Raw genomic sequence first — 89,826 nt, 5'->3', positions numbered from 1 at the left:
AAAGCTGCTCCTAAAAAAGCCGCTGCTAAGAAAGCCGCTCCGAAAAAAGCTGCTGCTAAGAAAGCTGCTCCTAAAAAAGCCGCTGCTAAGAAAGCCGCTCCGAAAAAAGCTGCTGCTAAGAAAGCTGCTCCTAAAAAAGCCGCTGCTAAGAAAGCTGCTCCTAAGAAAGCCGCTGCCAAGAAAGCTGCTCCTAAAAAAGCCGCCGCTAAGAAAGCTGCTCCGAAAAAGAAAGTTGCTAAAAAAGCAGCTCCCTCTGCTCCTGCAGCTCCGGCCATGTAAGATCGGATTTACAAACTGTAGCATAAAGAACCTCGATGAAAATCGAGGTTCTTTTTTTTGTTAACTTACACCCCTATGGATAACTACGTCATCGCCGATAATTTCTCCCTGCTCGCCAAACTCATGGACATCCACGGAGATAATCCCTTTAAAGCCAAATCCTTCGCCAACGCGGCTTTCCAGATAGAAAAACTCACCGTTCCCCTCCAGGAAACGCCCAGAGACGCTATCTTCCGCATTAAAGGCATCGGCGAATCCACCGGTAAATCTGTTTGCGAAATGCTCGACACCGGCGCCTTTACCCTCCTCGAAGAATACCTCGCCAAAACTCCCGCAGGCATTCTCGACATGATGCGCATCAAAGGCATCGGGCCCAAAAAGATCGCCACCATCTGGAAAGAACTCGAAATCGAAACCCTCGGCGAACTCCTCTACGCCTGCAACGAAAACCGGCTCACCCTCCTCAAAGGGTTCGGCGCCAAAACGCAGGAATCCATCCGCCAGAGCATCGAATTCTTCCTCTCCAACCGCGAAAGGTTCCTCTTCGCCGAAGTAGAGCCCTTCGCCAAAGAACTTCTCACACTCCTCGAGAAATCCTTCCCCGGAACGCCCGTCTCCCCCACCGGCGCCTACCGCCGCCAGCAACCCGTTATCGATGAACTGGAATTCGTTGTAGGCACCCCCATCGAACTGGTGTCCGATACTTTCCATGCACTCGATGGATTCGAAAGGCTCGGCAATACCGACGATTCCATCCTCGTTCAATTCCGTGAACAGGTCAAAATACGCCTCTTCGGCACCGCACCCGAACATTTCGCCACCAAACTCTTCACCACCACCGGCACCGATGCCTTCCTCACCGCGTTCTTCGCGCGTGAAGGCGCTGCCAACGGCGGCACCGAAGCCACCGAAACCGAAATTTTCACCCGCGCCGGCCTCCCGGACATCGCGCCCGCCCTCCGCGAAACGCCCGATATCCTCCTCAAAGCCGCCGCCGGCAAACTCCCCACACTCATCCAGGCCAGCGATATCAAAGGCATCATCCACTCCCATTCCCAATGGAGCGATGGCGCCAGCTCACTGGAAGATATGGCCAAAGCCGCCAGGGATAAAGGTTTCGAATATCTCGTCATCTCCGATCACTCCCGCTCCGCATTCTATGCCAACGGCCTTCAGCCCGACCGCATCCTGGCGCAGCACGCGCAGATCGATGAGCTGAACAAAAAACTCGCGCCCTTCAAAATCCTCAAAAGCATCGAAGCGGATATTTTGAACGACGGCAGCCTCGATTACCCGGACGATATCCTCCGCAGCTTCGACCTGGTCATCGCCTCCGTGCACTCCAACCTCAAAATGCCGGAAGAAAAAGCCATGGCCCGGCTGCTGGCAGCCATCGCAAACCCATATACGACGATCCTCGGGCATATGACCGGCCGCCTCCTGCTGAGCCGCAACGGTTACCCCGTAAATCATCCCGCCATCATCGACGCCTGCGTGGCCAACCAGGTAGTGATCGAACTGAACGCGCACCCGCGCCGGCTCGACATCGACTGGGAATGGATCTCCCTGGCCATCGGCAAGGGCGCGATGCTCTCCATCGACCCGGACGCGCACACGATCGAAGGGTTTGCCGACATCCGCTACGGCGCGCTCGCCGCACAAAAAGGCGGTCTCTCTGCAGACAAAAACCTGAGCAGCTTCAGCCTTTCCGAACTGGAAGCCTGGCTGGCGGCCCGGAGACAATCCAAAGGAATCTGACATGTTAATGAACGCATTCGCCCTGGCTGTAGCGCCGGGGATCGCCATCATGCTGGTCATTTACGCGCTCGACCAGCGCAACCGTGAGCCCCTGGGCTTGCTGGTCCGTTGTTTCCTGTTGGGCGTGCTCTGCGTGGCGTTGCCGCTTTTCGTGCAGACGGCGGCCGCCATCCGCGGCTGGCGGCCTTCCGGCGACGGTTTGCTCAGCAGCGCGATTTATGCTTTCCTTATCGTGGGCCTCAGTGAAGAAGGTGGAAAATACCTCGTGCTGCGGTACTTCGCTTACCCGAAAAAAGCGTTCGACGAGCCGTTTGACGGTATTGTGTACTCCGTGATGATCGGGATGGGCTTCGCCACGGCGGAAAATATCAGCTACGTGTACCAATACGGGATAGCCACGGGTTGGGCGCGGATGTTCATTTCCGTGCCGGCGCACGCCTGTTTTGCGATTTTGATGGGGTATTATGCCGGGCTGGCGAAGTTTATCCCCCAGCACAGGGGCACGTTGCTGTTCACGGGGCTTTTCTGGGCGGTGATGTTCCATGGCGCGTTCGATTTCTTCCTGTTTATCGGCGACAGCATCTTCCAGGTACTGGCCGCGCTGGTGTGCCTTTTTATCGCCGTTCGCCTGTCTATCCGCGCGATCCGGCAGCACAGGGCTACTTCCCGCGAGTGGGAAAGGCTGCGGCAGGAAAATGAAAACGCGGTGAACATGGAAAAAGAGCGGGACCCGGATTGACGGGTGCTTTTATCAGCCGCTATTCACCGGTTAATAACCGGATCGACACCGGGCTTTCGCCGGTCGGTCATCAAAAACAATGCTGGACGGATGCATCGAACGGATGGTCTGTCCAGCATTATTTTTAAGTTCGATTTTCGATGGAAGACCAGCTGGATGCGCTTCAACGGAACTTGTGATTCACTGCTTCTATCCGGAGCATCGACCGGTGACCGGATAACGGTCATCGAATTTTAGCAACGAAGGGGGAAATAAGCCGGATTACAGGCCTATCACGGCTGAAATCAAGGGTCAGACTAGTTTGACGAACATATCGCCGGATCAGGATTGATTTTCGGAAATACTCTTCCGGGTTAACCAGAAATAGAGGCCGTATCCCAAAAAGGGTACAAAAAATACCAGCATGAGCCATTTCAGGTGATAAGGGCGGTTGTTGTCGGTCCTTTTAAAAGTATGAAGTACCACAAAGCGGACCACCAGCCACAGGTGGGCAAGAAACAATATCATGAGCAACACTTCCTCATTCATGGTTATCCGGTGCATTGGTATGTTTTAAATCTAGCGATTTTTCGGAAAAAAGCATAAAAAAAGAGGCCCGACTTGACAATCAGGCCCATCCTCCAAATTAACTAGTAATGCAAAGTGGATATAAAAAGTTTGTGAAAGCAGATGTCGTTGATTTTCAGGAAAGGGCCATGGCGAAGCGTTTTCCTTCTCTGTAAATCTACAAAAAATTAATTATATAGTTAGGATTACTAAACTATTTCTGTAAGCCCGGCAGAAAATTTTCTGGCGGAATGATAGTTTAAACGGAGCAGTCGGAAAGGGGTAAAATGAAAAGAGCCCGATAAGACAACCAGGCTCGTTTTTCTCCAATTTAGCTTAAGACAAAAATCCCTTATTCCCTAATAAGACTCTTTGAAATGCTTTTCGCAAGATCGCCGAAAGAAAAACTGAAAATAGAGCCCGACACGAACATCAGGCTCGAATTTTTCTCCAATTTAGCTTAAGACAACTCTTACTGCCTTTGCGTTGCCGCATCGACAAATATCTTTGATGATTAAAATCGGAATCGTGTTGGAAAGAACTTTGGTTGATCACTAAACAACAGCCTCACTTACGGTGTCAATCTTTAAATCAAATCTAATTTAAAAAAATGAAGATTCAAAACCTTCACGTTAGGATAACTAACTATTAACCAAAATAAACCTGGATAAACAACTATGAAAGGCGAGGCAAAACATGTCGTGTATGCTTGTTCGGGAGTATATACGTAGCTGGATAAATTTCAGATGCAATAACCTGAATATTTATTTCACTAATGTATAAAATTTTATCCGTTAAAGCAATCGGGGAGCCGGTTTTTTATCTTTCTGGAGGCTGAACCGGTAATTCAGCATCAGTTCGTGCGATCCGCCCTGCATGCTCTTCAAATGCGTGTTCGACGCAAAATCATACGAATACCCGAACTGGAAGTTCTTCGACACCTGCACCTGTACCGTTGCACAGGCCGATTTCTCCGTTCTCCAGGTAGCACCCGCCCATAACACGTCCTTCAAGATGAACATCGCATTGATATCTGCCTGCACACCGGCCCCGCTCACCTGGCGCAAAACCACCCCCGGCTTAAATTTCAGGAAGTCGTTGATCTTGGTGATATATGCCCCGTGCAGGTACATATGCCGCTTGAACTCCACTTTGTTCACCGAGCCGCCCAGGTCAAAATTATGGAACGAGGGGGCAGAAAAGCCAATGAACCACTTGTCGGAAAACAACACGAAGCCGAAACCGACATCGGTTTTCCAGTACGACTGGTTATTGGCGAACACCGGATCGTCAGGACTCCCAAGGTGATCGTTGTTTTCCCGGTACTGCTCCATCCCGCCCTTCAGGCCCATCGCCAGGTAGAGTTTGTCATCCAGCTTGACCTTCTGGGAGATGTTCAAATGGTAGCCCGTTTGGGAATATACCGTGATCTCATCCTTCAGCGCCATGAAACCTACGCTGGTGCCCGTGGAGCGGATAGGCGAATAGAAGGAAAACGTCGCAGTTTTCGGCGCGCCTTCCATCCCCACCCACTGGTTGCGCATCACCACGGTGGCACTGCCGAACTCGTCCATGGAAGGATATCCGGGATTGATCACCATCCCGTTATACTGATACTGCGCATACAGCGGCTGTTGCTGGGCGGCAGCTTCCCCGGCCACGAAGAGCGCGGCCAGGGAAAGGAAAATCTTTTGAATGCCTGTTTTCATCTCAAAAACATTTAAAGCTTATTGGGCGGATTTCAGTACGATATAGCCGGTGAAACGCGTCATCTTACCATCTGCGCCCCAGACCTGGAGCACGTAGAAGTAAGACCCGTCGGGCAGCAGGCTGCCATTGCCACCGCCCCGGTTAGCGATGCCTTTGAACGCGTTGTTCTGATTATGATAATTCGTGGTCTGGAAAATGGTACCTCCCCAACGGTTCACGATCGCGATCTCGTTGCGGACATACTTTTCGATGTTCTCGATCACCAGCGCATCGTTTTTCCCGTCTCCGTTGGGCGACAGTCCTTTATGCACACGGATCTCCATATCGGGGACCACATCGTCGTTCACGATGACGCCCACCGCAATGGCGGCCGTACCCATCGTGGGCACATTCTGCGAAGAAGCCACCACGGCCGCTGTCAGTTTCACGGCGAAGAATTCGTCTTCTTCCACGTTCACATCGCCGATGACCGGCACTTCGATCACTCCTTCCACTTCCCCTGCCGCGATCACGATCTTGCGCGTGGCATCCTGGAAGTCTTCGGCAGGCTTCGCGCGCTGCGGGTCCTTACCGGCGCCCTGGCCCTCGAACGCATCCGCGAACGCGTATTGCAGCTCGATCGGGCGCGTGCTCTTCCGGCTCAGCGTTACTTTGAAAGCCAGCATGGCCATCCCGGAATTGCCTTCGTCGATCCGCGCGCTGTCTGATGCGAAACCGATCACCAGTGCGTCGTTGTCTTTCACCGCTGTGCTCGATTTATCGGCCGTTCCTACGCCATAAGGCTGGCCTGCGCCGCTGTGGGGCAGGATGGCGAGGTTGATGTACCCGTCGTCGTCGTTCGTATCGTTTTCGTCGGATGTGAGCTGGAAGGTAACTTCCGTCTGGTTCGCCGGCATGGTCACGGTGAGCGTGGTGCCCGTCCGTGGTGTGGCCGTGCTCACGGTGCGCACGGCGTCGTGCGTGAGCGTGATCTTCACGGGAATGGCCGTGGGGAAGGCTTCCGACGAACGGAGCTTGGCCGTCATATTGCCGCCTTCGGTGATTTCCACCGGTGCGGTCACTTCCATTTTGATCTGGTCATCGTCGAGGAGGTTCACCGTGGCGGTGTTTTGAGCGGCAATGGGCCAGGTGTAGCTGCCGATCGGTGCGGAGGCGGCCGAGAGCGTGATTACGACGGTTTCCGTGCCTTCGAGGATGAGGTCGTTGACAGGCAGTATCGTGATGATGGCTTCTTTCTGTCCGGCCGGGATGTCGATAGAACCGGTGAGCACCTGGTAATCCGCGCCTGCGGATGCGGTGCCGCCGATGTTATAGGTCACGTTCACCGGCACAACCGTTGTTAAACCGGTATTCGCGAAGCGAACGCGCACGCGGCCCGCCGTGGCCGGTTCTGCTGCATCGGCGATCTTTTCGATGAGGATGCTCCGGTCGATGTTCCCATCGTCATCCGCCAGCGTCATGGAGATTGCGCCGGAGGTGGCGATGTTCACGGGAACGGTGGCGCCCAGGTAATCGAAGCTGCCGGAAACCAGGGTCATCGTTATGGTTTCACTGTTTTCGAGGATTTTATCGTCCAGCACGCTCACCGGAACATTCACGCCCGCATCGCCCGCTTTGATGACGGCGGTGCCGGATAATGCCGTGTAATCTTTCGTGGAAGTGGCGGTACCGCCGGTCGTGTACGTCACGGTAATATCGGCGGGTGCCGTGCCGGTGGCCAGCTGGATGCGGAAGGTACCGTTAGACGAGGGTTCCGCCGCATCGGCGGTTTTCGTCAGCGTAACGCTCAGTCCGGGCGCGGGCTCACCGGGAATGGTGATGGTAGTGGCCGGCGAGAACGTATACCCGGTGGCGGCGGCGGTGATTTGCAGCACTTCGGCTACTTCGGCGATCATATCCTGAACGGCGGTGAGCTGTACCGTTACTTCCTGCTGGCCCGCACCGATGGCCACGGGGAGCGGCGAGATGGAGAAATCGGCCGCTGTAGCAGTTTGTGCGGCGTTCGCTCCTACCGTGATGGTAATGGGCAGCGCCGTGGTGATACCTGCGGGCAGGGAGAATTTCACTTTCGTGGCATTCCCTTCATGCAGTGTGGTAGAATCGATGGTGATGGTAATGAGGCGGTTGGCGGGGATAAGGCCCGTTCCGTCCGCGATTTCGATCACACCTTCTTCGAAGCTGAAGCCTGCGGGCGGATTTCCGCTCACACGCAATATTTCAACCGGTTCCAGGATGCCATCCGTAGCGGCCGTGATGGCGAAATCGGCGCTGGAAGCAGCCATCGCGGGGATGGTCACGAGTGCGGGGATAGCGCCGTGATCGGTGTCTGCCGCGGTGGACGTAGCATCTACCTTGGAAAGCTGCACCGCGATATCGGTGCTGGAAGTGATGCCCGCAGGCAAGCTGAGCCTGAACTGGCCCGCCGTTCCTTCCGCGATCCGTGCGCCGGCAGGCAGCATCGAAATCTTCGTGTTGGCGGGATCGAGGCTGGTCGCGTCTTCCAGGCTGATGCTGATGCCGTCTACCGTAAATCCGGCGGCGGCACCTTCCAGTTGCAGCGATTCGAGCTGTTCGAGTATATTATCCGTAGCCGCACTGATCGTGAAAGTTGCGGAATGCTGTCCGTCGCCGATGGTCACGGAAGCGGGCAATGCCGAGTGATCCGTATTTGCGGCGGTGGAAAGGGCGTTTTTCGAGATGTTCACGACGATGTCGCTGCCCGCGATGTAGGTGCCCGGCAGCGCAACGGTGATCGTTGTGCCGGAGGCGCCTTCGCGGATGGTAGCTGCCGTTGCCGTCATCGAGATGTTGCCGGTTACGGGCGCATCGTGGATATCGATCAGTACAGACTTATTGAAAGTGAAGCCTCCCGGTGCCGAGGGCACCAGTTCCAGTTTCTCGACCGTTTCTATGCGGTCGTCCGATTTGATATCGATGTCCAGCGTTACGGAAGGCGAACCTGCCGGGATGGTCACCGAAGCAGGGAACCCTCCTTCCACGTCTGCCGCAGCTGCCGCCGGTGTAGCGGTACCTTGCGCCAGGTTGATGACTACAGGTTGTTCGGAAGTTACGCCCGCCGGCAGGCTGAACGTCCACGTCACGGTATTCCCTTCCACCGCCGTAGCCGGACCGGCCACCGTGATGAGTTTATTGGAAACATCGGTGATCGTGATGTCTGCCGATTTGCTGGTCGCATAACCGAATACATTCGCAGATGCCGTGACCTGCAACAGTTCCGCGCTTTCGATGATCGCATCCGCCGCGGCTTCTACTTCGAAAGTCTGGCTATTGGCACCTGCAGCGATCGTTACGCTGGCAGGTAAAATATAATCGCCCGCCGTCAACGCAGCTGCGCTTCCTGCGCCCCTGGCGAGCGTTACGGTAATGGGCTGCGTGGTAATAATATTGGCAGGCAGCGCCACCGTCATCACTACTTTATTGCCTTCCGCAACCGTCGTTACGGCCGGCGTGAGCTGCAGTGTCTTGTTGGCGTTGGTGCCGGTTGCGTCGGTCACGGTAAGGGTAGTGCCGGTTACGGGGATATTCGGGTTGGCCGTGCCGCCGATCACGAGCGTTTCCGCAGGTTCGAGCAGCAGGTCGGTGTTGGTGGAAAGGGTGAACGTTCCTTCGGTGGAGCCCGCCGGGATCGTGATCACGCCCAGCGCGCCATGTTCCGTATCAGACAGGGTCGACGCCCCACCTTTCGCCAACGTCACCGTAATGCCGGATGTCGCCGTTACGCCGCCGGTGAGGGTGGCTTTCACTACCGTGCTGCCGCCTTCCGCAAGGCTGGCGGGCGCCACTGAAAGCGTGATGCCCGCGGCGGCAAGGTCGCCGTCTGTGATAGCAAACGATGCAGGTTGGGAGAAAGTGAACGTTGCGGCCGAGGGGCTCAGGATCAGCGTTTCGTCCGGTTCGATGAGCCCGTCCGCCTTCGCGGTGAACGTAACGTCAACGAAGGGTTGTCCTGCCGGGATTTTCACCACGGGCAGACCGGTCAGATCGGCGAGCGTTGCCGTAGCGGCCGCATCCACCGTCAAACCAATAATAATATCGCTGGAAGCGGTTACGCCGGCCGGCAGGCTGAAGCGGTACGTTATGCCGCTGCCTTCCGCCACGGTGGCAGGACCGGTCACTGTTATATGTTTGTTGGAAACGTCGGTGATCGTGATGGCGGATTTGTCGGTCGATGCAAATCCGAACACCGTTCCGCTGGCTACCAGCTCGAGCAGTTCGGGGCTTTCGATGTTGCCGTCTGCGATCGCCTCTACGTCAAACGTGGCGCTGTTCGTCATCGGATCGATGGTAACCGTTGCCGGGAAGTTGTATTCACTGGCCGCGAGCGATGCGGAGCTGCCAGCGCCTCTTGCCAGCGTCACTACGATTGGCTGGGTAGATTGAATACCCGCAGGCAGCGCAACCATCATCGTTACCTTTCCGCCTTCCATAATGGTGGCGGTGGCGGGCGTGAGTTGCAACGTTTTGTTGGCATTGGTGCCGGTGGCGTCGGTCACGGAAACCGTTACCGGCGAAACCGGGATGGCCGGGCTCGCCGTGCCGCCGAGCACCAGTGTTTCGGTGGGTTCCAGCAGCAGGTCGGCATTGGTCGTTAATGTGAACGTTCCTTCCGTATCGCCGCCGTTGATCTCGATGGTGCCCAGGGCGCCGTGCTCGCTGTTGCCGAGCGTGGAAGCGCCGTCTTTCGTAAGGGTGATCACGATCTTGTCTTTCGCCGTAACGCCGCCCGTGAGCGTCGCTTTGATCACCGTTCCCGCGCCTTCCGCGATGGTGGCGGGCGCAGCGGAAAGCTGGATGCCTGCGGCTGCGAGGTCGCCGTCGGTGATAGTGAAGGTAACGGGTTGGGCGAAGGTGAACCCTGCGGCCGAGGGGCTCAGCATGAGCGTTTCCGCCGGTTCGATCTGCAGATCGGCCTTCGCGGCGAAGGTGACGTCTACGAACGGCTGGCCGGCCGGGATCTTCACAACGGGCAACGCGGTGAGATCGGCCAGGGTAGCGGTAGATGCCGCATCCGCCGTCAATGTAATATTGATATCGCCAGCTGCCGTCACGCCGGAAGGCAGGCTGAAGCGGTACACGATGCTGCTGCCTTCGGCAACTGTCGCCGGACCGCTCACCGAAATGGTTTTGTCGGAAACATCGGTGATGGTGATGTTGGAAACCGCAGTCGATGCAAAGCCGAATACAGTGCCGGCCACGTTGAGCTCGAGGGTTTCGTTCGCTTCGATATTGCCGTCCGTCAGTGCCGACACGTCAAACGTTTTGCTGTTGCTGTTCGCGTCGATGGTGACGGTAGCGGGGAAACTGTAGTCGGAAGCCGTCAGCGATGCGGAGCTGCCCGCACCTTTCGTGAGGGTAACGGTGATGGCTTGTGTCGTGATAATATTGGCCGGTAATGCGATCGTCATCGTCACCTTCCCTCCTTCCGCCACGGTAGCGGTGGCAGGCGTGAGCTGGAGGGTTTTGTTGGCGGTGGTGCCGGTCGCGTCCGTCACCGTAACGGTAATGCCGGTTACGGGAATGGCATTGGTAGCCGTGCCGGTAAGCACCAGCGTTTCGGTGGTTTCGAGCAGCAGATCGGTATTGGTCGTGAGCGTGAACGTGCCTTCGGTGGCGCCCGCGGGAATGGTGATCGTGCCCAGTGCGCCGTGCTCGGTGTTTCCGAGGGTCGACGCGCCGTCTTTCGCCAAGGTCACTACCACATCGTCTGCCGCTTTCACGCCGCCGGTAAGGGTGGCTTTGATCACGGTGCTGCCGCCTTCCGCTACGCCCGCCGGCGTGGCCGAAAGGGTGATGCCTGCGGCTGAAAGGTCACCGTCGGTAATGGAGAAGGTAACGGGCTGGCTGAACGTGAACCCTGAAATGGTGGACGGGTTCAGCACCAGTGTTTCCGCCGCTTCGATCAGCTGGTCGGCTTTGGCGGTGAAAGTAATATCGGCATAAGGTGCACCGGCGAGGATCTTCAGGGAAGGGATACCCGTCAGGTCTGCCAGGGAAGCCGTGGAGCCGGGGTCTGCCGTCAGCGAAATATTAATATCGCTGGTGGCCGTAACGCCTGCCGGTAGTTCGAAACGCCAGGTGATGGCGCTTCCTTCGGCCACGGTGGCCGGACCGCTTACGGTGATATGTTTATTCGAAACGTCAGTAATGGTAATATTAGATACGTCGGAAGAAGTATATCCGTACACGGTGGCGGTAGCCGTCAGCTCCAGGAGCTCCGGCGCTTCGATGAGCGCATCGGCTACTGCCGTTACGTCGAACGTTTTGCTGTCGCCGCCCGCATCGATGGTAACGGAGGCGGGGAAACTGTAATCGGAAGCCGTCAGGGACGCGGAACTGCCCGCCCCTTTCGCCAGGTTAATGGTAATGGGGCCTGCCGTGGTGATGCCCGCAGGCAGGGAAACCGTCATCGTCACTTTGCCGCTTTCCACGATGGTGGCGGTTGCGGGCGTGAGCGAAATCGTTTTGTTGGCGTTGGTACCGGTTGCGTCGGTTACGCTGAGCGTGGTGCCCGTTACGGGGATGGACGAAGTCGCCGATCCGCCGATCACGAGTGTTTCCGTGGGTTCCAGCACCGCGTCGGTATTGGTGGTCACGGTCACCGTTCCTTCCGTTGCGCCCGCCGCGATGGTGATATTGCCCAGCGCGCCGTGCTCGGCGTCTCCGAGCGTAGACGCACCGTTCTTCGCCAGCGCAACGGTGATGCTGCCTGCGGAAGTGACGCCGCCTGTCAGTGTTGCCTTGATCACCGAACTGCCGCCTTCCGCCACCGTGGCCGGTGTGGCCGACAGCGTGATGCCCGCCGCGGCGAGGTCGCCATCTGTAATGGAGAAGGTCACCGGTTGGGAGAACGTAAATCCTGTTGCGGCTGCATCAAAGATCATCGTTTCTCCAGGTTCAATCAGCTGGTCGGCCGGTGCGGTGAAAATGATTTCCCCGAAAGGCTGTCCGGCCGCGATCTTCAATGCGGGCAATGCGCCAAGGTCGGCCATGGTAGCCGTAGAAGCAGCATTCCGCGTCAGGGTGATATTGATATCGCTGGTGGCGGTTACCCCAGAAGGCAGCGCGAAGCGCCAGGTAATATTATTGCCTTCCGCAACGGCAGCCGGGCCCGTCACCGTGATATGTTTATTGGATACGTCGGTGATGGTAACTTGCGAGGTGGCCGTGCTGTTGTTGCCGAACACGGAGGCGTTGGCTTTCAGTTCCAGCAGTTCCGCCGCTTCGATCTGTCCGTCGGTATTGGCATGCAGGATAAATTTCGCGTTGTTTTTTCCGGCTTCGATGAGCACGGTAGCCGGGAAACTGTAATCGGTGGATGTGAGCGAAGCCGCGCTGCCCGCGCCTTTCGTCAATGTTACGGTAATGTCCTGCGTGGTGATGATGTTCGCCGGCAGGCCAACGGTAATTTCCAGATCGCTGCCTTCCATCAACGTGGCGGTCAGCGGGGAAATCTGGAGGGTTTTGTTGGCGAGGGTGCCGGTAGCGTCGGTCACGCTGAGGGTGGCGCCGGTAATGGGGATGGCGGAAGTCGCCGTTCCCGTGATCACCAGCGTTTCGGTCGGCTCGAGCAGCAGGTCGGTAGTGGTGGTCAGCATGAGCGTACCTTCCGTATCTCCTGCGGCGATGACGATATTGCCGAGCGTGCCGTGCTCGCTGTCGCCGAGGGTCGACGTGGCGCTTTTCGCCAGCGTTACCGTAATATTCCCGGCAGTTGTCACGCCGCCGGTGAGGGTAGCCTTGATCACCGTGCTGCCGCCTTCTGCCACGGGGCTCGGGGCAAACGACAGTGCAATGCCCGCTGCGGCGAGGTCGTTATCCGTAATGGTGAACGAAACCGGTTGCGTGAAAGTGAATCCCCCGCTGGCGGAGGGCGTGAATTTGAGCGTCTCCGTGCTTTCGATCAACTGGTCGGCCTTCGCGTTGAAAATGATTTCACCGAAAGGCTGCCCAGCTGTAATCTTCAGCACAGGCATGGCCGTAAGATCGGCCAGGGTGGCGGTGGATGCGGGATCGAGCGCCAATGCGATATTTATGTCGCTGGTCGAAGTAACGCCCGATGGCAATGCGAAGCGCCAGGTGATATTGCCGCCTTCGGCTACGGTTGCCGGGCCGGTCACCGTGATTTGTTTATTGGAAACGTCGTTGATGGTGATATCCGATACATCCGAAGTGGCGAATCCGAATACCGTTCCCGAAACGCTTACCTGCAGCAATTCTGCCGGTTCGATAATGCCGTCGGTATTGGCATCCAGGCTAAACTGCACATCATTGCCCATCGCCGGGATCACTACCGTGGCCGGCATCGTGTAATCGGAAGCGGTGATGGCAGCTGCGCTGCCCGCGCCTTTCGTGATGGTAACGGTAATGGGCTGCGTGGTTTTAATACCAGTGGGCAGGCTCACTGTCATCGTCTGCTGGCCGCCTTCGTTCACGGAAGCGGTTACCGGCGTGAGTGACAGCGTTTTGTTGGCGTTGGTGCCGGTTACATCTTTAATAGTAATGTCTTCTCCTACTACGGTGTAGGTGGAAGTTCCGCGCACGGCGATGAGCTCATCGGGCTCCAGCAGCAGGTCTGATTTGGTTTGCAGCGTGAAGGTGCCGGAATTGGCGCCGGCGTTGATGTGTATCGTGCCCAGGGGATCGTAGTCGTCGGTGGCCGTTGCGGTCGACGACCCATGCGCGCTCAGTACCACATCAATGGCGGAAGTGGCAGTGAAGCCGTCGAGCGTAGCGGTGATCACGGTGGCGGCGCCTTCGTTCAGGGTGGTGGCCCCGGCCGTCAGCCGGATCTGGAAGCCCGCGGGGTCGGTGTCTTTCACGTTCATGCCGATTTGCTGCGTGAAGGTGAAGCCGTCGGTGGAGGAAAGCGTCATCTCCAGTCTTTCCATCCCTTCCACGATATTATCCGCTTTCGCAACGAAAGGCACATCGATATAAGGTTGTCCTTTCGGAATGGTGGCGGTAACCGGGTATCCGCCCGTGAAATCCGCGCCGGTGGTCGTGTTGCCAACCGTTGCCACGGCGATGTTCACCACGATGGGTGTTTCCGCCGTAACGCCCGCCGGCAGCGCGATGCGCCAGTTACCGGTGAACCCTTCCGCTACTTCGGCAGGGCCGGTCACCACCAGTTGCTTCATGGCAGTAGTGCGCACATCTTTAATAATTACGTTGCCCTTGCCGGTTTGCGCGGTCCCCCAAACGGTGGCGGTGCCTTCGATCTCGAGCAGTTCATCCGCTTCGAGCACATTGTCGGTATTGGCATGCAGCGTGAAGCTGATCTCGTTGCCCATGGCGGGGATGGTCACGCTGGCCGGCATGGTGTATTCCGATGTCTGCAGGTCTGTGCTGCTGGCCGCGCCCCTTCCCAGGTTCACGGTGATGGCCGTTGAAGTTTTGATGCCGGAAGGCAGGCGCACCCAAACGGTGAGGTCGCCGTTTTCGTTCAGCGTGGCCGCCTGCGGCTGGATGCTGATCTTCTTATTATTAACGTTGCCGTTTTGCAGATCGGTGATCTGGAACGTCAGTCCTTCGAAAGTATAGCCGGTGGATTCGCCGCTCAGTTCCAGGGATTCCTGGACTTCGAGGAGCTGATCGTCGGTAGCGTAAATCGTGAAAGTGCCGCTTTGGCTGCCGGCCGGGATCTTGATGGATGCCGGCGTGGTGGTGAAGTCGGCGGCTTCGGCCGTGGAGCCGCTGCCGATTTTGAGCGTGATGGGAATATCCGCGGCAGCGGTGCCGTATTCCAGCGATGCGGTGACGGTGATGCCGCCGGGCCCTTCCGTGAGGGTGAGCGGCGTGGCGGTAAATTTGATTTTGGTGGACGGGGGATCGAGGATGGCGATCTTCGCGGTGTCGGACACTGCCGGCGTGAGGGCGATGGTAGCGCTTCCCACGATCTTGAGCGTATCCGCCGGTTCGATGAGCGCGTCGGTTGCGGCGGTCATCGTGATGGAGGCACCGTTATCGCCCTGGGGGATGATGATCTTAGTATCCGGCAGCGTGTAGTCGGCCGGGATGGCGGTGGAGTTGTCGAACGTGAGGTCTACCTGCACCGCGCCTTTATGTTTCAGCGTCGGTTTGGCGAGCCTGGCGGTGATGGTGCCGGTGTTGCCTTCTTTCACATCCGCCGGTGCTTCCACGATGAGGCGGAGGTTGTCGGGGTCTGCCGCGGTTTCATCCACGATCCTCACCATTACGTCGTTGAGGAAAGTGAAGCCCAGTTTGGAACCGGTCAGGTACAGCTTTTCCATTCCTTCGAGCCAAACGGGATCGTTGGGGATCGTGAAAGTGTATTCACCATAAGATTCGTTTTCCAGGATCTCCACTTCAAAATTCCCCGTATACGCGATATCGTTTATATCCGCATCGGTAGCAGGGTCAACGGCTTTGATCTGGATCGGGAACCGCAGGCCGCCCGGAGGCGCAACTGCGAAACCGGTCATCTCGAACAGGACCGTTACCTGGCTGCCATTCTCCCTTGTAAGCGTGGGCGTCATTAATAATACGTTGAGCTCCCTGCCCATCGGACTATCTTCTATTATCAACGTGCCCGGCATCACGGTGAATGCGCCGTCGTGGTCGGAAGCCGATCCTTCGAAATTCCAGTATTCATAGAAATCCTCCATCACAAAGTCTTCCTCGAGGTACATGCTGTGCTCTTCCGAATTCCCGTATGCGGGGATGGTAATGGTAGCAGGCATGGTACTTACGTCAGATGCGTCGGCCGTGTTGGTGGGGTCGCCCGCCAGCAGGTCGATATTGACGGTGATGGGTTTTTCTGTGGTAACACCCGCAGGCAGACTGGCTTTCACGGCAACCGTTTCGCCCTCTTTGCCCTGCGGCACGGCGAGGGTGATGATGCGGTTGTCTGGATTGAGGCCGGTCGTATCTATGATGGTGAGTGTCACTTTGTGCGTGCTCGTTTTTGTGGGGAACACCGCAGTGGCTTCGATATCGATTTTTTCGTTTTCTTCCAGGATGCGGTCCGACGTGGCCGTCATCTCGAAGAAAGTTTCCCACTGGCCGGCCAGGATGGTCACGGAGCTGGGGATGCCGGAGTAATCGGTTGTTTCGGCGGCGGGCTCCCCTACCGCGGGTTTCGTCAGCGTCACCGTGAGGTCGCTGGCGAGCGGGGTAACGCCGGTCACTTTTACTTTCACTCTTACCTTTTCTCCTTCACGAACGGCTGTAGACACCGGTTCCAGGAAAACGCGGTTCTCATCGTCATCAATTATCGTGTATTCGACTACGTTATTAGGCCCGATCGTCAGGTGCGGCGAGCAGGTGAGCGGCCGCAGTTCCACACGGAACTTGCGGTCGTTGTCGACGATCGTGTTCCCCTTGATTTTAATCGGATCGATAGCTACAACGGAATCCCAGTACCTGCCTGGTTCGATGATGATTTTTTGACGGACCACTTCATAATCGGTCCCGGGAACGGCATTGCCGGCCCCGGCTCCGAGGGGGGTGGCCACTACTTCGAGGATCTGCGGCAGGTTGAACTGCCCGCGGCCGATCATCAGTTCGAGCCCTGTGATGGCATGGTCGCTGTTCCCCTCCATTCCTTCCGGCGCGGCAGAAGCGAAGTTGACCGTGGCATTGAAGATCCGCATGGGATCGTCTTCCACGCCCGGCGCGGGCACCGGCGGATCTACGGGCGTCACGCCGTTGATTTCCGCCCGGTCGAAGCCGACAACGAATTGCTTGGAAGCGTGCCGGTAAGTGGTTAGATCCAGGTGGGGAACGATCTCTACCGCCTTGTGAACGGTGATCCCCATGTCGAGCGGCACATTATCGGTCATGACGTTGGAAAGCAGGAAATCGCCATTCCTGTCGTCGCGGCTGATGAATGGGCGCGATGCGAACGATGAAAACGGCGCTTCCGTTTTGAAAACGTGCGTGCCGGTCACGGGGTTGGCACAGTCGCCGGCGGAGCGCGTCACCCCTACCGTGCTGTAAAAATCGACCACGGCCCCGCTGGAGCTCGTCATGGAATAATAATGGTCCATGGTGCTGGGGGTAATGCCGTCCTTGAACCCTTTCGCACAGGCGCTTCCATTCATGAAAGCGGCTTCCGACAGGTAAAAATGCAGCCAATAGGTCCCCCCGTTGGTACCATCGTGCGCGGTTTCGCTGGAGGTTACCATGAAATCGATGGTGTAATACCTGTTCCCGGCTACGTATTTATAAGTGGTGCTGATGAAATAGTCGTATCCCCGCTTGTTATGGATGCTCGATTGCGCCACTACCCGCCAGGGGTTGGCGGCGGAGCCGTCTCCGGAGACTTCGGAGATCTCGCAATGTTTCAGGTATTGGGGATTTATGTCGGCCGGTACCTTGGGCCCCATCTCCTGTTCGAGGGAGAAATAAGTCCGCAACCCGCCCCTGGCGTACCGGTCCAGCATCGGGTCGAGGGAAAACTGGTCGGCGCCGTTATGCCTTACCTGCACGCTGGTGTCGGTGATGGTGATCCTCAGGTCGTTACCGCCTGCGTTGCCGCCCGTAGGATTGATGGTGACAGGGGTAACCTGTGCCATGGCCCCGCCGGAAAGAAAGAGGAGGGTAAGTACGATCGCGACGCACCGGGATGCATGGGCGAAACGGATGACCGCTTTCATAGGATAGGATAGGACTAACATAAAAAACTTTAAAATTTCTTTACATACATACTTTTCCGCCTGAAACTGGCGTTTTTTGACTCCGGAAGCTAAGGACTGCACCACCGGCGGGAACTGTCGGCACGATAACCAATGCCACCACGGGCACCCCTGGGAAGGTACCACGCTCCTACTTCAATGACTCCGGATACTGAACTGATAAGTGGACGGAATCCACCTATCGAAGCAAATGTATAATAATTATAATATTAAAACAAGTAATAATTATACTTATTTATCTATATATAATTACGAAATGCAGGTAAATAACCATTCAAACTGATGCAGATATGAGGGGATTTTAGTTTATGGGAATAGGTAAAATAAAGGTAGATTTGCAAAAAATTATTGGAATGTCAACGATAACGAAATCCAAGATTGATTTGAGCCTCAAGTACAAAGTCGCAGATATGTCACTGGCTGATTGGGGACGCAAGGAAATCCAGTTAGCGGAAGCTGAAATGCCCGGCCTTATGGCCCTGCGGGAAGAATACGGTAAATCCCAGCCCCTCAAAGGCGCCCGCATCGCCGGCTGCCTGCATATGACCATTCAGACGGCCGTGCTGATCGAGACCCTCGTAGCCCTCGGCGCTGAAGTGCAATGGTCTTCCTGCAACATCTTCTCCACGCAAGACCATGCCGCCGCCGCCATCGCCGCCGCCGGTATCCCGGTATACGCCTGGAAAGGCATGAACGAAGAAGAATTCAACTGGTGCATCGAGCAGACGCTGTTCTTCGGCTCTACCGACCGCCCCCTGAACATGATCCTCGACGACGGTGGCGACCTCACCAACATGGTGTTCGACGTATATCCCGAGCTGATCCAGCACATCAAGGGCCTCAGCGAAGAAACCACCACCGGTGTTCACCGCCTGTACGAGCGCATGAAAGCAGGTACCCTGCCCATGCCCGCCATCAATATCAACGACTCCGTTACCAAATCCAAATTCGATAACAAATATGGCTGCCGCGAATCCTGTGTAGATGCGATCCGTCGCGCTACAGACGTGATGATCGCCGGTAAAGTGGCTGTTGTGGCTGGTTTTGGCGACGTAGGCAAAGGCTCCGCAGAATCCCTCTCCGGCGCAGGCGCCCGCGTGATCGTTACCGAAATCGACCCCATCTGCGCCCTCCAGGCCGCTATGGAAGGTTATGAAGTGAAAAAAATGGCTGACGCCGTGAAAGAAGCCGATATCATCGTAACCACCACGGGTTGCCGCGATATCATCACCGGCGAGCACTTCAAAGCCATGAAAGACAAAACCATCGTCTGCAACATCGGCCACTTCGACATCGAAATCGACGTTGCCTGGCTGAACAAGAACTACGGCAATACCAAAGTGGTGATCAAACCGCAGGTAGACAAATACACCATCGACGGGAAAGATATCATCCTCCTCGCCGAAGGCCGCCTCGTGAACCTGGGCTGCGCCACCGGCCACCCGTCTTTCGTCATGTCGAACTCCTTCACCAACCAAACCCTCGCCCAGCTGGAGCTGTGGACGAACACCGAGAAATACGAAAACAAGGTGTACGTTCTCCCCAAGCATCTCGACGAGAAGGTTGCCCGCCTCCACCTGAAAAAAATCGGTGTGGAACTGGACGAGCTCACCACCGTTCAATCCGAATACCTCGGCATTCCCGTTGCAGGTCCCTTCAAACCGGAATACTATCGCTACTAACAGCGGTTTTACCGATATCACGAAGCAGCCTCCGCAAGGGGGCTGCTTTTTTTATCCACCAACACCCCTCATCACCCCGCCAGTTACGCTCGTCATTTTTATCCCCCACATCGCCGCGTTCCTCCCCTATAAATCGTAATTTTGCGGCATGACTAAGCTGAGTGTAAACATCAACAAGTTTGCGACGCTGCGCAATGCCCGCGGCGGCAATCTTCCGGATATTTTGAAAGTAGCGCAGGATTGCGAAGCATTCGGCGCAGACGGGATCACTGTTCACCCGCGGCCAGACGAGCGCCACATCCGTTACCAGGACGTCCGCGACCTGAAACCGCTCGTCACCACCGAATTCAACATCGAAGGCTACCCTGCCCCCGATTTCATGGACCTCGTGCTGGACGTAAAACCCCACCAATGCACCCTCGTCCCCGATCCGCCGGGCGTCCTCACTTCCAATAACGGGTGGGACACCGTCACTTACCAGTCGTTCCTCAAAGACGTCATCGGCACCCTCAAAGCCGCCGGCATCCGGGTTTCCATCTTCCTCAACGCAGACGTCAGCAAAGTGGAAGGCGCCAAATCCGCCGGTGCGGACCGCATCGAGCTATACACCGGCCCCTACGCGGAAGAATACGCCAACGCCCGCACGCAACCGCAGAATTTCAGGCTCTTCAACGATTATAAAGACACGGCCCGCGCCGCCACCGAAATCGGGCTGGACATCAACGCCGGTCACGATCTCAACCTCGATAACCTGCGCTTCTTCAAACTGCACATCCCGCAACTGAAAGAAGTGTCCATCGGCCACGCCCTCGTTTGCGACGCACTGTACTATGGCCTGGAAAACACCATCCAGCTGTACAAACGGCAATTGCAGGACTAACCCCCTCCCACCAACGAAAACAGGCAGCGCCCACGCACTGCCTGCAACAATATCCAGAAAGCTGACGGCCGCCCGTCAGCTTTTTACGTCTTTCCAACCCGATTTCCGGTAAGAACCGTACAGCAGGTAAAATATGGCGGCGGATATCACCGCAAAAAGCGCCACGCTGCCGAAATACAGGACCGGCGTTTCCTTCCCCACAAACCCCAGCAGGAAATGCGCCAGGCCGATGATCCCTGGAATGGTCATCACCAGTAAATTACGCATCAGTTTCCCGGAACTTCCCGCCAGATCGGGCGCAGCGGAAAACGGCAGCTCGCGCAGCACGATGAGCGCATACAGCAGGCTGATCACCAATACGTTGATGAAACCCAAGATGAGGTCTGGCAGTATCTTCAGGCCCCAGATCGCCGCGGCGAACACGGAAACGCCTGCATATACCGGCAGCAAAAACTTCACCAGTGCGGCTTTCCAGGCACCCACGAGAATGGGCCCCGGCGCTTCCAGCGGCGAAGTAAAATACACCCAGGCAGCCTTGTATTTTTCGGAATACACCAGTTGGGAAATAGCGGTAATGAAAATGAAACTGCTCATGTAGATGAGGAACAGATAGATCGGCGTATCCCGGATCTGCCCCCATTTCTGCTGGAACGATCCGCGGTCGGAGAAGAAAACGATCCCCACGGTGATGACGAACACATACGCGATCGAAGGATATACTTTCAGCTTGAATTCCCGCGTGCGCGCCGTCAGCAGCCATACCAGCTCGAACGACAATTGTTCCTGGCCACCTTTGGCAAAAAGGCGCGACATTTTCCGGTAAAACGGCTCCTTCCCGTCCACGGCCTTAACCGTTTTCACGACCGGCGGCGCGGGATCGCTGGCGCCCATTCCCGCGATCTTCCGGTTGAAGCTCGGCGCCAGGAACCGCGCTACCACCCACAGGCACACCATGGGCGTCAGGAAGGCCAAAGCGATACTGAGCGCGGTGTTCGCCCGCCATCCGTCTACCAGCCAACTGAACGATCCCGCAAACCACCAGGTTGGCGCAAAGGGCAGCCAGGGAAAATCTTCGCTCCTGAACACGCCCTCTACCTGGATGTTCCGCAACACGCGCGGCCCCAGAAAGTACACGCCGAACATCACGATGGAAAACACGATCTGCATGGAGTTGATCACTTCCTTGAACCTTTCGGCCGAGGTGATCCGCAACACGAGCAAATAGGCGAGATTGATGAGGAATATCGCCAGGAAAGTCAGCATGAGCGCCAGCAGCGCAAACCACAGCCCCGGTAACACCCCGAAGAAATAACAGATATACAGGAAAGGCGATAAGCCCATCGGCACCGCGAGCTTCGAAATATGCAGCGCAATGTGCAGCAACCGGCTTACGACCAGCGTGCGGTCGCTCACAGGCCGCGGCAGCAGGATGTAATTGTCGCGGGGGTCGATCAGCACGTACGAAAAATCGGTGATGAGCGTGATGCACATCGTGAGCAGATAGGCGGAAAACCAAAGGAACGATTGCAGCCGGATATCGGTCCCCACCGTAAAAACCGACAGATAGATCATCCCGATGAAAAACGACAGCACCATCGTGAGAATGGCGCTGTTGCGCACCGGCTTCGTTGAGCTCTGCCGCGAGCCGCGGTTGTAGACGTTGGGACGGCGGTCGTCTATGCGCAGCTTGGTGTCGAGGATAGTGCGGAGTTGCATGACATCCACGCCCAGCATGCGCCAAAGTGGATTGAAAAGCGATACCATCGCCAGCATTATTTTATTCATGGGCGCGGTATTTTATTGGCCGAGGGCGTTGATGAACTGGTCTGCCTGTTCGCTGAGGCGCTGCTTGCCGGTGAGCCGGGCAAACACCTGCTCGAGGGTTTCGGTGCCGGATTGCTGCAATTCCCGGAAAGTGCCGTCGGCCACGATGCGGCCTTCGTCTATCAGCACGATGCGGTCTGCCACTTTCTCCACCACGTCCATCATATGCGAGCAATAGAAAATGGTTTTGTTCTCTTTTTTGAGCAGGGTGATGATTTCCTTCACGATGATCACGGCGTTGGCGTCCAGCCCGGAAAGCGGCTCGTCGAGGATGACGATCTGCGGATTGTGGAGCAGGCCGGAAATGATGAGGACTTTCTGCCGCATGCCTTTGGAGAACGTATCCATGCGCTGGTCTTTGTTCTCCAACAGTCCGAACGCCTGGAGCATACGCTGGGCGCGCTCTGCGATGGTTTCTTCATCAAGCCCGTACAGTTTGCCGGTGAACGACAGGTATTCCATGGGCGTGAGCACTTCATAGATCTCCGCGTTTTCGGGCACGTATCCGGTGAGGGCTTTGACGGCCAGGGTGTTCTCGCGCAGGTCGTGCCCCATCACGCTCACATCGCCTTCATAATCGCCCAACAGCCCGATGAGGATTTTCACGGTGGTGGATTTACCGGCGCCGTTGGGACCGATGTAGCCGATCACTTCACCCGGACGAACTTCCAGGTTGATGTCCATCAATACCTGTTTCTTTCCGAAATGCTTGTTTAAATGCCGTATGGCGATAACTGGTTGCATATGCATGTTGATGAAAGATAATGCGCCGGGAAAATCCGGGTCAACGCCCCGCGCGCCCATCGAAAATACCGATTCCTGCCCATTGTTGCAAAGGAATACTGCAACCAATGTGATGAAAGCCCACCGCCCGCTGGTACCAGCTTCTCGCATACCGCAGCTGGAACTTCTTCACCACCACGCCCACGCCCAGCGAAAATCCGCTCATGCCGCGGCGCTCCGGCAGCGAGAGCTCCTGCCGCCGTAAATGATTGTAGGCGCCGGTGATCTCCAGGTATTTGCCGATGTTCCATTGCGCAGCGAGCACGAAATGCCGGAAAAGGTTGTCGATCCCAGATCCGCCCGCGCGCAGGGTATCGCCGTTCTCGATGCGGATATCGTCGCGCAGGTCGGGGCCGCTGTAGCGGATATCGAACTGGTGAAGATGATGGATGGTGGCAGACAGCTGGATCGGCACATGCGCGAGTCGCTTCGAAATACCGACCTGGAGGTCAAAAGGCAGGGTTGCGCTTTCGCTAGCGGCGTATTTTGAGAACTGCGTGCCCATGTTCATGGCTACGAGCCCGGCCTGCCAGCCCCGCGCGGAATCGGTGAACGTGATGCCGACGTCGGCCGCGAGGCCGGTGGAGCTGTAGTCGAAATACCTGGAGCGGATGTATTTCAGCGTGAGGCCGTAATGCCATTTTTCGAGGTAGCGGCGGGAGGCGGTCAGCTGGAAGGAAAAATCCACCGGCCGGAAGGTCCCCATCACATTCCCGGTCACATCGGTATGCTGCATCTGCCCGTACCCCACGTACTGAAGGCTCGCGGCGAATGAAGTCCGGATCCCGGGCGCATACGCGCCGAAGGCGGCATGCCCATACTTGATGCCACCGTTGTACCCGGCCATGTTCACCTGCAACTGCCCGCCCATTTCGGGCCGGAGCAGCCCGGGGTTAAGTAGCGCCGTGCTCACATCATTGCCCTGGATGGCCACGTTGGCGCCTCCCAGCGCGGTGATCTGCGGCGAGGGCGGCAGTTCCAGGAAAGCGTACGAGCTCCGCCCTCCCAGCAACTGGGCGGCGGCGGCGAACGGCAGGAACAACCATATGAGGAGGAACCGGATCTTCACAGGAAATGGCAAAGGATTACGGCCGTTAAGTTACAACTTGGGCCGAATAAAAAAGAATAAAGCCACCCTTCCCGGATGGCTCTATTCAAACCCTTAAACAATCAACATGCGCTCACTTTTTCAAGTGAACTTGGTGGCACGGTTGCGTCAGGAGTAACGGACCGTGCGTCCTACCTCTTCAATAACGCAATTTCGAGCACTTGGTTCATTTCGCGCACATAATGAAACTTCAGCCCCTTGATATAGTCGGGGTTGATGTCCTGGATATCTTTTTCGTTCTGCCAGCAAAGGATGATCTCCTTGATTCCGGCGCGCTTGGCGGCGAGGATCTTTTCCTTGATACCGCCCACAGGCAACACCTGTCCACGGAGCGTAATCTCGCCCGTCATGGCCAGGTACGGTTTCACGCGGCGACCGGTATACACCGAGGCCAGCGCCGTGAGCATGGTAATACCCGCGCTGGGACCATCTTTCGGTACCGCTCCTTCCGGAACGTGGACGTGGATGGTCTTTTGCTGGAACACTTTCGGATCGATCTTGAAGTTCAGCGCGTTGGCCTGCAGCCAGCTGAGCGCTGTTACGGCCGATTCTTTCATCACATTGCCCAGGTTACCGGTCAGTTTCAGCTCACCCTTCCCGTCTGACAGGCTGGATTCGATGAAGAGGATATCCCCTCCCACGTACGTCCAGGCCAGGCCCACGGCCACGCCGGGAGGATTGCCCGTTTTGTACATCTCGTTGCTGTACTTCGGCTTGCCCAGCGCCTGCGCGATCCTTTCTTCGGACACGGCCTCTTTCGGCGTTTTGCCAAGTGCCACGTCTTTGGCGAGGGAGCGCATGATGGCCGCAAACTGGCGGTCCAGCTCACGGACGCCGCTTTCACGGGTATAATTGGCGATTACTTTTTCGATCACTTTATTGGCGAACGATAACTTCACGTTTTCGAGCCCGTGCATTTCCTTCTGTTTTGGCAGGAGGTGGCGCTTGGCGATCTCCACTTTCTCCTCGATGGAATAGCCGCTCAGGTCGATGATCTCCAGGCGGTCGCGCAGGGCGTGCGGAATAGCGCCGAGGTTGTTGGCCGTGGCGATGAACAGTACCTTGCTCAGGTCGTATTCCAGCTCCAGGTAATTATCGTAGAAGGTGCTGTTCTGCTCGGGATCGAGCACTTCGAGCAGCGCCGAAGCCGGATCGCCGCGGAAGTCGTTGCCGATCTTGTCGATCTCGTCGAGGATCATCACCGGGTTGGAGGATTTCACCTTGCGGATCGTTTGCAGGATACGGCCGGCCATGGCGCCGATGTAAGTTTTACGGTGACCGCGGATCTCGCTTTCGTCGTGCAGCCCGCCGAGGCTGAGGCGCGCGTACTTACGGCCGATCGCGTTGGCGATGGAGCGCCCCAGCGATGTTTTACCGATGCCCGGAGGGCCCACGAAGCAAAGGATCGGCGATTTCATGTCGCCTTTCAGTTTCAGTACGGCCAGGTATTCGAGGATGCGGTCTTTGATCCGGTCCATCCCGTAATGATCCTGGTCGAGCACTTTCTTCGCCTTCTTCAGGTCGTAACTGTCTTTGGTATAATCCTGCCAGGGCAGGTCGAGCATCAGATCGAGGTGATTGTACACCACGGAGTAATCGGGCGTGCTGGGATGCATGCGCTCCAGCTTCTCGATGCCTTTGGTGAACAGGTCGCGCGCGGCATCGGGCCATTTCTTGGCTTCCGACTTGCGGATCATTTCCTTGATCTCGCGGTCGTTACTGTCTCCGCCCAGTTCTTCCTTGATGGATTTCATCTGTTGCTGGAGGAAGTAATCGCGCTGCTGCTTGTCGAGGTCCTGCTTGGTTTTGTTATTGATCTTGTTCTTGAGTTCCGCGAGCTGTAATTCCAGCTGCAGGAGCTTCATGAGCACTTCCGCACGCTGGCGGAGGTTGCTGATCTCGAGGATGCGCTGCTTTTCTTTCACGTCGCTGTTCAGGTTGCTGGACACGAAGTGGATGAGGAAAGGTGCGTTCTCGATGTTTTTGAGGATGATGCTGGCTTCCGACGGGAGGTGCGGGCTGAGGGCGATGATCTGCCCTGCCAGGTCTTTGATGGAGGAAACATAGGCGTCGAACTCCGAATCGCCTTCTTCCACTTCATCGCTGAGGATGTCGTATGTAGCCTTGAAATAGGGGTCTTCCGTCACGATTTCCTTGATACGGAAGCGTTTGCGGCCCTGGATGATGATGGTAGTGCCGCCATCCGGCATTTTGATCAGCTTCACGATTTTGGCGACCGTACCCACTTCGTTGAGGTCCGTCACCGCAGGTTCTTCGACATTGCTGTCTTTTTGTGCGACTACACCGATCATTTTGTCAGTCTTGTACGCATCGTTCACCGCCTTGATCGACTTGTCGCGCCCAACGGTGATGGGGAGCACCACGCCGGGGAACAGTACGGTATTGCGGAGGGGTAATAGTGCCAGTTCTTCGGGAATCAGGTCTTCTTCCTGCCCTTCTCCGTCTTCATTAAGCGGAATGATGGGCATAAACTCCATCTCTTCCTCTGTATTGCCCAAGAAAAATGTATTCATCTGTTAGTTTTAAGTATCGGGACAGAATGTCAGGATCCCCCCGGCAAAAGTCCCTGAAAATAGAACAAGCCTATATAGTCAACTTTAATGCCATTGCTGCGGGCATGCCAAAATAGGAAACGCGGGAAAGTGGTTGGGGGTTGCCCCGGGGCAAAAAAAAGACCGCCCCGTTTCCGGAAGCGGTCATCGCTCAGTTGTAGGTAAAACTTAGAGGGTAATACCTACGCCCAGTTGAATAGATTGATTCTTCCACTTGTCGGGGTTAGTACCATTTGAAAGAGAAATATCATTTACGTTGGACAGACCTACTACGTAACGAGCACTGATGTTGATGATCGGAAGCTGGAGCCAGAGGCCGCCCACCGCGCCGAAGTCGCCGCTTTTAAATGCCTCTTTTCCTTCCTGATACACGTTCCTTTTCTTACTTGTCATGATGCTGAACTGGGGGCCTACCTGCAGTTTGAAGCGGGGAGAACCCAGGTCGATGTTGGCGAGCACCGGAATGGAAAGATAATCCAATTTTGGCTTGTTTTCCTTAACGCCGTTTAATTGGTTGTTTAATTGAAATTCGTTTGTGTTGGTCACTTCGGTTTTGGAGCTGGAATAGATCAGTTCGGGCTGGATGCCGAATCCTTTCACCAGGTTGATCTGCGCGAAACCGCCCAGGTGCCACCCGAGTTTGAAGGCGTCGTCATACCCCGTTCCGTCGATCTTCCCCAGGTTGGCGCCGCCTTTGAAACCGAAACGGACCATTTTTTGGGCTTTTGCGGAGGATACGGTCAGGCCGGAGATTACAACAAGGGCCAAAAACAGTTTTTTCATATTCGATATTTGTTTAGTGTTAAGCAGCTAATTTATCTTGATGGGCTTGATTGCGAACCACTTCCGTCCATAAAGACGTACCCCGGGCCCGCAACCCCTACGCTCGTTGCAAAATCCATGCTAAAAGAAGGCTTGATCCGTTTTCAAAACGTAACGCTCACGTTGGCAGTGAAGTATCCCGATACGGAAGTGTCCGGGCCCTGCAACATTTTGAACAAAGTGAAAGATGGTGATATCGCAAACTTGCCGATGATGTAAGACACCCGCAGCCCCAGGTCCACCGCCCGCGGCTTGAACGCGCTTCCGTCAGACAAAATGGTTTCCGTAGCCTCCGCAACAGGCGCTCCCGGTCCGCCGCCATTCCCGTTGCCATTTCCATTCCCGTTCCCACGGCCATTATTCTTCTTTTCGCTGAATTTTTTGATGGCACTTCCCCGTGTCGCGTACCGGAAGCTTCTCATGCTCGAAAAATATTTCGCGGTACCGGTGGTCAATCCCGCGATGGGCATGATCAGCAGGCCATCGTCCGCCGTCAGCACGTCCATCAACAAAAACGGATGGCGAACGTCCACGATCACGTTGAAATCATTTCCGTGTTCCCTGGCGGTTACCGACGCTTCCTCCCGCTTGAGGCTCCCCCAGCCGAAATCGAGGCTCAGGCCGGGTTGCAGCCACCATTTGCGGTAAATGAAATAGGCGTACAATTCGTTTTTGATGGGCGTTTGCGGTACGTCGGAGCTATCGGCGTAGATGTACCGCGTGTAGGAAATCCCCGTCATCAAATCCCGGTTGCGCGTGTAGTCGTACCCGCCGCCCAGGTCGAATTCGAACCAGGGCCTGTTACCGCCGCTCAGCAGGTAATACGCCGCCGCATTGGCGAACAGGCCGCTTTTATGCGTGTAGGTGACGGAGGGGGAAAGGAAAGGCTTCATGTCTATAGGCCGGAAAGCATCCGCCGCTTTACCGCCGTACGCAGGGTTGTTGCCGAACCCCACTGCCAGGGTCACCTCGCTTTTATAACGGCTGTCCAGCAGCGAATCCAGCTGTCTTTCCAGTTCAGCGAGACTTTGCGCCCGGGCGAACGAAACCGGCAGCGTAAAAATGAAGATGAGGGCGACGAGGTTTTTCATCACTTGCAAAATACAGAACTTATACGAGTTCGATCACGGTGATCTCGGGAAGGATGCCCACGCGGCCGGGATATCCCAGGAAACCGAAGCCCCTGTTCACATACAGCCGTTGCTTGCCTTCCTCGTACAGTCCGGCCCACTGCCGGTAGATGTATTGCGCCGGGCTCCATTTGAAGAACGGGATTTCCACGCCGAACTGCATGCCGTGCGTATGGCCGGCGAGCATGAGGTCGATGTCGGGATATTCGGTGCGGACCTGTCCGTCCCAGTGCGTGGGGTCGTGGGAAAGGAGGATTTTGAAGGGAACTTCTTTGGTGCCTTCGTACGCTGCTTTCATATCGCCGAGCCGCGGGAACCGGGGGTTCATGCTCCAGTTCTCGACGCCCAGCAGCGCGATCTGCTGCCCGTCTTTTTCGAGGATCTTATTTTCGTTCATCAGCAGGCGCCAGCCCATTTTGGCGTGGATGCCCTTGAGGGTTTCGAGGTTCTGGGCCTTGAGGCGCGAGCGGCGGTTGTTATCGTAATCCGGCCAGGGATAATAATCGCCATAGTCGTGGTTACCGAGGGTGGAAAACACGCCCATCGGGGCGCTGATCTTGTCGAACACGTCCATGTAATCGTCCATTTCGAGGGAGCGGTCGTTCACCAGGTCGCCCGTAAAGAGCACAAGATCAGGCTTTTGCGCCTGGATGAGCTCCACGCCGCGCTTAACGGCTTCCTTGTCGTTGAAGGAGCCGGAATGGATGTCGGATATCTGTACGATTTTGAGGCCCTTGAACGCCGGAGGTAAATTCGGGTAGGCGAGCCGGAGCTTTCGGACGTGATAATTGTATTTGTTGGAAAGTCCGTACAGCAGCGTGCCCATGAGGGTGCCGCCAACGAGGAAGCCGGATTTGAGGAGGAACCGGGAGCGCGACATGCCATCGGTTTCGCGGTTGCCTTCTTCCCGGGCCTGAACGGCGGCGGCAACGGCCGGGGCGGAGCGGACCTTTTCCACAACCCACATCACGGCGCGGCGGCCATCGTCGATGAAGAGGAAGAGCGCTACCATGAGTTTTGAGAAGGAGAAGGAAAAGGCGAAGGTGAGGTAATAGGCCCTGGCCTGCATGAATTTGGCCCAGGGGATCTTGCCGTAGAAGACGATGGAGGCCATCACCACGGCGGAAAGCACCCAGTAAAGGGTGAATACGACACCCCGGAGCCTGGGAGCGGCGTTGGCCATCAGGGAACGGAGGGCGTAAAAAACGTAGGCGTCGAGCGCCAGCATGATGATGACGAGGAGTATGGTAGAGAGTAAATTGGGTCCGGCTCGCATAATATCGTATGGATCAATGATTTAATTATCGAAGCAATCCTGTAAAATTAGCACAATCGGGCTGATGGGGATGGCTTCCGTGGTAAGGAAGACGAATATCTGACCAAAAAATTGCAAAGTAAAACCTAAAAAAATGTGATTTTTCCCCAGCCGGCGGTGTGAATAAATAAATAGGGAGCATGGCCCGTTATTAGGTGATTCGTTGTATTTTTGTCCGATTAGGTCATATTATTATATCATTGCAATATGAAATTCACCTATTACGGGCATTCCAGTTTTGCGGTGGAAGTGAAGGGGAAAAAGATCGTGTTCGACCCGTTCATTACACACAACGAGTTGGCAAAATCCATTGACGTTGAACGTATTGAGGCGGATTACATATTCGTTTCCCATGGCCATGCCGACCATGTGGCCGACCTGATGGCGCTGGCCAGGCGCACGGGCGCCACGGTGGTGGGGGCTTATGAGTTGACGGAGTGGGTGCAGAAGCAGGGTCATGAAAAGGTGCACCCGATGAATACGGGCGGCAAGTGGCATTTTGACTTCGGTACGGTGAAATGTACCGTTGCGCATCATTCCAGCGGTTTGCCCGACGGCAGTTACGGGGGCAACCCGATGGGTTTCCTGTTCATGACCGGTGAGGGGAATTTCTATTATTCGGGCGATACGGCTTTGACGTTCGATATGGAACTGATCCCGCGGTGGGCGAAGCTGGACTTTGCGGTGCTGCCGGTGGGCGACAATTTCACGATGGGGGCGGACGATGCCGTGATCGCAGCAGAATTCATTGAATGCCAGCGCATTATTGGAGTACATTACGACACATTCGGATATATCAAGATCGATAAGGCTGCTGCACAGCAGTTATTCGAAGAAGCGGGGCTCACCCTGCTGCTGCCGGGGATCGGTGAAACCATCGATGCCATCGGCTGATATCCTATTTTATCCTATTAAACCTGGAATTTAAGACAAGACAATGGCAAGAATCATCGCAATCGCCAATCAGAAAGGGGGCGTGGGGAAAACGACCAGCGCCATCAACCTCGCCAGCAGCCTGGCGGTACTGGAGTACAAAACGCTGCTCGTGGACGCTGACCCCCAGGCCAACAGTACCACAGGGCTGGGCTTCGACCTGCGCAATATCCAGCAGAGCCTGTACGACTGCATGGTGAACGACGTGCAGGCCCGGGACGTGATCCTGGAATCCGACACGCCGAACCTGAAAGTGTTGCCTTCGCACATCGACCTGGTGGGCGCGGAGCTGGAACTGATCAACCATCCCAACCGGGAGCGGGTGATGAAGCAGGTGATTGACACTGTCAAAGACGAATACGACTTTATTATCGTAGACTGCTCCCCTTCGCTGGGCCTGATCACGGTGAACGCCCTGGTGGCTTCCCATTCGGTGATCATCCCGGTACAGTGCGAGTTCTTCGCGCTGGAGGGCCTGGGCAAGCTGCTCAATACGATCAAGATCGTGCAAAGCAGGCTGAATACGGACCTGGAGATCGAGGGTATCCTCATGACCATGTACGACGGCCGCCTCCGCCTCAGCAACCAGGTGGTAGACGAAGTGAAGCAACACTTCGAGGAAAGCGTGTTCAACACCATCATCCATCGTAATACCAAACTGGGCGAAGCCCCGAGCTTCGGCAAGTCCGTTATTATGTACGATGCCATGAGCACCGGCGCCATCAACTACCTGAACCTGGCGAAGGAGATCCTGCAGAAGCATAACTTTACCAAGATCAATCAAGAAGACAAAATATTAGCAATTAACGATGACCAATCCGAGTAAGAAAGAGGCGTTGGGCAAAGGCATCCGCTCGCTGTTACAGAATATCGACACAGACCTGAAGCAAACCACCGGTGCGCTTGCCGAACAAGTGGTAGCCCAGGCAACCGGCATCGAGCGGATCGCGCTGGATTTGATTGAGATCAACCCCAAGCAGCCCCGCCGCGATTTCGACGAGCAGGCGCTGCAGGAGCTGAGCCAATCCATCAAGCTGCACGACATCATTCAGCCCGTTACCGTTTCCCGCATCGGCAAAAAATACCAGCTGATCGCCGGGGAACGCCGTTTCCGCGCCAGTAAAATGGCCGGACTGAAAGATATTCCCGCGTATGTAAGGCAAGCCAACGACCAGGAGCTCCTGGAACTGGCGCTGCTGGAAAACCTGCAACGCGAGAACCTCAACGCCATCGAGATCGCCCTCAGTTACAAACGCCTCATGGAAGAGATCGACCTCACCCAGGAGCAGGTAGCCGAAAGAATGGGCAAGGAAAGGAGCACCGTTACCAACTACATCCGGCTGCTGAAACTGCCACCGGATATCCAGGTGGCCGTTCGCAACAATAAACTCAGCATGGGCCACGCCCGCACGATCATCAGCATCGAAGACGTAGACAAACAACTGTTCGTTTTCGGCGAGATCATGAAAAATGGCCTGTCTGTCCGCCAAACGGAAGAACTCGTCCGCAAGGTGAACACCAACGACAAGGCCAATGCGAAAAAACCGGCCAAAAACCTCCTGCCGCCGGCTTACCAGAAAATCCAGGACAACCTGTCGTCCCACTTCTCCACCAAGGTCAACCTGGCCCGTGGCAAGAACGGGAAAGGCAACATCCAGATCGAATTCTATTCAGACGAAGAACTGGACGCCATCCTGGAAAAATTATCATTGTAAGTGAAAAACAGCGCCCGTTTCCTGCTTTGCTGCCTGCTGCTCCTCCCCTTTTCGGGGCTCCTGGCGCAGACGGATACCGCCAACGGCAACCGTGTGTTGATGGACTCGCTCAAACGCAGGCCCACCACCACAGAAGTTGGCGTAGACACCGTATATGCCAGCCCGGCAGACAGTATCGTGGCCAATTACAAGCCACTTCACAGTCCAAGGAAAGCGGCGTTTTACTCCGCCGTGCTCCCGGGCCTGGGGCAGATCTATAACCGCCAATACTGGAAAGTACCCATCGTTTACGCCGCTATCGGCGTCAGCACCGGGGTTTTCCTTTTCAATATGGACAAGTACCGCGAGTTCCGCGGTGCCCTCCGCGCCCGCGTCGCCAATCGCGACAATCCCGACTGGGCAGACCCGTATAAGCGGTACCCGGACGGAGATCTGTCGTACCTCCGCGACGCCTACCGCCAGTATGTGGATTATTCCGTACTCGTGTTCGTGGCCGCCTACGCGCTCAATATCGTGGATGCCACGGTGTTCGCGCATTTAAGGCAGTTCGACATCTCCAACGACCTGAGCATCCGCGTATCGCCCAAAATGTTCGACAAACGGACCATCGGCGTGGGGCTCACCATCACCCTCAACCCGCAGCGGCAACGCTCCGGAGGGTTTTCTTTCAAATAATCACAGTATCCTCTTACAGATATGAAAATCGCACTCATCGGGTACGGCAAAATGGGCAAAGCCATTGAAGCCATCGCCACCAGCCGCGGGCACGAAGTAATTCACCGCATAGACATCAACAGCAGCCACCTCCTGGAGAAGGAAAACCTTTCCCAGGCAGACGTTGCCATTGAATTCACGACCCCCGAAACCGCTTACCACAACATCCTGAAATGCTTCGAAGCGGGCGTACCCGTGGTGTGCGGCACCACCGGCTGGCTCGAAAAGCTGCCCGAAGTGAAAGCCATCTGCCTCGAAAAGCACCAGGCCTTCCTGTACGCCAGCAACTTCAGCATCGGCGTGAACATCTTTTTCGCGCTGAACCAGCGCCTGGCCGAGCTCATGGCGGGACAGACCTCCTATTCCGTACGCATGGAGGAAATCCACCATACCCAGAAGAAAGACGCACCTTCCGGTACGGCGATCACCCTGGCGGAGCAGATCATCGACAAGCTGCCCGGTAAGAAAGGCTGGGTGAACGATGCCACGCAAGACCCTTCGCAGCTGTACATCCATTCCAAACGGATCGATCCCGCCGCAGGCACACATATCATTGATTATCATTCCGCTATCGACGATATTACCATTACCCACACGGCGCATTCCCGGGAAGGCTTTGCCGCCGGGGCGGTAACCGCGGCAGAATGGCTGAAGGGCAAGAAAGGGATCTTCAATATGAGCGACGTCCTCAACCTCTGATCTTCCCCTCCCCGCGAAAGCTGCCGTTTTTTGTTATATTTGTACAATTGAGAGTGCAAAAATTACTGGAGACTAAGGAATATGCTGTCTAAAAAAACACAATATGCGTTCCATGCCTTGATTTACCTGGCAGAGAATGTGGATAAAGGTCCTATACTGATTTCTGAAATCGCTTCGGAAAAAAGCATCTCCATCAAATTTTTGGAGAACATCCTGCTGGAGCTGAAGAATGCCGGTATCTTAGGCAGCAAGAAGGGAAAAGGCGGTGGTTATTATTTAATGCGCACGCCCAAGGAAATTCCGCTGGCGCGCATTATCCGCCTGCTGGACGGGCCTATCGCCCTGCTTCCCTGCGTGAGCCTCAATTATTACGAGCGCTGCGAAAATTGCAAGGACGAAGCGGTCTGCGGCCTGCACGAAGTGATGAGCAAAGTGCGCGACGCCACGCTTAAATTGCTGGAAAACAAATCTTTGAAAGATATCCTCACAAGGGAATAAATCATTCTCAGGGTTATAAGTACAGAGGCTGTATCGATGCGATACAGCCTCTTTTTTATTGGCGCGATTACCGCCTCAGGCTAAGAAATTACCAAATGAGCGGGGGATTTTGCGGGTTGAGTGGACGGATTTTCACCCAAACCCATAGAAAATACTCAGAAGTGAGTATTGTCAGAAGTTTCGGGGGCCGGTACCTTTGTTGCAACGGATATTTCTCCGTCAATGTATACCTGTTGTCATGGAAACAGCGCAATACCAGCTACCCTATTCAACGTGTATACTTTTGATTTCCAACCCGCTTACATTGCTTTCGCAGAGTTTTTTCCAGATATGACGTTCCCCAGAAAAGTCGCCGAAGGGCTCCGCAGGACGGGGCTCTTCCCTTTTTACGAAAATTAGTCTATATTTTTTATAGACTTTATGTATTTTTGCTGAACGGACACTCAGATAAGGATATGAAAGATTTAACGGGCATCATTGCCCAGCAAACGGACATCGCCACGGGAATACGCATTTTGACGGAGGAATTTCCGGGAGCAGTGGTTTTTTCCACCTCCTTTGGGCAGGAAGACCAGGTGCTGGCAGACATCATCTGGCGCAACGCCCTGCCGGTGCGCGTTTTCACGTTAGACACCGGCCGGCTTTTCCAGGAAACGTACGACCTGATGGACATCACCAGGGCACGTTACAAGCAGCCGTTCGATATCTATTTCCCTCAAACCGCGGCAGTGGAAAACCTGCTGAAGGAAAAGGGCACCAACAGTTTTTACGATTCCGTCGAGAACCGTAAGGAGTGTTGCCATATCCGGAAAGTGGAGCCCCTGGGCAGGGCGCTCCAGGGCGCCAAAGTCTGGATCACCGGGCTGCGGGCCGAACAAAGCGAGAATAGGACGGATATGCCGGTGCTGGAGTGGGACGATCATCGCGGTCTGTACAAGTACAACCCCCTCATCCACTGGAGCTACGAGCAGATGATCGCCTATCTGAAAGACAATAACGTGCCGTACAACAAACTGCACGACAAAGGATTCATCTCCATCGGCTGCGCGCCCTGCACCCGCGCCATCGAGCCCGGAGAACATCCCCGCGCCGGCCGCTGGTGGTGGGAGCTGTCCAAAAAAGAATGCGGATTACACAGTTAAGACTTATAACAGCAAGATATGAGTAGCATACAATGGCAATTTCCAAGGGCCCTCGAGGACGAAGCGATTTACATCCTCCGGGAAACCGCCGCGCAATTCGAACGCCCGGCGATCCTCTTCTCCGGCGGTAAAGACTCCATCACCCTCGTGCGCCTCGCACAGAAAGCCTTCTATCCCGGAAAGATCCCCTTCCCCCTCCTCCACGTAGACACCGGTCATAACTTCCCCGAAACCATCGAGTTCCGCGACTGGCTCGTGGAATCGCTCGGGCTCGAACTGATCGTCCGCAATGTGCAGGATTCCATCAACCAGGGAAAAGTGAAGGAAGAAACCGGTAAATACGCATCCCGCAACGCCCTTCAAACCGTAACCCTCCTCGATGCCATCGAAGAACTGAAATTCGACGCATGTATCGGCGGGGCCCGCAGAGACGAAGAGAAAGCCCGCGCCAAAGAGCGCATCTTCTCCGTCCGCGACGAATTCGGCCAGTGGAATGCCAAAATGCAACGCCCCGAGCTGTTCGACATGCTCAACGGCAAAATCAACATCGGCGAAAACGTGCGCGTGTTCCCCATTTCCAACTGGACGGAGCTCGACGTATGGAATTATATCCGCGAAGAAGAACTCGCCATCCCCTCGATCTACTTCTCGCACGAACGCGAGATCATCGAGCGCGACGGCATGTACTGGCCCTTCTCGCCCTATCTCAACACCACCGAAGAAGAAGTTCCCTTCCGTTCGAAAGTGCGCTTCCGTACGGTAGGCGATATGACCTGCACCGCCGCTGTATTGTCTGAAGCCGACAAGCTGGAAGACATCATCGAGGAAATCCTCGCAGCGAAAATTTCCGAGCGTGGCGCCCGGATCGACGATAAACGGTCGGAAGCCGCCATGGAAAAACGCAAACAGGCAGGCTATTTCTAACAATCACCGATAACCGCAACGCAACATATGGACGTTTTACGTATCACCACATCCGGCAGTGTAGACGACGGCAAAAGCACCCTCATCGGGCGGCTCCTCTACGATACCAAATCCATCACGCAAGACAAAATGGAAGCCCTCCAGGCCGCCAGCAAAAGAAAAGGGCTCGATTTCACCGACCTCTCGCTGCTCACGGACGGGCTCATCGCCGAGCGCGAGCAGGGCATTACCATCGATGTGGCGCACATCTATTTCAGCACACCCAACCGCAAATACATCATCGCCGATACCCCGGGGCACTTCGAGTACACCCGTAACATGGTGACCGGCGCATCTACCGCGCAGGTTTCGCTCATCCTCATCGACGCCCGCAAAGGCATCGTGGAGCAAACCTACCGCCACTTCTTTATCGCCTGCATGCTGCGCATCCCGCACCTCGTGGTCTGCATCAACAAGATGGACCTCGTGGAATACGACGAAGCGCGCTACAACCAGATCGTGGAAGATTTCCAGCAACTGCTGCCGGGCTCCTTCTACGAAGGAAAGGAAGTGAAATGCATTCCCATTTCCTCGCTGTATGGCGAAAACGTGGTGACGCGCACCGAAAAGATCAGCTGGTACAAAGGGCTCCCCTTGCTGGAGTTCCTGGAAGAAATCCAGTTCGACCGCAACGACCGAAACCATCCTGCCCGCTTCCCCATCCAGTACGTGATCCGCCCCAAAACGGAGCAGTTCCACGACTTCCGGGGCTTTGCCGGCAAGATCGCCAGCGGGAGCTTTTCGGTGGGAGATACCATCGTGTCGCTCCCCAACGAGCAAAAAAGCAAAATCAAATCCATCGAGAAATTCGGTGAGCAACTGCAGGATGCGCATGCCGGCGAAAGCGTAGTCATTACGCTGGAAGACGAAATCGACATCAGCCGGGGCAACCTGCTGGTGAAGGAAGGGCAACCGCAGCCCGAAGGGCTCCGCGAAGTGAAAGCGCAGATTTGCTGGATGGACCAAAATAAACTCACGCCCGGCAAGACTTACCTCCTGCAGCACGGTCCTACCCGCATCAAATCCAAGGTGCAGCAGATCGCGAGCGTAACGGAGGTGACGACCAACCGCATCGAGGAAAAAACGGAAATGGGACTGAACGATATCGGCCGCATCGTGCTGAAAACCGCCCAGCCCGTGTTCGCCGACAAATACGAGATCAATCCCGCCAACGGCACGTTCATACTCGTAGACGAGTTCTCGAACGCCACGGTGGCCGTGGGTTTCATCGAATAACGCGCACCATCTGTCAACTAAAATAAAAAAGCCGGGGACCATTGCCCCGGCTTTCCCGTTTTATAGCATTTTAGCGTCTCATTTCATGTTATTGGAAGCGGCGCCGGCCATATCATGCCCCTCGGTTTTGCGTTCCGGCACCTGCAGCCATACCAGTTTGATTTCCCTTTTGTTGCCGGGATTGCGCTTCAGGGTTACGAGCGTACGTTTCACGGGGTCGTAGTCGCTGAACGCGAAAAGGGCTACTTGGCGGTCGGTTTCCGTGTTGAAAACGAAATCGCGCTGCGGCACGGGTTCTTTCCCTTCGAGGGCGTAATAGAAACCATGGCAGTTGCTGATATCGCGGATGGCGGTCTGGCGCGAGGGATCGGCGGCTTTGCGGCGCGCGTCGAGGTCGTTGATGAGGATGTATCCGGGGATATAGGTGAACAGTTTGTACTGGTCTCCCCATTGGAAGGGCGCGTTCACGTTTTCGCGGACTTTGAGGTAGAAGGGTTTCATCACCACGCCCTGGTTGATGTGCCTGCGCGGGATGATCCAGCTGTTGATTTCCTTGCCGGTGCTGTCATAATCCACCACGGCCACGTTGGCGAGCACGGTGCTCACCACGGTGGGCGTATTGTTCATCATGCGGATGTGGTTGTCCAGCTCTTCGAACACGATGCTGTAGCCGCCGTCTGCCCGGAAGAACACATTCTGCGGTACGCCATTGTAATCCGTTTCCGAACCGAATGCTTCCTGCTGCTTCTGGTTTACGCCCCAGAAGTAAATGTCTTTGGCGAAGGAAATATTCAATGCGGGGAGTTGTACCACGGAGCTGCGTGTCAGGATGCGCTCGGTTTTCTTTTCCGTTTTCTTTACGGCCTGGAGCAGCAGCAGCTGGCGGGTTTGCGGGTTATATTTGACGAAAGCCCCCGTCACTGCGGCTTCTGCGGGGAAGCGGAGATCGTGGAACTTGAAAAAGATCATGCCGCTGTCGAGCGTAGCGAGTTTCATGACGAGGCTGTCGCCCGATTGGCCTTTATTTTCTTCCATGCCGAGGATGCAGAGTTTTTCTTCGCCGATGACGGCCATGTCCCAATACCGGAAGGGTGCGCCGTGATCGAAGTTTTTGAACCGTGCGCGGCTGATTTCGCGGTGATGGGCGGAGAAGTGGACGATCTGGTATCCGGCGTCGGACTCATCGTCGGTGTTGAAGTACATCCAGACGGCGTAGCTGCCGGAGTGGGGATCGCGGATGATGAGGAAGTCTGAGCTGGCGAGGGATTTCTTCCGCAGGTCAACTTTATCCTGTTCAGCGATGACGCTGTCTTCGGTGAGGAGCCCATTCGCTGCGCTGATGGTGAGCCGGCGGAGGAGGGGATGCCGTTTGGAGCGATCGCTGAGGAAGATGGTGGCGTTGCCGTTACCGGATTCGAAGGCGGCGTCGAGCTGGGCGTTTTTATAGGTTTTCCAGTCGGTAGTGGGCGGCAGGGTGTCGATACGCCGGTGCTGGCGGTCGAACAGTTGCAGCTGGAGGCCCTGCTTCGGGGTGAAGTGGATGAAGAGGGTGTTGCCGTTCGTTAGCTGGAGGATGCGCGCGTTGCCGTCTCCGGGCTCCTGGAATGCGGGACTTTCGGCGATGGTGGTGAATTGCGCGCGGGCCTTGCCGGCACCGAGGGCCAGCAGGCAGAGGATCAAGGTTTTCTTCATAGGATCGGGTGGCGCGGGGCCGATACAAATATAAGTATTTTGTAATAAGAAAAGTCACGCTGTTAGCAATACACACGACTTTTCAGCTTGATAAGCTATTGATTATCAAAGTAAATAATAAAAATTACCTTATTAGATTTATTGCTACATCGTTTTTTTTCACTAATTTTACAACGAGTCTGAATGGGACATTGTTCCCGTAGTAGGACTCCCCCGGTAGCGAAAGCTACCTTTTTTTATTGCTATAACTCCACGATACCATAAGGATAGCGTGGGGATGCTACTTTCAAGATCACATTTGAAAGTCTCGTGTAGAACCTATCCCCTCCTTTTCTCCGCATGTAGCTATTCGGCTCATACAATTGTCGGGCACAGTATGCAACAACATCATTCATTTGATGCATGAACGAAAACTGGGAATCTCTTAATACGGGATCTTCAATTATGTAATTAAGTTTGATATTTCTTGATCCCCCAAACATGCTCGGAATCATATTAAAATGGCGCATTTTTCTGACGAGGCCTCTAAGTTTGTTTCCATCTGTATTATCTGAAAATACCATTCCCATATCCTCCGCATTTCTCGGCCCAGGAAAATTCTTGTAGCTCAATGTGTTTTCAAATCTCATTAACAGTGCGTTCCAGGCATGAGAAAAAACATCGTAACCTGCAGCTTTTCCCTGTTTGTCTATTACGACTGAAATAATACTCATTTCAGCCTGAAGATTTAGCCAATCAATGCACTTTTTAATAATATCCAGCCGGTCATTTCTTTTAATCCTTACCAACTTACCTGGATTATTGATGAATTGAGTGCAATGGATTTCTTCCCGGATTTTAAGTCCTTTACGCCGTTTTAAATCCTGCCTAAATGCAACTAAATCCTGCAATGTTTGCCGCCACCTCAATTCGTGTATGACTATTGCCGACAAAATAAAATATCGAGTCGGACTAGATGGCGGAAGACCAATATCCCCACTTTCATCAACGTATAACAAGTACATGTATATTATTTCGAATTATAAAGTTTTATTGAAAAGCAGCATTCTAAAAAATCACATCAATTACCTGTGATATGCTACAACGAACAGAGTGAACTTTTTCCATAAGGGGTGAACAATTTCCCTGTCGTTCATCATTTTTCCACCCAACAAAAAACCCCGGCAAAAATGCCGGGGTACAACCTATAGTAGTGTTAAAATGAGATTACATGCCTTTCTGGGCCCTGAGGTTTTTGAGCATGTCCGCCGTCATTTTCTCCAGGTCGAATTCGGGTTTCCAGCCCCAGTCTTTGCGGGCCAGTTCGTCGTCGATGCTTTGCGGCCACCCGTCTGCAATGTGCTGGCGGTAATCGGGCTCGTAGCTGATGGAGAATGTGGGGATATGTTCGCGGATGGCGCCGGCGATCTCTTTCGGCGAGAAGCTCATGCCAGACAGGTTGTAGCCTGAGCGGACGGAGATTTTCGCGCTGTCTGCCTCCATCAGTTCGATGGTGGCGCGGATGGCGTCGGGCATATACATCATGGGCAGGTACGTTTCTTCCGACAGGAAGCATTTGTAGCTGCCTTCCTCGAGGGCTTCATGGTAAATTTCCACCGCGTAATCGGTGGTACCGCCACCGGGAGCGGATTTGTAGCTGATAAGGCCCGGGTAGCGCAGGCTGCGCACGTCGATGCCGTACCGGGTATTGTAATATTCGCACCAGCGCTCGCCGGCGAATTTGGAGATGCCGTAAATGGTAGTGGGTTCGATAATGGTGTGCTGCGGCGTTTCCTTCTTGGGGGAATTGGGGCCGAACACGGCGATGGAACTGGGCCAGTAGATTTTATCGAGCCCTTCTTCCTTCGCGATATCGAGCACATTGAGCAGGCTCGCCATATTGATATTCCAGGCCAGCAGCGGGTTCTTTTCGCCGGTGGCGCTGAGGATCGCTGCGAGCAGGTAGACCTGGGTAATGTTATGACGGATCACCAGTACGTGCAGCATCTCCTTGTTCATCACGTCCAGCGAAACATAGGGGCCGGTTCCCTTCAGCAGATCGTGCTCTTCGCGCAGGTCGGATGCGATCACGTTGGAATCTCCATACATCTTGCGCAGGGCCAGTGTCAGTTCCACACCGATCTGGCCGCAGGCGCCGATAACCAGAATCTTGTCTTTCTTCATATAGCGATTAATAAAAATGAGTGGCCAAATTTAGCTTCAAGTCGCAATATTACCTGAATTACCCATCCAAACAATGACAATACCATAACAATTTGAACGAACGCCTGTTGCCCTTCGTAACGCGGGCATCAGCCATGTCGAAAATTAGGCCTAATTTTGCGCCGTGCAACCCCGTGCGGTAGCACACCGATTTTGATTTAACAGTCTAACAGATAGCAATGAAAACTTTACAATCGCTTTTCAAAGAGCAATATCATCCTGAAAACTTTTTCCTCATCGCAGGCCCCTGCGTGATCGAAGACGAAGACCTGGTAATGGGCGTGGCCGAAAAAGTGTCCGCCATCTGCAAAAAACTGAATATCTCCTACGTCTTCAAAGCCTCCTACCGGAAGGCCAACCGCACTTCCATCAATTCCTTCACCGGGATCGGCGACGTGGAAGGGCTCGACCTCCTGCAGAAAGTCGGCAAAACCTTCAACGTACCCGTTACTTCCGATATCCACTCCGCCGCCGAAGCCGCCATGGCCGCAGCTTATGTGGATGTGCTCCAGATCCCGGCGTTCCTTTGCCGGCAGACGGACATCCTGCTTGCTGCCGCCGACACCGGTAAATTCGTGAACGTGAAAAAAGGACAGTTCCTCAGCGGCGAATCCATGAAATTCGCCGTGGAAAAAATCCAGCAGGCCGGCAACGACCAAATCCTCCTCACCGAGCGCGGCACTACCTTCGGGTACCAGGACCTTGTGGTGGATTACCGCAATATCCCCGTCATGAAAGGCCTCGGCGCACCGGTGGTGATGGACTGCACCCATTCCCTGCAGCAGCCCAACCAACCCGGCGGCGTAACCGGCGGCAACCCGCAGATGATCGGCACCATCGCCAAAGCGGCCATCGCCACGGGGGCGGACGGGCTCTTCATCGAAACCCATCCAGACCCCGCCTGCGCGAAGTCTGACGGCGCCAACATGCTCCGCCTCGACCTCCTGGAGCCCCTGCTCGAAGAACTGGTACGCCTCCGCGAAGCAGTGTACAAAAAGTAGCTATAACAAGGCAGGGCCACCGCGGTTCTGCCTTTTTTACTTTTTAGTTCCCCGGATTTCCGTTAAATTCATAGCCATACTGAATTCGATAAGCAAAGTTTTCAAACCCAAAAAACACTGCACTATGATTCATTTGCATGATTTAAAGACAGGCGATCTTGTGCTGGCAAAATTCGAGGAACAGTTATCGGAAGGGCCTGTCCTCCAGATAGACCGCGAGCTGGGGCAGGCCTGCGTGCTGGTAGGCGAACAGGAAAACTGGTACGAGCCGGCGGATTTATTTCCTATTCCGTTGACGGTGGAACAGTTGCTGAAACTGAAATTCAAGAAAGCGGAAGAAACCACTATTAACGGCGCCGCCGAAACGTACGTCCGCGGCCCGTTCTCCGTTACCCTCCAAAACGGTTCCGATCCCCACACCATCCTGCATTACCGCGACGAAACGCGGAACATCGCCGGGCATCTTATGGTACATCAATTGCAGAACCACTACCACGGGATGACGCTTATCCATCTCGAATAATACCGACCCAAACATGACCGCATAAAAAAAGAGGTTGCCCGTCGGCAACCTCTTTGTATGTAGGAATCACTCGTGGCGGAAACCACTTAAATCACTATTTCTTTTGCAGCCGAACGGTATCTACCGTCGTGATCTGCCCCAGCACCACCGGCACCGCGTTCTTCACGGCCGGCAGGAAGTTGGTGTCGGTCGAGATGAAATGCAGGCTGTAGGCGCCGGCGGGGATGCCGCGGAGCAGGTAGCCGCCGTTCAGCGAATACGTGCTGGCAACGGTATCTGCGCCCTGGATGGCAAGCACGGCCGTTTGCACGGAATCAGGCAATACACCGCCCTTGATGTTGCCGCCAACGGCTTCGAGCACGGCGCGGATCACGGGCTTGAGGATGTATTTACAGCTGTTGCCGGCTTTTACGATGGATTTGGCGACGTCGAAATCAAGGGTGAGCTTGTTGATGATGCCGCCGATAACAGCCTGGTTGATGTTGAGCTTGAGGCCCGACTGCTGCGCGCTGGGCGTGGTGAGGGCGATGCGCTCACCTTCGTTGGTGATGAGGTAGTTATTGTCTCCCAGCACAAGGCGGATCTGGGAGATTTTGCCTGTGGGGATCTCGGCATCGGCCAGCACGGTGTCTTTGTCGTTCACGAGGTCCAGCAAATTGTAGGCACCAGCCTTCACGCCTGCCAGGGGAACCCAGTTCTGATCGTCGGCATCGGAGGCATTAATGCGGATCTCTTTCACATCGATCCATACTTCGGAGAAATCTCCCGGATCATCGGTCAGTGCGATTTGCAGGCGTGCCTTTTCAGGTCCGCCATTCGAGTCGGTGTTAGAGCAGGCTGCCAAGGTTGCGATACCGCCCAGCATGAGGGTGCCGAGGGCGAGGTTTTTCCATGTGTGTTTCATCATGATGGTTATTTGAAGTTGAGCATTTGGTTAGGTAACTCAAATAACTTTGATGAATTGAAAATGGAAAAGTTTAATCGACAGATTAAAAATAATTTACTGATGTAAGAAAATGTGGGGTAAGATGCAGAGGATCAGAGGTAACGAAGGGGGTTGCGGCGGGCGTTGGTGATGTAATGCTTGATGTTCATCCAGAATGCAAGGATCATGTACACGATCAGGGGGGAGCCCATCGTGAGGAAAGTAGCATAGATGAAGAACAGACGGATGCGGGACGTGGCGATGCCGAGCTTCTCCCCGATGGCGGTACAAACGCCAAAGGTCTTCCACTCCACGAAATCTTTGACCTTATTCATATATCAAATTTATTGCAATCCAACAAATTTAACAAATGAAATTGACCCCGTTAACAAGAGTTTTAACTTTAAAAAAAGTTCGGAAATGATTAACTTCGCCGTGCAAATTTTAATGTAACCGCTCTTAAATTATTTATTTCCATGGTGTTTGATATTGACATGATTAAAAAATTGTATGCGGCACTCCCGGGTAAAGTGGAAGCTACCCGTAAGATGTTGGGCCGGCCGCTTACACTGGCAGAAAAGATCCTTTACGCGCACCTGTACGAACCGACGACCACACCGTACGAAAGAGGGAAATCCTATGTGGAATTTGCTCCGGACCGTGTGGCCATGCAAGACGCAACCGCGCAAATGGCTCTGCTGCAATTCATGACCTGCGGCCGCGACCAGGTTGCCGTTCCGTCCACCGTTCACTGCGATCACCTGATCCAGGCGAAAACGGGCGCAGCGCAAGACCTTGCCACCGCGATCGACACCAATAAGGAAGTATACGAATTCCTGTCTTCTATCTCTGACAAATACGGTATCGGCTTCTGGAAACCCGGCGCCGGTATCATCCACCAGGTTGTGCTGGAAAACTACGCTTTCCCCGGCGGCATGATGATCGGTACGGACTCCCACACCCCTAACGCAGGTGGTCTGGGCATGCTGGCCATCGGCGTTGGCGGTGCAGATGCCGTAGACGTAATGGCAGGCCTGGCCTGGGAACTGAAAATGCCGAAGCTCATCGGTGTGAAACTCACCGGCAAACTGAGCGGCTGGGCTTCCCCGAAAGACGTGATCCTCCGCGTTGCCGGCATCCTCACCGTAAAAGGCGGCACCGGCTGCATCGTGGAATACTTCGGCGAAGGCGCCGACTCCATGAGCGCCACCGGTAAAGGCACCATCTGTAACATGGGTGCGGAAATCGGCGCCACCTGCTCCGTTTTCGCTTACGACAAGGGCATGGCCGAATACCTGAAAGCCACTTCCCGCGCCGAAGTTGCCGCCCTGGCAGACGGCGTTCGCGAACACCTCCGTCCGGACGACGCCGTATACGCAGACCCCTCCAAATTCTACGACCAGGTGATCGAGATCAACCTCGACGAACTGGAGCCCTATGTAAACGGTCCCTTCACGCCGGACCTGGCATGGCCCATCTCCAAATTCGCACAGGCCGTTAAAGAAAACAACTGGCCCGAAAAACTGGAAGTTGCCCTCATCGGCTCCTGCACCAACTCTTCCTACGAAGACATCTCCCGTTCCGCATCCCTCGCGAAACAGGCTATCGATAAAAACCTGGAAGTGCATTCCGAATTCACCATCACCCCCGGTTCCGAGCTCGTTCGCTACACCATCGAAAGAGACGGCCTGCTCGACACGTTCGACCAGATCGGCGGCGTAGTGCTGGCGAATGCCTGCGGTCCCTGCATCGGCCAGTGGGCCCGTCATATCGACGATCCCAACCGCAAAAACTCCATCATCACCTCCTTCAACCGCAACTTCGCCAAACGTAACGACGGCCTCGCTTCCACCCACGCTTTCGTGGCCAGCCCCGAAATCGTTACCGCACTGGCCATCGCGGGAGACCTCACTTTCAACCCCCTCACGGACACACTGAAAAACCGCGACGGACAGGAAGTGAAGCTCGACGAGCCCAAAGGCTTCGAACTGCCTCCCCAAGGCTTCGACGTGAAAGACGCCGGCTACCAGGCGCCCGCAGCAGATGGCTCCGGCGTTCAGGTGATCGTATCCCCCACCTCCGACCGTCTCCAGCTCCTGGAAGCGTTCAAGGCCTGGGAAGGTACCGACCTGAAAGGACTGAAACTCCTCATCAAGGCGAAAGGTAAATGCACCACCGACCACATTTCCATGGCAGGCCCCTGGTTGAAATACCGCGGCCACCTGGACAATATCTCCAACAACATGCTCATCGGCGCCGTGAATGCGTATAACGACAAAACCGACACCGTGAAGAACCAGCTGACCGGCGAATATGGCGCCGTTCCGGCTACCCAGCGCGCTTACAAAGCCGCTAATATCGGTTCCGTTGTTGTGGGCGACGAAAACTACGGTGAAGGTTCCAGCCGCGAACACGCTGCCATGGAGCCCCGCCACCTCGGCGTCCGTGCGATCCTCGTGAAATCTTTCGCGCGTATCCACGAAACCAACCTGAAAAAACAGGGCATGCTCGCACTCACCTTCAACGACAAGGACGATTACGAAAAAATCCAGGAAGACGATACGTTGGATATCGACGGGCTGACCACCTTCGCGCCCGGCACTCCGCTGACCGTAGTACTGAACCACAAAGACGGATCGAAAGATGCCATCACCGTGAACCACACCTACAACCAGCAGCAGATCGAATGGTTTAAAGCTGGCGGTGCGCTCAACGTGATCCGCGCCCAGTTCGCAGCGGCGAAAAAATAAAATCGCTGAAAAGCATATATTACAGGCCGTTCCCCACCGGGAACGGCCTGTTTTTTGTTCCAATCACCCCAAAATCCCGAGGTATGCAACCCGAAGCGATCAGGAAATACTGGATGGACCTTAACCAGCGATGCGGAAGCCCGCCCCAGGCGGCCTGGCACGAAATCGACCGGATCACTTTCCAGTATTCCACCCATGGCCGGCATTACCATAACCTCGATCACCTCGCCGAGCTCGTCAAGCTTCAACGGCAATACGCACCCCTGTTGCTGGACAATGATTCCGTGATTTACGCCATTTATTTTCACGATTTTATCTATCAGCCGAAACGGAAAGACAATGAACTGAAAAGTGCCGAGGAAGCCATTTTTTATCTCCGGAAAGTTGGCGCACCGGTAGAGCGGCAAGAGAAAGTTTACCGATACATCCTGGCCACGGCGGGCCATCAGCCGGAATTATCCGACCCCGACCTCGATTATTTCCTGGATTTCGACCTGTCCATACTTTCGGTCCCGGAAGAGCGCTATAAAGTGTATGCGAAAAACATCCGCCGGGAGTACCGGATGTACCCCTGGCTGGAATACCGGAATGGCCGCGTGAAAGTATTGCAGCACTTTCTGGCGATGCCGCACATCTACCGCACGGAACTTTTCCGCGAGAAATACGAGCGCCGCGCCCGCTTGAACCTGGAAAGGGAACTGGAAAAACTGTGATCAGAATAGCGGCTTCTTCAGCCCGAACCGGCGCACGATGCTGAAGCGGAGATTGCCCGCGCCGAAGGTCTGGTAAGCCTTGTCTACCGGCGCATCGCCGCGCGTGGAGATGTCTACATAATGTACGCCCACATAGTATTTGCTGGAATTATACCCCGCCGCGAAACGGAATGTGCTGTTCAACTGCCAGCCGAAGCCATGCACTTTGCCGGAACCGTCGTTGAAGGCCAGCACCGTGCGGTTCACGCCCGCAGCCACCGCCAGGGAGCCCGTAAAGAAGAAGTGTTTCGCGATGACGAGCGTGTACGCGTATCCCCCGTTCAGCGCGAAACTGACATTGCTGCTCCGTGTAAACGGCATGCCGCCGTAAAATCCATCGTTGCGAAGGGCTAGCGGTACCAGCGCCGAATCTCCCCGCATCTGCCAGGCAAAAATCTCCGCCCCAACCAGTGGCGAGCCCGCGCTTTTTTTCTGGTATTCGTTCTGCAGGAAGGCCGCGCGGTAGGAGAATCGCTTGTCGTTGAAGATATATTGCGCGTGGAGGCCGATGTTGGTGTTAATGATATCCGGGCGGATGCCGGATGCCTTTGCCGAAAGGGCGTTATCGAAAAAACGTTTGGAAGTGCCGCTGTAATAACCCTGGTAATATTGCCCATAAAAATCCACAACCAGTTTGCGGGTGTACAGATGCGTCTGCAAATCGAGGTATTTCGTTTTGCCGTAGCGGTCGTTGTCGTTATTGATGAAGGGCAGGTTGAAGCCGAGATTGAGGCCGACGAACTTGTAATTGGCACCGATACCCACGTTGTTATTGGCGTTGGGCCGGTACAGCAGCTCTTCGTTCACCGAACGGTGATGCATGTCATAATAATTGTACTTGCGGGAACCGTAGAGGCGGACCGTCAGGTCTTGCGTCAGGTCTTCGATGTAGGCCGTGTCGTTATCCGTGTGGAGCCAACGCAGGAAGCGGCGCTCCTGTGCGCGGGAGAGCGCAGGAAAGAGCAGGATGAGCCAGCAAATGGTGATGGTCCGGAGTTTCATGCGTGTAACAGTCGTCTGGTATACAACAATCCTTTAATCAGGCAGTTCAATTACTTCGAGATTTTTGATCTCTCCGTTCAGGCATTCGAACCGCACGAGGGTTTTAACCTTGTGCCAACCCTGCTTGCCGCAGGCGCCCGGGTTGATATGTAGCAATTGCAATGCCGGATCGGGCACTACCTTCAGGATGTGGGAATGGCCAGTAATGAAAAGATTCGGTCTTTTTTTCTGGATATGCGGTTTCAGGGCGGGCGTGTATTTCGGGGGATAGCCGCCGATGTGGGTCATCCAGACTTTCACGCCTTCGCAGATGAAAAGATTGTGTTCCGGGTAACGGATACGGATATCCTGCCCGTCGATATTCCCGAACACGGCCTTCAGCGGCTTGAATGCCTCCAGCTCATCGGCCAGTTGCACGTTCCCGATATCACCCGCATGCCAGATCTGGTCTACCTGCTCGAAATACTTGAATACCAGCGGGTGAAGGTACCCGTGCGTGTCCGACATCAATCCAATCTTCATGCCGCTAATATAGGCGAATTAATCGCCCTGCCGGAGGAAATAATTCATCACCGTTTCGAACACCAGCGATGCGGTGAGCTTGGCGGTACGATTGTCGATATCGAGGGAAGGGTTCAATTCCGCGAAGTCTACACCGGCCAGTTTGCCGGTCCGTAAAACGGTGCGGAAGCAGTCGAGGAACAGCGCATCCGGCACCAGGCCGTTATATGCCGTCGCGGAAACGCCCGGTGCGTAGGCCGATGCGAATACATCGAGGCAGGTGGTAAGATAAATTCTGTCTGTCCGCTGGATGAACGACCGGATGGCGCCCACCAGCTGGTCGTGGTATTTCTGCTGGAAAAGGCCCGCCGGCAGATAGTCTGCCCCCAATTCCGCCGCGGTTTTGAACAACCGGGGCGTGTTGGAATTTTGCTGGATACCTAATACGAGATAATGAAAGGGTTGCCCTTCCTGCTTTCTTTCCTGCGCGATCTGCCAGAACCCCGTCCCAGACGAAACCCCTTCCCCACCGGGCTCCCGGAGGTCGAAGTGCGCGTCGAAATTGATGATGCCGACCGCTTCCTTCCCGAAATGCCTGCTGATGCCGCGCTCGTGGCCATATGCCACTTCGTGCCCGCCGCCCAGTACCACGGGCAGATAGCCCGCCTGGAGTATATGCGCCACCGTGGCCGACAGCGCGTCTTGCGCCATTTCGAGCTGGCGGCCGTCGCAAACGATGTTGCCGGCGTCTACGAGCAGCTGTCCGCCGAAATGAACGGGAAAGGAAGAGCACGCCTTGCGCAGGGCTTCCGGCCCGGCGGCAGCGCCAATGCGGCCACCGTTGCGGCGAACGCCTTCATCGCAGGCGAACCCCAGGAACGCGATGCCCTTCTGGCCTTCAGGGATCGGCGGCAGCGGGGCCCGGCTCAGGTCTGCCAGTTGCACGCGCTGGTGCCAGCGTTGGAGATCGGGGTCGTTGCCGTCGTTCCGGCCCTGCCAGGCACCTGGAGACGTGGGTTGGTAACATACGAGGGTCATGGGTCTGCGATTGGGTCTGTTGAGATTGCTAATATCCTGAAAAATCAGATGCGCTCACCATTTTTCCACACAAACGAGGGCTTGAGCTTGCCCTGGTGGTACAGTATTTCCCTGTAATCCGCGCAGGGATAAGCCTGCAGGTCGGCCGAACCGGATGGGATGCCGAGCGCCTTCGCCGCGCGGAACGTGAGCCCGGCGAAAACTTCCGCCGCCGAAAGCCGTTCGGATGCGCTCATGACGGCCGCCTGCATGAGAAGGTCGCCCATGGGCGCGGAACCGGGGTTCCAGTCGCTCGCGATAGCCACGCAGGCGCCGGCGTCGAGGAGCTTGCGGGCGGGCGCGTACCCCATGCCCAGGCCCAGCGAGGCGCCGGGCAGCACAACCGCCACGGTATCCGAAGCCGCCAGCCGGCGGATGTCTTCCACGTTCGACGCTTCGAGGTGGTCCGCGGAAAGGGCGCCCACTTCCACCGCGAGGGCGGAACCGCCGCTGGTAAACTGGTCTGCATGCACGGTGATCTGGAATCCCATCGCTTTCGCGGCTTGCAGAAACGGGCGGGACGCCGCCACGGAAAAAGCCGTCTCCTCCACGAAAATATCCACCCGGTTGGTCAGATGCTCATCTTTCAAAACGGGCAGCAATTCGTGCAGGACCCAGTGCAGGTAAGCTTTTTCGTCGCCATCGAAATCTTTCGGGCGGATGTGCGCCGCCAGGCAGGTCGTCACGAATTCGGCGGGCGTAAACTGGTCGGCCGTGCGGATGGCGCGCAGCATTTTCAGTTCGCCGGCCATGTCCAGACCATAGCCGCTCTTCACTTCCATGGTGGTCACGCCTTCGCGGAGGTGCCGGCTGGCGCGGGCAACCACGTTTTCCATCAGCTCAGTATCAGTAGCCGCGCGGGTTTTGGTGACAGAATCCCAGATGCCGCCGCCGGCACGGGCGATGTCGAGGTACGACTTCCCCGCCGTCCGCATGGCGTAATCGCGGCTCCGCGATCCTGCGAAGCAGATATGTGTATGGCAATCGACGAACCCCGGTAACAATACCATGGGCTCGTCGATCTTTTCAATTTCAGCGGTGGGATGGGCTTTGCGCAGCGCGTCGAAATTTCCGTACTGCAGCGTCTTCCCATCTTCCACCAACACGCCGCCGTCATCGATGATCGTCAGCTGTTCGTCGGCGATGGGCCCTTTGTCCGGGAGACCGGTCAGCGGCAATATCTGCGTGAATGGACCGATGATTTTCATGTGGATGATGTTGGAGGTTTATAATCCGAGGCCGAATTCGTCGCGCACTTCGATGGCTTTTTCATAACCTGCGTCTGCATGGCGGAAGATGCCCATGGCGGGGTCGTTGAAGAGCACGCGCCGGAGACATGCTTCCGCACGGTCTGTCCCGTCTGCCAGCACTACCATGCCCGCATGTTGCGAATATCCCATGCCCACGCCGCCGCCGTGGTGGAACGACACCCAGGTGGCGCCGCCGGCGGTGTTGCTCATGAGGTTGAGGAGCGTCCAGTCGGAAACCGCGTCCGATCCGTCTTTCATCGCTTCCGTTTCGCGGTTGGGCGATGCCACGGAGCCACAGTCGAGGTGATCGCGGCCGATGACGATGGGTGCTTTCACTTTGCCGGTGCGGACCAGTTCGTTGAACAGCAATCCTGCTTTTTCCCTTTCGCCCATGCCTAGCCAGCAAATACGGGCAGGCAGACCCTGGAAGGCCACGCGCTCCTGTGCTTTGGTGAGCCAGTTGTGGAGGGGCTTGTTGTCGGGGAAAAGTTCCATCAGCGCACGGTCTGTGGTATAAATATCTTCCGGGTCGCCGGAAAGCGCCACCCACCGAAAGGGGCCTTTCCCTTCGCAGAACAGCGGACGGATGTAGGCCGGTGTGAACCCGGGGAAGTTGAACGCATTCGGTTCGCCGCCTTCTTTCGCGAATTCGCGGAGGTTGTTGCCGTAATCGAAGGTGATGGCGCCCTGGCGCTGCATGTCCAGCATGAAGCCTACGTGGCGCGCCATGCTTTTGAGGGCCAGCTGCTTGTAGGCGGCGGCGTCTTTCACGCGGAGTTCGGCGGCGGCTTCGAGGCTCATATTGTTGGGCATATATCCGTTGATGGGATCGTGCGCGGAGGTTTGATCGGTGAGGATATCGGGGATGATGCCGTCTTTCAGCATGCGTTCCAGCATATCGCCGGCGTCGCTCACGAGGCCGATGGAAATGGCTTCGCCTTTCGCCTGCGCTTCACGCACCCAGGCGATGGCTTCGTCGTAGGAATGCGTCATGCGGTCGAGGTACCTGGTATCGATGCGTTTTTGCAGGCGGGTGGCGTCAACGTCTGCCCCGAGGAACACGGCGCCGGCCATGGTGGCTGCGAGCGGCTGTGCGCCACCCATGCCGCCGATGCCCGCGGTCACGAGGAGCTTGCCTTTCAGATCGCCGTTAAAATGCTGGCGGCCGCACTCCACGAAGGTTTCGTACGTTCCCTGGAGAATTCCCTGGGTGCCGATGTAAATCCAGCTTCCGGCGGTCATTTGTCCGTACATCATCAGGCCCTTGGCGCGAAGCTCATTGAAATGCTCCCAGGTGGCCCATTTCGGAACGAGGTTGCTGTTGGCCAGCAGCACGCGCGGCGCCTGCGGATGCGTGCGCACCACGCCTACCGGTTTTCCGGATTGCACGAGGAGGGAATGTTCTTCGTCGAGCGTGAGCAGGGAACGGATGATCTGCTGCAGGGCTTCGCGGTTGCGCGCCGCCTGGCCGATGCCGCCGTATACCACGAGCTCGTCGGGGTTTTCGGCCACTTCGTGATCGAGGTTGTTGAGGAGCATGCGGAGCGGGGCTTCCGTTTGCCAGCTGCGTGCATGCAGCTCCGTGCCGCGCGGGGCTTTGTAGTGCGGGTGCGCAGCGTATTGCCGGATAAAATCGGTCGTATTTTTCATGATGGCAGATCGTTTTGGTGGATGATTAAGAAAGACGGAATGTATCGTGATAAGGCCCGTTCAGGTCGATGCCGTTGGCTTTCGCCGCAGCGGTGGCCGTGGCCACGAAGGAGCCGTCGGCGATGATGGTATGCAGCGCGGCGATGTCGTTGGCGAAGATGCGGTCTTTCTTCGCGAACGTCACTTTCTCGCGGGTGAATGCATGCAATGCTTCGAGAACGGGCGTGGATTTGAGGGGCCTCCTGAAATCCACGGCCTGCGCGGCATACAGCAGTTCGATGGCGAGGATGTATTCCACGTTCCCGATCACCTGGTGCATCTTGCGGCCGGAGATGGAGCCCATGGAAACGTGGTCTTCCTGCCCCAGCGAAGTCGGCACACTGTCTGCCGAAGCGGGGAAGCACAGGGTTTTGTTTTCCGTGACCAGCGCCGCGGTGGTGTATTGCGGGATCATGAAGCCTGAATTGAGGCCGGCGTCTTCGATGAGCAGTTTCGGCAGCCCGAACCTCCCTTCGATCATCATGTAACAGCGGCGGTCGGAAATGTTGCCGATTTCGGCGGATGCCAGTGTGGCATAGTCGAGCGGGAGCGCCATGGGCTGACCATGGAAGTTCCCGCCGGAAATGGTGTCGTCTGCGGCGAATACGATGGGATTATCCGTTACCGCGTTCAGTTCGATGGAAGTCAGTTCTTCGAGGTGTTTCCACGCCGTGCGGGAAGCGCCGTGCACCTGCGGCATACAGCGGAGGCTGTAGGGGTCCTGTACGCGGCCGCAATCCACATGCGCCGCCATGATGCCCGATCCGCTTAATAATGTATTTAACCGGTGCGCCACGAGCTGGTTGCCGGCGTACGGACGGATGGCGTGCAGCCTGGGATCGAAGGGTTTGTAGGTGCCCATGAGCCCTTCCAGCGACAGCGCCCCCGTCAGGTCGGCCGCCTCCAGGATATTATGCATCCGCGCTACGGCGCTCACGGCGAACGACAGGATGAACTGCGTGCCGTTGATGAGCGCGAGCCCTTCCTTCGGGCCCAGCACTACCGGCTCCTTCCCTTCCAGCTGCAGCGCTTCCGCAGCCGGCATCCGCTGTCCTTTCCGCCAAACCTCTCCAAGACCGATAAGCGGGAGGAAGAGATGGCTCAGCGGGGCGAGGTCGCCCGAAGCGCCCACGCTCCCTTTTTCGGGAACGAGCGGCGTGATCCCTTTGTCGATATGCCAGACGATGCGCTCCAGCGTATCCGGCGCCACGCCCGAGAACCCCTGTGCGAGGGCCTGTACCTTGGTCACGAGCATGAGCCGTGAAATGGTTTCGGGGATGGGATTGCCCACGCCTACGCTATGGCTTTGCAGGATGTTGTACTGCAGGGCGCGGGTGTCTTCTTCGGATATCTTCGTGTCGCACAGCGGACCGAAGCCGGTATTAATTCCGTACACGGTACGGTGTTCCTTCACGATAGCTTGCACGTGCCCGTAGCTCTGGCGCACGCGGTCCATCACTTCGGGCAGCAACACGCCCTGCGCGCGCCCTTCGGCGATATCGAGGGCGGTGCGGGCCGTCAGCTGGTCTTTTCCGTAATGAAAGTTTTGGCTCATGATGAGATGGTTTTGGCGTTGATGTCCATGGCGCGGAGAATGCGGGCGGAGAGCGGGTCTTCCGCTACCGATCGTTCCAGGGCACCGATGGCTTCGAGTATTTTGCGGCTTTGCGGATCTTCCTGCACGAGGCTTTCCATCGATTCCCCGATGGCTTTCCAGACGGGCAATACCTGTTGCAGCAGGGCGGCGCCCTTTTTGGTGAGCTCCACGAGCTGGCGGCGCCCGTCTTCGGCACACCGCATAGTGGTAACAAGTCCTTTGCCCTTCAGGTTGGCGATGAGTTGGGAAACGGCGGAATGGGACACTTCCAGTTCCTGTGAAATATCCATCAGCGTGAGCTGCCGCCCTTCGGAAAGGAGGTAGAACAGGGGGAACCAGCTGGCGTCGAAGGCGATGCCGGCCTGTGCGTACACTTTGTTCACCTCCGCCAGGAAGTATTCGCTGAGGCGCCGGAGGCGGCTCCCGAATATCAGGTAACCGAGTTTGGGATAGAAGCTCATGTAAATTATATAAGTGCTTATATATTTTACAATATTAAAAAATCCTTCGCAATCGCGGAGAATTTTTTTGCGGGGGAATTATTTCCGCTTCACGTCGAACCAAACGGAGGAATCGTCTTCCGGATCGCCGTTGTAGTTGATCTGCAGTTCCTCGCCTTTTTTGATGGCGCGGCGGGTTTTGATGGCCATGGTTTCCGCATCGAAATCCATCTCGTACTCGCAGTTCGGGTCGTAAGAGTGGTTATAGATGGAGCAGTAGCCGAGGGCCACGCAGGAGCGGGTTTCCCTCACTCCCCAGAGGAAGATGTAATTATGCAGCTTGGTCGTGTCGGCGATCTGGGTATCGCTGTTGGACAGCACCAGTACGGGCGACACTTCGATGGTAGTACCTGCGGGAATGGCTTCCTTGGTGAAAACACCGCGGCCTTTTTCTTTCGTCTTCTGTATGTACAAATACGGCTTGATCATAAATGACTTGGGAATAGATAAGCAGGGCGTAATTTAACACTAATACCGGCACTAATCAAAATAAGCGGGAGGGTTATTATTTTTGCGGCATGATCAACTATAATCCTACAGACTGGTTTACCTTCATTTTCCGCATCCACCGGGCGGATACGGTGAAGAAGCTGTTCCCGATGTTCATCGCTATTGCTTTGTACAGCTGCGTTATCGCCTGGCTGGAACTGACGTTTATCCGTGCGCAGGCGGAGCGGGACCATCTGAAGAACATTTCGGCCATGCACGGCCTGTTGGGTTTTGTGATCTCGATGCTGCTGGTATTCCGCACCAACACGGCGTACGACCGTTGGTGGGAGGGCCGCAGGCAGTGGGGAGGATTGGTGAACAGCAGCCGCAATCTCGCCATGAAACTGAAGGCCATGCTGCCCACGGGGCACCCGGCGGTGGCTTGGTTCGCACATATGATACCGAACTACGCTTTTGTCCTGAAAGACCATCTGCGCGGGGAATTCCATCCGGACAAGCTGGAGAATATGCCGGAAGATGAACTGGAGCGCCTCGGCAAGGGGATCCACGTCCCCAACCGGATGGCCACCCTCATCATGGAAAAAATCAACGAGCTCCACCGCCAGCAGGTCATCTCCGGCGACCAGCTCATCACCCTCAACACGCAACTGGAATCATTTACGGATATCTGCGGCGCCTGCGAGCGTATCAAGAATACGCCCATCCCCTTCTCCTACAGCGTTTTCCTCAAGAAATTCATTTTCTTCTACGTGATGACCCTGCCCATGGGATACGTTTTCGGTTTAGGCTACCTCGTTGTGCCCATGGTCGTTTTCATTTTCTATGTGCTGGCCAGCCTCGAACTGATCGCCGAAGAAATCGAAGACCCCTTCGGCAAGGACGCCAACGATCTCCCCACGGAAACCATCTCGGCCAATATCCGCCGTCACGTTCAGGAGATCATGCAGTAATTACCTATTTTCGCGCAAGAGTCAGGATATATGGAAAATGAAGCTTTACTGGAAAAGTTCGAGCAATTGGCCCGTGAGCAGCAACCCCAGGAACTACGGTCGTTCCTGGACGATCAGCTTATTACGGACATCGCCGAGCTGATCTACGAAGACCCGGAGCAGGGGCCCCTCATCATTAACCACCTGACCTTAAGCCGCGCCGCCGCGGCATTCCGCATCCTGGAATTCCCCACGCAGGAAGAGATCATCAAAGACCTCCCCGCCCACAAAACCGCAGAGCTCCTCAACGAGCTCCCGCCCGACGACCGCACCGCCTTCCTCGAAGAACTGCCTTCGCAGGCCGTGCAGGAACTCATCAAACTCCTCGACCCCGAAGAAAGGAAAGTGACCCTCTCCCTCCTCGGATACAAGGAAAACAGCGTGGGCCGCCTCATGACGCCCGATTACATCGCTGCGCGCTCCCACTGGACCGTCGCCAAAGTGCTGAACCACATCCGCATGTACGGCAAGGACTCCGAAACGATCGACGTGATCTATGTCATCGACCGTCAGGGCAAACTGTTGGACGATTTCCGGATCCGGGAATTCCTCCTCGTTTCCCCCGAAACCCCCGTGGAATCTTTAATGGACGACCGGTTCGTGGCCCTCAATGTGAACGACGACCAGGAAGAAGCCATCCAGACCTTCCGCCTGGAAAACCGTGTGGCCCTTCCCGTGCTCGACGATAAAGGCGTCATGCTCGGGATCGTGACGATCGACGACATCCTCTGGATCGCCAATGAAGAACATACCGAAGACATCCAGAAGATCGGTGGTACCGAAGCCCTGGACGAGCCGTACCTGGACATGCCGCTGCTGCGCCTCATCAAAAAGCGCGTGGGCTGGCTGGTGATATTATTTATAGGTGAAATGCTAACCGCCTCCGTGATGGCTTATTTCGAAGACGAGATCGCCAAGGCGGTGGTGCTCGCCATGTTCATCCCCCTCATCATTTCCAGCGGCGGCAACAGCGGCTCGCAGGCGTCTACCCTCATCATCCAGGCCATGGCACTGGGTGAGATCACGATCAGGGACTGGTGGCGCGTCATGCGCCGCGAAATCCTGTCGGGCCTCATGCTGGGCAGCGTGCTGGGCCTCATCGGCTTCGTCCGCATCCTCGTCTGGAACCACTTCTTCCATACCTACGGCGACCATACCCTTCTCATCGCCGCCACCCTCGGCGTTTCGCTGATAGGCGTGGTGCTATGGGGGACCTTCTCCGGTTCCATGCTGCCGCTGTTACTGAAAAAAGCCGGCGCCGACCCCGCCAGCTCCAGCGCACCGTTCGTAGCTACGCTGGTAGACGTAACGGGACTGCTCATCTACTTCTCGGTAGCGTATATGTTCCTCCAGGGAATCCTGTTGTAAATCAATACCGTTTGCGGATGTAACGGCTGTCTTTCCGTGTTTTCCGGATGATGAAGAGATTGCTGTAATCCTTATCGGCGATGCTGTCGATATCCGGCTTGGCGTTGAGACTGCGCATGAGCGGCAGCAGCGTGTTGCTGTGGCCGATCACGAGGATGCGCTTTCCCCAGTCGCCCCGGCGGGAAATCTCGTATAGCAAGCCCTCCCCGGTACTGTCTGCGGGATAGGTCACCGTATCGATCCCGAGGCGGATGCGGAGGGAATCGCCCGTTTGCATGGTACGGCGGAAGGGGGTGGAATAGATGCGCTGGATGGCGGAATCCTTCAGCAGCTGGTACAGCTTTCCGGCACGGCGCTCCCCGGCGGCGGTGAGCGTTGAGTCGGCACCGGGATTTTTCTCGGCGTGGCGGACGAGGAAAAAGGTACCCGTCAGGAACGTGGTATCTTCCGCCACGGGCGTGGTGGCCCGCTCCTTTTGCTTCGCCGGCCCGCATCCCGCTGTAAGTGCCAACAGGAAAGCACCGGCCATCATTTTACGCATCATCGGGTTGTCTTGTTTAGTATCTTGTGCATCAAATTATAAAATATCTCCAAGCAAACCAATAATCAATCGCCTGTTTACGAGATTATGCCAACACACATCAAACGCCTCACACTACTCGCCACCCTTTGCTGGCCCGTTTCCACTTTCGCCCAGCAATTGCAGACCCTGACCGTGGAAAAGATCATGCGCGACCCGAAATGGATCGGCACTTCTCCCGATAATATTTTCTGGGGGCTGGATGGGAAAACCATCTATTTCAACTGGAACCCGGAAAAATCCCCGGCCGATTCCCTCCACGCCATCACCCTCGCTAACCACAAACCCCTGAAAACGGCGCCTGCGGAAAGAGCGCACATCCAGGCGCTCCAGTCCGGCGAGCTCAACCTCGCCCGCACGCGGCTCGTATACACCTGGCAGGGCGATGTCTGGCTGCGCGACATGGAAACCGGGAAAGACACACGCGTTACACAGACCAACGATCTCGAGACCGGCGCGGAATTCGGGTTCCGGGAAAGTAAAATCCTCTACCGCCGCGACCGCAATATCTTCAGCTGGGACCCCGCTACCGGGGCCACCGAACAGCTGACCGACTTCGTGGCCGGCGCCAAACCCGCCAAGCGCGGCGATTCCGCAGGCGGGCAGGAAAAGCACCTGAAAAACCAGCAGCAGGAACTGTTTGAAGTGCTGCGCGACAAGAAAGCCGCTTCCGATGCGGCTACCGCATTCAATAACAATCTCCCCAAACCCAAATCCCTGCGTTCCCTTTACCTGGACGACCGCTCCCTCAACGACGCACGAATGAGCCCGGACGGGCGTTTCGTCGTGTACCGCGTTTTCCGGGAGGATATGTCGCGCGGAACGGAAGTTCCCGGATTCGTGACCGAAACCGGTTACACCACCGACATCCGGAGCCGTTCAAAAGTAGGCGGAGCGCAGCCGCAATATGAATCGTTCGTGTACGACAGGGCGAAAGATACTTCCTTCGCCATCAAAACCACGCAGATCCCCGGCATTTACGACAAACCGGATTATACGAAAGACTATCCCGGGCGCGATACTGCCAAAGCCGCACGGCCCGTCATCATCAACGGCCCGTACTGGTCGGAAAAAGGGACGCATGCCATCGTGAACATCCGCTCGCAAGACAATAAAGACCGCTGGATCATGCTGCTGGACGCAGCTTCGGGGAAACTCACGCCGGTAGACCGCCAGCGCGACGAAGCCTGGATCGGCGGACCGGGCATCGGCTGGGGCAGCCTCGGCTGGATCGATGAGCAGACCTGCTGGTTCCAGAGCGAAGCTACCGGATACAGCCACCTTTATACCGTGAACGTGAGCACCGGCAAGCGGACCGCGCTGACTTCCGGGAATTTCGAAGTGCAGGAAGCACAGTTGTCCAGGGATAAAAAGCATTTCTATATTACGACCAACGAAGTGCATCCCGGCGAAAAGCAATTCTACAAACTGGCCGTTGCAGGCGGAAAGCCCGAGCGCATCACTGCCATGAGCGGCGCGCATACCGTGAGCATCAGTCCAGATGAGAAATGGATCGCCTACCGGTATTCCAACTCCAACCATCCCTGGGAAATGTACCTCCAGGAAAACCGCGCCGGCGCGCCGGCAACGCAGATCACCGACCAGGCCATGAGCCCGGAATTCCGCTCCTATCCCTGGCGCGAGGCCAACGTGATCACGTTCACCGCCCGCGACAACCAGCCCGTCTACGCCCGCCTGTACACCCCGGACGCGGCGAAGAAAAACGGCGCGGCCGTAGTGTTCGTACATGGCGCGGGATACCTGCAAAACGCGCATAAATGGTGGAGCCAGTACTTCCGCGAGTACATGTTCCACAACCTCCTCACCGACCTCGGATACACCGTGCTCGACATCGATTACCGCGGCAGCGCGGGTTACGGCCGCAATTGCCGCACGGGCATTTACCGCCACATGGGCGGCAAAGACCTCACAGACCAGGTAGACGGCGCGAAATACCTCGTGCAGCAGCTCGGCGTAGATCCCAAACGTATCGGGATTTATGGCGGCAGTTACGGCGGGTTCATTACCCTGATGGCCCTGTTTACCGAGCCCGACGCGTTTGCGGCCGGAGCAGCCCTGCGTTCCGTGACCGACTGGGCGCATTACAACCACGGGTATACCAGCAACATCCTCAACGAGCCGTTTACCGACAGCCTCGCCTATCGCCGTTCTTCGCCGATCTATTACGCGGAAGGGCTGAAAGGCAAGTTGCTGATGTGCCACGGCATGGTAGACACCAACGTGCATTTCCAGGACATCGTGCGGCTGAGCCAGCGGTTGATAGAACTCGGGAAAGACGGATGGGAACTGGCCGTGTACCCCGTGGAAGACCATGGGTTCACCGAGCCCAGCAGCTGGACGGACGAATACAAACGCATTCTGCGGCTTTTCGAAAACGAATTGAAGCCGGCAGGGAAATAACGGCCGGCATATCATAAAAAGAGGGTGTATCATTACTGATGATGCACCCTCTTTTTTTCGGTATATTTGGATAACACCATCCCTTTCAACCTTATGATTTTCCGGAAAATACTGGCACTGGGGGCGCTCCTGTTGACCATTACCACCATTTCCGCGGCGCAGCAGCCCCGGTACCAGGGCCTTTTATGGGAGATCACCGGGAACGGGCTCAAAAAGCCATCTTACCTTTTCGGCACCATGCACGTCAGCAGCAAGCTGGCATTCCACCTCAGCGATTCGTTCTACCAATGCATCCGGAATTCGGACATGGTGGCGCTGGAAACCAATCCGGAACAATTGCAGGAAGATTTCTCCAAAAGCCGGATGTTCTTCCTCGGCAGCATGGCTTCCCGCAGGGCGCCGCAGCGCAAAACCCTCCCAGACCAGGCTTTCACCGTTTCATCGTATGCAGACGCGCTGGAGGCGGGGCTCGCCTATCGCCCGGAAATGATCAACCACCTGCTGTACCGCACCTATGCCATGCAGGAAGATTTCGAAGAGAACACCTTCCTCGATATGTACATCTACCAGGTGGGCAGCAAACTCGGCAAAAAAGCGACCGGCGTGGAGAATTTCGATGAATCCGAAAAACTGATGTTCGAAGCTTACCGCGATGCGAGCCTCGACCGGCAGAACAAGCGCGAAAGGCCCGTCCGCTACCGGAGCGGATCGGGAGAAATGCTCAACGATGCCTATCGCCGCGGCGACCTCGATATGCTCGATTCCCTTTCCAACCGGCAATCCGAATCACCCGCGTTCCTGGAAAAATTCCTCTATAAACGCAACGAGAACATGGCCCGCGCCATCGATTCCATCGCCCGGAAAACGAGCCTGTTCGCCGGTGTGGGCGCCGCTCATCTTCCCGGGGACCGCGGCGTCATCAACATGCTCCGGAAGATGGGGTATAAACTTCGCCCCGTACAATTCGCCAACCGCGACAGCAAACAGAAAGACGAGCTCGACAAAATGCGCGCACCCGTTCAGTTCCGTGAATATTTCGCGGACGACCGGAGCTTTTACGTAGAGCTCCCAGGCACCTTGTTCAACTTCAACCGGCTTGGCGCCGTCAACCAATTGCAATACGCAGACCTCGCCAACGGCGCCTATTACCTCGTCAGCCGCATCCGGACGAACGCCGCCACCCTCGGGCAAACAACGGACGACGTCATGAAAAAGATCGACAGTTCGCTGTACGAATTCGTGCCGGGAAAAATCACATCCATCAAGAAAAATACCAACACGCCCGCGCCCGGCTTCGATATCGAAAGCAGGACGCGCCGCGGCGATCTGCAACGCTACCGCATCTTCGTCACGCCGTTCGAAATACTCATTTTCAAGATCAGCGGGAACGGCGATTACGCAGCCGGCCCAGAGGGCGACCGCTTCCTGCGGTCCATCCGCCTGCAATCTTCCATGGATAGCGTGGTGCAGCCGTTTACCTATTCATCGGCTTACGGGGGCTTCAGCGCCAACGTGACCGATCTTCCTTTCCACACCAACACGATGTCTGGCCCGGGCTCCGTGCAGCGGCAGGAATTCGGGATGCTGGACCGGCAGACCGGCAATAATTACCAGGTTTTCAGGATCCCGCTGCACGGTTATACGCGGCTGGAGGAAGATACCGTTGAGCTGTCGTTCGCCGAAGAAACCTACCGCGCCACGGCATCCATCCGGCAGACCGCCGGCCGGAAGGTCATCCGTTGGGAAGGGCGCGATTGCCTGGAGATGCTGTACAAAAACGCGGACAGCAGCAATACCATCGCGCGGTTCTTCGTGCAGGGGCCGCATACCGTGCTGGTTGCCGCCAGGTTCAGGCAAAACCGGAAAGCGGCCGAAGATTTCCTCGCCGCGTTCAAACCCATCCTTTCGAAGTACGGCCCGCCGATGACCAAGCGCGACACCATGCTGCAATTCACCGTTCAATCGCCCGTAAAAGCCATGCAGGACGATATGGCCGAAGCGGTGGAGGAATCGCTGGCCTGGAGCCGCCATTCCGGCGAAGATTCGCGCACCAAAACGCGCTGGTTCGTGGCAGACAGTACCGGTGAGGCGGTGCGCGTGATGGTCCGCAAATACAATCCTTATTTTTCGATAGACAGCAGCGAGTACTGGCAGCGGATCGCCGACGATCTCGGTGGAGACGACCACCTCGTTATCGCCTCGCGCGAGCGCCGCTCTTCCCCCGAAACGGAAAGCATGCTGCTGCGGATGCGCGACACCAATTCTTCGCGGGCCATCCTGCACAAGGTGATCGTCCGCAACCACATGCGCTACCTGCTTTCCGCCCTGATCGATTCAACGGCGGGGCCGTCGGGTTTCGTGAAAAATTTCTTCGACAGTTTTCAGCCCTACGGCGATAAGTCAGATACCGGGACGATCTTTTCGCCCCGCGGGAATCTGCTCGTCCGGGATTTTTACGCGGCAGACAGCGCCACGCGGGCATCCGCGCGGATGTCGGTCTCTTCCGCCAATTTCCGCGATGCCGACGCGCCGGGGCTGATCCGTTTGGTGAAAGGCTGGAGCATGAAGGAAAAGGATTACCTGTCCGTCAAATCCGAACTGCTGGGCAGCCTGGGAATGTTACACCACAAGGATGTGTTGCCGTTTTTGAAGAACGCGTACCTCGCGGCGGAAGACACTTCCGCCCTGCAGCAGGCCGTGGCGCGGGCGCTCCTCATGCAAAAAACCACCGAAGCCAATTCGCTTTTCAAGGAGCTGGTGCTGGCAGACATTCCCATCCTCAACGAGGGCGACCGGGTATACGACTGGTTCTTCCCGCTGTACGACACGCTGCAGCTCAGCGCCGGCCTGTTCCCCGAGCTTTTGCAGCTCACGGCGCTGTCGGTATACAAAAACAGCATTTACCGGACCATGGCGCTGGCGGCAGACAGTAACGCCCTGGCGCCGGCGCTTTACGCCGATCATATCGGCCAGATCGCGTTCGACGCCCGTGCCGCGCTCCAGGCGATGGTCAGCGAATCGCAGGAGCAGGAAGCCGAAAACGACGGCAAGCGCAGTTACGAAGCGCCCGACGACGACATCACGCAATTCGCCACCCTGCTCCTTCCCTTCCGCACGCAAAACCGCAATGCCGCACGCTTCTTCAACAGTCTCGAAAAACTGCGCCAGCCGGGGCAGCAGATCAGTTTGATTACGATGTACCTGCGCCGCGGGATCCCGGTGAAAGACAGTCTCCTCGAGGCCATCGCCGCGCAGGACCTCTACCGCGCGAAATTGCTGGAAGAACTGGAAAACATCGGCCAGGCCGCGCGTTTCCCGGAACGCTACCGGAAGCAGGAATTGCTGGCCCGGAGTGCGCTCATGGCCACCCCGGCATGGGACAGCCGCCTGGATTCGGTGGTGTACGTCGGCAAACAATCCACTACGTTCCGCCTGAAAAAGGGAACGGTGTACTTTTATAAATGCCGGATCAGGAACGTCGACGAATGGTTCCTTGCGGTGAGCGGACTGCAGCCGGAAAAAGAATCCGATGTGTGGAGCGAAATGGATCTGCTGCACGTGAACGACAAGCCCATGGACCCCAAAATACCGGTGGCCGAGCAGCAGGACCGCCTCATGCGGAAGGCGCGGTATAAGGCGCGGGTGCGGGCGCAGTTGGAGGAATAGTTTCAGATTGCCCAAAATAATCCGGGGGAATACGCTTCAGCAATGGACAGCGGATTCCCCCGGATCATTTGATTCCTATTCATTCAACCCAAATGCAGCGAACGTTGCACCCGCAAAATCCCTTCCTTCTCCGCCGCCGTTTTCGCCAGATCGTATGCCTGTTGATAATGCGTGGCCGCTTTCGCGGGATCGGAATGGCGCGTCAACTCGCCCAGCAACATCCAGTAAAAGTGGTTTTCGGTGAGCTGGAGTTTTTCCGCTTCCGCCAGCGCAATAGCCGCCCCATGTGCCTTGTACAGCGCGAAAGTGCGGTTGAGCGCGGCGCTGGGGGAATAGTTGATGATGAGCAGCTCGTTGTACATAGCCAGGATTTCCAGCCATTTCTCCGGCGTATCTTCCTTGCGGCAATGCAGGAAAGCGATGCGGGCTTCGAGGTGATAGGAGCTGAGCGTGCTGCCCGTGGCCGATAGCCCCAGGAAGTGCATCCCCTGCTGGACCAGCTCGCGGTCCCAGAGGCGTTCGTCCTGCTCGTCGTAAAGCACCAGCGTATCGGCGGCCGATGTGCGGGCCTCGAAGCGCGAAGCGTGGAAACACATGAGCGCGATGAGCGCAAAGGTGCGCGGCTGCGCCGTGACAGGGAATTCGGTGAGGAGGAGGCCCAGGCGCATGGCCTCGAGGCAGAGGTCTTTTTGCAGGATGGTGTCTTGCGTGCGGCTGTAATATCCTTCGTTGAACAGGAGGTAGATAATGTGCAGCACATTGTCGAGCCGCGCATCCAGCAAATGTTCCGGCGGCAATTCCATGCGGATGTTTTCCGTGCGGAGTTTTTCCTTCGCGCGGAAGAGCCTTTTGTTGATGGTTTCCTTGTTGGAAAGGAAGGCCGCGGCGATTTCATCGATCCCGAACCCGCAAAGGATCCGCAACGCCAGCCCGATCTGAGATTCGCTCGCGATGGCGGGGTTGCAGATGGCGAAGATCATGCGCAACTGGCTGTCCTGGATGTTTTGGGCCGAAAAGTCGAGGTCGGTTTCGGGCTCCTCCGTTTCCAGTCCGGCTTTTACGGCCGGGAGCACTTTCTCCTGCCAGGTGGTACCGCGGCGGAACATGGCCAGTGTTTTCTGCTTCGCCACCACGTACAGCCAGGCGGCCGGGTTCTCCGGGATACCTTTCTCCGCCCAGTTTTCGGCGGCGGTAAGGAATGTATCGCCCACGATGTCTTCCGCCGTTTCGATATGTTCCAGCCCGAACTGGCGGCTGATCACCGCCACCATTTTGGAGAATTCCTGCTGAAACAGCTGATCGATCGTTGCGCGTTCTTTGCTCATGGATGCAAAATAAACGGTCCGCCCGTATGCCCGGGCGAACCGCGTCAAAAAATTTTCATCAACCCATTACCGGCCTGATCTCAACACTGCCGCCCACTTCGATGGCAGGGCAACCGTGTGCGAGGGTGGTGGCTTCGTCGAGGTCTGCCGCGCGGATCACCGTGAGGCCGCCCAGGCGCTCGCGGATCTCGACGAAAGGCCCGTCGGTCACCACGCCCCCGGGTTTCAGCACCCGGCCCTGGTTGGGGATCAGGCGCGTGGGCGGCGATACCAGTTTGCCCTGCGCGGCAATGCCGCCCAGCCAGTCCTGCCACTTTTTGATCAGCGCCGCCTGCTCTGCTTCGGGGAGTTGCTGGTAATCATATGAAGGTTGACGGAATAATAATGCGAAGTCTTTCATTTGTTTGATTTTAAAGGATGCTTGAAATTAAATATTTAATGGTTCATACCGCCGCTTTCGCGTTGAACATACCGGGAACGTAGTTGCCGCCGGTGATCTGGAAAGCGATGTTGAAACGGTTATAGCTGTTGATGACCATCGCCGCGAAAGTAAGTTCCGTCAGTTCTTCTTCGGAAAAAATCTCGCGGGCTTCTTCGTACACATCATCCGGCACTTCGCGGTCCTGCAGCCGGGTGATGGCTTCCGCCCAGGCGAAAGCGGCGCGCTCGCGGTCGGAATACAGTCCGGTTTCGCGCCAGGCGTCGAGCAAGAGCAGGCGCTGTGCGGATTCGCCCATGGCCAGGAGGTCTTTGGAATGCATGTCGATGCAAAAAGCACAACCGTTGATCTGCGAAACGCGCAGATAAATAAGGTGCAGCAGCGGTTGCTCGACAACGGGGTCCCTGTGCAGGTACGCGCCCATGCTGAATAATGCCTTGGTAACCGGGAAACCTTTTTCGATGGGATTGAATCTGTGAGACATGATATTGATTTTAAATCGGTGAATAATCTGTTCGTATACCCTAATAATGCACGAACTTTCCCGAATTGGACATCCCGGACAACTTTTTAAAATATTTTTTAAGTCCCGACACGATCCGGTGAAAAAACCACTCATACCAATTTGATTTTACATCAATTATTCATATATTATTTAATTAATATTATCGGAAAACTTTTATAAAGCCCGCTGTTAATTGCCTGATTAATCTTACATTGAAGCCGTTTTTGTTTTCACTTAACCTCTTAATCTACTGAAATCAATGTGTGGAATCGTAGCCTACATCGGTCATCGGGAAGCATATCCCGTTGTTCTGAAAGGATTAAAAAGACTGGAATACCGCGGATATGACAGCGCCGGGGTGGCTTTGCTCAATGGCGGCAAACTGAAAGTGTATAAAAAGAAAGGAAAAGTGGCCGAGATGGAAGAATACGCTACGGGGAAAGACGTCAGCAGCCATATCGCCATCGCCCACACGCGCTGGGCCACGCACGGCGAACCGTCTGACCGTAACGCCCATCCGCACCTTTCCGGAGACGGCAAGTTGGCCATGGTGCACAACGGCATCATCGAGAACTACATGCAGCTGAAGCAGGAGCTCCTGAACAAAGGGCACCAGTTCTCCAGCGACACAGACACCGAAGTGCTGGTACATTTCATCGCGGAAATCAAGCAAAGCAATAACTGCTCCACGGAAGAAGCCGTGCGCATCGCGCTGAAACGCGTGGTGGGAGCATATGTGATCGTGATCGTCGACGAAGACAATCCCGGCACGCTCATCGCCGCAAGGAAAGGCAGTCCCCTCGTGATCGGCGTCGGTAAAGGCGAGCACTTCCTCGCGTCAGACGCATCGCCCATCGTGGAATACACCAAAGAAGTGGTGTATGTGAACGATTACGAGATCGCTATCCTCCGGGCAGACGAGCTTATCCTCAAAAATATCTCCAACGAGATCCAGACCCCCTACATCCAGAAGCTCGACATCGAGCTGGCGGCCATCGAAAAAAGCGGGTACGACCATTTCATGCTCAAGGAAATCTTCGAACAGCCGCAAACCATTTTCGACAGTCTCCGCGGCCGTCTCGACGCCAAATCGGGCACCCTCACCCTGGGCGGCCTCCGCGAGCACCTGGACGTGCTCACCGCCGCACGCCGCATCATCCTCGTTGCCTGCGGCACCAGCTGGCACGCAGGGCTCGTGGCCGAATACATCATCGAAGAGCTCTGCCGCATTCCCGTAGAAGTGGAATACGCCTCCGAATTCAGGTACCGCAACCCCGTGGTAGGCCCCGGAGACGTGATCATCGCCGTGAGCCAGTCCGGCGAAACCGCAGACACCCTCGTGGCCATGGAAAGCGCCAAGGAAAAGGGCGCCATCATCCTCGGCGTCTGCAACGTTGTAGGTTCCTCCATCGCCCGGCTCAGCAACGGCGGCGTATATACCCACGCCGGCCCTGAGATCGGCGTCGCCAGCACGAAGGCCTTCACCGCTCAGCTTGCCGTGCTCACCATGATCGCGCTCAAGATCGCGCAGGCGAAAGGCAGCATCTCCGAACAACGGTTCCAGCATCTGCTCGAAGAGCTGAACGACGTGTCCGAAAAAGTGGCCGCCTCCCTCCAGCTCAACGAACAGGTGAAAGCCATCGCGGAGAAATATAAAGACGCACGCGATTTCCTGTACCTCGGCCGTGGCTATAATTTCCCCATCGCCCTGGAAGGCGCGCTCAAGCTCAAGGAAATCAGCTACATCCACGCAGAAGGCTATCCCGCCGCGGAAATGAAACATGGCCCCATTGCGCTGGTAGACGAAAACCTGCCCGTGGTGTTCGTAGCCACGAAAGACAGCTATTATGAAAAGATCGTGTCCAACATCCAGGAGATCAAAGCGCGGAAAGGAAAAGTGATCGCCGTTACCACCGCCGGGGATGCCACCATTCCCTCCATGGCAGACGACGTGATCGTGGTGCCGGAGGCCGACGAACTGGTGGCGCCCATCGTTTCCGTTATCCCTCTCCAGCTCCTCGCCTATCATATCGGCGTCAGCAAAGGGTACGATGTCGACAAGCCGCGCAACCTCGCCAAGTCCGTAACCGTAGAATAATCCGCGTATGAACCAAATCCTGAAAAAACCCCTCAGCCAGCTGGGCTACCAGTTCGTAGAAGGGCCCTATCTGCCGAAAGGCCGCAATGAATATTACCTGCGCGACCAGCAACGCGGCTCCTCCAACGTTTACCGCAAACTGAAAGCCGGCGAGATCGAAACACTCGTCCGCAACGATAATACCTCCGACGACTGGAACCAGATTTTCGTCGACAACGATTTCGATCCCCAGCTCGTCCAGCACTGCCAGTTCTACGGCATCGTCCGCATCGGGAAACTGGAGCCCTACTTCCTGGAGTTCCACAACCTGCGGCTGCCCGTGGGCCTGTATTATAGCACCATCGCGTCTTGCGACATCGGCGACAACGTCGTGATCCATAACGTGAATTCCCTCTCGCATTACATTATCGGTAACGACGTCATCATCACCAACGTCAACGAAATGGGCGTGACCGATCACAGCAAATTCGGGAACGGCATCGTGAAGGAAGGCGAGCCGGAAAGCGTGCGCATCTGGCTGGAACTTTGCAACGAAAACGGCGGGCGGAGCGTTTTGCCGTTCGATGGTATGCTCCCCGGCGACGCCTGGCTCTGGACGCGCAACCGCGCAGACGAAGCCCTGCAAAACCAGTTCAAAGCCTTCACCGAAAAGAAATTCGACAAGCGGCGCGGTTATTATGGCGAAGTGGGCGACCGCTCCGTCATCAAAAACTGCAAGATCATCAAGGATACGAAGATCGGGACGGACGCCTATCTCAAAGGTGCCAACAAGATCAAGAACGTGACCGTCAACAGTAACGCCGCGGCGCCCACGCAGATCGGCGAAGGTTGCGAGATCGTGAACGGCATCATCGGTTATGGCTGCCGCCTTTTCTATGGCGTGAAAGCCGTAAGGTTCGTCATGGCGTCGCACTCGCAACTGAAATACGGCGCGCGCCTCATCAACTCGTACCTGGGCAACAATGCCACCATTTCCTGCTGCGAAGTACTCAATTCCCTCATCTTTCCCGCACACGAGCAGCACCATAACAATTCGTTCCTCTGCGCCGCGCTCATCCTCGGGCAAAGCAACATGGCCGCCGGTGCCACTATCGGCTCCAACCATAATTCCCGCGGAGCGGATGGCGAAATCATCGCCGGGCGCGGGTTTTGGCCGGGATTGTGCGTCAGCCTCAAACATAATTCCATGTTCGCTTCCTTCACGCTCATCGCAAAAGGGAATTATATGAGCGAGCTGAACATCACCATTCCATTCAGCCTGGTGGTGAACGACGAGCACGACGATATGCTGAAGATCATGCCGGGCTACTGGTTCCTCCACAACATGTACGCCCTGGCACGGAACGCGTGGAAATACGTGGACCGCGACCGCCGCACAGACAATTCCCAGCTCATCGAATACGATTACCTGGCGCCCGATTCCGTGGAAGAGATCTTCACCGCGCTGGAACTGTTCGAAACCGCCGTGGGCAAGGCGATCGGGAAAGACCGTAAAGCCGGCCGCGCGTTATTGATGGAATCCCCCGCGAAAATTGCCGGGATGGAAATCCTCGCGGAAGGATGCGAGAATTCGTCGCGCAAAACGCAATTGCTGAAGGTAGACAAGGCATACCCGCTGTTCCGCAAACTCGTGACGCTGTACGCGATGCGCAATCTCGTGAAAGAATACGCGCGGTTCAGGGATTTCGGAGAACTGCAATCTTTCCTGAAACAATGCCGCCGCTCGGCGTGGAACAACGTGGGCGGACAACTGATCCCCGAAGACCGGGTGAACGATATCAAGCAGCGCATCCGTAAAAACAAAATCGCCAGCTGGGACGCATTGCACGATGCTTACCGCGAAACCGGCGACAAGTACGAGGAAGACAAGCTCCGCCACGCACTCGGCTGTTTGCTGGATTTACATGGCCTGAAAGCTTCCACCCTCACGCCCGACGCGCTGCGCAGCTTCCTCACGGAATCCGCGGAAACACTGGCCACCATTACCGACAATATTTTCAAATCGCGCGAAAAGGATTACCTTAACCCCTTCCGCCAGATGACCTACGATAGTCCGGAAGAAATGGAGAAAGTGGTCGGCAAGCTGGAAGACAACAGTTTCATCCAGCAAACGGCGGAAGAATTGAAAGGTTATAAGAAACAGATAAAAGACGTAGTGAAGCAATGGCAACTGTAAAAGTAAAACAACGCTGCGGATGGGCAGGAACGGACGCGCTGTACAACGCGTACCACGATGAAGAATGGGGCGTTCCCAGCCACGACGATCATCACCTTTTCGAAATGCTGAACCTGGAAGGCGCGCAGGCCGGCCTGAGCTGGTACACTGTGCTCACCAAGCGCGAGAACTACCGCAAAGCGTTCGATAACTGGGACGCGGAAAAGATCGCGAAGTATTCCGAAAAGAAAGTGGAATCGCTCATGCAGAACCCCGGCATCATCCGCAACCAGCTGAAGATCAGGGGCACCATCGCCAATGCGAAAGCATTCCTCGCCGTTCAGCAGGAATTCGGCAGCTTCGACAAATACATCTGGCAGTTCGTGGGCGGCAAAACCATCCACAACAAGTTCGCCAGCATGAAAGACGTGCCCGCCAAAACACCCATCTCGGATGCCATGAGCAAAGACCTCAAGAAACGGGGCTTCAAGTTCATCGGCAGCACCATCTGCTACGCCTACATGCAGGCCTGCGGTATGGTCGACGATCATGTGAAAGGATGTTTCAAATTCCATCCCTGAAATAACGCATTCCTGAAAACGAAAATACCGGCACTAAGGCCGGTATTTTTTTTGCGAACGTGCGAAGTTTTGTTTTGCGGGTTACAACAGACGACGGTCCTGTTACACGTTCACGGGTTTTCCAACACAAGGCTTTTATGATGGGTTCATGGCCATGTCGAGGATGGGAAGACTGTTCACGAATTCTTTCGTCACTACTTCCACCTTCACTTTGGTCAATCCCCAGTGGATGAATCCCAGTTTTTTGGCTGCGGCCTGCGTGAGGTCCACGATTCGGCGGTTGGCCGCGTGCAGCCGGTCGGTAACGCGCACCACTACCCAACGGTTGTTCCGCAGGTTCGTCACCTTGATGAGGGTCCCCAGCGGAAGGGAATTGTGGGCCGCCGTCATTCCATTGTTATCAAAAATCTCTCCACTGGCCGTTTTCCGCCCGTGAAACTTCTGGGCGTAATAGCTGGCCGTTCCTACACCTGTTTTCACCTGCGCCGCAGCGGGAACGATCCCCGCCATTACCGGCAGCAACATCAACAGTGCATACTTCAACACTTTTTTTAATACATTTTTTTGCATGACGTGGGGAATTGGCAAAAATGCTGCCAAAAACCGTTAAAAGACCCAATAAGGTATGTTAAAACCGGGGCTAAAACTCCTTACTTTTTGCTAACCAATCAATTATCAATTAAGATTTCACTTAACGAATTGTTATGGATAAAGGTGTAATCTGTCAGGGTAGTGAGGAAGAAGTACAGCTGCCGCTGCTCTTCCTGGCTTAAAGGTATGCCATTTTTCACAATCGGGTCGATGGTAGGCGTTTGTTCGATCCCGGAACTGTAATGCCCGAAAACGTCGAACATGTCGTAAAAACGGCCGTCGTGCATGTACGGCGGACTTTTAATGATATTCCTGAGCGATGGCACCCTGAATTTGAGGTAATCGCCCGTGCTGTTGGTGATGCGCATCCGGCCGGCATCGTTGAGGAACGCATTGTAAGGCAAGCCGTTATTGCGGAAAGAACCGTCGGCAAACAGCGGTTCCTTGTGGCAGGACGCACATTTCGCCTGGAAAATGGCGTAGCCAGCCTGCTCGTCGGGCGAGAATTGCGCTTTGTGGGTAAGCACGCTGTCGTATTTCGAGTTGAAGGAATTCATGGTGGCCATGAACTGCGACAAGGCGCGGAACAGCTTCTGGCTGTTGATCTCCCCCGGCCCGAAAGCCCCGTCGAACATCGAACGGTATTTTTTATCCGCGTTCAGCCGGGCGATGAGGCGGCCCAGGTCCTCCCCCATTTCGTTGGCGTCGGTGATGGGCGTGAGCGGCTGGATGTCGAGATGATTGACGCCCCCGTCCCACATGAAATCCTTTTGCCAGAGCAGGTTGAAAAGCGATGGAACGGACCGGAAACCGTTGCGGTTGTCGATACCATGACTGAGCGCATGGTCGAAATGCGCGAACGCTGCGAACTGCTGATGACAGAACCCGCAGGAGATGGTGCTATCGCGCGACAGCCGCGGATCGTAAAACAGGCGCCGCCCCAGCGCGATCCCTTCCACCGTGGGCGGATTCTGGGTAAGGTCGTACACCGGCTGCGGGAAATGCGCCGGCAACAAGACCGTGTATGGCGTAGGCCCGGCGGGCGGCTTATTGTCGCCCGATTTACGGCAGGCCCAGATGAGCGCCATCACGAAACAGGTATACACGACGTATCTTTTCACAGGTCGGTGACGTTGGTAATGCGGAACATGTTTTTATAATTGACCGAAATCTTCCAGGCGGCTTCGCCGGGCGAGTGGATAGCGGCCGTTGTAGCGAACGATACGATATTCGGCGGGCCGAACCACGCGTTGAGGTCGGTCGTGAAAGTGACGGCCGGTTCGCGGTCGGGCCCCACGTTAATGGAGATCGGGGTCTGGATGCGGATATCCTGCACGGCGTTGTATTGTCCTTTGAAGCCTCCGACATGGAACGTGAGCTTTTTATCGGGCGCGGCGGAAACCGGCGACGCGCCTTCCATTTTCGCCATGATGTACCCGCTGTTCCAGCTCCAGAACATGCCCAGTACGGGATCGAGCGCGTCTGTCTGCGCGCCGCTGACATTCCGGGTGCTGTCTACCCCCAATTTGAACCCGATGGCGCGGTATTCTCCCTGCGGGGCGAGGAGGAGGATGGATTTCGACTCCGGCTTGCTTTCGTCGACCAGGTGGTAGGTAGCGGGCAGGCGGAGGAGGGAATTATCCATCTTCACGAGATAAATATTGCTGATGTAGTATTTGAAAGCGGTGACGGTGTAGCTTTCGGCGGAGGGGTTTTTATAGGTGGCGGTGCCGAGGGCCAGCCGGGATGTGCCTACTTTATGCTCGAAATTCAGCTTGAAATTCCCCTCTTTCTTCGGGATGAGGTCCTTCTTGCAGGCCATGCAACAGATCAGCAACGTGAAAATGAGATAGCAAGGCTTCATGGGGAAAGAGGTGTTTCCCTAAGTTACACAAAAAAACGCTGCAAATCCGGTTGGATTTGCAGCGTTTTCGATATTGAAGCACAAAGGATTAGCGGACTTTATATCCTTTCCATCCGTAAAAAAGCACCACCACGAAGCAAATGAGCGGTACGATGAACGCGATGGCGGTGGAGGCACTGTCTGCGATGCTGCCCATCACATAAGGCATTACCGCGCCACCTACGATAGACATGATGATGAACGAGGAACCCTCTTTCGTGCGCGCTCCCAGGTCTTTCACGCCCAGCGCGAAAATGGTGGGGAACATGATCGACATGAAGAAGAAGATCGCGATCAGCGCCACTACGGAAGCAATCCCCAGGCCGGCCATCACCACTGCGCACAATGCGATATTGATCACCGCATATGCGGCCAGCAGCGTATTGGGCGCTACTTTGCGCATGATAGCCGTGCCAGCGAAACGCCCTACCGTAAAGAGGCCCAGTGCGAGGCTCAGCAATTGGGAGCCCAGTTTGTCGGTAGCCCCTTCGCCCCAGTATTCCGTTACGTAGTTGATGAACAGGGCGCCGATGCCCACCTGTGCCGCCACGTAAAAGAACTGCGCCACAACGGCCAGGATGAAATGCTGCTGCTGTCCCAGTTTCTTTCCGCCGCCTGCTGCCGCCTCGCTGGCGGATGCTTCGCGGATTTCGGGGAGCCGGGTACGGTAGAACATGAACGCGATCAGCAGTACAACGGCGGCCATCACGATATACACGAGCTGCACCGATCCGAGATCGCCGCCGGCTTCCGATTCGCTGCCATGGAAGAAGAGCTGTGCGCCGATGATCGGCCCGAGGAAAGATCCCAGTCCATTAAAACACTGGCTCAGATTTAGCCGCTGTTCTGAAGTGGAAGGCTCTCCCAACACGGTCACATACGGGTTGGCGGCCGTTTCCAGGAACGTGAGGCCGGATGCGAGCACGAACAGTGCCAGCAAAAAGAAATCGAAGTTGGCGAAATGTGCAGACGGGTAGAACAGCGCCGCGCCGGCCGCATAAAGCAGCAGCCCGAAGATGATGCCGAACTTGTACCCGAACTTCTTCATCAGCATGCCCGCGGGGAGCGCCATGAGGAAGTAGGCGCCGAAATAGGCGGCCTGCAGCAGGGTGGAACGGGCTTTATCGATCTGCAGCGCGTTCTGGAAGTGCTTGTTCAGCACGTCGAGCAGGCCGTAGGCCAGGCCCCACATGAAAAACAGGCTCGTAACGAGGATAAAGGGAAAGAGATACTTCCTGCCGTTGCCCGATTCGGCCCCGGTGGAAGTAAATTGCGTGGTGGTTGCGGCGCCTCCTGCCATAATTTGTCAGTTTAATTGGTGATATAACGGTGGAATTAAGAGATCGATCTGTCGAGATGCGTATACCCTCCGTCTACGTAAATGATCTGCCCGGTGGTGTGCGAAGAGCGGTCGCTCAGCAGGAAAACCGACATATTGGCGATTTCCTCCGAAGTGGTCATTCTCTTTTCCAGGGGGATGTTGGCCACGATGGAAGCCAGTTTGGCTTTCGGATCGGGCAGGGAATTGATCCAGGTTTCGTAGAGCGGCGTCCAGACTTCGGCCGGGTTTACGGTATTTACGCGTACGGAATATTGCAGCAGTTCCACGGCCCATTCGCGCGTCAGCGCATTGATCGCGCCTTTGGACGCGGCGTAGCCGGATGTGTTGCCCTGCCCCGTTTCCGCCACTTTCGAACCGATGTTGAGGATCGAGCCTTTGGCGGCTTTGAGGTACGGCAGTGCGAAGTGCGCGAGGTTGTAATAATGGGAAAGGTTATTCTGAAGGGAAGCCATGAAACGCTCGGGGCTTCCGCTTTCCAGCCCTACGCCGTCATTGGCGCCGGCATTGTTCACGAGCCCGTCTATCCGGCCGAATTCCTTCACGGTAGTGTCGATCACGTGCCTGCAATCCGCTACTTTCCCCAGCTCCGCACGGATGCCGAAAGCTTTGCCGCCGGCTTTGCGGATGGCGTCTACGGCTTTATCGTTGTCCGCTTCGCTCCTGCCGGCGATGACGGCGATGCCGCCTTCCTGCGCGATCAGTTCTGCGATGGCCGCTCCGATGCCTTTGGCGCCGCCTGTTACGATCACTACTTTATCCTGTAACCCGAGATTCATTTTGTGGTATTGATTTAAGAGATGTTATAAAATGCCGCGGCGTTGTTGCCCATGATGCGCTGCTGTTCGCTGGCAGAAAGTGCCGAAATGAAATGATCGACGATGCTTTTCTGCCGGGCGTAATCAGCCGCCAGCAGGCAAACCGGCCAGTCGGAGCCATACATGAGGCGCTCCGGCCCGAAGGCTTCCAGCACCGTATCGAGGTACGGCCGGAAGTCGGCTTCCTTCCAGTTTTGCATATCGGCTTCGGTCACCATGCCGCTGAGCTTGCAATGCACCTGCGGCGAGCGCGCGATGCGGCGGATGTGCTTGGTCCAGTCGCCGATTTCTTTCTTTTTGATGTAGGGCTTGGCGAGATGGTCGATCACCATCGGCTGCTCCGGGTGCCGCTCCACGAACTGCTCCACGGCGGGCAGCTGGTGGGGGAACACGAGCACGTCGTACGTAAAACCATGCTTTTTCAGTGCGGCGATCCCGCGATTGAAATCTTCGCGGAGCAAAAATTTATCGTCCGGCTCGCCCTGAACGATATGACGGAAACCCTTTACCAGCGGTTCTCCCGCCCAAAACGCCAGTCTTTCGGCTACATCGGGCGAGCGCAGGTCTACCCATCCTACCACCGCCTTCACGATATCGCTGCCTTTGGCGCAATCCACGAGGAACTGCGTTTCTGCTTCAGACTGGTCTGCCTGAACGGCCACGCAGGCATCTACGCCCGCGGCTTTGAGAAGGGGTGCCAGGTCGGCGGGGAGGAAATCGCGGCGGATGACGTTCATCTCTTCCGAGATCCAGGCGTCGCGCACGGGATCGAACTGCCAGAAGTGCTGGTGTGCATCAATTGTCATAACGTTGTAGTTGGCGTGGTCGTATCAGTTCTACAATGAAAAAACCTTGTCCATCATCACCCATTTCTCGCCAGGTTTGGCAACGGGGATGGCCTGCTGGTAATTCCACATGAGCGTTTCCCATTCCTGCACTTTCGGGTTGGCCGCGTCCATGGCGGCTTTCCTTTCAAACGAGAAATCCGGTCCTACTTCCATGATCATGAACATACGGTTGCCCGCACGGTAGATCTCGCAGGCCGTAACGCCGGCGCCGCGGATGCTGTCCAGGATTTCCGGCCAAACGGCGCGGTGGTACGCTTCGTATTCTGCGATAAGCGCCGGATCGTTTTTCAGGTCCAGCGCCAGGCAATATCTTTTCATATCGTTATTTTTTCCAGGCCTCAGCGGTTTGTTTGGAAGTGCCCAGCCCGTCGATCCCCAGTTCGATCACGTCGCCAGCTTTCAGGTAAATCTGGGGATTGAAGCCCAAACCTACGCCAGCGGGCGTTCCGGTAGAGATGACATCGCCCGGGAGCAGGGTCATGAACTGGCTCAGGTACGAAACGATGAAAGGAAGTTTGAAGATGAGGTTGGAAGTATTCCCGTCCTGCATGGTTTTGCCGTTTACGGTCAGCCACAGGCGCAGGTTGTTTACGTCCTTGATCTCGTCTTTGGTTACCATCCAGGGGCCGAGCGGCGCGAAAGTGTCGCTGGATTTGCCTTTCACCCACTGCCCGTTCCTTTCCAGCTGGAATTCCCGTTCGCTGTAATCGTTGTGCAGTGCGTAACCGGCCACATAATCCATGGCTTCGCTTTCGTCCACATAGCTGGCTTTCTTGCCGATCACCACGGCCAGTTCCACTTCCCAGTCGGTTTTCACGCTGTTGCGGGGGATGACGAGGTTATCATTGGGCCCAACGAGCGAGGAGGTGGATTTGAAGAATACGATGGGTTCTGTGGGGATGGCCGCGCCGGTTTCTTTGGCGTGGTCGGCGTAGTTCAGGCCGATGCAGATGATTTTGGAGGGGCGCTGCACGCAGGATCCGAGGCGGGTACCGGCGGGAACGGACGGGCATCCGGCGCCGTTGGAGGCCCACCAGGACTGTAAGCGGGCAAGGCCGTCAGTTTCAAAAAAACGCTCTCCGAAATCTTCTCCGAAAGCGGACACGTCAAACATGCCGTTGTCTGTAACTACACCCGGTTTCTCTTCACCCGGCAATCCGAACCTGATTAATTTCATATCCTTAGATTATTTAACTGTTTGCATTTGTTTGTATCCGATACGGCCGTTCACGACGCGTACCTGGTAGATGTCTTCCATTTCCCCGTCTTCCAGCTCCAGCCCAACGATGCAATGATCTTCGGCAACGGCCATGATATAGGGTTTGGTGCCTTTCGGCGTGGGCAGGTCGATTTCCCGGCGAACGCCGCCGTATTCCATGTACACGCCTACTTTTTCGGGCGTGGCGTTGCGCAGGTCTACGATGAATTCGGCGATGATCTGCCCGGATTTTACCTGTTTGGCGTAGCGGGTCACTTTTTCGTAGTTGCGGATGGCGTCTCCCAGGCCCAGGTCTTTCTCCATGTATTGATAGATGCGCTGCGGCGGCGAGGGCACCCAAAGGATGCGGAGCTGCTTCCCGTCTTGCGTGCCGTGATAATAACGGGTGTCGCGGTTCGGTTTGATGAACCCGATCCACACGCTGTTCGGCGCGTCCCACAGCACTTTATATAACGAAGTGTCTGTGAGGTTTTGCATGAGCGGGAGGTCGTTGAACGTTTTGTCGTATTTCAGCGAATCCACCGTCCAGTAGAAAGTGACTTTGGATGTATCTTTTTCGCGGTCCTCGATTTTAACTTCGAGGGTGCCGGCAGGTTTTGCGGGCGCAACGGGCGCTTCGCCTTCATGGTAATTTTTGCGGGCCTGTTCTTCAGCGCTGGGGCCGCCACAGGCGGTCAGCAGCACGAGCAGCATCCCGGGGATGGTTTTGTGCATGATCAGTTGTTCAGTTTGATAAAGCCCCCGTCTATCGGGTAGTCGCAACCGGTGATGAATCCGGCTTCGTCGGAACAAAGATACAACGCGAGATTGGCCACTTCAACAGGCTTGGCCATCCTTCCGATCGGCTGGGTTTTCGACAGTTTTTCGAACATCTCGGCTTCCTTTCCGGGATAGTTCTTGGCGATGAAACCGTCCACGAACGGCGTATGCACGCGCGCAGGCGAAACGCAGTTCACGCGGATGCCCGCGCCCAGGTAATCTTTCGCGGTGGAAAGGGTCATGGTCAGCACCGCGCCTTTGCTCATGGAATAGGCGAAACGGTCGGGGATGCCCACGCTGGAGGCGATGGACGCGATATTGAGGATGACGCCGCCGCCCTGGGACTTCATTTGCCCGATCACGGCGTACATGCAATTATACGTTCCTTTTACATTGACGTTGAAGACGCGGTCGAAATCGGCTTCGGCCGTGTTTTCGAGGTTGCCCACATGCGCGATGCCGGCGCAGTTCACCAGGATATCGAGCCGCCCGGCTGTGGATGCGATGTTATTCATTACGGTTGCCACGGCGGCCTGGTCTGCCACGTTCACCGCGTGCACGAAGGCTTTCCCGCCTCCGGCGGCGATCTCGTCGGCCGTCACCTTACCGGCCGCTTCATTCAATTCCAGCACATGCACGGTGGCGCCCGCCTGGGCGAACGACTTCGCAACAGCCTGGCCGATGCCGCTTCCGGCGCCGGTTACCACGGCTGTTTTACCATCTAATCGGAACAAACTCATCTTTGTGTTAATTTAAGGGTTCTAAAATACCTCAAATTGTACCACTATAGCAATTCTTTTTTAGCCTCATTCTGTACGATCTTGACTATTTTTGAGCAGTTCTAAATCGATAATCGTGAAAAATCTATTTATCCTGTGCTTTTTGACGCTAACATTCGCTGCCAACGGCCAAGAGATACCGCTGAATAAATACGGATTGGCCGTGGTGCAAGACACGTTGCAGTACCAGGCCATGATCAAGTACGACCCCGACCAGGAGCTGGTGCGGGTAACGGGCATCCCGATCGATGTGAGGTACGCGACCGACAGCAATTTCACCGGCAAAGCCCTCTACCCTTACGCCGCCGTGTACGTTCGCCGCCCTGTGTATGAAGAATTGGTGCGGCTGCAGCAATGGCTGGCGCCGATGGGGCTCAGCGTCAAGATATTCGACGGCTACCGCCCATACCGCGTTACGGAAAAAATGTGGGAAGTGGTGCCCGACGAGCGATATGCCGCCAATCCCAGGAAAGGTTCCGGCCATAACCGCGGCGCGGCGGTAGACCTCACTTTCATTTATACAAAAACCGGGAAGGAGCTGGACATGGGCACGCCGTACGACGAATTCTCCGAAAAAGCCCATCACGGCAGCGATAACATATCCGCCGAAGCCGCCGGGAACCGCAGGCTCATCTTCGACCTCATGATGGCTTACGGCTTCGTTCCCCTCGAATCGGAATGGTGGCATTACGCGCTCAAAGGCGCCTCCAAATTTCCGCTCATGGATATACCGTTTGAGCACCTGAGATAATTTAATTAGTTTAACGGCCTAATTCATTACTCCGTATGATAAGATCGATCCTCATGACTACACTCGCCCTCGCATTGGGCACCAGCTGTTCGGCCCAGAAAGGTGGCTGGATCAAGCTGTTTAACGGGAAGGACCTCAAAGACTGGGATATCAAAATCACCGGTCATGCCCTGAACGACAATAACGGCAATACTTTCCGCGTGAAAGACGGCGCCCTTGCCGTGTCTTACGAAAACTACGACGCCTTCAACGATCAGTATGGCCACATCTTCCATAAAAAGAAATTTTCCGCTTACCTGCTGGTAATGGAATACCGCTTCGTGGGCGACCAGGTGAAAGGCGGCCCCGGATGGGCTACCCGCAACAGCGGCGCCATGATCCACTCGCAATCCGCCGCTTCCATGGGCAAAGACCAGGATTTCCCCATTTCCATCGAAGTGCAGCTGCTGGGCGGCCTGGGCCACGGCAAACGCAGCACCGCCAACCTTTGCACACCCGGCACCAATGTGGTGATGGACGGGAAACTGATCACCGCGCATTGTGTAGACAGCAAAAGCGAAACCTATGACGGCGACCGCTGGGTACGCGCGGAAGTGCTCGTGCTCGGTGATTCCATCGTGAAACACATCGTGGAAGGCGATACCGTGCTGACGTACAATAAGCCCCAGATCGGCGGCGGCAACGTTTCCCACGCAGATCCCAAACTCCAGCAAAACGACAAGCTCCTCTCCGAAGGCTACATCGCCCTGCAAAGCGAAAGCCATCCGGTGGAATACCGCAAGGTAGACCTGTTCGACCTCGCGCCGTACATGAAAGACAAAAAGAAACTGGCGAAAAAGATCGAAGAACTGCAGAAACGCAAAAAATAACCGAAGCCGGTTGATAATATTCATGAATGGCCCGTTCACGCGGGCCATTTTTTTTATGCCCATCCCCCAAAAAGTAAGGGCTGACATCTTCCGACGTCAGCCCCTGGGTTTCTCAATGTTCCTCTATCCTATTCGTATCCGTTCGGTTTTAATTGCGGATTGGTATTGAGCGCCTTCCGCGGGATCGGGAATACGCTGCGGTCTTTTCCGTCAACCGGTTTGTCCCACCACTCGTTGCCGAATCGGCCCCAGCGCACGAGATCCGTTCTGCGGTGGCGCTCGCCGATAAATTCCCTTCCCAGTTCCAGCACGAATTCATCGTCCGTCAGTTTCACCAGGTTGGTCACGTAACTGTTCAGCGGCCAGGCGACGGCGGTGAAATTACGTTTGCGCACGGCATCGAGCAGTGTGGCCGCTTCGAGCTTGGCGCCCGCACGGTACCTGCATTCGGCCAAAGCGAAATAAATCTCCGCCAGCCTGATTTCCGGCGCGGAATTGAACTGGAACAACTCCTGCGACATGGGCAGCCAGGGGAATTTCATGAGCCTTACACCCGAGTTCTCTTCGCCCGTCAGCACCTGCGAACCTTCACTCCAGCGGCCTCCCGGCTTTTCGGAGAAGCGCCCCACCTGGTCTACATAGGCCAGCGGCTTGTCTTTGTACTCTTCCGTTCCGTTGATCTTCTTCGTACTGTCGAACCCGAATCCGGCCGCGGTATTGAATGCATATTGCTGGCCGATCAGGAAGAAACCTTCATACGTTGCGTTCCTCGACGTGGTCCGGAAAGGTTGCTTGCGCATGTCGCCGGTGGCGTAACGTTCGTAAGGCATCCCCAGTTTGTAGGTGTACAGCGCCCCGTCGGGATTGCGGGAAGGCGTCAGATGCACGCCGTTCCATCCGCCCCAGTCGTTGTCCAGCGAATAGCGGGCCTGGTAGTGCATCGTGGCGTTGTACATCCAGCCGAATTCGTAGATGTTCTTGGCGTGGGGGAATTCGAAAATGTTCTCGGGAGAACGGTAGTCCTTGATCCCCGACCGGAACGGCCCGCGGTAATCCGTATCGAGTGCGTACGTGCCGTATTTCCCGTTGATGATCTCCTGGGCCACGGCCGCGCATTCGGTATATTTCGGCTTCCCGATCCATTTCTCGGCGTTCAGGTACAGGCGCACGAGCAATGCCGCAGCACCGCCCTGGTCCCAGCGGCCGGCGCGGGTATTTTTAGGCAGCTGCGGAAGCGATTCCTTCAGCTCCTTTTCGATATAGGCGAATACTTCTTCGGGAGACGACTGCCCCACCAGTTCCTGCGGTGTTTCGTAGATCGGCACCGTCCGGAAGTAATCGATGAGGAAAAGATAGAACCAGGCGCGAAGCGTCCGCAATTCGGCAATATGGTTCGCTTTTTCCGCGTCGGTCAGCCCGATGGCCGGATAATTCAACGCCTGCAGGTCGCGCATGATGACGTTGCACTGCGCGATGCCCTGGTACGGGCCAGACCAGGCGCCGTAAATATGGTTATCGTCTGCCGTCCAGTTATGACGGTGCAAACGCTGCCAATCGCCACCGTCGTATCCATGGATGCCTTTCTGCGTCCATACGAGCTGGTCGGCCGTGAGCTCCGACACGAGCCAGCGGTCGCCGTCCCAGCCGCACCAGTGGCCGTGCTCATACGGGCGCACTACGGCTGCGATGACGGATTTTTTGTCCTGGTAATATTTGTCTGCCGGCAGCACGTCGAACGGCTCTTCGTCCAGATTGGTGCACGACGTGGCGGAGAAAATGCCTAGCAGCAAAAGGCTGCCTATTCTGGTTGTAAGTTTCATGGTCCTTTGCATTTACGTGGTTAGAATGTTACCTGTGCGCCCAGCGTGAAGGTGCGGGTTACGGGATAGAGGCTCAGATCGCCATAGCCCGGCGTAAGACCGGCAACGCCGATGGCGGTGGGGTCGAGGCCGGAATAGCCGGTGAGGGTGAACACGTTCCGCACGCTGCCGTACAGCCTGAAATTGTTCACGATCTTCGAATGCAGCTTGGGCGTCCAGCCAAGGGTCACGTTGTCCAGCCGGAAATAGTCACCGTTCTCCAGGAAATAATCCGTGATCAGTTTCGACGATTTGATATGCCCGTTGCGGCTATACGCGTCTTTCAGGAGGTTGATCCCCTGTTCCGCCTGCAAACCATAATACATCTGGTAAAGGTTGAGGATCTGGTAATCGAACCGCCCGCGGAAAAAGAGGCTCAGGTCAAATGCTTTATAATTGAGCGTATTGCCCCACGACAGTTCGTATCTCGGCGCGCCATGGCCGATATAGGTCCTGTCGCGATCGGCGTTCGCACTGCTGTACACGATCGCCTCCTTCCCTAACTGCCCGTCTTTCCACACCATGATCTGCCCCGCGTCGTTCACGCCCGCATAACGGTAACCGTAGAAACTGCCGAGCTCCGTTCCGGGATCGAGGCGGTACGCGTAGCCGGGGTTACCGGGCGACGGCAGACTCTGCAGTTCCCGGAAATTGCCGGTATATTCCGCGTTCGACCAGGTAATGAGTTTCGATTTGATATAAGAGCCGGTCACACTGGTGTTGTAGGAGAAATCGCCGGTTTTCACCGCTTCCCAGTTCAATGTCAGCTCCACGCCTTTCGAGCTGGTGGTACCTACGTTTACGAACATATTGGTGTGCAGGAACGCACCAACCGCTACTTCGTAGTTATCGAGCAGGCCTTTGCTTCGGCGGTCGAACACGTCGAGGCTGCCGCTGAGGCGGTTGTTGAGCAGGGCGAAGTCGAGGCCCACATTATAGGCCTGTGCTTTTTCCCAGGCGAGCCGCGGGTTGAAGTTGTTGCCCGGCCCGTACACGGAAATCCACTCGCCCTGGTCGTTCTGGTACATGCCGTATTGCTGGTAGCGGAACATGGCCGTATACCGGTCGAAGCCGGAGCGGCCCGTTACCCCGTAGGAAGCACGCAGTTTCAGGTCGTTGAAGATGCGGCTATCCTTCAGCGCGGGCAGGTTGGAGATGCGCCATGCGGCAGACAACGACGGGAACATGCCCCATTTGTTGTCTTTCCCGAATTTGGTGTTGCCTTCATACCGGAACGAAGCCGTGAGGAAGTAAGTGTCGTCGAAGTTATAGTTGACGCGGCCGAGGAAGGCGACCAGTTTCTCTTTCGATTTCCAGGAATCCATGCCGAGGCGGCCTTTTTCCTGGTTCCAGAGGCCGGCGCCGAGATTGTTATATCCGAAGCCATCGCTGGGGAAGTCCATGTTCTCCGCCCAGAACGCCTGGTTGTTGAACTCCTGGTAAGAGTAACCGCCCATCACGGCGATGTCGTGCTTGTCGATTTTGGTGTTGTAGTTGCCGATCCATTCCAGCGTATAATCCGTCCACTTTTCGTTTTGCAGGCGCCCGCGGCCGGTGCGGTCGTTGGAGATGGATTCGGGGGATTTGGAAGTGTAATATTCCCGCTTCAGCATTTCGTGGCCCTGGCGGGCGAGCTTCACTTCGGTGTTGAGATTTTTAAGGATGTGGAGCTTCACGTTCAGGTCTACGATAGAGTAGTTCTGGTCGGCGCCGTTTTCCCTGGCCAGCAGGTCGGCCACGGGGTTGTAGGTGTCGTAACCCGCGAGGAAGTTGTACTTCGTGGCATCGTTAGGGTCCATGATGGGAATGGTGGGATTCAGTTTCACGGCCTGGTTGAACGCGGCGTAATTGGTGTATTCCTCTTTCACGAAGCGTTGGGAAAGGTTACCGGAAAATTCCAGTTTCCCGTCGAGCACCTTTTGCTGGAAGTTGGCACGATAGCCGTATTCGTGGCGGTCAGACGCGATGTCGATCCCCTGTTTGGTCCGGAAGTTCCCCGACAGGCGGAAGATGGAGTTTTCGTTACCGCCGGAAATGGTGAGGAACTGGTTGGTGCCGAAGTTGTCTTTGCGCAGGAGCTCGTCGTACCACTGCGTACGCGCGCCCTGGTCGTTACCGCGGTTTTTGGCGAGGTATTCATCGGCGGAAAGGATGTCCGGTTTGGCGGCAACCGCGTCGTGCTCGGCGTAGCTGTCGTAGGTCATGGTCACCCTTCCGCTCTTCCCTTTTTTCGTTTCCACCAACACTACGCCATTGGCGCCGCGGGAGCCGTAGATAGCGGCCGCTGCTGCGTCTTTGAGCACGGTGATGGAGGCGATGTCTTGCTGCATGACGTTGCGGAGGTCGCCGCCGGGCATCCCGTCGATGACGATGAGGGGCGAGTTGCCGGCGTTGAGGGAAGCGGCGCCGCGTACCTGTACGTCTGTGCTGCGGTTGGGATCGGCGGCGGCAGGGTTGGAAACGGTGACGCCGGCCACTTTACCGTCGATCTGTTGCAGGGGCGAGTTGAAGCCGCCCTGGATGAAGTCTTTGCTTTGCACGGTGGTGACGGCGCTGGTGAGGTTCCGTTTGGCGACGGAGCCGTACCCTACCACGACTACGTCTGTCAGTGTTTTTTTCGACAGGGCGAGCACGATGTTGAGCTCGGATTTTCCGGCCACGGGTACTTCCTGTGGCTCGTATCCGATGAAGGTGACGTTCAGCACGGCGTTATCGGGTGCGGAGAGCTTGAATTTCCCTTCGCCGTCGGAAACGGCGCCGGAAGTGGTGCCTTTGATCTGGATGGTGACGCCGGCGAGTGGGGCGCCGGAGTCGTCTTTCACGGTGCCGGTGATGTTTTTGGATTGCCCGAGCACCTGTGCGCAGGCGAGGAGCAAAATGGGGACGGCAAGCCGAAACCCTTTGCTAAATCGATTTAGCAAAAGTGCGCACATGCCCCTTGCAAGGAGTGTTGCAGTTTTCATTGTAGTTATGTTTTAGGATTGAGGAACAACTTCCCGGGCTAACAAGCCGGATGACGGCGTTAGATATGGCGTTGGCGAATGTTCCTGGCTACTTTACCGAAATCGGATCATGAAAATCAACCGGATATACATCGGCTCCGGTGTTGGCGGATCGTGTTCAATCTAGTCATACGTGGGTCAATGAATTTTGGTTTCATAATACAATTCGTCCGTGGTTTTTCTACGTTCACTGCCGGCAATTTTACTACTGTCTGATATGGCGGTTGACGGCGGGTAACTAGTGTTCGTCGATGGTTTCTAAATATGGTTTCAATCAATAAATCGGGTTGCAAACCGAGTGGCCGACAAGATAAGAAGAAGGCAACTGACATCCAAATAAAATTTATCTATATCTATACCGAACCTCGCGCTGCATGCGTACCGCAGCAAATTTCAGGCCGGGATCACATCCCCTTTCCCCCTCCCCCGATCACGATAACAAAATGGTTCCCGTACATTATTATATCACTTCGCTCATCCCCCCAGAATCCCCGCTGCCTTACCGCCTTCCCATCCTGTGACCGGATGAAAAATTATCCGCCCTTCCGTCGCGCTTTCGCTACAACTTGTGGAAGCCGGAGCCGCCAGTAATTTTAAACCATCGCGGGCTTCCCTTGATGAAATCCATCCGCACATCCAGGCTTCCATTCCCTTATTTCATCCACCGAACCCGCGTTGCCTGATCCCATCGATCAAATCCATCATCACATACATTTTCTCCCAAAACGCAACTCGTCCAACATGAAGTACCCGCGACAAACACAGTACTCCCAAAAACGACGAAAGACCGCACCATGGCGGTCTTCCGGGAGAATAATATAGCAGTTTCCGGCTAGTAGATCTTGTTCAGCGCATCCACATAAGCATGCACGCTCGCGTTCACGATATCGGTCGAATAACCGAACCCGTAATAGGATTTACCGTCTTTATGCACGCGCATGTTCACCTTGCTCACGTCTTCACTCCCGCCGTGCATCGCCTGGATGCTGAATTCGTCGATGGTGATCTCGTCGTTGATGATGTTGGAAATAGCATTGATGGTCGCGTTCACCGGACCGTTGCCGGCCGCGCTCGCTTCCTTTTCCTCTCCGTTCACCCGCAGTTTCACCGTAGCCATCGGGCGCAGGGGATCGCCGCAAACCACCTGGAGCAGCGTTACCTTGATCGCCTTGTCGTCGTAATGGCCCGCATCGCCGTCGCCCATGAGCACCAGCAGATCGTGGTCGTTGATTTCCTTCTTGCTGTCGGCCATCTCGAGGAAACGTGCGTACACTTCGTCGAGGTTGATCTTGTCGATCTTGTAACCCAGTCTTTCAAGGTGGTGTTTCAGCGCATGGCGGCCGCTGCGCGCGGTGAGGATGATGGCGTTGGACGACAGGCCGATATCTTCGGGATCGAGGATTTCGTAGTTTTCGCGGTGCTTCAGCACACCGTCCTGGTGAATGCCGGAGCTGTGCGCAAACGCGTTGCGGCCCACGATCGCCTTGTTCGGCTGCACGGGCATGCGCATCATGTTAGACACGAGGTTGCTGATGTCGTAAATGCGCTTGCTGTTGATGCCGGTGTTATACCCCAGCGCGTGGTGCGTTTTGAGGATCATCGCCACTTCTTCCAGGGATGTGTTGCCGGCGCGCTCGCCGATACCGTTGATGGTACATTCCACCTGGCGTGCGCCGTTGATTACACCCGCGATGGTATTTGCGGTAGCCAGACCGAGGTCGTTATGGCAATGCACGGAAATGATCGCCTTGTCGATGTTCGACACATGGTCTACGAGGTATTTGATCTTGGCACCGTACTGTTCCGGCAGGCAATAGCCGTTGGTATCCGGAATGTTCACCACGGTAGCGCCCGCGGCGATCACGGCTTCGATCATTTGCGCGAGGTAGGCATTATCTGCACGGCCTGCGTCTTCTGCGTAAAATTCAACGTCGTCCACGAATTTGCGGGCGTATTTCACGGCGCTCACGGCTCTTTCGAGGATGGCTTCGCGGGTGGAGTTGAATTTATATTTGATGTGCATGTCGGATGCTCCGATGCCGGTGTGGATGCGCTTACGCTTGGCGAACTCCAGTGCAGACGCGGCAGCGTCGATGTCGGCCGTATTGGCGCGCGTAAGCGCGCAGATGACCGGTTCGGACACTGCCTTGGATATCTCCACAACGCTCTGGAAATCGCCGGGGCTGGAGATGGGGAAGCCGGCTTCGATCACGTCTACGCCGAGGGCTTCGAGCTCTTTTGCTACGATAATCTTCTCCACGGTGGTGAGCTGACAGCCGGGCACTTGCTCGCCGTCGCGCAGCGTGGTATCAAATACGTATACTCTATTCTTATCCATGATATTGTAAACAGTTGATTAGTTAAGGTTTTTCAGCACCTGGGCGCCCATCGCATCGGTACCCAGCAGCATATCGTTGGCGGTATGTTTATTGGCGATGTCCATGGTCCGGTAGCCCTGGCGCAGCGTAGCGTCTACGGCGCGGATCACGCGCTGCGATTCGTCTTTCAGGCCGAAAGAAATATCGAGCAGCAGGGCGGCAGACAGGATGGAAGCCAGCGGATTGGCGATGCCTTTGCCGGCGATGTCGTGCGCGGAACCGTGGATAGGCTCGTAGAACCCTACGCGGTCGCCCACGGAGGCAGATGCCAGCATGCCCATGGAGCCCGCGATCTGCGAAGCTTCGTCGGTGAGGATGTCGCCGAACAGGTTGCCGGTCACCACCACATCGAAGCGTTTCGGGTCTTTAATGAGCTGCATGGCGGCGTTGTCGATGAACATGTGCTCGGTTTCCACGTCGGGAAATTCCTTCGCGATTTCCTGCACCACTTCTCTCCACAGGCGGGAAGCCTCCAGCACATTGGCTTTATCTACGGAGCAGAGTTTTTTCCGGCGCGTGCGGGCGGCTTCGAATGCCTTCCGGGCGATGCGCTCCACTTCATATTTGTGATAGATCATGAGGTCGGAAGCGGTGGCGCGGTCTTCGCTGCGCTGCTTCTCCCCGAAATACACGTCGCCGGTCAGTTCGCGGAAAAAGAGGATATCGGCACCCTGGAGGATTTCCGGCTTGATGCTGGAAGCCTGCAGCAGGTCGTCGAACAGTTTGATGGGGCGCAGGTTGGCGTAGAGGCCCAGTTCCTTGCGGATTTTGAGCAGCCCCTGTTCCGGGCGCACCTTGGCGGTAGGGTCGTTGTCGTATTTGGCGTGGCCGATGGCGCCGAAAAGGATCGCGTCGGATGCGCGCGCCTTGTCGAGCGTTTCCGCCGGCAGCGGATCGCCCGTGGCCTCGATGGCTACGTGGCCCATGATGCCCTCGTCAAACGTAAA

At 55.9% G+C, this 89,826-nt stretch carries 68 protein-coding genes (1 of these 68 only partly in view); 27 read left to right on the top strand and 41 right to left on the bottom strand.

From position 1 onward, the window contains the following. The 3 genes from ACQKLP_RS07495 to ACQKLP_RS07485 form a co-directional block, all read left to right on the top strand. The coding region (locus ACQKLP_RS07495; RefSeq protein WP_427321546.1) for a hypothetical protein at positions 1-279 on the top strand (279 nt) is incomplete at its 5' end. Between the two features lie 75 nt (positions 280-354). Continuing rightward, on the top strand, positions 355-2,037 hold the full coding sequence (locus tag ACQKLP_RS07490; RefSeq protein ID WP_427321544.1) for a helix-hairpin-helix domain-containing protein: 1,683 nt from the start codon (positions 355-357) through the stop codon (positions 2,035-2,037). Between the two features lie 7 nt (positions 2,038-2,044). Next, positions 2,045-2,776 carry a PrsW family intramembrane metalloprotease gene (locus ACQKLP_RS07485; RefSeq protein WP_427321542.1) on the top strand — a complete coding sequence of 244 codons (732 nt, stop codon included), beginning with the start codon at positions 2,045-2,047 and terminating at the stop codon, positions 2,774-2,776. Between the two features lie 321 nt (positions 2,777-3,097). Here ACQKLP_RS07485 and ACQKLP_RS07480 read toward each other — a convergent pair whose 3' ends face one another. From ACQKLP_RS07480 to ACQKLP_RS07470, 3 genes are all read right to left on the bottom strand, one after another. Next, entirely contained in the window at positions 3,098-3,283 is a 186-nt protein-coding gene (locus tag ACQKLP_RS07480) for a PLDc N-terminal domain-containing protein (RefSeq protein ID WP_427324357.1), read from the bottom strand. 833 nt (positions 3,284-4,116) lie between these two features. After that, positions 4,117-5,031: a PorP/SprF family type IX secretion system membrane protein gene (locus ACQKLP_RS07475; protein ID WP_427321540.1), complete on the bottom strand. Its 915-nt coding sequence runs from the start codon at positions 5,029-5,031 to the stop codon at positions 4,117-4,119. An 18-nt stretch (positions 5,032-5,049) separates the two neighbouring features. Continuing rightward, positions 5,050-17,670, bottom strand: coding sequence for a Calx-beta domain-containing protein (locus tag ACQKLP_RS07470; RefSeq protein ID WP_427321538.1), 12,621 nt, complete (start codon positions 17,668-17,670; stop codon positions 5,050-5,052). 347 nt (positions 17,671-18,017) lie between these two features. Here ACQKLP_RS07470 and ahcY point away from each other — a divergent pair, with 347 nt between their 5' ends. Further along, complete coding sequence (gene ahcY / locus ACQKLP_RS07465) at positions 18,018-19,391, top strand: adenosylhomocysteinase (RefSeq protein ID WP_427321536.1); 1,374 nt, start codon at positions 18,018-18,020, stop codon at positions 19,389-19,391. A 148-nt stretch (positions 19,392-19,539) separates the two neighbouring features. Further along, positions 19,540-20,271: a pyridoxine 5'-phosphate synthase gene (locus ACQKLP_RS07460; RefSeq protein WP_423736174.1), complete on the top strand. Its 732-nt coding sequence runs from the start codon at positions 19,540-19,542 to the stop codon at positions 20,269-20,271. Positions 20,272-20,346: 75 nt separating this feature from the next. On the opposite strand, the gene ACQKLP_RS07455 is transcribed toward ACQKLP_RS07460, so the two are convergent. The 7 genes from ACQKLP_RS07455 to ACQKLP_RS07425 form a co-directional block, all read right to left on the bottom strand. Then, entirely contained in the window at positions 20,347-22,056 is a 1,710-nt protein-coding gene (locus tag ACQKLP_RS07455) for a hypothetical protein (protein WP_427321534.1), read from the bottom strand. 12 nt (positions 22,057-22,068) lie between these two features. After that, positions 22,069-22,839 (bottom strand): ABC transporter ATP-binding protein, encoded by a 771-nt coding sequence (locus tag ACQKLP_RS07450; RefSeq protein ID WP_423736176.1) that lies wholly within the window; start codon positions 22,837-22,839, stop codon positions 22,069-22,071. A 40-nt stretch (positions 22,840-22,879) separates the two neighbouring features. Continuing rightward, a complete protein-coding gene (gene porQ / locus ACQKLP_RS07445) occupies positions 22,880-23,947 on the bottom strand; it encodes a type IX secretion system protein PorQ (protein WP_427321532.1) in 1,068 nt (355 codons plus the stop codon). Between the two features lie 170 nt (positions 23,948-24,117). Next, the gene (lon, locus tag ACQKLP_RS07440; protein ID WP_427321530.1) at positions 24,118-26,520 is read right to left on the bottom strand and encodes an endopeptidase La; all 2,403 of its coding nucleotides are present in this window, start codon (positions 26,518-26,520) and stop codon (positions 24,118-24,120) included. 207 nt (positions 26,521-26,727) lie between these two features. Further along, entirely contained in the window at positions 26,728-27,342 is a 615-nt protein-coding gene (locus tag ACQKLP_RS07435) for a porin family protein (protein WP_427321528.1), read from the bottom strand. 143 nt (positions 27,343-27,485) lie between these two features. Next, positions 27,486-28,472 carry a hypothetical protein gene (locus ACQKLP_RS07430; protein ID WP_427321526.1) on the bottom strand — a complete coding sequence of 329 codons (987 nt, stop codon included), beginning with the start codon at positions 28,470-28,472 and terminating at the stop codon, positions 27,486-27,488. A gap of 19 nt (positions 28,473-28,491) precedes the next feature. After that, positions 28,492-29,787: a metallophosphoesterase gene (locus ACQKLP_RS07425; RefSeq protein ID WP_427321524.1), complete on the bottom strand. Its 1,296-nt coding sequence runs from the start codon at positions 29,785-29,787 to the stop codon at positions 28,492-28,494. A 246-nt stretch (positions 29,788-30,033) separates the two neighbouring features. Between ACQKLP_RS07425 and ACQKLP_RS07420 the strand changes: the two genes are divergently transcribed. The 9 genes from ACQKLP_RS07420 to ACQKLP_RS07380 all read left to right on the top strand — a co-directional run bounded on the left by ACQKLP_RS07420 (position 30,034) and on the right by ACQKLP_RS07380 (position 37,726). Beyond that, the gene (locus ACQKLP_RS07420) at positions 30,034-30,720 is read left to right on the top strand and encodes a metal-dependent hydrolase (protein WP_427321522.1); all 687 of its coding nucleotides are present in this window, start codon (positions 30,034-30,036) and stop codon (positions 30,718-30,720) included. A gap of 43 nt (positions 30,721-30,763) precedes the next feature. After that, positions 30,764-31,585 carry an AAA family ATPase gene (locus tag ACQKLP_RS07415; RefSeq protein ID WP_341843409.1) on the top strand — a complete coding sequence of 274 codons (822 nt, stop codon included), beginning with the start codon at positions 30,764-30,766 and terminating at the stop codon, positions 31,583-31,585. After that, positions 31,569-32,474, top strand: a complete 906-nt coding sequence (locus ACQKLP_RS07410; RefSeq protein WP_427321520.1) for a ParB/RepB/Spo0J family partition protein — start codon at positions 31,569-31,571, stop codon at positions 32,472-32,474. The genes ACQKLP_RS07415 and ACQKLP_RS07410 overlap by 17 nt, the downstream gene beginning before the upstream one ends. Further along, positions 32,475-33,149 (top strand): DUF5683 domain-containing protein, encoded by a 675-nt coding sequence (locus ACQKLP_RS07405; RefSeq protein ID WP_427321518.1) that lies wholly within the window; start codon positions 32,475-32,477, stop codon positions 33,147-33,149. A 21-nt stretch (positions 33,150-33,170) separates the two neighbouring features. Beyond that, positions 33,171-33,887, top strand: a complete 717-nt coding sequence (dapB, locus tag ACQKLP_RS07400) for a 4-hydroxy-tetrahydrodipicolinate reductase (protein ID WP_427321516.1) — start codon at positions 33,171-33,173, stop codon at positions 33,885-33,887. An 81-nt stretch (positions 33,888-33,968) separates the two neighbouring features. Beyond that, positions 33,969-34,385 carry an RrF2 family transcriptional regulator gene (locus ACQKLP_RS07395; RefSeq protein ID WP_427321514.1) on the top strand — a complete coding sequence of 139 codons (417 nt, stop codon included), beginning with the start codon at positions 33,969-33,971 and terminating at the stop codon, positions 34,383-34,385. A gap of 455 nt (positions 34,386-34,840) precedes the next feature. After that, entirely contained in the window at positions 34,841-35,527 is a 687-nt protein-coding gene (locus tag ACQKLP_RS07390; RefSeq protein ID WP_126247209.1) for a phosphoadenylyl-sulfate reductase, read from the top strand. An 18-nt stretch (positions 35,528-35,545) separates the two neighbouring features. Next, a complete protein-coding gene (gene cysD, locus ACQKLP_RS07385; protein WP_427321511.1) occupies positions 35,546-36,451 on the top strand; it encodes a sulfate adenylyltransferase subunit CysD in 906 nt (301 codons plus the stop codon). A 27-nt stretch (positions 36,452-36,478) separates the two neighbouring features. Beyond that, positions 36,479-37,726 carry a sulfate adenylyltransferase subunit 1 gene (locus tag ACQKLP_RS07380; RefSeq protein ID WP_427321509.1) on the top strand — a complete coding sequence of 416 codons (1,248 nt, stop codon included), beginning with the start codon at positions 36,479-36,481 and terminating at the stop codon, positions 37,724-37,726. A gap of 78 nt (positions 37,727-37,804) precedes the next feature. On the opposite strand, the gene ACQKLP_RS07375 is transcribed toward ACQKLP_RS07380, so the two are convergent. The 3 genes from ACQKLP_RS07375 to ACQKLP_RS07365 all read right to left on the bottom strand — a co-directional run bounded on the left by ACQKLP_RS07375 (position 37,805) and on the right by ACQKLP_RS07365 (position 41,581). Next, on the bottom strand, positions 37,805-39,418 hold the full coding sequence (locus tag ACQKLP_RS07375) for a hypothetical protein (RefSeq protein WP_427321507.1): 1,614 nt from the start codon (positions 39,416-39,418) through the stop codon (positions 37,805-37,807). Positions 39,419-39,660: 242 nt separating this feature from the next. After that, positions 39,661-40,422: a DUF3800 domain-containing protein gene (locus ACQKLP_RS07370; protein ID WP_427321505.1), complete on the bottom strand. Its 762-nt coding sequence runs from the start codon at positions 40,420-40,422 to the stop codon at positions 39,661-39,663. A gap of 202 nt (positions 40,423-40,624) precedes the next feature. Next, positions 40,625-41,581: an NAD-dependent epimerase/dehydratase family protein gene (locus ACQKLP_RS07365; protein ID WP_427321503.1), complete on the bottom strand. Its 957-nt coding sequence runs from the start codon at positions 41,579-41,581 to the stop codon at positions 40,625-40,627. A 218-nt stretch (positions 41,582-41,799) separates the two neighbouring features. Here ACQKLP_RS07365 and kdsA point away from each other — a divergent pair, with 218 nt between their 5' ends. Further along, positions 41,800-42,621: a 3-deoxy-8-phosphooctulonate synthase gene (gene kdsA / locus ACQKLP_RS07360; RefSeq protein WP_427321501.1), complete on the top strand. Its 822-nt coding sequence runs from the start codon at positions 41,800-41,802 to the stop codon at positions 42,619-42,621. 124 nt (positions 42,622-42,745) lie between these two features. Beyond that, positions 42,746-43,144 carry a hypothetical protein gene (locus ACQKLP_RS07355; RefSeq protein WP_427321499.1) on the top strand — a complete coding sequence of 133 codons (399 nt, stop codon included), beginning with the start codon at positions 42,746-42,748 and terminating at the stop codon, positions 43,142-43,144. 94 nt (positions 43,145-43,238) lie between these two features. Here the strand turns inward: ACQKLP_RS07355 and ACQKLP_RS07350 are convergent, their stop codons facing one another. Next, a complete protein-coding gene (locus ACQKLP_RS07350; protein ID WP_427321497.1) occupies positions 43,239-44,051 on the bottom strand; it encodes a DUF4382 domain-containing protein in 813 nt (270 codons plus the stop codon). Between the two features lie 131 nt (positions 44,052-44,182). Next, positions 44,183-44,404 (bottom strand): PspC domain-containing protein, encoded by a 222-nt coding sequence (locus ACQKLP_RS07345; protein WP_423736185.1) that lies wholly within the window; start codon positions 44,402-44,404, stop codon positions 44,183-44,185. A gap of 159 nt (positions 44,405-44,563) precedes the next feature. Between ACQKLP_RS07345 and ACQKLP_RS07340 the strand changes: the two genes are divergently transcribed. Next, positions 44,564-46,819, top strand: coding sequence for an aconitate hydratase (locus ACQKLP_RS07340; RefSeq protein WP_427321495.1), 2,256 nt, complete (start codon positions 44,564-44,566; stop codon positions 46,817-46,819). Between the two features lie 83 nt (positions 46,820-46,902). Beyond that, entirely contained in the window at positions 46,903-47,532 is a 630-nt protein-coding gene (locus ACQKLP_RS07335; RefSeq protein ID WP_427321493.1) for an HD domain-containing protein, read from the top strand. On the opposite strand, the gene ACQKLP_RS07330 is transcribed toward ACQKLP_RS07335, so the two are convergent. The 8 genes from ACQKLP_RS07330 to ACQKLP_RS07295 all read right to left on the bottom strand — a co-directional run bounded on the left by ACQKLP_RS07330 (position 47,533) and on the right by ACQKLP_RS07295 (position 55,616). Then, on the bottom strand, positions 47,533-48,573 hold the full coding sequence (locus ACQKLP_RS07330) for a DUF4421 domain-containing protein (protein WP_427321491.1): 1,041 nt from the start codon (positions 48,571-48,573) through the stop codon (positions 47,533-47,535). It abuts the gene before it with no gap. Between the two features lie 33 nt (positions 48,574-48,606). After that, positions 48,607-49,095, bottom strand: coding sequence for a metallophosphoesterase family protein (locus ACQKLP_RS07325; RefSeq protein ID WP_423736186.1), 489 nt, complete (start codon positions 49,093-49,095; stop codon positions 48,607-48,609). 18 nt (positions 49,096-49,113) lie between these two features. Then, complete coding sequence (gene hutG / locus ACQKLP_RS07320; protein ID WP_427321488.1) at positions 49,114-50,112, bottom strand: formimidoylglutamase; 999 nt, start codon at positions 50,110-50,112, stop codon at positions 49,114-49,116. Positions 50,113-50,156: 44 nt separating this feature from the next. Continuing rightward, entirely contained in the window at positions 50,157-51,359 is a 1,203-nt protein-coding gene (hutI, locus tag ACQKLP_RS07315; RefSeq protein ID WP_427321486.1) for an imidazolonepropionase, read from the bottom strand. An 18-nt stretch (positions 51,360-51,377) separates the two neighbouring features. Continuing rightward, a complete protein-coding gene (gene hutU, locus ACQKLP_RS07310) occupies positions 51,378-53,051 on the bottom strand; it encodes a urocanate hydratase (protein ID WP_427321484.1) in 1,674 nt (557 codons plus the stop codon). 25 nt (positions 53,052-53,076) lie between these two features. Then, positions 53,077-54,645 carry a histidine ammonia-lyase gene (gene hutH / locus ACQKLP_RS07305; protein ID WP_427321482.1) on the bottom strand — a complete coding sequence of 523 codons (1,569 nt, stop codon included), beginning with the start codon at positions 54,643-54,645 and terminating at the stop codon, positions 53,077-53,079. Next, positions 54,642-55,148: a MarR family winged helix-turn-helix transcriptional regulator gene (locus tag ACQKLP_RS07300; protein WP_427321480.1), complete on the bottom strand. Its 507-nt coding sequence runs from the start codon at positions 55,146-55,148 to the stop codon at positions 54,642-54,644. Before ACQKLP_RS07300 ends, hutH begins: the two co-directional genes overlap by 4 nt. A gap of 78 nt (positions 55,149-55,226) precedes the next feature. Beyond that, on the bottom strand, positions 55,227-55,616 hold the full coding sequence (locus ACQKLP_RS07295; protein ID WP_427321478.1) for an SET domain-containing protein: 390 nt from the start codon (positions 55,614-55,616) through the stop codon (positions 55,227-55,229). An 89-nt stretch (positions 55,617-55,705) separates the two neighbouring features. Here ACQKLP_RS07295 and ACQKLP_RS07290 point away from each other — a divergent pair, with 89 nt between their 5' ends. Then, positions 55,706-56,587 (top strand): bestrophin family protein, encoded by an 882-nt coding sequence (locus ACQKLP_RS07290; RefSeq protein ID WP_427321476.1) that lies wholly within the window; start codon positions 55,706-55,708, stop codon positions 56,585-56,587. A 30-nt stretch (positions 56,588-56,617) separates the two neighbouring features. Next, the gene (mgtE, locus tag ACQKLP_RS07285; protein ID WP_427321474.1) at positions 56,618-57,994 is read left to right on the top strand and encodes a magnesium transporter; all 1,377 of its coding nucleotides are present in this window, start codon (positions 56,618-56,620) and stop codon (positions 57,992-57,994) included. A gap of 1 nt (position 57,995) precedes the next feature. Here the strand turns inward: mgtE and ACQKLP_RS07280 are convergent, their stop codons facing one another. Next, positions 57,996-58,538: a histidine phosphatase family protein gene (locus ACQKLP_RS07280; protein ID WP_427321472.1), complete on the bottom strand. Its 543-nt coding sequence runs from the start codon at positions 58,536-58,538 to the stop codon at positions 57,996-57,998. A gap of 84 nt (positions 58,539-58,622) precedes the next feature. Here ACQKLP_RS07280 and ACQKLP_RS07275 point away from each other — a divergent pair, with 84 nt between their 5' ends. Beyond that, entirely contained in the window at positions 58,623-60,995 is a 2,373-nt protein-coding gene (locus tag ACQKLP_RS07275) for a prolyl oligopeptidase family serine peptidase (protein ID WP_427321470.1), read from the top strand. Positions 60,996-61,061: 66 nt separating this feature from the next. After that, positions 61,062-64,661 carry a TraB/GumN family protein gene (locus tag ACQKLP_RS07270; RefSeq protein WP_427321468.1) on the top strand — a complete coding sequence of 1,200 codons (3,600 nt, stop codon included), beginning with the start codon at positions 61,062-61,064 and terminating at the stop codon, positions 64,659-64,661. Positions 64,662-64,744: 83 nt separating this feature from the next. Here ACQKLP_RS07270 and ACQKLP_RS07265 read toward each other — a convergent pair whose 3' ends face one another. From ACQKLP_RS07265 to ACQKLP_RS07255, 3 genes are read right to left on the bottom strand one after another with little or no spacing between them, the layout of a single operon-like run. Next, positions 64,745-65,986, bottom strand: coding sequence for an RNA polymerase sigma factor (locus tag ACQKLP_RS07265; RefSeq protein ID WP_427321466.1), 1,242 nt, complete (start codon positions 65,984-65,986; stop codon positions 64,745-64,747). A 58-nt stretch (positions 65,987-66,044) separates the two neighbouring features. Beyond that, complete coding sequence (locus tag ACQKLP_RS07260) at positions 66,045-66,386, bottom strand: YciI family protein (RefSeq protein ID WP_427321464.1); 342 nt, start codon at positions 66,384-66,386, stop codon at positions 66,045-66,047. A gap of 43 nt (positions 66,387-66,429) precedes the next feature. Beyond that, positions 66,430-66,909 (bottom strand): carboxymuconolactone decarboxylase family protein, encoded by a 480-nt coding sequence (locus tag ACQKLP_RS07255; protein ID WP_427321462.1) that lies wholly within the window; start codon positions 66,907-66,909, stop codon positions 66,430-66,432. 280 nt (positions 66,910-67,189) lie between these two features. Here ACQKLP_RS07255 and glmS point away from each other — a divergent pair, with 280 nt between their 5' ends. Genes glmS through ACQKLP_RS07240 form a run of 3 tightly spaced genes read left to right on the top strand, consistent with a single transcriptional unit; the run spans position 67,190 to position 71,764 of the window. Beyond that, positions 67,190-69,028: a glutamine--fructose-6-phosphate transaminase (isomerizing) gene (gene glmS, locus ACQKLP_RS07250; RefSeq protein ID WP_427321461.1), complete on the top strand. Its 1,839-nt coding sequence runs from the start codon at positions 67,190-67,192 to the stop codon at positions 69,026-69,028. Positions 69,029-69,035: 7 nt separating this feature from the next. After that, the gene (locus ACQKLP_RS07245; protein ID WP_427321459.1) at positions 69,036-71,204 is read left to right on the top strand and encodes a DUF4954 family protein; all 2,169 of its coding nucleotides are present in this window, start codon (positions 69,036-69,038) and stop codon (positions 71,202-71,204) included. Further along, positions 71,192-71,764 (top strand): DNA-3-methyladenine glycosylase I, encoded by a 573-nt coding sequence (locus ACQKLP_RS07240; RefSeq protein ID WP_427321457.1) that lies wholly within the window; start codon positions 71,192-71,194, stop codon positions 71,762-71,764. Before ACQKLP_RS07245 ends, ACQKLP_RS07240 begins: the two co-directional genes overlap by 13 nt. A gap of 135 nt (positions 71,765-71,899) precedes the next feature. On the opposite strand, the gene ACQKLP_RS07235 is transcribed toward ACQKLP_RS07240, so the two are convergent. The 10 genes from ACQKLP_RS07235 to ACQKLP_RS07190 form a co-directional block, all read right to left on the bottom strand. After that, positions 71,900-72,310 carry a septal ring lytic transglycosylase RlpA family protein gene (locus tag ACQKLP_RS07235; RefSeq protein ID WP_427321455.1) on the bottom strand — a complete coding sequence of 137 codons (411 nt, stop codon included), beginning with the start codon at positions 72,308-72,310 and terminating at the stop codon, positions 71,900-71,902. A gap of 122 nt (positions 72,311-72,432) precedes the next feature. Beyond that, entirely contained in the window at positions 72,433-73,476 is a 1,044-nt protein-coding gene (locus ACQKLP_RS07230; protein WP_427321453.1) for a cytochrome-c peroxidase, read from the bottom strand. After that, the gene (locus ACQKLP_RS07225; RefSeq protein ID WP_427321451.1) at positions 73,473-74,219 is read right to left on the bottom strand and encodes an MbnP family protein; all 747 of its coding nucleotides are present in this window, start codon (positions 74,217-74,219) and stop codon (positions 73,473-73,475) included. The genes ACQKLP_RS07230 and ACQKLP_RS07225 overlap by 4 nt, the downstream gene beginning before the upstream one ends. An 88-nt stretch (positions 74,220-74,307) precedes the next feature. Further along, positions 74,308-75,558 (bottom strand): L-fucose:H+ symporter permease, encoded by a 1,251-nt coding sequence (fucP, locus tag ACQKLP_RS07220; RefSeq protein ID WP_427321449.1) that lies wholly within the window; start codon positions 75,556-75,558, stop codon positions 74,308-74,310. Positions 75,559-75,593: 35 nt separating this feature from the next. Then, positions 75,594-76,376 (bottom strand): SDR family oxidoreductase, encoded by a 783-nt coding sequence (locus ACQKLP_RS07215; RefSeq protein ID WP_427321447.1) that lies wholly within the window; start codon positions 76,374-76,376, stop codon positions 75,594-75,596. 14 nt (positions 76,377-76,390) lie between these two features. Next, positions 76,391-77,221 (bottom strand): amidohydrolase family protein, encoded by an 831-nt coding sequence (locus ACQKLP_RS07210; protein WP_427321445.1) that lies wholly within the window; start codon positions 77,219-77,221, stop codon positions 76,391-76,393. 30 nt (positions 77,222-77,251) lie between these two features. Beyond that, positions 77,252-77,581: an L-rhamnose mutarotase gene (locus ACQKLP_RS07205; protein ID WP_427321443.1), complete on the bottom strand. Its 330-nt coding sequence runs from the start codon at positions 77,579-77,581 to the stop codon at positions 77,252-77,254. Positions 77,582-77,585: 4 nt separating this feature from the next. Beyond that, on the bottom strand, positions 77,586-78,440 hold the full coding sequence (locus ACQKLP_RS07200; RefSeq protein WP_427321441.1) for a fumarylacetoacetate hydrolase family protein: 855 nt from the start codon (positions 78,438-78,440) through the stop codon (positions 77,586-77,588). A 9-nt stretch (positions 78,441-78,449) separates the two neighbouring features. Then, positions 78,450-79,196, bottom strand: a complete 747-nt coding sequence (locus ACQKLP_RS07195; protein WP_427321439.1) for a hypothetical protein — start codon at positions 79,194-79,196, stop codon at positions 78,450-78,452. Between the two features lie 2 nt (positions 79,197-79,198). After that, positions 79,199-79,981, bottom strand: a complete 783-nt coding sequence (locus tag ACQKLP_RS07190) for an SDR family NAD(P)-dependent oxidoreductase (protein WP_427321437.1) — start codon at positions 79,979-79,981, stop codon at positions 79,199-79,201. Positions 79,982-80,096: 115 nt separating this feature from the next. On the opposite strand from ACQKLP_RS07190, the gene ACQKLP_RS07185 reads away from it, so the two are divergent. Further along, entirely contained in the window at positions 80,097-80,771 is a 675-nt protein-coding gene (locus ACQKLP_RS07185) for a M15 family metallopeptidase (protein ID WP_427321435.1), read from the top strand. Between the two features lie 35 nt (positions 80,772-80,806). Continuing rightward, complete coding sequence (locus ACQKLP_RS07180; protein ID WP_427321433.1) at positions 80,807-81,640, top strand: 3-keto-disaccharide hydrolase; 834 nt, start codon at positions 80,807-80,809, stop codon at positions 81,638-81,640. A 128-nt stretch (positions 81,641-81,768) separates the two neighbouring features. Here the strand turns inward: ACQKLP_RS07180 and ACQKLP_RS07175 are convergent, their stop codons facing one another. From ACQKLP_RS07175 to leuB, 4 genes are all read right to left on the bottom strand, one after another. After that, positions 81,769-83,460, bottom strand: coding sequence for a RagB/SusD family nutrient uptake outer membrane protein (locus ACQKLP_RS07175; RefSeq protein WP_427321431.1), 1,692 nt, complete (start codon positions 83,458-83,460; stop codon positions 81,769-81,771). Between the two features lie 20 nt (positions 83,461-83,480). Continuing rightward, positions 83,481-86,462, bottom strand: coding sequence for a SusC/RagA family TonB-linked outer membrane protein (locus ACQKLP_RS07170; RefSeq protein WP_427321429.1), 2,982 nt, complete (start codon positions 86,460-86,462; stop codon positions 83,481-83,483). Between the two features lie 871 nt (positions 86,463-87,333). After that, on the bottom strand, positions 87,334-88,839 hold the full coding sequence (locus ACQKLP_RS07165; RefSeq protein WP_341843360.1) for a 2-isopropylmalate synthase: 1,506 nt from the start codon (positions 88,837-88,839) through the stop codon (positions 87,334-87,336). An 18-nt stretch (positions 88,840-88,857) separates the two neighbouring features. Next, on the bottom strand, positions 88,858-89,826 hold the 3' portion of the coding sequence (gene leuB, locus ACQKLP_RS07160) for a 3-isopropylmalate dehydrogenase (protein WP_427321427.1). The gene runs 111 nt beyond the window's last position; only the last 969 of its 1,080 coding nucleotides appear in the window; its start codon lies beyond the right edge, outside the window — the gene reads right to left on this strand; the stop codon is at positions 88,858-88,860.

This window comes from Chitinophaga sp. NPDC101104, from assembly GCF_050277495.1.
Taxonomy (GTDB): Bacteria; Bacteroidota; Bacteroidia; order Chitinophagales; family Chitinophagaceae; genus Chitinophaga.
This window is presented reverse-complemented; position numbering and strand designations above follow the sequence as displayed.

Coding starts and splice junctions, on each gene's coding strand:
- ACQKLP_RS07490 (WP_427321544.1), top strand. CDS start 355: ATGGATAACTACGTCATCGCCGATAATTTCTCCCTGCTCGCCAAACTC.
- ACQKLP_RS07485 (WP_427321542.1), top strand. CDS start 2,045: ATGAACGCATTCGCCCTGGCTGTAGCGCCGGGGATCGCCATCATGCTG.
- ACQKLP_RS07480 (WP_427324357.1), bottom strand. CDS start 3,283: ATGATATTGTTTCTTGCCCACCTGTGGCTGGTGGTCCGCTTTGTGGTA.
- ACQKLP_RS07475 (WP_427321540.1), bottom strand. CDS start 5,031: ATGAAAACAGGCATTCAAAAGATTTTCCTTTCCCTGGCCGCGCTCTTC.
- ACQKLP_RS07470 (WP_427321538.1), bottom strand. CDS start 17,670: ATGAAAGCGGTCATCCGTTTCGCCCATGCATCCCGGTGCGTCGCGATC.
- ahcY (WP_427321536.1), top strand. CDS start 18,018: ATGGGAATAGGTAAAATAAAGGTAGATTTGCAAAAAATTATTGGAATG.
- ACQKLP_RS07460 (WP_423736174.1), top strand. CDS start 19,540: ATGACTAAGCTGAGTGTAAACATCAACAAGTTTGCGACGCTGCGCAAT.
- ACQKLP_RS07455 (WP_427321534.1), bottom strand. CDS start 22,056: ATGAATAAAATAATGCTGGCGATGGTATCGCTTTTCAATCCACTTTGG.
- ACQKLP_RS07450 (WP_423736176.1), bottom strand. CDS start 22,839: ATGCAACCAGTTATCGCCATACGGCATTTAAACAAGCATTTCGGAAAG.
- lon (WP_427321530.1), bottom strand. CDS start 26,520: ATGAATACATTTTTCTTGGGCAATACAGAGGAAGAGATGGAGTTTATG.
- ACQKLP_RS07435 (WP_427321528.1), bottom strand. CDS start 27,342: ATGAAAAAACTGTTTTTGGCCCTTGTTGTAATCTCCGGCCTGACCGTA.
- ACQKLP_RS07430 (WP_427321526.1), bottom strand. CDS start 28,472: ATGAAAAACCTCGTCGCCCTCATCTTCATTTTTACGCTGCCGGTTTCG.
- ACQKLP_RS07425 (WP_427321524.1), bottom strand. CDS start 29,787: ATGCGAGCCGGACCCAATTTACTCTCTACCATACTCCTCGTCATCATC.
- ACQKLP_RS07420 (WP_427321522.1), top strand. CDS start 30,034: ATGAAATTCACCTATTACGGGCATTCCAGTTTTGCGGTGGAAGTGAAG.
- ACQKLP_RS07415 (WP_341843409.1), top strand. CDS start 30,764: ATGGCAAGAATCATCGCAATCGCCAATCAGAAAGGGGGCGTGGGGAAA.
- ACQKLP_RS07410 (WP_427321520.1), top strand. CDS start 31,569: ATGACCAATCCGAGTAAGAAAGAGGCGTTGGGCAAAGGCATCCGCTCG.
- dapB (WP_427321516.1), top strand. CDS start 33,171: ATGAAAATCGCACTCATCGGGTACGGCAAAATGGGCAAAGCCATTGAA.
- ACQKLP_RS07395 (WP_427321514.1), top strand. CDS start 33,969: ATGCTGTCTAAAAAAACACAATATGCGTTCCATGCCTTGATTTACCTG.
- ACQKLP_RS07390 (WP_126247209.1), top strand. CDS start 34,841: ATGAAAGATTTAACGGGCATCATTGCCCAGCAAACGGACATCGCCACG.
- cysD (WP_427321511.1), top strand. CDS start 35,546: ATGAGTAGCATACAATGGCAATTTCCAAGGGCCCTCGAGGACGAAGCG.
- ACQKLP_RS07380 (WP_427321509.1), top strand. CDS start 36,479: ATGGACGTTTTACGTATCACCACATCCGGCAGTGTAGACGACGGCAAA.
- ACQKLP_RS07375 (WP_427321507.1), bottom strand. CDS start 39,418: ATGAAGAAAACCTTGATCCTCTGCCTGCTGGCCCTCGGTGCCGGCAAG.
- ACQKLP_RS07370 (WP_427321505.1), bottom strand. CDS start 40,422: ATGTACTTGTTATACGTTGATGAAAGTGGGGATATTGGTCTTCCGCCA.
- ACQKLP_RS07365 (WP_427321503.1), bottom strand. CDS start 41,581: ATGAAGAAAGACAAGATTCTGGTTATCGGCGCCTGCGGCCAGATCGGT.
- kdsA (WP_427321501.1), top strand. CDS start 41,800: ATGAAAACTTTACAATCGCTTTTCAAAGAGCAATATCATCCTGAAAAC.
- ACQKLP_RS07355 (WP_427321499.1), top strand. CDS start 42,746: ATGATTCATTTGCATGATTTAAAGACAGGCGATCTTGTGCTGGCAAAA.
- ACQKLP_RS07350 (WP_427321497.1), bottom strand. CDS start 44,051: ATGATGAAACACACATGGAAAAACCTCGCCCTCGGCACCCTCATGCTG.
- ACQKLP_RS07345 (WP_423736185.1), bottom strand. CDS start 44,404: ATGAATAAGGTCAAAGATTTCGTGGAGTGGAAGACCTTTGGCGTTTGT.
- ACQKLP_RS07340 (WP_427321495.1), top strand. CDS start 44,564: ATGATTAAAAAATTGTATGCGGCACTCCCGGGTAAAGTGGAAGCTACC.
- ACQKLP_RS07335 (WP_427321493.1), top strand. CDS start 46,903: ATGCAACCCGAAGCGATCAGGAAATACTGGATGGACCTTAACCAGCGA.
- ACQKLP_RS07330 (WP_427321491.1), bottom strand. CDS start 48,573: ATGAAACTCCGGACCATCACCATTTGCTGGCTCATCCTGCTCTTTCCT.
- ACQKLP_RS07325 (WP_423736186.1), bottom strand. CDS start 49,095: ATGAAGATTGGATTGATGTCGGACACGCACGGGTACCTTCACCCGCTG.
- hutG (WP_427321488.1), bottom strand. CDS start 50,112: ATGACCCTCGTATGTTACCAACCCACGTCTCCAGGTGCCTGGCAGGGC.
- hutI (WP_427321486.1), bottom strand. CDS start 51,359: ATGAAAATCATCGGTCCATTCACGCAGATATTGCCGCTGACCGGTCTC.
- hutU (WP_427321484.1), bottom strand. CDS start 53,051: ATGAAAAATACGACCGATTTTATCCGGCAATACGCTGCGCACCCGCAC.
- hutH (WP_427321482.1), bottom strand. CDS start 54,645: ATGAGCCAAAACTTTCATTACGGAAAAGACCAGCTGACGGCCCGCACC.
- ACQKLP_RS07300 (WP_427321480.1), bottom strand. CDS start 55,148: ATGAGCTTCTATCCCAAACTCGGTTACCTGATATTCGGGAGCCGCCTC.
- ACQKLP_RS07295 (WP_427321478.1), bottom strand. CDS start 55,616: ATGATCAAGCCGTATTTGTACATACAGAAGACGAAAGAAAAAGGCCGC.
- ACQKLP_RS07290 (WP_427321476.1), top strand. CDS start 55,706: ATGATCAACTATAATCCTACAGACTGGTTTACCTTCATTTTCCGCATC.
- mgtE (WP_427321474.1), top strand. CDS start 56,618: ATGGAAAATGAAGCTTTACTGGAAAAGTTCGAGCAATTGGCCCGTGAG.
- ACQKLP_RS07280 (WP_427321472.1), bottom strand. CDS start 58,538: ATGATGCGTAAAATGATGGCCGGTGCTTTCCTGTTGGCACTTACAGCG.
- ACQKLP_RS07275 (WP_427321470.1), top strand. CDS start 58,623: ATGCCAACACACATCAAACGCCTCACACTACTCGCCACCCTTTGCTGG.
- ACQKLP_RS07265 (WP_427321466.1), bottom strand. CDS start 65,986: ATGAGCAAAGAACGCGCAACGATCGATCAGCTGTTTCAGCAGGAATTC.
- ACQKLP_RS07260 (WP_427321464.1), bottom strand. CDS start 66,386: ATGAAAGACTTCGCATTATTATTCCGTCAACCTTCATATGATTACCAG.
- ACQKLP_RS07255 (WP_427321462.1), bottom strand. CDS start 66,909: ATGTCTCACAGATTCAATCCCATCGAAAAAGGTTTCCCGGTTACCAAG.
- glmS (WP_427321461.1), top strand. CDS start 67,190: ATGTGTGGAATCGTAGCCTACATCGGTCATCGGGAAGCATATCCCGTT.
- ACQKLP_RS07245 (WP_427321459.1), top strand. CDS start 69,036: ATGAACCAAATCCTGAAAAAACCCCTCAGCCAGCTGGGCTACCAGTTC.
- ACQKLP_RS07240 (WP_427321457.1), top strand. CDS start 71,192: ATGGCAACTGTAAAAGTAAAACAACGCTGCGGATGGGCAGGAACGGAC.
- ACQKLP_RS07225 (WP_427321451.1), bottom strand. CDS start 74,219: ATGAAGCCTTGCTATCTCATTTTCACGTTGCTGATCTGTTGCATGGCC.
- fucP (WP_427321449.1), bottom strand. CDS start 75,558: ATGGCAGGAGGCGCCGCAACCACCACGCAATTTACTTCCACCGGGGCC.
- ACQKLP_RS07215 (WP_427321447.1), bottom strand. CDS start 76,376: ATGAATCTCGGGTTACAGGATAAAGTAGTGATCGTAACAGGCGGCGCC.
- ACQKLP_RS07210 (WP_427321445.1), bottom strand. CDS start 77,221: ATGACAATTGATGCACACCAGCACTTCTGGCAGTTCGATCCCGTGCGC.
- ACQKLP_RS07205 (WP_427321443.1), bottom strand. CDS start 77,581: ATGAAAAGATATTGCCTGGCGCTGGACCTGAAAAACGATCCGGCGCTT.
- ACQKLP_RS07200 (WP_427321441.1), bottom strand. CDS start 78,440: ATGAAATTAATCAGGTTCGGATTGCCGGGTGAAGAGAAACCGGGTGTA.
- ACQKLP_RS07195 (WP_427321439.1), bottom strand. CDS start 79,196: ATGCACAAAACCATCCCCGGGATGCTGCTCGTGCTGCTGACCGCCTGT.
- ACQKLP_RS07190 (WP_427321437.1), bottom strand. CDS start 79,981: ATGAGTTTGTTCCGATTAGATGGTAAAACAGCCGTGGTAACCGGCGCC.
- ACQKLP_RS07180 (WP_427321433.1), top strand. CDS start 80,807: ATGATAAGATCGATCCTCATGACTACACTCGCCCTCGCATTGGGCACC.
- ACQKLP_RS07175 (WP_427321431.1), bottom strand. CDS start 83,460: ATGAAACTTACAACCAGAATAGGCAGCCTTTTGCTGCTAGGCATTTTC.
- ACQKLP_RS07170 (WP_427321429.1), bottom strand. CDS start 86,462: ATGAAAACTGCAACACTCCTTGCAAGGGGCATGTGCGCACTTTTGCTA.
- ACQKLP_RS07165 (WP_341843360.1), bottom strand. CDS start 88,839: ATGGATAAGAATAGAGTATACGTATTTGATACCACGCTGCGCGACGGC.